This is a genomic window from Coraliomargarita parva, assembly GCF_027257905.1.
In the GTDB taxonomy this organism is placed as follows: Bacteria; Verrucomicrobiota; Verrucomicrobiia; order Opitutales; family Coraliomargaritaceae; genus Coraliomargarita_A; species Coraliomargarita_A parva.
In genome coordinates, this window is the sequence record NZ_JAPZEI010000001.1 from 288,358 (window position 1) to 403,700 (window position 115,343).

81 protein-coding genes, 1 tRNA gene and 2 pseudogenes (2 of these 84 only partly in view) are annotated in these 115,343 nt (G+C 55.5%); 31 read left to right on the forward strand and 53 right to left on the reverse strand.

The window, feature by feature from the left end; genetic code table 11:
- From cysD to O2597_RS01215, 18 genes are all read right to left on the reverse strand, one after another.
- Nucleotides 1-857: the 5' portion of a sulfate adenylyltransferase subunit CysD gene (gene cysD, locus O2597_RS01130; RefSeq protein WP_269522331.1), read on the reverse strand. Its footprint begins 58 nt before the window's first position; only the first 857 of its 915 coding nucleotides appear in the window; it begins with the start codon at nt 855-857; the stop codon falls past the left edge of the window.
- Nucleotides 858-884: 27 nt separating this feature from the next.
- Entirely contained in the window at nt 885-1,505 is a 621-nt protein-coding gene (cysC, locus tag O2597_RS01135; protein WP_269522332.1) for an adenylyl-sulfate kinase, read from the reverse strand.
- A 116-nt stretch (nt 1,506-1,621) separates the two neighbouring features.
- A complete protein-coding gene (locus O2597_RS01140; RefSeq protein WP_269522333.1) occupies nt 1,622-3,265 on the reverse strand; it encodes a TIGR03790 family protein in 1,644 nt (547 codons plus the stop codon).
- Nucleotides 3,266-3,267: 2 nt separating this feature from the next.
- Nucleotides 3,268-4,251, reverse strand: coding sequence for an N-acetylmuramoyl-L-alanine amidase family protein (locus tag O2597_RS01145; RefSeq protein ID WP_269522334.1), 984 nt, complete (start codon nt 4,249-4,251; stop codon nt 3,268-3,270).
- A 48-nt stretch (nt 4,252-4,299) separates the two neighbouring features.
- Entirely contained in the window at nt 4,300-4,959 is a 660-nt protein-coding gene (gene infC, locus O2597_RS01150) for a translation initiation factor IF-3 (protein WP_269522335.1), read from the reverse strand.
- Between the two features lie 194 nt (nt 4,960-5,153).
- Complete coding sequence (locus O2597_RS01155; protein ID WP_269522336.1) at nt 5,154-5,531, reverse strand: HesB/IscA family protein; 378 nt, start codon at nt 5,529-5,531, stop codon at nt 5,154-5,156.
- Nucleotides 5,532-5,589: 58 nt separating this feature from the next.
- A complete protein-coding gene (pdxA, locus tag O2597_RS01160; RefSeq protein ID WP_269522337.1) occupies nt 5,590-6,516 on the reverse strand; it encodes a 4-hydroxythreonine-4-phosphate dehydrogenase PdxA in 927 nt (308 codons plus the stop codon).
- Nucleotides 6,517-6,529: 13 nt separating this feature from the next.
- Nucleotides 6,530-7,324 carry an acyl-ACP--UDP-N-acetylglucosamine O-acyltransferase gene (gene lpxA / locus O2597_RS01165; RefSeq protein WP_269522338.1) on the reverse strand — a complete coding sequence of 265 codons (795 nt, stop codon included), beginning with the start codon at nt 7,322-7,324 and terminating at the stop codon, nt 6,530-6,532.
- Between the two features lie 65 nt (nt 7,325-7,389).
- Nucleotides 7,390-8,715 (reverse strand): B12-binding domain-containing radical SAM protein, encoded by a 1,326-nt coding sequence (locus tag O2597_RS01170; protein ID WP_269522339.1) that lies wholly within the window; start codon nt 8,713-8,715, stop codon nt 7,390-7,392.
- A complete protein-coding gene (locus O2597_RS01175; RefSeq protein WP_269522340.1) occupies nt 8,712-9,089 on the reverse strand; it encodes a hypothetical protein in 378 nt (125 codons plus the stop codon). The genes O2597_RS01170 and O2597_RS01175 overlap by 4 nt, the downstream gene beginning before the upstream one ends.
- Nucleotides 9,090-9,264: 175 nt before the next feature.
- The gene (locus O2597_RS01180; protein WP_269522341.1) at nt 9,265-9,882 is read right to left on the reverse strand and encodes a hypothetical protein; all 618 of its coding nucleotides are present in this window, start codon (nt 9,880-9,882) and stop codon (nt 9,265-9,267) included.
- Between the two features lie 652 nt (nt 9,883-10,534).
- A complete protein-coding gene (locus O2597_RS01185) occupies nt 10,535-10,930 on the reverse strand; it encodes a type II toxin-antitoxin system VapC family toxin (protein WP_269522342.1) in 396 nt (131 codons plus the stop codon).
- Nucleotides 10,924-11,196, reverse strand: a complete 273-nt coding sequence (locus tag O2597_RS01190; RefSeq protein ID WP_269522343.1) for a type II toxin-antitoxin system Phd/YefM family antitoxin — start codon at nt 11,194-11,196, stop codon at nt 10,924-10,926. Before O2597_RS01190 ends, O2597_RS01185 begins: the two co-directional genes overlap by 7 nt.
- Before the next feature lie 36 nt (nt 11,197-11,232).
- Nucleotides 11,233-12,432 carry a DUF2851 family protein gene (locus O2597_RS01195; protein ID WP_269522344.1) on the reverse strand — a complete coding sequence of 400 codons (1,200 nt, stop codon included), beginning with the start codon at nt 12,430-12,432 and terminating at the stop codon, nt 11,233-11,235.
- Nucleotides 12,433-12,470: 38 nt separating this feature from the next.
- Nucleotides 12,471-12,962: an NYN domain-containing protein gene (locus O2597_RS01200; RefSeq protein WP_269522345.1), complete on the reverse strand. Its 492-nt coding sequence runs from the start codon at nt 12,960-12,962 to the stop codon at nt 12,471-12,473.
- Nucleotides 12,963-13,014: 52 nt separating this feature from the next.
- Complete coding sequence (locus tag O2597_RS01205) at nt 13,015-14,973, reverse strand: amylosucrase (RefSeq protein WP_269522346.1); 1,959 nt, start codon at nt 14,971-14,973, stop codon at nt 13,015-13,017.
- Nucleotides 14,966-17,140: an HAD-IIB family hydrolase gene (locus O2597_RS01210; protein WP_269522347.1), complete on the reverse strand. Its 2,175-nt coding sequence runs from the start codon at nt 17,138-17,140 to the stop codon at nt 14,966-14,968. The genes O2597_RS01205 and O2597_RS01210 overlap by 8 nt, the downstream gene beginning before the upstream one ends.
- A 2-nt stretch (nt 17,141-17,142) precedes the next feature.
- On the reverse strand, nt 17,143-18,048 hold the full coding sequence (locus O2597_RS01215) for a PfkB family carbohydrate kinase (RefSeq protein WP_269522348.1): 906 nt from the start codon (nt 18,046-18,048) through the stop codon (nt 17,143-17,145).
- 116 nt (nt 18,049-18,164) lie between these two features.
- Between O2597_RS01215 and O2597_RS01220 the strand changes: the two genes are divergently transcribed.
- Complete coding sequence (locus O2597_RS01220) at nt 18,165-18,947, forward strand: HAD-IIB family hydrolase (RefSeq protein WP_269522349.1); 783 nt, start codon at nt 18,165-18,167, stop codon at nt 18,945-18,947.
- A 76-nt stretch (nt 18,948-19,023) separates the two neighbouring features.
- Here the strand turns inward: O2597_RS01220 and O2597_RS01225 are convergent, their stop codons facing one another.
- The 6 genes from O2597_RS01225 to O2597_RS01250 all read right to left on the reverse strand — a co-directional run bounded on the left by O2597_RS01225 (nt 19,024) and on the right by O2597_RS01250 (nt 26,483).
- Complete coding sequence (locus O2597_RS01225) at nt 19,024-20,382, reverse strand: cytochrome c3 family protein (protein ID WP_269522350.1); 1,359 nt, start codon at nt 20,380-20,382, stop codon at nt 19,024-19,026.
- Nucleotides 20,382-22,361: an FAD-dependent oxidoreductase gene (locus tag O2597_RS01230; protein WP_269522351.1), complete on the reverse strand. Its 1,980-nt coding sequence runs from the start codon at nt 22,359-22,361 to the stop codon at nt 20,382-20,384. The genes O2597_RS01225 and O2597_RS01230 overlap by 1 nt, the downstream gene beginning before the upstream one ends.
- 93 nt (nt 22,362-22,454) lie before the next feature.
- On the reverse strand, nt 22,455-22,826 hold the full coding sequence (locus O2597_RS01235) for a group I truncated hemoglobin (RefSeq protein ID WP_269522352.1): 372 nt from the start codon (nt 22,824-22,826) through the stop codon (nt 22,455-22,457).
- Nucleotides 22,827-23,061: 235 nt separating this feature from the next.
- Nucleotides 23,062-23,661, reverse strand: coding sequence for a Tll0287-like domain-containing protein (locus O2597_RS01240; RefSeq protein ID WP_269522353.1), 600 nt, complete (start codon nt 23,659-23,661; stop codon nt 23,062-23,064).
- 187 nt (nt 23,662-23,848) lie between these two features.
- Nucleotides 23,849-24,283, reverse strand: coding sequence for an Rrf2 family transcriptional regulator (locus O2597_RS01245; protein ID WP_269522354.1), 435 nt, complete (start codon nt 24,281-24,283; stop codon nt 23,849-23,851).
- 949 nt (nt 24,284-25,232) lie between these two features.
- Complete coding sequence (locus tag O2597_RS01250; RefSeq protein WP_269522355.1) at nt 25,233-26,483, reverse strand: alginate export family protein; 1,251 nt, start codon at nt 26,481-26,483, stop codon at nt 25,233-25,235.
- 313 nt (nt 26,484-26,796) lie between these two features.
- On the opposite strand from O2597_RS01250, the gene O2597_RS01255 reads away from it, so the two are divergent.
- Both O2597_RS01255 and O2597_RS01260 read left to right on the forward strand, forming a co-directional pair.
- Nucleotides 26,797-29,073: a Tex family protein gene (locus O2597_RS01255; protein ID WP_269522356.1), complete on the forward strand. Its 2,277-nt coding sequence runs from the start codon at nt 26,797-26,799 to the stop codon at nt 29,071-29,073.
- A gap of 246 nt (nt 29,074-29,319) precedes the next feature.
- A pseudogene (locus tag O2597_RS01260) lies at nt 29,320-29,544 on the forward strand (helix-turn-helix domain-containing protein); the annotation flags it as partial.
- Here O2597_RS01260 and O2597_RS01265 read toward each other — a convergent pair.
- The 9 genes from O2597_RS01265 to O2597_RS01305 form a co-directional block, all read right to left on the reverse strand.
- The gene (locus O2597_RS01265; protein ID WP_269522357.1) at nt 29,523-31,265 is read right to left on the reverse strand and encodes a diflavin oxidoreductase; all 1,743 of its coding nucleotides are present in this window, start codon (nt 31,263-31,265) and stop codon (nt 29,523-29,525) included. The pseudogene O2597_RS01260 and the gene O2597_RS01265 overlap by 22 nt on opposite strands.
- Nucleotides 31,266-31,285: 20 nt before the next feature.
- Complete coding sequence (locus tag O2597_RS01270; protein WP_269522358.1) at nt 31,286-33,517, reverse strand: molybdopterin oxidoreductase family protein; 2,232 nt, start codon at nt 33,515-33,517, stop codon at nt 31,286-31,288.
- The gene (locus tag O2597_RS01275) at nt 33,514-35,091 is read right to left on the reverse strand and encodes a DmsC/YnfH family molybdoenzyme membrane anchor subunit (RefSeq protein WP_269522359.1); all 1,578 of its coding nucleotides are present in this window, start codon (nt 35,089-35,091) and stop codon (nt 33,514-33,516) included. Before O2597_RS01275 ends, O2597_RS01270 begins: the two co-directional genes overlap by 4 nt.
- A gap of 127 nt (nt 35,092-35,218) precedes the next feature.
- A complete protein-coding gene (locus tag O2597_RS01280; protein ID WP_269522360.1) occupies nt 35,219-36,958 on the reverse strand; it encodes a NirA family protein in 1,740 nt (579 codons plus the stop codon).
- Between the two features lie 13 nt (nt 36,959-36,971).
- Nucleotides 36,972-37,832 carry an ABC transporter ATP-binding protein gene (locus O2597_RS01285; RefSeq protein WP_269522361.1) on the reverse strand — a complete coding sequence of 287 codons (861 nt, stop codon included), beginning with the start codon at nt 37,830-37,832 and terminating at the stop codon, nt 36,972-36,974.
- Complete coding sequence (locus tag O2597_RS01290; RefSeq protein WP_269522362.1) at nt 37,829-38,749, reverse strand: ABC transporter ATP-binding protein; 921 nt, start codon at nt 38,747-38,749, stop codon at nt 37,829-37,831. The genes O2597_RS01285 and O2597_RS01290 overlap by 4 nt, the downstream gene beginning before the upstream one ends.
- Before the next feature lie 24 nt (nt 38,750-38,773).
- On the reverse strand, nt 38,774-40,402 hold the full coding sequence (locus O2597_RS01295) for an ABC transporter permease (protein ID WP_269522363.1): 1,629 nt from the start codon (nt 40,400-40,402) through the stop codon (nt 38,774-38,776).
- 115 nt (nt 40,403-40,517) lie between these two features.
- Nucleotides 40,518-41,873 carry a CmpA/NrtA family ABC transporter substrate-binding protein gene (locus O2597_RS01300; protein ID WP_269522364.1) on the reverse strand — a complete coding sequence of 452 codons (1,356 nt, stop codon included), beginning with the start codon at nt 41,871-41,873 and terminating at the stop codon, nt 40,518-40,520.
- A 26-nt stretch (nt 41,874-41,899) separates the two neighbouring features.
- A complete protein-coding gene (locus O2597_RS01305; RefSeq protein ID WP_269522365.1) occupies nt 41,900-42,946 on the reverse strand; it encodes a CmpA/NrtA family ABC transporter substrate-binding protein in 1,047 nt (348 codons plus the stop codon).
- A gap of 95 nt (nt 42,947-43,041) precedes the next feature.
- Here O2597_RS01305 and O2597_RS01310 point away from each other — a divergent pair, with 95 nt between their 5' ends.
- Complete coding sequence (locus O2597_RS01310; RefSeq protein ID WP_269522366.1) at nt 43,042-43,995, forward strand: LysR family transcriptional regulator; 954 nt, start codon at nt 43,042-43,044, stop codon at nt 43,993-43,995.
- On the opposite strand, the gene moaA is transcribed toward O2597_RS01310, so the two are convergent.
- Nucleotides 43,992-44,996 (reverse strand): GTP 3',8-cyclase MoaA, encoded by a 1,005-nt coding sequence (gene moaA, locus O2597_RS01315; protein WP_269522367.1) that lies wholly within the window; start codon nt 44,994-44,996, stop codon nt 43,992-43,994. The genes O2597_RS01310 and moaA overlap by 4 nt on opposite strands.
- Before the next feature lie 176 nt (nt 44,997-45,172).
- On the opposite strand from moaA, the gene O2597_RS01320 reads away from it, so the two are divergent.
- The 6 genes from O2597_RS01320 (at nt 45,173) to O2597_RS01345 (ending at nt 48,793) form a co-directional block, all read left to right on the forward strand.
- Nucleotides 45,173-46,375, forward strand: a complete 1,203-nt coding sequence (locus O2597_RS01320; RefSeq protein WP_269522368.1) for a molybdopterin molybdotransferase MoeA — start codon at nt 45,173-45,175, stop codon at nt 46,373-46,375.
- Nucleotides 46,376-46,421: 46 nt separating this feature from the next.
- On the forward strand, nt 46,422-46,901 hold the full coding sequence (moaC, locus tag O2597_RS01325; RefSeq protein WP_269522369.1) for a cyclic pyranopterin monophosphate synthase MoaC: 480 nt from the start codon (nt 46,422-46,424) through the stop codon (nt 46,899-46,901).
- 37 nt (nt 46,902-46,938) lie between these two features.
- On the forward strand, nt 46,939-47,541 hold the full coding sequence (gene mobA, locus O2597_RS01330) for a molybdenum cofactor guanylyltransferase (RefSeq protein ID WP_269522370.1): 603 nt from the start codon (nt 46,939-46,941) through the stop codon (nt 47,539-47,541).
- Nucleotides 47,531-47,770 (forward strand): MoaD/ThiS family protein, encoded by a 240-nt coding sequence (locus O2597_RS01335; protein ID WP_269522371.1) that lies wholly within the window; start codon nt 47,531-47,533, stop codon nt 47,768-47,770. Before mobA ends, O2597_RS01335 begins: the two co-directional genes overlap by 11 nt.
- 75 nt (nt 47,771-47,845) lie before the next feature.
- Entirely contained in the window at nt 47,846-48,313 is a 468-nt protein-coding gene (locus O2597_RS01340; protein WP_269522372.1) for a molybdenum cofactor biosynthesis protein MoaE, read from the forward strand.
- Nucleotides 48,314-48,322: 9 nt separating this feature from the next.
- Nucleotides 48,323-48,793 carry an MOSC domain-containing protein gene (locus tag O2597_RS01345; RefSeq protein ID WP_269522373.1) on the forward strand — a complete coding sequence of 157 codons (471 nt, stop codon included), beginning with the start codon at nt 48,323-48,325 and terminating at the stop codon, nt 48,791-48,793.
- Nucleotides 48,794-48,889: 96 nt separating this feature from the next.
- Here the strand turns inward: O2597_RS01345 and O2597_RS01350 are convergent, their stop codons facing one another.
- Together O2597_RS01350 and O2597_RS01355 are read right to left on the reverse strand one after the other, a co-directional pair.
- The gene (locus O2597_RS01350) at nt 48,890-49,567 is read right to left on the reverse strand and encodes a DUF6901 family protein (RefSeq protein ID WP_269522374.1); all 678 of its coding nucleotides are present in this window, start codon (nt 49,565-49,567) and stop codon (nt 48,890-48,892) included.
- A gap of 217 nt (nt 49,568-49,784) precedes the next feature.
- Nucleotides 49,785-50,708, reverse strand: coding sequence for an AraC family transcriptional regulator (locus O2597_RS01355; protein WP_269522375.1), 924 nt, complete (start codon nt 50,706-50,708; stop codon nt 49,785-49,787).
- Nucleotides 50,709-50,946: 238 nt separating this feature from the next.
- Here O2597_RS01355 and fucU point away from each other — a divergent pair, with 238 nt between their 5' ends.
- Nucleotides 50,947-51,381, forward strand: a complete 435-nt coding sequence (gene fucU / locus O2597_RS01360) for an L-fucose mutarotase (protein ID WP_269522376.1) — start codon at nt 50,947-50,949, stop codon at nt 51,379-51,381.
- A gap of 179 nt (nt 51,382-51,560) precedes the next feature.
- Nucleotides 51,561-53,186: a hypothetical protein gene (locus O2597_RS01365; RefSeq protein WP_269522377.1), complete on the forward strand. Its 1,626-nt coding sequence runs from the start codon at nt 51,561-51,563 to the stop codon at nt 53,184-53,186.
- 733 nt (nt 53,187-53,919) lie between these two features.
- Here O2597_RS01365 and O2597_RS01370 read toward each other — a convergent pair.
- Nucleotides 53,920-55,134 (reverse strand): nucleoside monophosphate kinase, encoded by a 1,215-nt coding sequence (locus tag O2597_RS01370; RefSeq protein ID WP_269522378.1) that lies wholly within the window; start codon nt 55,132-55,134, stop codon nt 53,920-53,922.
- A gap of 110 nt (nt 55,135-55,244) precedes the next feature.
- Nucleotides 55,245-56,489: a tetraacyldisaccharide 4'-kinase gene (lpxK, locus tag O2597_RS01375; RefSeq protein ID WP_269522379.1), complete on the reverse strand. Its 1,245-nt coding sequence runs from the start codon at nt 56,487-56,489 to the stop codon at nt 55,245-55,247.
- A 187-nt stretch (nt 56,490-56,676) separates the two neighbouring features.
- Here lpxK and O2597_RS01380 point away from each other — a divergent pair, with 187 nt between their 5' ends.
- The 4 genes from O2597_RS01380 to O2597_RS01395 all read left to right on the forward strand — a co-directional run bounded on the left by O2597_RS01380 (nt 56,677) and on the right by O2597_RS01395 (nt 61,693).
- Nucleotides 56,677-59,226 carry a DNA topoisomerase 3 gene (locus O2597_RS01380; protein ID WP_269522380.1) on the forward strand — a complete coding sequence of 850 codons (2,550 nt, stop codon included), beginning with the start codon at nt 56,677-56,679 and terminating at the stop codon, nt 59,224-59,226.
- A gap of 66 nt (nt 59,227-59,292) precedes the next feature.
- Entirely contained in the window at nt 59,293-60,438 is a 1,146-nt protein-coding gene (locus tag O2597_RS01385; RefSeq protein ID WP_269522381.1) for a phosphoserine transaminase, read from the forward strand.
- A 620-nt stretch (nt 60,439-61,058) separates the two neighbouring features.
- A tRNA-Met gene (locus O2597_RS01390) sits at nt 61,059-61,135 on the forward strand.
- 369 nt (nt 61,136-61,504) lie between these two features.
- Nucleotides 61,505-61,693, forward strand: a complete 189-nt coding sequence (locus tag O2597_RS01395; protein ID WP_269522382.1) for a hypothetical protein — start codon at nt 61,505-61,507, stop codon at nt 61,691-61,693.
- A 232-nt stretch (nt 61,694-61,925) separates the two neighbouring features.
- Here the strand turns inward: O2597_RS01395 and O2597_RS18685 are convergent, their stop codons facing one another.
- The 9 genes from O2597_RS18685 to O2597_RS01435 form a co-directional block, all read right to left on the reverse strand.
- On the reverse strand, nt 61,926-62,159 hold the full coding sequence (locus O2597_RS18685) for a helix-turn-helix domain-containing protein (RefSeq protein ID WP_425603710.1): 234 nt from the start codon (nt 62,157-62,159) through the stop codon (nt 61,926-61,928).
- Nucleotides 62,160-62,353: 194 nt separating this feature from the next.
- Nucleotides 62,354-64,657, reverse strand: coding sequence for a sodium:solute symporter family protein (locus tag O2597_RS01400; protein ID WP_269522383.1), 2,304 nt, complete (start codon nt 64,655-64,657; stop codon nt 62,354-62,356).
- 21 nt (nt 64,658-64,678) lie between these two features.
- A complete protein-coding gene (locus O2597_RS01405; RefSeq protein ID WP_269522384.1) occupies nt 64,679-66,097 on the reverse strand; it encodes an arylsulfatase in 1,419 nt (472 codons plus the stop codon).
- A gap of 212 nt (nt 66,098-66,309) precedes the next feature.
- The gene (locus tag O2597_RS01410; RefSeq protein ID WP_269522385.1) at nt 66,310-67,086 is read right to left on the reverse strand and encodes a PEP-CTERM sorting domain-containing protein; all 777 of its coding nucleotides are present in this window, start codon (nt 67,084-67,086) and stop codon (nt 66,310-66,312) included.
- Between the two features lie 101 nt (nt 67,087-67,187).
- Entirely contained in the window at nt 67,188-68,855 is a 1,668-nt protein-coding gene (locus tag O2597_RS01415) for a sulfatase family protein (RefSeq protein ID WP_269522386.1), read from the reverse strand.
- A gap of 153 nt (nt 68,856-69,008) precedes the next feature.
- Entirely contained in the window at nt 69,009-71,795 is a 2,787-nt protein-coding gene (locus O2597_RS01420) for a CBM96 family carbohydrate-binding protein (protein ID WP_269522387.1), read from the reverse strand.
- 64 nt (nt 71,796-71,859) lie between these two features.
- Nucleotides 71,860-73,626, reverse strand: a complete 1,767-nt coding sequence (locus tag O2597_RS01425; RefSeq protein WP_269522388.1) for a GH1 family beta-glucosidase — start codon at nt 73,624-73,626, stop codon at nt 71,860-71,862.
- Between the two features lie 100 nt (nt 73,627-73,726).
- Entirely contained in the window at nt 73,727-74,455 is a 729-nt protein-coding gene (locus O2597_RS01430; protein WP_269522389.1) for a hypothetical protein, read from the reverse strand.
- On the reverse strand, nt 74,431-78,120 hold the full coding sequence (locus O2597_RS01435) for a hypothetical protein (protein WP_269522390.1): 3,690 nt from the start codon (nt 78,118-78,120) through the stop codon (nt 74,431-74,433). The genes O2597_RS01430 and O2597_RS01435 overlap by 25 nt, the downstream gene beginning before the upstream one ends.
- A gap of 483 nt (nt 78,121-78,603) precedes the next feature.
- Here O2597_RS01435 and O2597_RS01440 point away from each other — a divergent pair, with 483 nt between their 5' ends.
- Nucleotides 78,604-80,232 carry an alpha-amylase family glycosyl hydrolase gene (locus O2597_RS01440; protein ID WP_269522391.1) on the forward strand — a complete coding sequence of 543 codons (1,629 nt, stop codon included), beginning with the start codon at nt 78,604-78,606 and terminating at the stop codon, nt 80,230-80,232.
- A gap of 14 nt (nt 80,233-80,246) precedes the next feature.
- On the opposite strand, the gene O2597_RS01445 is transcribed toward O2597_RS01440, so the two are convergent.
- Together O2597_RS01445 and O2597_RS01450 are read right to left on the reverse strand one after the other, a co-directional pair.
- Nucleotides 80,247-81,605: a sulfatase family protein gene (locus O2597_RS01445; RefSeq protein WP_269522392.1), complete on the reverse strand. Its 1,359-nt coding sequence runs from the start codon at nt 81,603-81,605 to the stop codon at nt 80,247-80,249.
- A 54-nt stretch (nt 81,606-81,659) separates the two neighbouring features.
- The gene (locus O2597_RS01450) at nt 81,660-83,084 is read right to left on the reverse strand and encodes a sulfatase (protein ID WP_269522393.1); all 1,425 of its coding nucleotides are present in this window, start codon (nt 83,082-83,084) and stop codon (nt 81,660-81,662) included.
- A gap of 345 nt (nt 83,085-83,429) precedes the next feature.
- Between O2597_RS01450 and O2597_RS01455 the strand changes: the two genes are divergently transcribed.
- Nucleotides 83,430-84,854, forward strand: a complete 1,425-nt coding sequence (locus O2597_RS01455; protein WP_269522394.1) for a GH1 family beta-glucosidase — start codon at nt 83,430-83,432, stop codon at nt 84,852-84,854.
- Nucleotides 84,855-84,880: 26 nt separating this feature from the next.
- Nucleotides 84,881-87,451, forward strand: a complete 2,571-nt coding sequence (locus O2597_RS01460) for a family 16 glycosylhydrolase (RefSeq protein WP_269522395.1) — start codon at nt 84,881-84,883, stop codon at nt 87,449-87,451.
- A gap of 679 nt (nt 87,452-88,130) precedes the next feature.
- On the opposite strand, the gene O2597_RS01465 is transcribed toward O2597_RS01460, so the two are convergent.
- Complete coding sequence (locus O2597_RS01465) at nt 88,131-88,985, reverse strand: PEP-CTERM sorting domain-containing protein (RefSeq protein ID WP_269522396.1); 855 nt, start codon at nt 88,983-88,985, stop codon at nt 88,131-88,133.
- A 1,149-nt stretch (nt 88,986-90,134) separates the two neighbouring features.
- Between O2597_RS01465 and O2597_RS01470 the strand changes: the two genes are divergently transcribed.
- The 4 genes from O2597_RS01470 to O2597_RS01485 all read left to right on the forward strand — a co-directional run bounded on the left by O2597_RS01470 (nt 90,135) and on the right by O2597_RS01485 (nt 95,300).
- Nucleotides 90,135-92,288 (forward strand): AAA family ATPase, encoded by a 2,154-nt coding sequence (locus O2597_RS01470; RefSeq protein ID WP_269522397.1) that lies wholly within the window; start codon nt 90,135-90,137, stop codon nt 92,286-92,288.
- A gap of 38 nt (nt 92,289-92,326) precedes the next feature.
- On the forward strand, nt 92,327-92,944 hold the full coding sequence (locus O2597_RS01475) for a hypothetical protein (protein WP_269522398.1): 618 nt from the start codon (nt 92,327-92,329) through the stop codon (nt 92,942-92,944).
- 428 nt (nt 92,945-93,372) lie between these two features.
- A complete protein-coding gene (locus O2597_RS01480) occupies nt 93,373-94,386 on the forward strand; it encodes a helix-turn-helix transcriptional regulator (RefSeq protein WP_269522399.1) in 1,014 nt (337 codons plus the stop codon).
- Between the two features lie 92 nt (nt 94,387-94,478).
- The gene (locus O2597_RS01485; protein WP_269522400.1) at nt 94,479-95,300 is read left to right on the forward strand and encodes a DUF6946 family protein; all 822 of its coding nucleotides are present in this window, start codon (nt 94,479-94,481) and stop codon (nt 95,298-95,300) included.
- Nucleotides 95,301-95,390: 90 nt separating this feature from the next.
- Here the strand turns inward: O2597_RS01485 and O2597_RS01490 are convergent, their stop codons facing one another.
- The 3 genes from O2597_RS01490 to O2597_RS01500 form a co-directional block, all read right to left on the reverse strand.
- Nucleotides 95,391-96,020 (reverse strand): hypothetical protein, encoded by a 630-nt coding sequence (locus O2597_RS01490; RefSeq protein ID WP_269522401.1) that lies wholly within the window; start codon nt 96,018-96,020, stop codon nt 95,391-95,393.
- Nucleotides 96,007-96,729 carry a hypothetical protein gene (locus tag O2597_RS01495; protein ID WP_269522402.1) on the reverse strand — a complete coding sequence of 241 codons (723 nt, stop codon included), beginning with the start codon at nt 96,727-96,729 and terminating at the stop codon, nt 96,007-96,009. The genes O2597_RS01490 and O2597_RS01495 overlap by 14 nt, the downstream gene beginning before the upstream one ends.
- An 81-nt stretch (nt 96,730-96,810) precedes the next feature.
- Entirely contained in the window at nt 96,811-98,523 is a 1,713-nt protein-coding gene (locus O2597_RS01500) for a nuclease-related domain-containing DEAD/DEAH box helicase (protein ID WP_269522403.1), read from the reverse strand.
- Nucleotides 98,524-98,918: 395 nt separating this feature from the next.
- Between O2597_RS01500 and O2597_RS01505 the strand changes: the two genes are divergently transcribed.
- The 8 genes and pseudogenes from O2597_RS01505 to O2597_RS01540 form a co-directional block, all read left to right on the forward strand.
- On the forward strand, nt 98,919-99,686 hold the full coding sequence (locus tag O2597_RS01505) for a PD-(D/E)XK nuclease family protein (protein ID WP_269522404.1): 768 nt from the start codon (nt 98,919-98,921) through the stop codon (nt 99,684-99,686).
- Nucleotides 99,687-99,688: 2 nt separating this feature from the next.
- Nucleotides 99,689-100,282, forward strand: coding sequence for a hypothetical protein (locus O2597_RS01510; RefSeq protein WP_269522405.1), 594 nt, complete (start codon nt 99,689-99,691; stop codon nt 100,280-100,282).
- A 132-nt stretch (nt 100,283-100,414) separates the two neighbouring features.
- Nucleotides 100,415-103,450 (forward strand): annotated as a pseudogene (locus O2597_RS01515) (BPTD_3080 family restriction endonuclease); the annotation flags it as partial.
- A 101-nt stretch (nt 103,451-103,551) separates the two neighbouring features.
- A complete protein-coding gene (locus O2597_RS01520) occupies nt 103,552-104,490 on the forward strand; it encodes an FRG domain-containing protein (RefSeq protein ID WP_269522407.1) in 939 nt (312 codons plus the stop codon).
- 30 nt (nt 104,491-104,520) lie between these two features.
- Nucleotides 104,521-107,307, forward strand: a complete 2,787-nt coding sequence (locus O2597_RS01525; RefSeq protein WP_269522408.1) for a site-specific DNA-methyltransferase — start codon at nt 104,521-104,523, stop codon at nt 107,305-107,307.
- A 12-nt stretch (nt 107,308-107,319) separates the two neighbouring features.
- Nucleotides 107,320-108,570, forward strand: a complete 1,251-nt coding sequence (locus O2597_RS01530) for a J domain-containing protein (protein WP_269522409.1) — start codon at nt 107,320-107,322, stop codon at nt 108,568-108,570.
- Entirely contained in the window at nt 108,567-109,199 is a 633-nt protein-coding gene (locus O2597_RS01535; RefSeq protein WP_269522410.1) for a vWA domain-containing protein, read from the forward strand. The genes O2597_RS01530 and O2597_RS01535 overlap by 4 nt, the downstream gene beginning before the upstream one ends.
- Before the next feature lie 96 nt (nt 109,200-109,295).
- On the forward strand, nt 109,296-115,343 hold the 5' portion of the coding sequence (locus tag O2597_RS01540) for a sacsin N-terminal ATP-binding-like domain-containing protein (RefSeq protein ID WP_269522411.1). 1,242 nt of this gene lie beyond the right edge of the window; 6,048 of the gene's 7,290 nt are visible here — the first part of the coding sequence; its start codon is at nt 109,296-109,298; its stop codon lies beyond the right edge, outside the window.

Here is a 115,343-nt window from a genome sequence, read left to right on the forward strand (position 1 = left end):
GCACGTGTGCCGCGCTCGGTCTGGCGGGCGGCGGCGACTTCAGCGATGATGTCGTCCAAGCTGCTGGCCGTCGACAAGGCCGCGCCCGTGCAGGTCGCGTCACCGATGGTACGGAAGCGGACGGTCATTTTTTCAACATTCTCCTTTTCCTCAGGCAGCAGTTCGATGAATTCGGACACCGCCATGACCACACCGTTACGGACAAAGCAGTCACGCTCGTGGGAGAAATAGAGGTTTGGCAGGTCGATCTCCTCCAGCTTGATGTACTGCCAGATGTCCATTTCCGTCCAGTTACTCAAGGGGAAGACACGGAAGTGCTCCCCATGGTGCTTGCGGCCGTTGAAAATATTCCAGAGCTCGGGGCGCTGGTTCTTCGGGTCCCATTGGCCGAAGGCATCACGGTGCGAGAAGAAGCGCTCCTTGGCACGGGCCTTTTCCTCGTCACGACGGCCACCGCCCAGGGCGGCGTCGTATTGGCCTTCTTCAAGACCTTCCAGCAAGGCCACCGTCTGCAGGCCGTTACGGCTGGCATAGGGACCGGTCTCCTCGACCACCTTGCCCTCGTCGATTGCCTTCTGCACGGAAGCCACCACAAGCTCGGCCCCCAAATCTTCCACGAAGCGATCACGGTATTCCATGGTTTCGGGGAAATTGTGGCCTGTATCCACGTGCATCAGCGGAAACGGCAGTCTAGCCGGCCAGAAGGCCTTTTTCGCCAAGTGTGCCATGACGATCGAATCCTTGCCGCCGGAGAAGAGCAGCACCGGCTTCTCGAACTGGGCCGCGGTTTCGCGCAGGATATAAATCGCCTCGGACTCAAGCTGCTTGAGGTGGGTGATGGTGTAGTCTTGATGCATGATCTTTGTATCAGAAAGGGAATAAAACTAAGCTTGGGAGTCGGATTGGATAAGCGGCAGCACCTGATCAAGCAAGGCTTGAAGGGATTCAGCTTCACTTTGCCGATCCGTGTCGATCACCCAGTCCACGGAACCGGCTTCCGGTTCCTCAAAGGACGAGTCCTTGCCGGTGAAATGCTTGACCCCGCCGGCCGCCGCCTTGGCGTAAAGCCCTTTCACATCGCGTTTGGCGCAGGTCTCGAAGTCCGCCTTTACATAAACCGGGGTAAAATCAGCCGAACCAACGATGTCGGATGCCAATTCCCGAAGTTCCCGCTTCGGCGTGATAAAGGAAGTAAACACAACATGCCCGCTGTCGAGGAAGAGACGGGCCACTTCCGAAATGCGACGGATGTTCTCCCAGCGGTCTTCGTCTGAAAAACCGAGGTCGCGGTTCAAGCGGCTGCGGATATTGTCGCCATCCAGAATCTTGGTCACGAACCCGCGCTCGACCAGCTTCCGCTCCAGGGCATTGGCCAAGGTGCTCTTGCCCGAACCGGACAGTCCGTAGAACCAGAAAACATGACCGCGCTGCTTCAGTTGGGCCTCCTTGGCCTCACGCCCCAGCATGCGGTGGAATTCGGTGTGAATGTTCTCAGGTGTGCTCACAGGAAAAAGATTTAGGCGATAGCGTTTTTTGAAAAGATTGCACGGTTTTTGTTTATTTTAGGTTTTTGAGTCAAGAACCTAAAATAAACTTTCCAGCTTTCCGCAAGCGCAGGGCATCACTTTTTGGCCGGCGGTTGCTTGAGTTGGCTGGCTTCCAGGCTCCAGCGGGAAACCGAACTCAACTGTCCCGCATTTTGTGCGACTTTGGCGCCCCCTTCCAAGAGGGAAATCTTCAAAGGTTTGCCCAAGCCCTTCTGCGAGAGCAGGTTCTCATACAGCTGGAAGGCCAACTCGCTCTCCCCGTGACGATTCAGGAAGTTGGCAATTTTCTGGACCAGCACATATTCATCGGGCGAGAACGTACTGATATAGCGAACCACTTTAAGCGCCTCCACACCCTTTTCGGGGCTCCCTGCGGCATCATAGAGAGCCGCCAGCCGATAAGCCAGGGCAAGCGAAGGAAAGCGTATAAACTGGCTGCGGGCATACTGAAGCGCCGCCGCCTCCCCCTCCTTCGCCTTCAGGCGATTGATTTCGCGTAGCACCGCGTACGAGGCGTAAGGACCTTCATCTTCCTCAAGCTGCGCTTCAAGCCCCACCTTGAAGGGCCGGTAAAGCGGATCCCCGATGGCAACCCCCTCCCAACTGAGCACCGGAATACTATAGAGAACCGCCTCCCCGAAAGGCCGGCCTTCAAGCAACATTTCCAGCACCATCTGCGGGCGGTGCGTCAGTTCGAGATAGGGTTCGTACACATTGCCGAAGGTCGCACAATAGCCTTGGGCGACAAAGGGGCCCAGCCAGGCTTTGCTTTCCGAGCGCACCGTGGTCGCCGAGAAACTGTGCAGGTGAAATGCGATCGCCCCCGGAGGCACCCCCCAGCGTCGAGCACGCCACAGCCCAAAGGCATGCGCACGGTACCAGCCCATGTAGATGGCCGGGGCATCGTAGCGGTCCTGAATGCCCATCGGTCGCTTCGAAGTCTCGAAATCACAATCAAAATACGCGGCCTTGGCCAGATCGCCGGCCGCACTCAACCACTCGTCCCCTTTGGCGTGCGGTCCCCCCAGATCGAAATAGGCCCGGCCTACCAGTCCTTTTTCTTCCGCCTCGAGCGTCCGGTCAATCAGCGAGAGCACCTGAGCCACCGTCGGACCGTCAAGACGGCAGACCCGGAGAACCCGTGCGGCGTCCGGCCCCGTGGGCAAGCGCTTCTCGAATAAGGGATTGGGAATAAAGCCGGTCACCGGCAGCCCGGGAGGCCCCGCCAGCAGGCAGAGCTCACTGTCGACCGCAGCACGGTTGTGTTTAAACTGGGCCGGGAGATTGGCGGGAGCATCTCCCATCTGCTCGGGGTCGTCCTGAATGCGCAAGGGCAGGCCCCGCGTCATCACCAGATAGCTGATATGATGGACCGCGACCGACATCTGCTCACGCCCGAAACGATCCTTGCCGGACTGCTTGACGCCGGTGATCCACTCCTTCGCCAACAGGGCATTGAGGAGCGGGTTGTGAATGGTTTCAACGTACTCCGCCAGGCTGATGGTTTCCTCCGTCGAGGTCGACAGCTCGATAATATTGGCCGTTGGGATCCCGCGTTTTGCCACATAGTAGTCCGCGATCTGACGGGATCCGGGCTCATTCGTATTCACCACGACCACCACATTGGCGGCATCGGGATCGATCGCAGCGGTGGCACGGAAGCCGCCCGGCGAAAAAATTAAGAGCAGGCAAAGAAAACAAATGCGTTGTATCACCATAATCAGGGTAGCCGTTCCAGTCGTTGACCGTAGGCGACTATGCCCTTGGAAAGGCTGCGTGCAAGCGTTTCCCTGTATTCCGTCGTCCGCATCTGTTGAGCCGTGGCGGCATTGGAAAGGAACCCGAGTTCGACCAAAACCCCGGGACATTGCAGATCCTTGAGCACCGCAAACCGGGCACGCTTGAAGCCCCGGTCCGGACCTCCCAGCGAGGTAACCAGGCTGCGCTGCACATGATAGGCCAGCAAACTGTTCCACGGATCCTGGCCGTTGCCGGCCCAGCGTTTCGAATCTTCCGAGCTCGTCCCGCTCACATTCGTGGAGGTCTGGAACTGGGGAGTCATGGCGTAGGTTTCAAAACCCGCAGCATCCGGATTACCCGCCGAATTGAAATGGATACTGATGAACAGATCCGCGTCCTTGAAGTTGGCGTAGGCGGAGCGGCGCGGCAATTCGACAAACTTGTCGCTGCTCCGGGTCAGGACGACTTCATAGCCGGACAGCTCGAGCAGACGTTTCAAGCGGACTGCCACGTCCAGCGTCAGGTACTTTTCCTTCAAACCGTAGGCACTGTTGTGGGCTCCCTCGTCCCGGCCACCATGGCCCGCATCGATGACGATACGCTTCAAGCCGGGCGCGCTCCCGAAAACCTGGGGTGTCAGGACAGGCTGCAGACTGTTACGGTAGTCCGTCTCCGCCAGAAACAGAGCCTTGCCGGATTGCACCGGCACGGCACCGAGGTGCACAGGCAGCCCATTGATCTTGAGGATGCTGAGCTTGTTGTCGGCATCGATGGTCGTCCATTGACTGTGCAACCGGTAGGTCCGCGCATCTTTCAGCCAATAGCTCTGCATGCCCAGAGAATGGGCAATCGTGGCCAGGTCAATGTAGCGCTTCCCGTTGCGCTCCAAACTGCGGGCCGACAGAGAACCGAACGCAAGTACCAGCGCCAGCGGAATCAAACAAAGCGGGTGTCCGACGGACACGAGACGAGCCCTTAACAGCTTGAAAAGCCCGTCCCGCATCGAAGTGGATCAATCGTTGTGCTCTTCGTCGTCGAAATCGTCGTGATCATCATCTTCATGATCATCGTCATCATCGAAGTCGTCTTCATCGCGATTGAACTTCAACTTACGCTTCTGCACCGGCAAGGGCGAGAGAATCGCGGTCACCTGGCGGCCGACCAGCTTCGGTTCGGAATCAAGCGATGCCACTCCCAGCAATTCATCTGCGGCGGTCTGCACACGGACGAATCCCAGTTCACGGTGTTCGTTTTCACGCCCCCGGAACTGCAGCGTCAATTTCACCTTGTTCCCCTGGTAGAGGAATTTCTCGGCCCGGCGAAGCTTGGTTTCGAAATCGTGCTGATCAATCGAGACCCGGAATTTCACTTCCTTCAACTTCGCGTTGTGCTGCTTCTGGTCTTTCTGCTTCTTGCTTTCCTCATAGAGGTACTTGCCGAAGTCCAGGATACGGCAAACGGGGGGTCTGGCAGAGGGCGAGACTTCGATCAGGTCGAGACCAACTTTCTGGGCCAACTCCAGCGCCTTCTTGGGCGGCATGACGCCCAGATTGGTGCCTTCGGGGCCGATCACACGCACTTCCGATGCGCGGATCCGATCATTCCTTCTTAAACCTTTCGGTCCACGGTTGCGGTCGAAACGTCGACCACGAGAGTTCGGGTATCTTGCCATTAATACGTAGTATCGAGCGATTTCTTGTATAAGGATCCTCGATGGAAACCACTGCACAGGCGCGGACGGCTCCATGCCGTCTCTAAACGTTCACCAGTTACAGTCATAGTGTGGGTTGAATTGCCATACAAGAAAGCCCAAGGTGTAAAACTTTGCGCTCGCATTTCAAATCCTTTTTCAAGGAACCCGCAAACTCAGATAGAGAAGCTTTCGCCGCAACTGCAGCTGGACTTGGCATTCGGATTCGAAAACTTGAAGCCGCCGCCCACCATCTTGTCGGAATAATCCAGGATGGTGCCGCGCAAATAAAGCGCGCTTTTCGAATCCACCAACACGCGGGCACCGGATGAAGCCACCAGAATATCTCCGCGCTTGGGACCGCTCACAAATTTCATTTTATAGCTGAGACCATTGCAGCCGCCCCCGGTAATTTTAATCCGGAGGTACTCGCCTTTCTGCTCGCGCTCGATCAGGGCGCCCAGCTTTCGCCCGGCCGGTTCCGTGACCGCAACCAGCTTTTCATTCCCCAAACGCACGCCTTCCGGCAAATCGACTTCAAGATCTGTCACCATAAATCAGGGACTAAGGAAAGTGGATTCCGCAAAGATTCAATCCCGAAGGCGCAATCCTTCAAGAAAGGGCGGCCGCCAGCCGGATCGAGGCAATCATACTGTCCGGGTTCGCCGCCCCTTTGCCCGCAAGATCGAAGGCCGTGCCGTGGTCCGGGCTCGTGCGAACATAGCGCAGCCCCAGCGTCACGTTGACGGCCGCATCAAACTCCAGGGTTTTGACCGCGGCCAAGGCCTGGTCGTGGTAGGCACCGACGACCACATCGAATTCGCCTCTTACCTGGCGAAAGAACACCGTATCGCCGGGCAGGCAACGGGAGAGCCCCGGCATGGTTTCACGCAGCCGGTCCAGACAGGGATCAAGCACATCCCGCTCCTCCGTACCGAGGATTCCGTCCTCCCCCGCATGCGGATTCAATCCGGCCACCGCGATCCGTGGCTCCTCCACCCCGAGGGCGCGCCCCAGGTCATACGCACGGCGCACGGCAAGCTCGAGGCAATCGGCGGTCAGTGCCAGCGGCACCTCTCGCAGCGGCAGGTGCCAGGTCGCAAGGACGACTTTCAACTGCTGCCCGACAAAAGCCATGGTCGGCACACCCGCCCAGGCATCGGCAAAAAATTCGGTCTGCCCGGGAAAGCGGTAGCCCACCCGCTGCAGCCAAGACTTGCTGACCGGTCCGGTGACCACGGCACGGTAGCGGCCTTCCCGGCACCCTGCGGCCGCCGCATCCATCGCGGCCAGCGCCACCCGCGCGCCATTCTCATCCGGCTGACCGGGACTCAACTGATAAGCTTCCGGCCCGACCGCGACGAAGTCCGCCCCGGTGCGTGCGGCTACGGACGCACCCCATGCCTGCGGCCCCAACAATACACAGTTTGCCGCCAGTTCGGGCATTTTCAGGAGTGCCTGCTCCACGACCTCCGGGCCGATCCCAGCGGGATCGCCACAGGTCAGCGCCAGGGGGGCGGGTTCAATTGCATCCGTCATGGGCTGGAAAATTCTATTCGGAATCGCGCGTCGACTGGATGAACCCGCGATTGCCTCCATCAAAGAATGCGAGGAAACGCGCGCCGGCCGGCGTGGTGCCGAACTCATGCTCGCGGGCGGCTTGCTCCGCCTTCTTGCGCAGGTTGCCGCCGCCGAAAAAGACCGCCCGGTAACAGCGTTTCAAATCCGTGATTTCCCGCTGCTCGATCCCGGCACGACGCAAGCCGACCAGATTCAGGCCATGCGCTTCATTGCGCTCGGCGGCCATGACATAGGGAGGCACATCCAGCGAAATCGAGGCATTTCCCCCGACCATCACCCCCTGCCCCACCCGGCAGAACTGGTGGACGGCGGATCCGCCGCCCATAAACACACGGGTGCCGACCTGTACGTGCCCCGCCAACATGACGTTGTTGGCCAAAATCACGTCATCTCCCAGGCGGCAATCATGCGCGACATGTGCCTGCGCCATCAGAAAACACTTCGCGCCCAGCACCGTTTGCGTTCCGGCCTGGCTGGCCCGGTTGACCGTAACACCTTCACGAATCACTGTACCGTCACCAACCTTGACACCACTCTCGACCGAAGGGTCAAAGGTGATCGACTGCGGGTCCCCTCCGATCACGGCAAAGGAATCCACGCTGACCGAATCGCCCAGCACCGTCCCTTTCCGAAGGATCACATGCGCGGCAATACGACATCCGCTCCCGACCTGCACGCCTTCTTCAATCACGGCAAAAGGCCCGACTACGGTCCCCTCACCCAGCTTTGCACTCTCTGACACAATCGCTTTGGGATCAATCTCCATGCCTCCAGATAGGGACAGTAACCCCCATTAGACAAGCACGGAGCGCGACCAAATCACAAAGCGATTCAGGCAGAGCGTAGTTCACGCCGCAGCGCTTTTTGACGGAGAAAGAAGTTGCGGCGCCGGCGCTCGGTGAATTCCGCGCTATAAACGCGTTCGCTCAGTTGCACCAAACCGCGTCTCAAGTCCTCCACGCGCATCCTTGCCGGCTGGAAATTGATGTCGAACAAGGTGCAGCGGTCCCAGGCCTCAGGATGCGTCAAGCGCCCTTCGCGCTCGAGACGCTGATACAAGGGCGTCCCGGGAAAGGGCGTCATGACCGTGAGCTGTATCTCATACAGTCCGCTCCGCTCGATGAACTCCCACAAGCGGTCGAAGGATTCGACGGTCTGAGTGTCCAAGCCCAGAACGAAGCAACCGTTCACCGTCACACCCGCATCCTGGATCCGTGAAATCGCCGCAAGGTAGCTCTCCTGTCTTCGCTGTTTCCAGTTTTGCTTCAACTCCACCCCCTGCAGCTCCCGGTTGTCGGGACTTTCCAAACCAACCAGGACCTGCGCACAGCCCGCGGGCTTCAAGGCGGCCAGCAATTCGGGATCATCCGCAAGCGAAATGTCAGTTTCCGTAAACCAGCGGATCCCCAAGGGCCGAATGGCTTCGACCAGGTCGCGTCCGCGCCGCTTGTTCGCAAAGGTGTTGTCGTCGGCAAACTCGATGAAGGGCTGGTCCCAAACCGCCTGGATTGCCCGGATCTCGGCCACCACCTTGTCGATCGGCTTGGGCCGGAATCCGGGTGCAAGCCGTATCGAAGACGCACAAAACTCGCAGTTCCAGGGACAGCCCCGCTGGGTTTGGACGGTCAAGCGATTGTAACGGTCCGGATCCAGGAGATCGAAACGCGGAATCGGCGCCTCAGCCAAATCATAGAGATGCCCCCGGGCATCGTACACCGCCTTCAGACACCCCGCTTCAAGGTCTTTCATCACTTCCGGCCACAAGGGCTCCCCCTCCCCGACCACAATGGCATCCGCATGCTGAGTCGCTTCCCTCGGACAGGAAGTCACATGTAAGCCGCCGAGGATAACCTTGACTCCCGCCGCCCGGTAACGAGCCGCTAGTTCATAGGCCTCCAGAATCGTGGCCGACAAGCTCGAGATCGCCACCGCGTCAAACGGGCCTGGCAAATCCCGGCCTTTGGCCGCATCCGGTAGCTCCACATACTCGACTTCAATCGTATCCGGAGTCAACGCAGCCAAGGTCAGCAAACCCAGGCTCGGCAGCGAGGCGATCACCTTGCTCCGCTCCACGAAGCCCGGAAGGTTCACCCCGATCTCCATTAATTCGGCATCCACCACACGAATGCCACTCAGTGCCAAGAATCCCAATTTCATAAGTACCTCCATCCTGTAAACAAACTCGCAAGTGCGATCACCGATGCCAGTACCGGCACCGGAAACAAATGACGAAAACCCTTGCGCCAGGCGGTCAGCCAACAGCACAAGGGCATGCTCATCAAAGCCAGCAACCAGCCCCAGGAAGCCAGACGCCCCCAAGGCATGCCGACCGGCTGCATGGATAGACTCAAGGCGTAGAGGACGTTCAACAAGCCCATCCCGAAACAGGCGATATGCCCCAAGCGTAACATACGGCGGCGGTAGGAGCCGTAGCCTCCCAGCCACGCCTCGTCATGAAACCGCATGCCCATCCAGACACCGGACAGCACTCCGAAAACGAATCCGAGCCATCCCATCTGGAGGTTGAGCATCGGCCATATGATCCCCTCCGCATTCATCCCATCCTTACTATACGCACATTAATGAACGTTGTTCAATATTTATTTTGAACAACGTTCAGTTGTTCAGTCCTATCCGCAAAAATGCCTGGACCCCTCCACCCTTATAGCACCATGCAGGATCCGCCTTGGATTAGGACCGGATCGGCTACTGGAACAGCGACATCTGCGGCTCTTTCACCATGTCGTAGATCTTCATGATCCGCATAAGTTGGAGCAGGTCCGACTTCTGGTAGCTGTGATTGACCTCAACATTGCGCAGGAGGTTTTCGAGGATGGTACTGAAGGCGATAATGCCATCGACGCCCCGTTCCTTCAGCAGGCCGATACTTTCACTGCGCTGCGGATCGCCCGTGGGCAAGCCCGGCACAACCAGGATTTTCGTAAAGGAAGCCGTTTCCTCCACCATATCCTCCCCCACTTCCGCCGCATCGAACTGGAAATAGGCCTCGGCCTTGCTCAAGACATCCTTCTTCAGGAAGTCGAAAATGCGGGAACTACTCTTCAGCATCGCCGGAGTGAAACGGGAAGTATGCCATGCCTTGACCACCACAACCGCCCGGCGGATGGACGCCATATCGGATGAGAAAAGCTGAAAGCCCGGCTTCGGCGCATCCAAAGGCGCATTCGGATTGTAGACAACCATGTCGATCTCCTCTTCCGCCCGCTTTTTGCGCGACTGCACCTGATACTTCCTCAACTGACGGACAAAAAAGCCGTTCAGCTCGAAGTACTCCCGGACGATATTCTCATCGAAACCAGCCATAATCCCCGAGCTATAAACGATTTCCAGCTCAGGTCAATGCTGGGGAAAGGCTGGAACCACAGTTGCATCAGCCCACGAACAAACCACAGCCACCCCAATAAAACTGTACCGACAAAGCAAAACATGCCCCCACGAACCGGAAATAAGTTGAACCGTTAATGGACGTGAATGAACGTCAATTTCTAAAACTACACTCTACCTAAAAGCAATCTGATGCCTAACAACTCGACACCTCACAACGACTCTCGCATCGAACAAGCTCTCCGGCTCGGCAATGCCGCCGACTTTGCCTTGATTCCAAATCTTAGACGGGCAATCTCTGCCTATCATGCGTAGCAACCTGCCCGTTGATGGTGTTGACAGTCCTCCGCTGGAAATGCCACAACCCCACAGCCCAAAAGTTCCGGTAGTTCTTTCTCCGATGCTAACGCAGCCCAACCAATCGCCGAATGGCCAATATCAAAGGATAACGTAATAGACATAGGTCTATCGATAGTTTCGACTTGACGCTAACGCCAGAAGAAAAAGACTTTAGGAGTCTAAATTAGAATCAAGACAAAGTTAGTAACGCGAGCCTCAGACCACTGTCCGCCATGCGAACACGTCGGCGTAAGAAAGCGTTTTAAAGCCCCGCTACGGCGGGGCTTTTCTTTTACCAGACCGCCTGAACCGGCGAATGACTTTCGTGAAAAACTCGATCTTTTGTCAGCACGGGCACGTCGTAGTGCAAGGCCGTGGCGGCAAGAATACGGTCGGCGGGGTCACGGTGCGGCCAGTCCAGCTCGGCAGAACTCAACCAGATCTCATGGGTGGTTGCCTGAATCTGAAGCCAAGGCAAACGGCGAAGGAAAACGGGCCACTCACGCATTGGGCGGCTCGGTCGGAGTTGCCCGCGCAATTCCTTCAACCTGAGTTCCCAAAAGGTCACCGCATTCAGGTAATAGACTCCAGATTGTTGCTCGGCGGTATCCAGTAAGCCTTTCGCCCGTTCCGACAATTCCGGCCGCCCCTCCAACCACCAAAGCAGCGCATGCGAATCAATCACCATGGATTTCGGTCCTTCTTCTTCAAAGATTCCCAGTCACCGGCAGCTTCGGGTTTCATCAATTTCGCTTCATCCGGTATCTTAACTTCCACCCCCGAACGGTACGAGGCCAAGACAGCTGCCGTGGTGTCCGGCCGAGGGCTCACGGGACGCACCTCCAAAACCTCGCGACCGTGATCCGTCACGATCAAAGGCTCCCCACTTGCCTCGACCTCGCGAAAGTAGGCGAGCATCTTTGCCTTCAGGCGCCCTTTGGAAACGGTCTTCATACCATCTATATGACTACAGTTGTGACTATAGTCAATTTAATATGGTTTTCCCTCGCTCAGTGCCAAGCCCAAGGTCCCCTGCACCAAACCATTGGTCAGCGGCTGTTTTCGACCGATCAGTTCGGCATGCCTGAGGAAGCTACGGATCGCACCGGGCGTATCGCCCGGCCACCAGTGCCACCAATAATCGTAGAGTTCCGATTGTCCTAAGGCTTGGCCGAGCGGCAGAAAGGCGTCGACCATAAGTGTGTGAAAGCGCGTATCTCCGAACAAACCGTCAAATAGACTCCTCCGAAGTGCATCCAAGCGCCACTCCCCCATGATGCTCTGACGACAAGCGTGGGACACTGCAAGCGACTGGCGTGGGCAGTCCTCCAGAAAGTCCCGCATGCGCCGGGGCCAGTCCGGACACGCGCCAAGCAATTTGCGGTATTGCCCGATCCGCAAACGTGGATGATTGGCCGGTCGCAGACCGCTCAGCTTCCACTCATCCTTGAACACCGCGTAGAGCGCATCCACGGAACGATCGTCCGGTATCATGCCCAAGAGCCAATCCTTCAGCGGATAAGCCAGTGCCAGCTTTGACATGACCGAACGGTTCCGGCTATAACCAAGCACCTCTAGGCAATACTGATGGCAGGCCTCGGACCACCCTGCGTCCAACAGACGCTTGCGGGCAAAGGCACATTTCTGCCGCCATCGCTGCAAAGCGGCCTCACGTAAGCAGTGGCTCCTTTCGTCATGCGGCCGCTCGAGGAAGCGCGCCACCCATTCGAGTCTATCCTGCTGTTCAAGTTCCAGAAGGGCGTCGTCCATGGCATAGGACTCCAAATCACGCCTCAGCAAGGGCATCAAGTAGAGCACTTCCGGAGTCACACCGGATGCAGTCGTTGCCTGTGGTACAGGGCGGGATGACTCATTCAGGACCACATGCAAAACCACCTGATTGAACTCCGGATTCCGCTCATGCCCATGCGACCACCAGTCCTCCTCCTCAAAGTGGACCTCGACATCCCCACAGAGTGCTTCGCCTCCGAGACAGAGACGCGCCTCCTTGAAATCAGGACCCCCGAGTAGATTCCATCGGCCGGGATCCCTGACTTCCAGCAGCTTACCTGAGGCCGTCCGCATCGGCCCACTGTAGTCACCTCTCAACCAGATCTTTTGGATGACGCGCTCCGTGACCGTAAAAGGCCCATACAAGCCCTGCATCTCTTGAATCCGACAATCAAGCATAACGCTTTATTGTTCAGATATAACGGAACAAAACAAGACTAGAGATCCAGATCTATCTCCAGACTGTTTTTGAACTGACTGGCATTGTCGCGGTTGCGGCGTGCCGCATCCTGAACCAGTTTACGCTCGCAGGCATCCGTCCACTCGTACAATTCCTCCGGACGCAGAGCGATCGCGCCACTGGAGCGGACCGCCTCCCGCACGAGGTTGTCGTTCGAAACCACGGTCACATCGCCCGGATCAGGCGCGCGACGAACAATCCGTTCGATCACACCGTCCGCCGTCAACGCAGCCGGGGCGTAGAGATATTCGAAGGTCTTCTTCCCATAAGGATACTCCACTTCCAGACGGTCGTTGCGGCTATCCAGGATTAAAGCAACGCGGATCCCTTCCGCATCATGAATGGACCGCACCCGTTCCGCCAACAGATCCCTCACGGTATCCAGTTGGCCATGCATCTGCTCCCGCAATTCCGCGGTCGCGCAAATCACATTGTAGGCATCAATCAGTAAGTAGCGCTCATTCGCCATTCAGACGGAAGCAGACCCGAATGCACACGACAGGTCAAGCCGATGCGCCGGCCTAATCTTCCGCCAGCCAAAGAAGTTCGTAGGCCCCCAATTCCAAGCTGTCACGGGTCGAAACCTCACGTTCACTCAAGACATCTTTCATGAAGTGCGCCATCCCTTCTGTGCGCAATTGACGAAGATCGACCGTCTGCGTCCGTTCGGAGAAGTTGGCCAGCACCACCAGCAAATTTGCGTCGTGCCAGCGCAGGTAAGCCAGCGTGTGCGGATTATCGCAGGTCAAAAGTCGCATCTGGCTGCCGCAAAGTGCCGGCAGCTCCTTGCGGGCCATGAACAACTCCTGCAACTCGCGAAAGATGCGTCGTCTCGGGGATTTCGGCTTCTTCAATTCGTCCAGAAGCTTCCAATCCATTTTCGGACGGTGGACCCAACGGCTGTCATCCATCTTCTCGGGATCGGCTTCGTAACTGTAGTCGTTCAGCATGCCCCATTCTTCCCCGAGGAAGATCAGGGGAATCCCGCCGACAGACGCCAGCACCCCGTAAACCATGCGAATGCGGCGCATCGCCATCTCGGTGAGCACCTTGTCCTTGTGCAAGAGTGCCTGCTCCAAACCGGCCAGCGACGCCATCGTGCCCGAGACCCGCATGTCCCCGGTATCCTCGTTATGCTGGAAGGGCACGCCACATGCAAAGGAACCTTCGAAACGCCCGGTGTAAAATCGGTTCAGGAAATCCCGGTGCCCGTCCGGGTTGATTCCCACCGCCCAAGCGTCCCCGTTGTCAAAGGACCAGCCGATATCGTCATGACAGCGTAGATAATTCATCCACGCCGTCCCGGCACTCAGGTCATGCCGGTGTCCGAGCGACTGCTTGAGCAGCTTCGTCTCCCGCGTGGCCAAGGCCTCCCAGAGCAGCGCCATAAGCGTCGGATTGTAAGAGAGCTGACACTCTTCCGGGCTGATATAGCGCACCACTTCATCCGGATGCACGATCGCCTCCGACTTAAAGACCAAACCGGGCGCCGCGATCCGGCAAAGGGTGTTGTAGGCCTGGATCAACAAATGCGCCTCGTAGAGGTTTTCACAATTGGTCCCCATCTGTTTCCAAATAAAGGCGACCGCATCCAGCCGCAGGCCCTCCACACCGGTATTTGCAAGAAAGAGCATCTCGGCCGCCATCGCACGGAAGACCTCCGGGTTTGAGTATTTCAAATCCCATTGAAAGCTGTTGAAGGTCGTCCAGACCCAGCCCTGCATCCCTTCGTGCCAGGTAAAATTTCCGCGCCGTACCGTGGGAAAGATCTCCCGAAGATTCTGCTCATACCGATCGGGCACCGTACGGTCAGGGTAGATATGGTAATAGTCCTGGAACTCCCGGGCCCCCTCCTGCGCACGTAGCGCCCACTCATGATCGTCCGAGGTGTGATTGAAGACAAAGTCGATCACCAGCGAGATACCGACTTCACGAAGGTCCGTAGCCAGCGCACGAAGGTCTTCCATCGTCCCGAGCTTCGGATCGACCGAACGATAGTCGCTGATCGCATAGCCCCCGTCGCTGTTACCGGCTCGTGAGGCAAAGAGCGGCATCAAGTGCAGGTAGGTCAAACCCAGATCCTTGAAGTACGGGATACGCTCGCGCAAGCGGACCAGATCGCCGCTGAATAGGTCGACATAGAGCGAACCGCCCACCATGCGTTCGGACAGGTACCAGCCCGGATCATTCTCACGGCGCCGGTCCAGTTCCTTCAAGGCCTCGGGACGCGCCAGCCAGGCGTCCACAGCGGTCAGGACAATATTCTCCAGATAGAAGAAAAAGTCGTAGTGCCCGCCGTAGAGCTGGTAGAGCAAACGGAAGAACTGCCCCCAATGCTCATCCAAACGGGCGTCCAGGATTTCTTCCAACTCCTGCCTGCGCCGCGGGGAGGTCGTCGACGCAGCGATCCTCTCCTTCAGTTTCGGATGTATGCGCTTGATGGATCTCCCGGCTTCATAAGCCAGATCGATATTAGCCATCGGATGAAACTAGTTTCTCGTTGGGAATCGTAATCGTGTCCAGGAAGTTGTAGTAGTGGATGCCTTCGATAATGCCGGCCGCATGATGCGCTTGGGCAAAATAGACGCGCGGATATTTACGCAGCTTCTCCAGCTCCTTGCTGTAGTTGCCGACCACCACTCCCAGCGTATTGCCTGCCAACATCTCTTCATCATTCCCGGAATCCCCTGCAATGAGGATATTTTCGAGCGGGAACCCCCACTTGAACGCCATGTGGCGCACACTCAAGCCGCTACCGGCGCGCGAGGGAATGAGATCAAGAAACATATTCAGCGAGCTGATCACTTTCACCCGCAGGCCATGCTCACGAAGAATGCGCCGGATTCCCGGCAGGCTGGGCGCCACGGAATAGTCCACCTTGTAGCTGATCTTGTAGGTCGACTGCTCGTTTTCCTCCTGAAGGTAAAGCCCTTCGACACTCCCCAGCACTTCGCGTATCTTTTCAGGCTTCCAGTGAAAATCGATGTGCTTCTGCCAACTGCGATCCAGCGTATAGTTCTTGCCGTAGTAGATCTCCGTCCCCACCGAGGTAATCAGCACCTCCGGATGCGGGATATCATATTCCGACATAAGCTGAAGCACATCCTCATAGCGCCGCCCCGTCGCAATACCGAAGCCGATATTCTCTTCGGCCTCCGCGATCAGCTGGAAGAAGTCCTGCATGGCGGTGTCATCCCCGGTCAGGGTATTGTCGATATCGGCGATGATCAGACGGTCGATCTGCGGGAGGCGTCGGGTCGTGCGGCCCCGCGCGATTTTCGGCGCCTCGCTGGAATGATGCTTCAGCACCTCCTTGATGTCCCGCAGATACCGATCCGTATGTCGTTCCCACGAGTAGTGCTTATGCACATTTTTCAGGCCGAGTTGCGACCATGTATTCCACTGTTCCGGCTCAAGCAAGGTGTGCATCAAGGCCTTCTCGATGGCCTTGGGATCAAAGGGATCCACCAAGGTCCCGTTCTGGCAATTGGCGATAATGTCGCTGGGCCCGCCGTCGTTCGTCGCGACAATCGGCGCCCCGCTGGCCGCGGCCTCAAGCAGGGTCAGGCCGAAGGGCTCCGTCATCGCGGCATTAATGAAAACACCCCGCGACCGGGTCACCATCCGGTAAAGAGCCGGCACCTCGTTCGGCTTGTGCTTCTTGGGATAGGCCACCTTGCCATAGAGGTCGTAAACATCAATGAGGGCAAGAATGTTGCTCAACACGGTACGCTGCCCCGGCGGCATCAAGCGCAAGTCGTCCCGGCTCCCCAGGATCAGAACCAGATTGGCTTCACGCTGCAGTTGCGGCGATTCACCATACACACGGACGAGCATTTCCAGGTTCTTTCGCTCATCCGGTCGCGCCATCGCGAGAATGATCGGCTTGCTCGTGTCATGAAGGAACGCATCCACCAGACCTTCGATTTCGGCAGTGGGATCCTCCGCTTCGGGAGGATGGAACGAACTCAGGTCCACCCCCGGTGGAATGACTTCCATGCGTTCGGGGATGTAGTTCTCATATTGTTCGTACTGTTGCTGCACTTCCTGGTGCGTGCTGGTGCAAATGAGCGAACAGGTCTCCAAGGCAAATTCTTCCGCCTCGATCCGACGACTGATATTGTAGCGCGCCTCGATTTTCTCTTGCGGCACGCCCGACTCCTGCAGCCGTTCCCGCTTCACCCGGCCGAGCGAGTGCCCCGTAAAGACAAAGGGCACCCCGAGCAGACGCGCGAGTTGAGCGCCACCGTAACCGGCGTCCGCATAGTGCCCGTGAATGATGTCGGGAACACGCCGCGTACGTTGGAAATAGTTCAGGCACTGGTCCACAAAGACCTCCATGTAAGGCCAGAGCTTCGTCTTGCTCAAGTAGCGCTTGGGTCCGAACGGGATACGCACGATGTAGCAACCATCCGCAATCTTCTCTTCCAGTTGGGAATATTCTTCGGAAACACGCTCGTCGATCACCTGCCGTGTGATCAGCTCGACTTTGGAGACTTCGGGGTTCCGGGCCAAGGCCCGGGCCAGTTCTAGCACGTAACGGGTTTGGCCGCCGGTGTCTTCATCGCGACCGAGTTCTGGGTTCTCGCCTCGGATCAAACCGTGGAGGCTGATCAAAGCGATTCGGAGTCCTTCTTTTTTTGCCATAATTATATCTGGTAAAATTCCCTCGACTCACTGGTTGCACCATTCAGGCCACACACTTTTGCTGCAAACTTCCCCGCCCGATCCACGATCTCATCAGCCGTCCAACCGGAAAGGATACCGTACAGCGTGACTGCCGTGAACGAATCCCCCGCCCCCACGGTATCCGCAAACTGTTCGACACGCGGTGCCGGTTGCAGGAGCCCGGAGCCGTAAAGACCACGGATCGCCGCGCCATCGCTACCGGCGGTTAATAAAACATTCCGGATCGAGTATCGCTCCCGTAGTTCATCAACGGCATCATCATGATCCCCGAACACCAGCTTCGGCTCGCGCAAGACTTCCCGCAGCTCATCGAGGTTCAGTTTCACCCACTCCGCACCGGTCATCCAAGTCTTGACCAGTTCGAAGGGCGTATGCGGGGGACGCAGGTTCACGTCATAGAAACGGCCGGCCGGACTGCGTTCGAGTATCGTCCGCAGTGTGACTTGATTCATCCGGCTCCGCAATGCCAGGGAGCCATGATAGATCAGTCCGCTGACACAGATGGACGGGTCCGGAATCGCATCCCAGGCACGAGGCGAACAGATGTCATACCGGGGTTCATTGTCGACCAGTTCAACCTGTACTTCCCCGGTCGTGTGCGCCGCATCGACATGCAGCCCGCCGCGCGCCATCCCCCAATCCAGCATTCTTTCCATGATCGCGTGTCCAGGATCATCCTTGCCCACGGCACTGATGAAAAGCGGCTCCAAACCGAAGGCCTGCAGCGCCCAGGCGACATTGAAAGGCGCCCCGCCCAACACACGTTTGCCTCCGGGGAAGCAATCAAAGAGCACCTCTCCGAAGACAGCGAGGGGCTGACTTTGGGGCGCGTTTTCCGAACTCTCGTTTTCTGAAGTTGAAGCCATGAAGATTCACAAAACACGGAAAGGAGTGGTTCCTATGTTTGCATTCTGTCTAGGTTTCGAGAACCTTATCCGGCTTCATGAAGGATTTCAACCCCATAAACAACATAACGCCTTTAGTGTTAGCGACAGACCTGGACGGCACACTCATCCCGCTCCCGGAAGCACCGGAAAACAAGGAGGCATTACAGACCCTGACACAGGCCTTGCACTCGCAACAGCGCAAGCTGGTCTTTGTCACCGGGCGTCACTTCGAATCCGTGCTCGATGCCATCGCTCGCTTCGACTTGCCCATGCCGGACTGGATCGTCTGCGATGTCGGCAGCAGTATTTTCAAAAGAATGGGAGATGCCTACGAACCCTACACAGCGTATGTCTCTCATCTGGAAAGCGTCACTCAATCGTTGGACCGGAACATCATCCTCGACAGCCTGAAAGACATCGAAGGCATGCGCTTGCAGGTACCGGAGCATCAACAACAATTTAAAATCAGTTACGAGTGCGAGGGGAACGCACTGGATGCAACCACGCACTCCGTTGAGGCGGCATTGCGCGACAAGGAACTCCCCTATTGCAGCTTGGGCAGCCTCGATCCATTTTCAGGATTAGGCCTGATTGATGTGCTCCCACTACATGTAAACAAGGCCTACGCGGTCATCTGGTTGGCCACCCACGCGGACTTCCACCCCGGCGAAGTCGTCTTCTCAGGCGATTCGGGCAATGACCTCGCCGCGCTCACTTGCGGCTTCCGTGCGATTGTCGTTTCCAATGCAAGCAGCGGCTTGGCCGACAAGGTCGAAGCCCACCACAAAGCCAAGGGCTGGAAGGAGCGGTTCATCTTCACGCAAGGCAAGGCCAGCAGTGGCGTGCTTGAAGGCTGCCGTTACTTCGGACTCATCTAGGCAGACAGCTCTCTCAAGTCGAATGGCCAACCACCGGGTCATGGCCGCCAGCCGGGGAAGCCCGGGAAAGAACGAATTAATCCTCATCCCCGCTACGGCGCGCTTCGTCCTTCAGTTTTTCCTCCCTTGCCATTTCAAGGCTATCCACAAAGACGGAAGGTCGTCCGTTGAAATTGGACCGGATCAAGCCCTCATCGGCCAGCGAGTTGAGCGTAAACTGCAGACTGTGACACTGGATACAGGCGCTCCGGATCATCTTCTCATTCGGTCGCAAGCTGTTGTTCTGGTTATGGTCGACGATCGTGAAACTCTGGCCGAACTTGCTTCGCTCCACCCGGGGCATATGGCAGGTGGCGCAACTGACAGCCTGGCCCATCGACGCCGCGCCCTGGCTCGCAGGCAGATAGGTCTTCGTGTAGTGAGGCGATTGCTTGTACGCACGGGAGTGCTCGTCGTTGTGACAGTTCAGGCAGGCATCGACCGCCGCGCTGACCGTGTTGAAGCGGTGACTGCCGTGACAGGACATGCAGTTCATTTCGAGATGCGCGGCATCCTTGCGCATGGGAATCCTTGCCATACCCGGCGTCATCGGGCTCATCCCCTGAGCCAGACGCATTCCGTGACGCCCCTCGAGGAACGTCTTCGTCTCATGCTCATGACAATTCCGGCAGGAGTTGTGGTCCGGCCGGTCCACCCACTCGAACACGCCTCTCGCCTCGTCCTTCACCTCATGGCAATACGTGCACTGCACCCCCGCCGCGGCATGCGCCGTAGTCGACCAGTCATGAAGAATGCGGTGCGTATATTCCACACGCTCACCCATATTCGCGTCTTCCAGCTTCAGCGGAGCCTTCCGGCGAGCCGGGTCGTCATAGTAATCACGCACACGAAGAACCGCGTCCTCCTTGAAATCGGCCTCGTCCAAATGATCGACAAGGAACCGTTCATAGAGGGCGGTGTTGTCGTGAAAGTTATGGCAGCCTGAAGTCGCACAGGAATCGAATCCGAGCCCTGCATGCGAAGGCCGCTCCTCGGCAATTCCCTGATGACAGAAGTAACAATAGTCCCCCGGAAGCGTCAGGCCCATTTCACCGGTCAGTTCGGGTTGGTGCTCACGGTGACAGGTCACACATTTCGTGGCATCCAGATGCTCCAACCGGCTCGCATTGCGGGGGTCCTTGAATTTGATCACAGGGTGCGAGTCATCGACCCTCTTGAGTTCCTCAGCATGACAGCGGTTACAGGCGTCCTGCTTCACCCCCATGCCCTTGGTATGACACTCGGAACAAGCCATCTCGATCTGGAAATGCCCGTGCGTTGTCTCACCCGGCATCAAAGCCTCCTCCGCCTGCCCCGAAAGCGCATAGCTCAGGTAACTGGTCAAGGCAATGACCAGAAGGATCCAGAGGCCGTAAGCTTTAAGCACTTTGAACATCAGTAAAGATAGACCTTTGCGATGTGAAACCCGAGCAGGACCGGATACGGAAGAAAGAAGATAATATGCGCTTTGGTTGCCAAGGCGCGCAGGCGAGCCCCTTGCTCGCCCGCCAAATGCTTTTCCGCAGCCACGGCCAGAGCAGCCAGACCGCCCGCCAGATTCAGCCCCAGAAAACAAGCCAACAGCCAAAGGTTCAGGTTTTCCCCGAAGTTCAAACCGGTATGGAGGAAAATGCCGACGATCGTACAGATCCCCAACCACGAATGGGCCGCACGCCAGAAACCGTAATTCCCGACATTCAACCAACGGAAACGCTTGCGTGCAGAGAGCACGAGCGCCAGTAGCGAGAACCCTGCAATGGTGAAACCGCTAATTTGCTTGCTCAGGGAATCCCGCCAGATCCCGGTAAACGCATAATACCAGCCCTGAACCGTTTCCGCGGCCGGCAAGGGCGGAATAAAAATGAGGCACAGGCAGGCAAGCAGGCCGACGACGGAAGCGCCCCAGAGCAGTCGCATCCCCTTTGGCTTGGCGAAATCCGACACCTTGACCTCGTCTCCAAAAAAGCCGGCAAGCTGCGGCAGACAGGATCCGCAGACGCCTCCCGCACCAGTCACCTTGGTCAGTTCCGCCACGTTACGACAGCCTCCGGCGACCGCAGTCTTCAGCATGCCGCAACTGGTCCGGGTACAGTTGCAAACCAGCGCATGATCCGGCCATGACAATACCGAGGTCGCGCCCTCGCCTTCAAAAAGCGCGCCCGTGCGCTCAAATTTCTCGCCGGCCTTTATCTTTAGCGTCCGGCCTTCACGCACCGCGCGCTCCAACTCGGCCGTCTGATCCCAGTCCCCGACGACGGTGGCACCGATCAGCTTCCTGCCTCTCGTGACGATTGAGCGATAACTTCGTTCCCCGCGGTAAACATGATAGCGACCTTCCTGTAGGTAATCACCGAAGGTTCCGACCTCCACCCCGAACAATTTCAATCGGCAGGAATTGTCACTTCCCTGATACCGCAATTTGGAATGACCGGCAAAACGGGCAGCCAGAAGATCCGCCATTTCATAGGCGGGAGCAACCAAGCCATAGACCTGCCCACGATGGGAGGCACACTCGCCAATCGCGAAGACGTGCGGCGCGGCGGCCTCCAACTTGTCGTTCACGATAATCCCGCCACGGGCGGCGGTGGGCAGACCGGCTCCCACCGCCAGATCATCCCTCGGGACGATTCCGGTGGCGACAATGACAAGGTCCACCCGCATGGGATCATGTTTTTCAAAGTGCACCTCCACGCCGCCATCGTCCGATTCAATCCGTGTTGTCTGCGTCCGCAGCAGAACACTCATCCCCAACTCGGCGACTTCACGCAGCAGGTACCCCGCGGCGTCCTCGTCCAACTGGCGGCTCATCAGTCCACTGGAGGCCTGGACGATCGTCGTCTTCACATCCAGGTCCTTGAGGACATTGGCGGCCTCCAGACCAAGCAGGCCGCCGCCGATGACAAGGCCTCTTCGGGCGGTTCCGGCGGCCGCCTTGATGGACTCAATGTCGTCCGTAGTCCTGTAAACAAAGACCCCCGGGCCGGACCCGCCGGGGATCGGCGGCACAAAAGGCCGGCTGCCGGTGGCCAGAACGCAGTCCCCATAGGAAATCTCGCGCCCGTCCGAGTCGACCACCACCTTCAGGTTCGTATCCAGCTTTATGATACGGGTTCCTGTCCGAAGATCGATTTCATGGCATCCATACCACTCTGCAGGGGAAAGCAACAGCTCCTCCGGCGACTCAAGTCCGAAATACCTGGTCAGATTGACTCGGTCATAAGCGGGCAACCGTTCTTCACCGTAGACAATGATTCGCCGGTTTTCATGCACGCCATGCTCGACCAGTTTCCGGCACAAGCGCCAACTGGCCATGCCGTTACCGACAATGACCAATGGCTTTGTATCCGGATCGTTACGGTGTTCTGCTTTCGGCATGATGGCAGCTCCACGCTCTCCACGACCGGTCAATTCCGGTCGCGGGAAGCGCGGAAAGGCGCAGCACAAAAGGATGCGCCCGATACATACAGCTTAAGCCCTGCCAAGTACCTGCTCGCGGGTACTCTCCGCAACCGCGGCGGCTTCGCCGATCAAGTCCGCCGGCACGCCCAAGTCGACCAGAGTCGCCCCCAGGTTTTCCATCACGGCGTCGAAGTGGCCGTCATTGAGCCCCATTTCGTTGACGAGTCTGGAGTGGGCGGCCTTCATTCCGCGACCGGAATAGTTGTTCGGCCCCCCAAGTGCGACCGTCAGGAACTTCTTCTGATGGTCGTGCTGGCGTTCCATCGGGATCCCGACAAAGAAGTGTTTGATACGGTCGTCAGCCAGGACCTTCTTGTAGAATAGATCCACGGCGGCATCGATGGCGGCTTCCCCGCCGATTCGTTCATAGATAGAGCTCATAGTTTGTTGTGTGCTTAGGTTCCCAGGGATTCGTAAATCACCTGATGAGTGTAGGTCGCTTTCTTCTTGGATAGTTCAGTAGTCAGATCTCCGCCGCCGGACATCCCTTCAGGTTCTTCCTTCCCGCCGAACGTAATGGCAGCCTCCGGCAGGAAGGAAGAGTGAAGCGAAAAGGCGCAAACTTGCTATGCTCACGTCCTTTTCATGGTTGTCATCAGGCGAGAGAAATCCCCGTTCAGCCATCCATCGGGATACGGATGACCACGCCGCCCATCACATCGCCCAGCTCGAAGTCGGTCTTCGGACTGTCCTTGTGATTGTTATGGCAGCTGACGCAAACCGGTGCCACGGCAACGTCGGCATACACGGCAGTGAAGTACTCCTTGCCGCCCAGCGTCTCTTGGCCGTAATACGGGGCGCTGCCGCCGTTTTCGGCGATAAACTCGAGCCCCTCCTTCTCAACATCCGTCTGCCCCGCGGCATTCGATTTGTTGATCGGCCATAGCGATTGCAGCGAATAGCTGAACCAGGCCTCCTTTTCGGCGGTCAACTCGGCACCCATACGAAACATCTGGGCGGGAAGCGGCAAGGCCTTGTCCTCCGTCCAGTGCTCGCTGGCTTTGATTACTTTCTCATCCTTCACCAGCCGGTTCACGACATTCTTGGTGTAGACGGTACGGTCATTCTCCAGAACCATGTGCAGGGCATCCGTGAGCTTTTGGTAGGAAACTCCGGGCTCTACACTGGCTTCAGCCTCTCCACAGCCGACCAGCGAGAGCAGGCTCGTGCTGGCGATGGCGGTGGTGGCGATCAGTGCGATAGTCGATTTCTTCATGTTTTGTCTCAGTTAGTCGTCAGGTGTGTTCGCTCCCGAGGAAGCTGCGACATAAATAGCATTCAGAATACCACTTATAGAACACCGTGCCAATCTATGCACCATAGTGCCGTGCTTAAAATAACTGGTCGGCATGAATTTCATTCATACAGCCGAAGTCGATGATTAAGAGAATCTTACAAGTCAACTACCCACCGGCACAGGAGACCGCCTTCGAAGTCGTCGCCACATCCGCGAGCGTGTACTGCTCCAGGTGTGCAAAAAAGTGCCCACGCGCGACGGCGAGCGCCCCTTTCAACTTACAATCACCATGTATCATGCACTTCGATACATGCCCTTTCGGCCCCATGCACTCCACGAGATTGAAATGGGGCTCGGTTTGGCGAATGACTGCGGCAATATTGATTTGTGCCGGTTCCTGAGCCAAGCGCACGCCGCCGTTCTTGCCACGGATCGCGTCTATGTATCCCAATTCGGCCAAGCGATTCACAATCTTCGCGAGATGGTGGCGGGACAAATCGTAATAGTCGGCAAGTTCCCCGATCGAGGACAACTCCTCCCGGTTACGGGCCAGATAAATCAGGACGCGCAGGGAGTAATCTGTAAATGAGGTCAATTCCATGTCTTTGAAGGAGTCTCGGGGTCTTCGACAAAGTAGATAGCATAAATCCCGGCACCGGCAACCGGAAGCATAAAAAATGAGACCGGATCCAGGCACTCCCCACACAGCGGTAGCCGTCCGGGACCAGACCCGGGCCGAAACCGGGCCGAAACCGGGCAGCCAGAAATACCGCATCCCCCTATCCATTATAAAGATACAAAATCAATCAAAACAAACTCAGGCAAGACCCCCAAGATTTATCAGGGCTATGAAAGACATTACTAAACGCACAGTGCCCTCCCCCAAGGCCCCATGCACACAGCTGCTTGAAAGTTCCTCGTCGATTTCCGGGAAAGTACGGCATTGGACATGAGTCCTCGTATCCCCAGACCCCTCCGTCTGCGACAAGCGCAGCCATCCGTCTTCTCTTTGATACGCCGTGACAAGCCTCCCCTGACCAGAGGAGGAGCTTTTATTTTGCAGCCTCCACTTGGAATGAATCGTGAGGTACCCGTACTAAATGCGTTGCCATCAGGAGCAAACAACACACTCAAACTCCTCCTCTGTGTGCAGCAAGGGGAGGTGGCCCGGCTCGACCGGGGCGGAGGGGTCCACAATCAAGCCTACCCACGGAATTACTCGGCGGGAACGAGCCCACGGATAACCTTTACGCTAGTCTGACCTGAGGGAATCCGTCCACTTCAACAAGCTCTTGCCCGAAAATCGACGATGAACCAGAATAGCACGGACTTAATGAGGGGAATTGAATATTTGGGCCGATCGAGGCTTGGGGCGGTAGTGGCTGCTTTAGCTGCCATATTACGTCCTGCAGGTGCGTCGACTTGCTGGCGACTGAAGTCGCCACTACGGGTCATTGCCTTAAGTCCGTGCCATTCACGATGAACAAAAAAAGCGGGGCTGTAGAACAGCCCCGCGCGCAAACCAACAACACTAGTGGATTGGAATAAGCTTAATATTTGAAGTTCAGCTCAAAGGTGAACATGGTCTTGTCAGCAGCACCGGCATTGCCCACACCGCCATCTTCTTCGTAATCGCCGTACTTCGCCACAAGCGACGTGTACTTGTTGATCGCATAGCTGGCAACGAGGTCGATTTCATTACCACCGTCCTGGCCGGAAGCACCCTTCGATTCGGAATCGAACCAGTGGTAGATGACTTTGGTTTTGATCCCGTTTCCAACCGGAATCTTATAGCCCACATAGACATAAAAGTCTTCCAGCCCGTTGGTAAAGCCAGTCAGCGGCAAGTATGCATCCGCAAAACCATTGAACTTGTGTACCGTTGCCAATGGAGTACGGAAGCCTGCCTCAAGGATTTCGAAACCACCGCCAAGTGTCACACCGGAAACATTAGCGGAGAGGTCACCCGCCATATAGCCCGCATCGTAATCCACGGGCGAAGGACCCGTGTCCTCCTGCTCCGCAATGCTGGCTGCGTAGCTGAACTTGACCTCATCGATCTTGAAGCCGCCGGTCGCACGAACACCCACCGTCTCGTTCGACTGCGCGGCATTGCCGACATCGTCGCCCTCGATGTTGTAGTAAAAACCGGTCAGCTTCAACCCCGGGAAGAAGGCATACGAGACATTCACGCCATAGGTGCCGTCCAGCTCGTTGTGCGTACCGTTCACCGCGTGCTGTTCTTCCAGCGCAAAAGCTTTCACCGAAAGCTTGTCGATCCCGGTAAATTCAGCAGTCGCCGCGTCGAAGGTCTGGATGTTTTGGCGCCAGCCCACATGACCGATAAAGCGATGGTCATCGAGAAAGTAGATTTGGCGTCCGACCTTGGCCTTGCCATAGTCCTTGTTCGCATACTGGACCCATAGTTGGTTCAAATCCGTGCCATCACCCAAGTTATCCAGGAAATGGATGTCGTCCGAATCCCCGCCCACGCGGCTCAGGGTTTCCCCCTCGACCATGGCGGTGAAGCCGGCAAAGTCGGGAGTGGTATAACCGTAGCGGACACGCACAGAGGTGCCGTCACGATCCTTCGGGCCGCCGTCAGCTAGCGTACCGGCACCGTCAAGATCGAAGACTTCGTAGCGCAAGCGCAGATCAACACTGAACTTACCCGGCACGGTTTCTTCAAGTGTGCCGAATTGCTCGTCCAGGAAAGACTCGACCGGATCAGCCGAGGAAGTGAAAGCGGCACCAAAGAGTGCAAGGGCCGCAAGGGAGGTGGTTGTCGTCAGGTTTTTCATTTCGAGTTGCTTGTTAGAGTACGTGCATACGCACGGCCTCTTTTCATCACCTTCCATGCCAGAATCATTAATGCCACTTTTAAGAACATGAATGGATTTCATACCTGCAGTGAATTCATTTTCTTCGCTACCCCTCTAAACAGAAGCCTTTACGTAAAGTCGCATAATACATGCGACTTATGAAAACCTAAGCCCAAGGGTAGACGCCAAAAAAACCCAGGGAACAGACCTGCTTTTGCTTTTCAGCGCCGCCGATCTCCGTATCTTCCGATGCTTTTTTATACACAAACCCGACTCCCCATACGAATTAATCATGCAGAAGACCGAGTTCATCGATAAAATTTCCCAGGAACTGAACTTGAAAGTACACCAGGTCGCAGCAACCGCCACCCTGCTGGCGGACGGCGGCACCGTCCCTTTCATCGCACGCTACCGCAAGGAGCAAACCGGGGAGCTCGATGAAGTGGCGATCACCTCGATCCGCGACCGCCTCCAACAACTGGCCGACGTCCAGTCCCGCCGCGAATCGATCCTCAAGTCGCTGGATGAGCGCAATCTCCTGACCGACGAACTCAAGGGCAAGCTGGCCGGGGCTGAAACACTCGCGAAGCTGGAGGACATCTACCTGCCCTTCCGCCCGAAACGGCGCACCAAGGCGACCATTGCCAAGGAAAAGGGACTCGAACCCCTCGCCCAGTATCTCTTCGAAAACCAGGATGCCAACGATACGGCGGAGCAGGCCACGGCTTATATCGATGCCGAAAAGGAAGTGGCCAATGCCGACGAGGCGTTGGAAGGGGCACGCCATATCATGGCGGAGTGGATCAGCGACAACGCGGATGCCCGCGAAGCGCTCCGCAACTTGTTCTGGAAACAGGGCGTACTGAGCTCCGAAGTCATGTTCGGCAAGGAAACCGAAGGCGCCAAATACCGCGACTACTTCGAATGGAAGGAGCCGATCGCCAAGGCCCCTTCGCACCGGGTGCTCGCCATTCGCCGCGGCGAGAAGGAAGGCTTCCTCTTCCATCGCATCCTGCCGGAAGCGGAGACCGCCATCGGCATCCTGGAAAAACAATTCGTCAATGGCCGGGGCTCTGCGGCCGGCGAGGTCAAGAAAGCGGTCGAGGACAGCTACAAGCGCCTGCTCTCACACTCGATGGAAGCGGAGACACGCCTGCGGGCAAAGAAGGAAGCGGACACCGCAGCGATCCAGGTCTTCAGCGACAATGTGCGTGAACTCCTGCTCGCCTCGCCTCTCGGCCAAAAGCGCATGATGGCGGTCGACCCCGGATTCCGTACCGGCTGCAAGACGGTCCTGCTCGACGCCCAGGGCAAGCTGCTCTTCAACCATGTGCTCTTCTGTACCGGCAGTGCGGCACAGATCGACCGTGCCAAAATAGAAGCCAAGGCCCTGGTCGAAAAGTACAAGGTCGAGGCCATCGCCATCGGAAACGGCACCGCCAGCCGTGAAACCGAGAATTTCTTCCGCAGCCTGGGTCTGCCGGCCAGCATCGCCATCGTGGTCGTCAACGAATCCGGCGCCTCGATCTACTCCGCTTCGGAAGTCGCCCGCGATGAGTTCCCCAACGAAGACATCACCGTGCGTGGCGCCGTTTCGATCGGCCGCCGCCTGATGGACCCGCTGGCCGAGCTGGTCAAAATCGACCCGAAATCCATCGGGGTCGGGCAGTACCAGCACGATGTCGATCAGTATGCACTCAAGAAGCAGCTCGACGACACCGTCATCTCCTGCGTGAACAACGTCGGAGTGGAGGTCAACACCGCCAGCAAGCAACTGCTCGCCTATGTCGCCGGCTTGAATGAAAGCATCGCTGGCAATATCGTCGCCCACCGCAGCGAAAACGGGCCCTTCAAGACGCGCGAGGAATTCAACCAAGTCAACCGCCTGGGCCCGAAGGCCTACGAGCAATGCGCCGGCTTCCTCCGCATCCGGTCGGCGGAGAACCCGCTCGACCAAAGCGGCGTACACCCCGAGCGCTACCCGCTGGTCGAACGGATGGCTGCGGACGCCGGTTGCAGTGTCGCCGAACTGATTCAGAGCAACGTCGCCCGCAACAAGATCAAGCTGGAGAACTATGTCTCCGAAGAAGTCGGACTCCCCACCCTGCGGGACATCATGGACGAACTGGCCAAACCGGGACGGGACCCGCGTGCCCAGTTTGAAGCCTTCCAGTTTGCCGAGGGCATCGAAAAGCCCTCCGACCTCACACTCGGGATGAAGCTCCCCGGCATCGTCACCAATGTCGCGGCCTTTGGCGCTTTCGTGGATGTCGGCGTCCACCAGGACGGTCTCGTTCACGTCAGCCAGCTGGCCGACAAGTTCGTCGACGATCCCAACAAGATCGTCAAGGTCGGCGACAAGGTCGAGGTGACCGTCACGGAGATCGACCTGGAGCGCAACCGTATCAGCCTGTCGATGAAGTCCCGTCCGGAAATCGGCGGCAAGCGTGAGCGCAGCGGCCGCCCCGGCGGTCCCGGCAAGCGCGACAACAACCGCAACGGCGGTGGCCGCCCCCGCCGCGAGGACTTCGGCAGCAACTGGTTCGACGCCGCACTGAACAAGAAGTAAGTCGCGGCAAACCACCCCGCCCTTTTCCTCCTCCGCTAAAGCGACGGCGGACGTGTCGGGCATCCGGCTTCTCGTTGAGACGCCGAGACAAGCCCCTCTCTCCTAATGAAGGGAGAGGCACACACACTTAAAGCTCCTCCCCTGGTTCAGGGGAGGTGGCTGCGCTTGCCGCAGACGGAGGGGTCGCACCACTTAAAACTGGCAGGCTACGAAGCCGGTTACTAGGAGTTCCTCGTCGGTGCACTCCTTAAAGAAGCCCGCGTCGAAGCAGGCGTCACCCAAGAGGAACTCGCCAACGCGATCCACACAAAGAAGTCGGTGATTTCACGTCTGGAAAACCAAGCCAGCGATGCACGAGTCTCCACCTTACGCAAAGTCGCCCAAGCCTTGGGAAAAGAACTCGTGATCGAACTTCGTGAACCGGAAACTGCAGTGGCGGAAGATCCGTCTCAATACACGTCGCGCAGGTAGCGCTTTTCCTTCTTGAGCGCCTCGACATAGGCCTTGGCGTCTTCAGGGCTCTTGCCGCCGGCGATTTCGACCACAGTATGGATGGCCTTGTCGACATCCTTCGCCATGCGGGAAGCATCCCCGCAGATATAGATGCAACCACCCTCTTCGAGCCATGTGTAAAATTCGGCCGCATTCTCCACGATCCGGTCCTGCACATAGATCTTTTCCTGCTGGTCACGGGAGAAGGCGGTATCGAGCTTCGTCAGCAAGCCGCTCTTCATCCACTTGCCGATCTGGTCTTCGTAAAGGAAGTCGCAGGACGCATGCTGGTCCCCGAAAAAGAGCCAATTCTTCCCCTTGGCCGCACGGGCTTCGCGTTCTTCGAGGAAGGCACGGAAGGGAGCAATGCCGGTACCCGGCCCGATCATGATGGCGGGTGCGTCGTCGTTCCCGGTCAAACGGAAGGCTTTGTTGGAATGCAGGTACACCTTGACCGGGGTGTCCAGCTTATGGTCGGCCAGGTAGGTCGAGCAGACCCCCATGCGCTTGCGGCCATGCAAGTCATAGGTCACCTTGCCCACTGTCAGGTGCACCTCGCCCGGATGCGCCTTCGGGCTGGAAGAGATCGAATACAGGCGCGGCTTCAGCTGCTTCAGTGGTGCGATCAGATACTCGGTGGTCGGAAACTTGACCCCGAAATCCACAATCGGGTCGACCAAGCCGCGACCGGCGAGGTATTCGGCGATCTTCACATCATCCGAAACGATTTCCTGGAGCGTTTCATCCTTCGTCAGGCGGGCACAGGCACGCAGGAAGGCTTCGGTCAGCACGCTGACGTCGTAGTGGAAGTGCAGGGCGTCAAAGAGTTGCCCCTCGGACTTATCGGGAAACTGAGTGAGCTCATCCGGCGTGAAGCCCGCTGCTTCAATAATTTCATCCACAAGATGCGCATTGTTTTCCGGCCACACCCCGAGGGCATCCCCCACCTCATATTCGATGCCGGACCCTTCGAGTGAAATCTCCACGTGGTGTGTCGCCTTCGAGGAACCTTGCTTGTTCAGGTTCTCGGATTTAAGCAACTTGGCGGCATAGGGATTCTTCTGGTCAAACTTCGGACCCTCGTCTTCGCTTTCTTCGTCCGCGTCCGGAGCTGCGGCACTGGCGGCAGCGGCGTCCCCCAGAGCAGCCTGCACCTCCGCGATCCATTCCGCATAGGGCTCGTCGGGATCGCCGTCGCATTCGACGGTCGCAGCAACCCGCTTGGCACCAAGCGCTTCCAGGCGTGCATCTAAGTCCTTGCTGCATTTGCAGAAGTCCGGATAGCTGGAATCCCCCAAGCCAAGAACCGCGAAGTTCAAGCCTTCCAGTGTCGGCGCGCCCTCCGCCATCAAGGCCCCAAACAAGGACATGGCGTTGTCCGGCGGCTCGCCCTCGCCGTAGGTGCTGGTGATGAGCAGCAGGTTCTCGATCGACTTTAGATCATCGATGGAGCAGTCGCCCATATCCACAACCTTCGGGTCGCAGTTCGCGGCCTTGAGTGCTTTTGCCGCTTTCTTGCTCACCCCCTCGGCCGTACCGGTCTGGGAACCGAAAAGGATGGTCACCGGAGTGGTCGCCGCCGCCGCGGACGAACCGGAGCTTGAGTCGCTGGAGAACAATCCCGCAAGGTAGCCGTTCAGCCAAGAGCGTTGCTCTTCGGTAAAAGGTGCGGTTTCTGGAATGAAGGGTGCGCTGGTCATAACAATCGCTGGTTGGTTAGTTAGAGTTTTGAAATTTTAACGGCACAGGCCTTGTAGGACGGCTCTTTCGAATAGCTGTCGTAAGCCGGAAAAGTGAGTTCGTTGGTTTGCTTGTAATGCATCGGCATGAAGATCTGGCCGGGCTGCACACTGGGCAGGATCACGGCAGTCACTTCGACCCGCCCACGCCGTGATTCCACCACCAGCTTGCCGTTCGGTTCGAGCCCGAGGGCTTTGGCATCCTCCAAGCTGATTTCCGCATAGGGGTTCTTCGGGTAGAGCTTGCGCAACACATCCGACTTCGCCGTCCGCGTCTGGGTGTGCCACTGCGAGGAAGTGCCCCGCCCGGTGAGCAGGATGACCGGATAGTCCTCGTCCGGCGGTTCCGGCATGGCACGCGGCGCCTCGTACATAAACCGGGCCTTGCCGTCGGAGTGGAAAAATTGCCCGTCCGCGAAGAGACGGCGTTGGCGGTCCTCGCGGGCGACGGGTGCCCCTGCGGACACAGCGTACTTCGATTTCGGATACGGCCACTGTATGCCACCGGAAGCATTCAGCTGCTCATAGCCTTCGATTGCCGAAAAATCACAGGGCATACCCTCGCTCAAGCGGGCGAGGATGCGGAATGCGGCTTCCGGCGAATCCCAGTCCTTGAATAGGTCGGCGCAGCCCCAGTAGTGCGCAATCAAGCGGAAGATATTAAAATCGGACAAGGCTTGCCCCGGGGCCTTGCGTACCTTCCGCACCGGCCCGATGCGTCGCTCCGAGTTGATGAAGACACCGTCCTTCTCCCCCCAACCTGCCGCCGGCAGCACCAGATCCGCGATCTGGGCGGAATCCGTACTGTGATACATATCCTGCACCACGAGGAAATCGAGCTTCTCCCGAATCTTACGGAAGCGGCTCTGGTTGATCCACGAGTGGGCGGAGTTGGTCGCGATCAACCACAAGCCCTTGATCTCCCCGCGGTCCACCGCATCAAGGATCTCGAAGTAGGAAAGGCTTTGCTGATTCGGGATGCACTCGACCGGAATTCCGAGAATCTCGGCCACATGTGCGCGATCGTCGTCGTTCTCGAAATTACGTCCGCCGAGCAAACCGGTCGTATTACTAAAGAGACGCGAGCCCATCGCGTTGCACTGTCCCGTAATAGAGTTGGCCCCCGTTCCCGGCTTTCCGATATTGCCGGTCATCAGCGCAAGATTGATCATCGATTGAGCCAGACGGGTGCCTTCGTAGCTCTGGTTCACCCCCATGGTCCACCAGAAGGAGACACGCTTCCCGGAACCGATCAGTTGGGCGATACGGTCGAGCTCGGCGGCATCGATACCGCTCAACTCCGAAGCACGGTCGAGGCTGTAGTCCTTGAGGAATTCCACGAAGCCTTCGTAGTCGTTCGTATGCGCATCAATGAACGACTGATCCACCAAGCCAAGCTCGACGATCCGGGCGGCCAGTCCGTAGAAGAGCATGAGATCGGACTTCGGATAGATTTGCAGGTGCGTCGTCGCGGCCATCGCGGTCTCGGTCTTGCGGGGATCGACCACGATAATCTCGGGGTTGCGCTGGTTGCGCATCACACGTTGCCACATGATCGGGTGCGCAATGCAAGGGTTGGCCCCCACGAAAACGAGCACGTCGGACTCCTCGAAGTCCTGATAGGTAAAGGGCGGCGAGTCGTAGCCGAAGGATTGCTTGTAGGCGGTCACTGCCGTGGCCATGCACTGACGGGTATTGCCGTCACCATGGATCACGCCCATGCCGAACTTGGCCAGTGAACCGAGAAAAGCCATTTCCTCCATCACGATTTGGCCGGTGCTGAGGAAAGACACCGCAGCCGGTCCATGCTCGGACTGGATGCCCTTGAACTTCGAAACGAAGGCCTGCATGGCTTCATCCCAGGACACTTCACGCAGCTCGCCGTCCTCGCCTCGAAGCAAAGGCGTGGTTGCGCGGTCCGTCGCGCTCAGCGGTGCAAGCGCTTCCCAGCCCTTCGGGCAAGCCATGCCCAAATTGACCGGATAGCTGGTGTTCGCACTCAGGTTCACGGCAGAGCCTTCCTGCAAGTGCACCTTTAAAGAGCAACCCGTGCCGCAATAACCGCAGACACTGTTCACGGTGGCATCCGGCTTGGCGGAGCTGGGCACACGGCCCAAGCCATAAGCGGCCGGCTCTTGCACCAGACGCTCGGTCAATACGCCATCGATGCAACGAAGGCGCATCTGGTCCTTGATGAAATCGACAGTGCTCATGAGGTAATCGATCCGGGCATTTTCGGAGCCGCCACGGCCATGAAGAACAAGGCTCGTTCCAGCAGCTCGCCAGTCAGTAGTAGGAGAAAGCCCAGCCCACCGAGAACCGGTGAACCGGGTACCGCGAAACAAAGCACTCCGGCGATGCCGAAGGCGAAACGCGCAAAGGTGTAAGCCTTCAACGGACGGCGCAGGAGCAATGCGCTCTTTCGTGCCGGGGTCATGCCCCCTTCCGCAGGCAGACGCAATTGCAGGGCTTCGAGTCCGAACTTGAGCGCGGCAAACAGGAACAAAACCACAAACAAGCCGGACGGACGAAGCCCGGTAAATGAAAGAACGCTCAGGAAGCCGGCCAACCCGAGCAGGATCGCGGTCCCAAAGAACTTCCCTCCGGAAACCGGCAAGCGCCAGAAGGGACGCTGGGTGTCCTGGTAAATCATGACCGAACAAAAGGTGCCGACCAAGCCGATGAGCAGCGTGCCGTAGCCGGACAGCTTCTCGATCATCTCGGGAATGAAAGGTAGAAAGGCCGCAGCGGTATAGAGTCCTGCAACCGCAGAAAACCCGCCAAAGACCACGATTTCACGGCTTAGCCAAGACCTGCGAAGGCCTAGGAACGCACGCCATGCACCAAGGGGACGTCCGAGGTGCGAGGTCGAAGCAATCAAACCAAGAGACATCGCAACAAAGGCGAAGACACGAGTGACCGTCGAGGCAGCCCCCTCCCCGGCCAGCAATGCTGCGGCATACAAACCGACCGACAACTGCATGAGCGTGAGCATGAAGACCAGCGGATAGTGCGCGTGCTCCGGATGCAGGGCGTAATTGTCCGAAGCCTCCACGTTCGCGGGGATAAACTTATTGGTTACGTAGCGTGTTGTCGGCTTGGTGTAGGACGGCTCGGGTGCGGCGGGTAGGAAATCGCGCTCGGACTTCGAGCTTTCGAGGATGCCACTTGTATCCACAATAGTGATACTAATTGCTTCCGTCGGGCAGGCCTGCACGCAGGCGGGTGCTTCCCCCTCAGCCAGGCGATTGTGGCACATGTCACACTTGCGCACGATGCCGAGCTTCTTTGAATACTTCGGCACATCGTAAGGGCATTTGAGCACGCAGTATTGGCATCCAATGCACTGGTCATCAAGGTGGCGCACGATGCCGGTTTCCGGATCCTTCTCGTAGGCCAGCACCGGACAGCCGTTCAGGCAGCCCGGGTCCACACAGTGGTGGCAAGCCGTGGTAATCGTCTGGGCATAGGCATCGCTGCCACAGCCACCTTGGATCGTGCCCACATCACGCCAGGTCTCGTTCTCATCCAGGCCGTTCAGGCTATGGCAGGCCGAGACACAGGCCTTGCAGCCCGTGCAGCGGTCCATGTCGACCTTGAAGGCATACTGCTCGCCCGTCTTCGGTTTGGAGAGCGGCAGCAGACGCTTGTAAAATTGGGCCTGCTCCGGTTCCACCGCGGCGCGCTCATGATGCGCAGAGAAGACGGCAACCGGCGTCTGCAAAGTAGCCTGCTCTTGGAGGAGCATCTCAAGCGGTGAATCTTCGACTGTGAGTCCGGGAGGCACTTTACTGGATTGGTGATGTAGCGAAGACGCGAAAGCGACTTCGATTAAGGCCAAGGCATGCAAGATTCGTAGAAGCGACTCTCGTCGCTTCTCTACAAAGCCTTACAAACTGAAGAAAGCATTTCATTTATGCGGCGACCGAGAAGAGGGCTTTGAGCTCGTCCGCGGAATGGCGGCGGGTGAATTCCCAGAAGGTTTCCTGGCCTTCGCGCTTTTCCTGATAGGTTTGCAGGACGCGCAGGAGCAGCGGCTTGAGTTCTTCGAAGGCGGTACCGGGAAAGACTTCGTGGGCGATGGCTTGCTTGTCGTCGACTCCGCCACCAAGCACGACGGCATAGCCTTCGACACTTTCCTCACCCACTTTGACCTTGGCCCCAATCAGACCGATATCGCCGATGTAATGCTGCGCGCAGGAGTGCGGGCAGCCGGTCAGGTGAATATTGATCGGCTGGTCAAGATGGATTTCCTGTTCCAGGAATTCGGCGAGCTGAAGCGCATGGCTCTTGGTGTTACTGGCCGCATATTTGCATCCGGCATTGCCCGTGCAGGCCACAAGACCGCCGGAAATCGTGGTCGAGCTGTAATGGAAGCCGGCCTCGATGATCGCGGCCTTTACGGCTTCGACATCTTCGTCCTTGATCCCGGGGATGATCAGGTTCTGCCAGGCAGTCAGACGCACTTCGCCGCGACCGTATTGATCGGCCAGCTTGGCGATGGATTTCATCTGCTCGGGCAACATGCGACCGACCGGAATGACCACGCCGATATAGTTGTAGCCAGCGGTCTTTTCGTCATACACACCGATGTGGCCGTGTTTGAGCACAGGCAGGCGGGGTTCGCATTGCTCCAGCGGTAGCTTGACCAAATCGAAGGCCACCTTCTGTTGGGTTTCCTCAAGGAACTTTTCCACGCCCCAGTCATCGATCAGATACTTCAACCGCGCCTTCTTGCGGTTGGTGCGGTCACCGTGCTCAATAAAGACACGAACCATAGCGGCGGCCAAAGGAACCGCTTTGGACGGCTCGACCAGGAGCCCGGTGTCGGAAGCGAACTGCTTGTGCCCGGTGATGCCGCAGAGCTGAACGCGAAAGTAGATGCCCGGTTCGACGCCCTGCCCTTCGCCCACACTGACCGCATAGAACGCGATGTCGTTGGTATCGGCACAGACAGAAACCCGGCCGCCGTTATCAAAGGAGATGTTGAACTTGCGCGGCAGGCCGTAGAGGTCGCGGTTGTTCAGGATGTAATGATGCATGGCCTTGGCGTAAGGCAGCACATCAAGCACTTCATCCGGATCGAAGCCGCTGGTCGGGCTGGCCGTGATATTGCGCAGGTTGTCCGCACCGGAGCCCTTGGAGGTCAGCCCGATCTCGTCGAGCTTGGTGAGGACCGATACCGTGTTCGGCGGCATGATTTCACGGATCTGGAAATTCCCGCGGGTGGTCACGTCGGCATAACCGCCCCCCCAGTCTTCCGCGATCTCGGCGAGGCCGGCCAACTGGAAGGACTTCAAGGCGCAGCCGGCAATCCGGCAGCGGAGCATGAAGGAGTCCTGGGCCGGCGCCACATGGAAGAGTCCGTGAAACTTGTAGCGGAACACGTCGCCGCCTTGCGGGAACTGCTTCGCCTCGGAATCACTGACGATCGTATCCCAGATATCGAGACCGTTACGTTCCAGCTTGATCTGTTCTTCCTTGCACAGGTCCTCGACCGGGGTGCCATAGACCGACTCTTCCGCCTCGGCCGGGTTGTCGGTAAACTGGCCGGCCGCATTCTGCCCGAGGAAAGGCATGCTGCTCCGCTGGCTCACGCCGGCAAAGAAACCTTCCAGGTATTGCTTCTGATTGACTGTAAATGTCTCGCCCATGTCAGTCCTCCTTTCAGCTGGCTTTGGCCAATTCAGCGGCCTTTTTCTCTTCTTTCGCCTTCTTCAACAAACGACGCTCTTCCTTCTCGGCTTCGCAGTCGTCGAGGAAGGCAAGCAGACGCCGGCGGTAGTCGTAGAACAGATCGGTTTCGACAATCTCCTCGCGGCTGCGCGGACGTTCGAAATCGATCTCCATGACTTCGCCGACCTTGGCGTGCGGTCCGTTGGTCATCATGCAGATCCGGTCGGACATAAAGATCGCCTCGTCGGGGTCGTGGGTGATGATCATAGTCGTGATCTTTTCCTGGTCCAGGATGCGGAGAATCACGTCCTGCAGCTCCATCCGGGTCAGTGAATCCAGACGGCCGAGCGGTTCGTCGAGAAGCAGCATCTTCGGCTTGAGCGCGATCGCGCGGGCGATCCCTACGCGCTGCTGCATCCCGCCGGACATCTCCCGCGGATACTTGTGCATCGAGTCGGCCAGACCGACCATCGAAAGGGAGGCTTCGACGATTTCCTTGCGTTCCTTCTTGCTCACATGCGGGTAGCTCACCTTCACCCCCAGCATGACATTCTGGAAGGAGGTCATCCACGGCAACAGGCATGGCGCCTGGAACACAACACAGCGGTCCGGACCGGGACCGTCGATTTCCTTGCCGGACACCACGATCCCGCCGTCCGAAATAGGAATGAGGCCGGCGATCATGTTGAGCACGGTGGACTTGCCGCAACCGGAGTGTCCGATAATGGACACCACATCACCGCGCGGCACGATCAGGTTGAAGCCATCGACCACTTTGATCTCGTCGCCAAAGGGGTTTGGGTAGGCTTTCACCAAATTGAAGATTTCTACGTAACGGTCGTCGTTGATCATTTGAAAAAGGTGGTTCGCGGGTTCATCATTTCTCCGATGACACGACGGCGGCGGCCGCGGGCGGGTCGGAGCGGATATGAAGTGAAATCGATCGGCATCACTCTGGGCAGATCGATGATCCGGTCGGCCTTCATGGCCTTCGACTCTTCGTTCAAGCTCACCATGTAGCGGGCGATCTCGTTGCGAAGATGACGAAACTCGGGATTGGTATTCAGCGTGGTCCGGTTGCGCGGACGTGCGAGATTCACCGGAAAGGCCTCATCCAGTGTCGCCTCCGGCCCCATGGTCAGCGGCACGATACGGTCGGCCATGAGCACGGCTTCGTCGACGTCGTTCGTGATCATCACGATCGTGCGGCGATCCTTTTCCCAGATGCGGATGATCTCGTCCTGGATATTCGCACGGGTCAACGCATCCAAAGCGGAGAGCGGCTCGTCGAGGAGCAGGATTTCCGGCTGCATCGAAAGCGTGCGGGCCAGCGAAGCGCGTTGACGCATCCCACCGGACAGTTCGCCCGGCTTCTTATCAACCGCCGGAAGCAGGCTCACCATTCCGATATAACGGCGGATGTGCGCGTCCATCTCGTCCTTCTTCATTTCAGGAAAGACCTGCTTCACCGCCAGTTCGATGTTCTCATACACACTCAGCCATGGCAGCAGTGAATAGTTCTGGAACATGATTCCAAGGCGCGGCGAGGGCTCCTTGACCACTTGGCCGTGGATACGGATTTGCCCGTTATCCGGGGTGAGCAATCCGGCAAGCAGGGAGATCAAGGTCGACTTGCCCGCGCCGGAGAATCCGACCACGGCGACAAACTCGTTTTCCTCCACGGAGAGCTTCACATCCTTGAGGACTTCCGTCCGGTTGTTCGGCGGACCGAAGCCGATGCTGACATTATCTATTTCGAGATAGGACATGTTCGTTGGCAGTAGAGATGTAGCTTAGAGCGAAGTACCGGCACCGTCGAAGGAGACCAGGCGCTGCAGGACGATCATCATGCGGTCCAGCAGGAAGCCGATGATCCCGACCACGAAACAGGCGTAGAGGATGTTCGCAAAAGAGAAGGAGGAACCGTTCTGGTATTCGTCCCAGACGAACTTGCCCAAGCCGTCGGAGGAAGAAAGCGCTTCCGCCGCAATCAACACCATCCAGCCCACACCAAGCGAGATGCGCAGCCCGGCGAAGACCAGCGGCAGCGCGGAAGGAATGATGATCTTGGTCAGGCGGTCCCAGAAGCCGAGACGAAGCACCCGGGCCACATTGATGTGATCCTTGTCGATCGAGGCGACCCCCAGCGCGGTGTTCACAAGTGCCGGCCAGACCGCACACATCGCCACGGTACAGGCGGAGAAAACCAGCGCGGGATTGATGCCGAGTTTGCCGATCACCGGCAGGCTGGCAAAGAAGAGGAAGAACGGGTGCGAATCCGGATCCGGGAAGAAGGCACCGACTACGATCTGGAAGATCAGGAGCCAGACCACCGGAGAGACCGGCTTGAAGATCGAGATGATCGGCGTCAAGCAGGCCATCGCGATACGGTTCAGGCCGCAAAGCACACCGACAGGTATCGCGATAATCGCCGCCATGATGAATCCGACGAAAACGGTAAAGAGGCTGCGCTTGATCTGGGTGTAAACCGTCATGGCCGAGGCATATTGCTGCTCTTCCAAGCGCTCGATCGAACTCTCTTCGCGCAAGACGCGCTTGGCTTCCGAGGAGGCCTTTTTCGCGGTGCTGGCGGTGGACAATTTTTCCTTGCTCGACTCAAGCTTTGCTTCCGCTTCGGCCACCTTCACACTGCGGTTCGAATCCGAAAGGAAATCGACCCGCTTCTTCAGGAACTGGATCTCATCGGCCACGGCATTGACCGACAGACGTGCTTTCTCCAGCGGCTTGTACTTATCGGAGCGGATGGCGTCAATCTGGTCCTTGACCAGGGACTCGGCGGCGCGGCCGGCATCCTTCGCCTTGTCGGCTTCACGCATGGCTGCAAGCAAGGCATCGGCAGATCCTTCGCCGGATTCGATCTTGGCGGCTTCGGCGTCGACCTTCGCCTTGTTGGCATCGTCGATCGCATCGTTCTTTGCCTTCAAGGCATCAAGCTTGGCCTCCAAGGGCGAAATCCGCGCTTCGAGCTGGGCCTTGTAATCCGCTTCGTGCTTGGCGAGCTCGGCTTCCAGAGTCGCGAACTCGGAGCTCTTCGACACGATTTGCTGCTCCACGTCCGCAAGGGCGGCCTCGCGCTCGGCCCCCGTCAAGAGGAAGTCGGATTCCTTCGTCTTTTCGCGCTCACTGAAGGTGTCGTTGATGACGGCCGAGCGGTACACGACATCGGGCGTCGGCACTTCGCCGGACTTGGTCTTGTGCTTGGGTGCAACCGTCCACCAAACGCCAACACAAAAACAAACGAAGATAATCGGAACGATCAGATACTTGAAGATCGCTTCCATTTGCTTCTTCGGCTCCTCGCGGAAGGCCAAGCGAACGATCGGGTCGAAAACCGTGAAACCGGTCACGTCCAGAAAACGCAGGATGCGGTATTTGATTTTATCTGAGGTTTTCTCAGCCATGATGATAACTTTCTCTCTCTGGTTAGTTGCTCGTCTCGAGCAGGGATGCTTCACCCCTGAAGCCCCCTACCCGACGGGTAGGAGGCTGTGGTTCGGGAGTCAGTGAGTCGTTGTCCTAAAGCTCGTCCTTGTAGCCGATCTCGAAGGAGTTGATGTAGCCGATCGGGTCGCGACCGTCGTAGGTCTTGCCGTCAATGAAGTCACTGGTGGCCGGCTTGAAGCCGTCGGACTCCCAGGGGATGTCCGCTTCTTCGATGTAGCCCTCGTCCAGCAGGTGCTTGGCGGCGGCCAGATAGATCTCCGGCTTGTAGACGTCCTTCGCGGTTTCGAAATACCACTCGGCCGGCTTGGTTTCGGTGATCTGGCCCCAGCGGCGCATTTGGGTCAGGAACCAGATGCCGTCGGAATACCAGGGATAGGTCGCTTGATACTTGAAGAAGACGTTGAAGTCCGGCATGGCGCGCTTGTCACTCTTCTGGAAGTAGAAGAAACCGGTCATCGAGTTCTTCAGCACGTCGTAGTCGGCGCCCACGTAGTTCTTCTGCGAAAGGATGCGGCAGGCTTCCTCGCGGTTGACCAAATTGCCGTCTTCGTCCGTTTCATCGAGCCACTTGCCGGCGCGGATCAAGGCTTTCACTACGGCAATGTGTGTGTTCGGGTTTTCCTCGGCCCACTTGGCGGTCACACCGAAGACCTTTTCCGGATTGTTTTTCCAGATATCGTAGTTCGTCACAACCGGCACGCCGATGCCCTTCGCCACCGCTTGCTGGTTCCAGGGTTCGCCCACGCAGTAAGCCACGTTCTTGCCTGACTCGAGGGTCGCCGGCATCTGAGGAGGCGGCGTGGTGGACAGCTCGATATCGCCACCGGTAAAGCCCTTGATGTCAGTGGAGGTGTACATGCCGGGGTTGATGCCGGCTGCGGCGAGCCAGTAGCGGATCTCGTAGTTGTGGGTCGAGACCGGAAACACCATGCCCATGGGCAGGAGCTTTCCTTCGTCCTTGGCCGCTTGCACGATCGGCTTGAGGGAATCGGCGCTGATCGGGTGCTCCGGCGTGTCGGTGTCGAGTTCCGGGTCGTTCTCCTGCATCTGCTTCCAGATGTCGTTGGAGACGGTGATGCCATTCCCGTTCAGGTCGAGGGTGTAAGCGGTGATGATGTGCGCCTTGGTTCCGAAGCCGATGGTCGCGGCGATCGGCTGCCCGGAAAGCATGTGGGCGCCGTCGAGCTCGCCGTTGATCACATTGTCAAGCAACTGCTTCCAGTTCGGCTGGGCAATCACTTCAACTTGCAGGCCTTCGTCTTCGAAGTAGCCCTTTTCCTTGGCGATCACGATCGGGGCGCAGTCCGTCAGCTTGATAAAGCCGAACTTCAGTTCGTCCTTTTCAAGGTCGAGCAGCTCGCCCTGGAGCGTGGATGCGACACCGAGAAGCGCGGCGCCGGCGATGAATTTTTGGATACGTGGTAGCATAGTCAGTTGTTTTCAGGTGGTGGTTGTCAGGAGATGACCAGGTTTGTGGCCTGATCAAAAATCGGCTCGCGGTAGACCCGCTTCAGCATGGTGCGCGGCAGGTTCTTCAGCTTGTCGTGCTTCACATAGCGCACGAGGTCTTCGAGCACCCACTTCGCCCGGATGGAATCGGGCCGGTTAACCTCGTCGCCACAAAAGCGGATGAAGGCGCCCGTGCGCTCACTGCCATAGCCCATCGGAAATGTGCCGGACAGCGCGTGCGCCAAGGTGCGGGGGGTGCAGTTCAAATATTCCGGACGGGAAAGGATGTTCAGCATCTCCTTCCGGTTATCGGGGGACTCACAGAACGCACAGGCGGCCTGCAGCACTTCGACCATACGGATGTAATCGCCCGGGCGGTAGCTGTAGAAGCGCTCGGTCGTGGCCAGCACCTTTTCCGGATAGCCGCGGGAAATTTCCTCGCTCGTGGCCGGGCACCAACCCAAGCCCTCTTCGACGGCCAGGGAGTTCCAGGGCTCACCCACACAAAAGCCGTCGATATTTTGCGAGGAAAGATTCCGCACCATCTGCTCCGGAGGCAGCACCGAAATGATGACGTCCTCGTTCGGCTTGATGCCATGGCTCTCCAGCCAGCGGCAAAGAATGAAGTGATGTGACGAATAGAGGGAGACCACACCGAACACGAGTTTGCGCGGGCGGAAGCCGCTCTTGATGTAACGTCGGAGGTCGCTTCCGTTTTCGACCCCTTCCTCGTGCAACTGGCGTGAAAGCGTGATCGCATTGCCGTTCGAGTTCAGTACCAGACCGGTGATCACCTCGGTCGGCACGACACCGATGCCGAGTTGCATGACAAAAGGCATCGGGCTCAGGGCTTGCGCCACGTCCAGTTCGCCGAAAGCCAGCTTGTCGCGAATCGTCGCCCAACCGACCTCCCGGCTCAACTCCACATTCAGTCCGGCTTCCATGAACATGCCCAGACGATCGGCAATAATCAAAGGAGCCGCATCCAGCAGTCGGATGTAACCCAAACGGATTGAAGTGCTTCGTCGAGTGGAGGTCGTGGATTGTGGCATAGAAGATGTCATTTGAATGCCACTTTTAGCATTGACCATACCCATGCCATTAATAAGCCGCGTAAATGTAATCATCCTAAACATGAATTTTGCTCATGATTGAAACCATCGACAGCCGCCAGCTCCTGGCCTTCTGCACACTCGTGCAAACCGGCAGTTTCACCGAAACCGCGCGTCTGCTAAATTTGACACAGTCCGCCATCAGCCACTCCGTAAAAAATCTGGAGGAGGATTTGCGCTGCCAATTGGTCACGCGAACCGGCCGCCGCATCCACATTACCGAGGACGGCGAAGAGCTCTATAAGGATGCGCAAGCCATTCTACATCAAATGGAAGACGCACGCAGCCGGATCCAGGACCGGGCCAACTGGGGACGCGGCAAACTGCGCCTGGGAGCCAGCACCACGGCATGCCAATTCATGCTCCCGAACGTGCTCCGTGAGTTCAACGAATGCTTCCCCGATTGCCTCCTCAGTATCATCCCCGCAGACACCCCCCAGTTGCTCGATATGGTACGGCGGCACGAGATCGACATCGCGATCGTGGTCGAGCCAAACAACACGAATGATGTCCGACTGCGCCCACTTTTTTCGGATGAGCTGATTTTGGTCAGTTCCCCCATTCACCCTTTTGCTCAAAAAGGGACCATAAAAATGGTCGATATTGCCCAGGAGCGTCTGGTTTTGTACAATAAGGGCAGCCTGACCTTTAATCTGGTCGAGCAGTTTTTCCGTCAAAACAAGCTCACTCTGCAGAATTATATCGAGCTCGGCAGCATGGAGGCGATCAAGGAACTGATTAAGATCAACTACGGCGCGAGCTTCCTCGCCTCCTGGATCGTCGAGAAAGAAATCAACAACGGCAGTATCGCCCATATCCCCCTGGGAAAACGTAAAATCGAACGCCGCTGGAGCACCTGCTACGCAAACGAGAAAAAGCTCTCCATCACGGAAGAGACCTTTCTGGGCATCTGCGAATCCGTGGTCTCCACCATGCGTAGCGATCAGGGCAAGGTCACATCCTTCCCCGCATCGACCTCCAAGAGCTAACCGCCGATATAGGACATCTCCACCTTGCCCAGTCGCGGTGTCGCCGCGCTGCGGACTTCCGAATACCGGTCGGAGCGCCCCCGCCAGATCGCAGCCAGGCGTCCAAGCAACTCGTCCTGTGGAAGCGCATCCCCACGCAGCCAGGGCTTGAGGTCGACCCCTTCAGAAGCGAAGAGACAGGTAAAGAGACGACCATCGGCCGAAATGCGCGCCCGCGTGCAGCCCCCGCAGAACGGCTGGGTCACCGAAGTGATCAAGCCGAACTCGGCGGAACCATCCTTGTAGGCGTAGCGCTTGGCCACCTCCCGGGCGGAACTCACATCCACCGGTTCAAACTCGAGCTCCTCCGCCAAGCGGTCGAGTATCTCCCGCCCGCTCACCACACGCTCAAGCGACCAGTGGTTATAGTTGCCGGCATCCATGAACTCAATGAAACGCAAGGTCACCCCCCGCTCCTTGAAATAGCGGGCCATCGGCAGGATCTGCGAGTCATTCGCGCCACGCTCCACCACCATGTTGACCTTCACACCGAACCCTGCAGCCCGTGCCGCCTCAATCCCGGCCAGCACCACATTGGGGCCGATGCCGCGACCATTCATGCGACCACAGAGATCCGCATCCAGAGCGTCCAGGCTGACCGTGACTCGTTTCAGGCCCGCATCCCTTAAATCGCCCACCTTCTCTGCCAGCCTCAGGCCGTTGGTGGTCAGCGCAATGTCTTCAATCTGCCGGAATCGGCGCATGCCTTCGATGTATTTCACCAGTCCGGGACGCAGCAGGGGTTCGCCCCCCGTCAGGCGGATCTTGCGCACCCCAAGCTCGACAAAGGCCTCCACCACCCGGTCCAGCTCATGAAAGTGCAACCACTGGTCCTTGCGCAGAAAGACATAATCCGGACCGAACACTTCCTTGGGCATGCAGTAGGTGCAACGGAGATTACAGCGGTCCGTCAGCGAAATGCGGAGATCGGTCACCCCTCGCCCATGTTGATCCTGAAGCATATGCCTACCTAATGGCGTCAATTCACGCATTTCTGCAACCTGCAATTCATTTTTCGGCTGTCCGGGCCCTCACTCCGGCAGGAAACAACGCGCCATTGCGGCAGCCATTCACACATCCGTAAAAGTCCGAAAAAAACTTTCTACCCCCGAATTTTCGGCTTATATTTTCACCATCTATGAACCCTCTCATTTCCAACGGGGAAGCGCTGGACCGCATCCTCGCACACCTACCCGCCATCCCCAAAATCCACTGCCCCCTGACCAAATGCGCCGGACGCATTCTGGCCGAGGACATCTGCGCCGACCGCCCCTTTCCCCCTTTCGACCGGGCCATGATGGACGGCTATGCCATCCGCTATGATGACATTGCCGAAATCGACCAATTTGAAATCGGCGGCGAGGCGCTTGCCGGGCACCCGCAAACCGGCCTCCATGCCGAAATCGGCTCGGCGATCGAAGTCATGACAGGCGCCGTGGTGCCCAACGGGGCGGACTGCATCGTCCCTTATGAAGCCACGGAGCGCATCGGCGACACACACTTCCGGCTCACCGATCTCGAGGATACCGCCAAGGGAGACTGCATCCACCCCTGCGGGAGCGACCATAAAGCCGGCCAAACCCTGCTCCGGGCCGGCTGCGTGCTGGGCAGCCGCGAAATCGCCGTGGCCGCCACCTGCGGCTACACCGACCTGAGCGTGAGCAAACTGCCCTGCATCGCGATCGCCAGCACCGGCGACGAACTGGTCCCGGTGACGGCCACCCCGGCCGCCCACCAGATCCGCAGATCCAACGACCTGGCCATCGACACCGCCCTGGCCCGCCGGCAATTGCACGCCCAGGAGCGCACGCACCTGCCGGACGATGCCGACGCCTGCCTGGCCCACCTCCGGGAGCTCGTCGCCAACAACACCTTCATCCTCATTAGCGGCGGAATCTCCATGGGCAAAAAGGACTTCATCCCCGAGACCCTCAACCAGCTCGGACTCCATTGCTACTTCCACGGCGTGGCCCAGCGCCCGGGCAAACCCATGGGTTTCTGGGCCAATGACAGCTGTGCGGTCTTCGCACTCCCCGGCAATCCGCTCTCCACCCTCACCTGCCTGCATCACTACGCAATCCCCGCGATCGAGCATGCCATGGGACGCAAGCAGGGCCCGCGGCAGCAAACAGTCGAACTGACCGCTCCCGCCATCGGCCGCGAGAAAATCTGCGTCTTTCTCCCTGTCCAGCTCTTGCCCGACAACCAGGCAAAACCGAGCCCGGCCCGGAATTCCGGCGACCTGTCCGGCATCCTTGAAAGTGACGGCTACATTCTGATTCCAGCCGGCACGAGCACGGCCGAAACCGGCGCGCGCTTCGCCTTCCACCCCTGGCTTTGATTGCAGTTTGACAGATTTGTCATATGCTACCTGTTCTAGCTCAACGATGGAATTCACGCACGTAGATACCGAACAACGGCCGACCATGGTCGATGTCTCCGCCAAGACCGTCACCGCACGCACCGCGATCGCGGAGTGCTTCGTCCGCCTCGGTCCCGGCGTCCTGCAGCAGTTCGCCGCCGCCGGGTGGTCCTCGAAGAAAGGCCCCATCATCGACACCGCCATCATCGCCGGCACCATGGCCGCGAAAAAGACCTCCGAGTTGATCCCCTTCTGCCACCCGCTCAACTTGAAGTCGGTCAAGATCGAGATCACGCCGGCCGATGAAGCCCGCCTGCGCATCGAGGCCCGCGTCAAGGTCAACGACCAGACCGGCGTCGAGATGGAAGCCCTCACCGCCGCCAATGTCGCCGCCCTCACCCTCTACGACATGTGCAAGGCCGTCTCCAAAGATATCGTCATCGAATCCACCCGCCTGATCGAGAAAACCGGCGGCAAATCGGATTTCAAAAGCGAACCGGCATAGCCTTCGCTATCCCCCTCCGATCCAACCTCCTACCACCATGCACAAAGAACTCTACGGACTCGTCCTCGTCGGCGGGGAAAGCCGGCGCATGGGGCGCGACAAGGCCCTGCTCAGCTACGACGGCAAATCCACTCAGCTGGAGCGCACCGCGGATCTGCTCCAAAAGGTCTGCCTCAAGGTGTTTATCTCCCAGCGCAAGGAACAGGCCTTCGAGTCACCGGCAGGCACGGAGGCGATCTACGATTCGATGGAGGACGTCCATGGCCCGCTCTGCGGGATTCTTTCCGCCATGCAGAAGTATCCGGAAGCAGATTGGCTGGTCCTGGCCTGCGACCTCCCGCATCTGGAAATCGCCACCCTTGAAAAGCTGCTGGCCGCCTACCGTAGCCGCACACCGCGACTGACGGCCTACCGTAGCAGTCACGATGACCTGCCGGAACCGCTCTGCGCGGTCTATCCGGCCGGCATGCACGGTCAGCTGTATGACCTGGCCCACAATATCGGCAGGTTTTGCCCGCGCAAGCTGCTCATCGTCAAGGAAGCGGTCCTGGTCGACCAGGAACATCCGCACAGCCTGGACAATATCAATACCACCAAAGAATACGAATCCCTGACACACTCGCCCTTTCATGGAAGTTAAGATCCTCTATTTCGCACAACTGGCCGATCTCGCCGATAAATCCGAAGAAACCCGCCAACTCGGCAGCAGCTCACCGGCGGCGCTCTATGCGGACCTGCAAAACGAATACGGCTTCCCGCATCGCTTCAAGGAGCTCCAGGTCGCCATCAACCACCAGCTTTCCGCACATGCCACCGAGCTCAAGGCGGGAGACAGTATCGCCTTCCTCCCTCCCATGACCGGAGGCTGAAGAAGCGATTCTCATCGCTTCTCTACAGCTCAACCAAAATGTAGCGAAGGCGTGGCAGCGACTTCGAACGACCAGATGAAATTTTCCCTCACCGAATCCACCATCGACCCGCAGGCCTTGCGCAAGGAAATGCTTTCGCTTTCCGCCGGCGCCTATTGCAGCTACGAAGGCTGGGTGCGCGACCACAACGAAGGCAAGTCCGTCGCCGAGCTTCACTACAGCGGCTATCCGCAACTGGCCCCTGCCGTCGCCGAAACCATATTGGAGGAGGCGCGACGGAAATACGACCTTCTGGACGCCGCCATCGTTCACCGGATCGGGCCCCTCCGCACGGGAGAGATTGCCGTCTGGGTCGGCGTCACCGCACACCACCGCGGCGACACCTTTTCGGCATGCCGGTACATCATCGACAACGTCAAATACCGCCTGCCGGTCTGGAAAAAGGAGATCTACACCGACGGGAGCAGCGCCTGGATCGAGAACCACCAGTGCGGCTGCGCCGACCCGCACAATCTCGAACATGTCCACCACCATCACGCCTGAGCGAGCGCCATGCATATCCGGATTAAAGCTATCTACATCTCCCCCGGCCACGACTTCAAGGGCCGCCACGGCAAGGGTCGCCTGAACCACGGTATCCAGCTCTTGGATACTGCCGAATGCGTCGCGGGCAAGGGCATCGAAGGCGATCGCTACTTCGACCTGAAGGAGGACTTCAAGGGCCAGATCACCTTTTTCGACTGGGCGGTCTATGAGCGCATCCGCGAGCAGTTCGCCCTGCCGGAACTCCCGCCTTATGCCTTCCGCCGGAACGTGCTCACTTCGGGGGTGGACCTGAACAGCCTGATCGGCAAACGCTTCAGCATCCAGGGCGTCGAGTTTGAGGGCAGCGAGGAAAGCAAGCCCTGCTACTGGATGAATCAGGCCGTCGCCCCCGGCGCCGAAGACGCCCTCAAAGGCTTCGGCGGATTGCGCGCACGCATTTTAAGCAGCGGCACGCTGAAAGTGGATGTCCCGAGGTAAGGGCGTTCATCGTCGAAATCGCTATCGCGCTTTCGCTACAGGTCGGACCATCAACCCGCATCACGTATCCCGTATCCCGAATCCCGAATCCCGGAACTACATCGCGTTCGTCAGGTACTTCTCGTGCTTCTGCAACTGCTGGTCGAGTGAAGAAGCCACCACGACGGAGGTGGCGAAAAACATGATCACGGCATTCGACACCGCGTCGCTTTGAATCGACCCCTCGATCCGCTTGGAGAAATCGCGGTTCAGCCCTTCCAGTTCGGTGTAGAGTTCTTTCAGTTCCTTGAGTTCCCAGTCCGGTTCCTCGCCACGCAACTGCTTGAAATACTGCTGCATGAGATAGCTCCCGACCGTCCGGTGCAAGGTTTCCCGGGTGGAACAAAAGGGGATATGAAAATTCGCCATCGCGCCCAGACGCTCCAGTACGGGACAGGCACTGGTCGCCATGAGAATCCCGAGAAGCGAGTTCAAGCCGACCTGCAGGTCACACTCCTGATAGTAGTTGCGTTGTGCCGTTTCGACCGTGACTTTGACACGTTCCGTCGACTGGTTGCTCGCAAAGGCTTCCAGCACGGCACTGATACGGGTGGCCACCGGGCAACGATCTTCCTTGCAGGCCTTGACCGGACAGCAGCTGCATTGGCGATACGACATGCGCGTCCATTCCGGATAGTCCGGCCCCACCCGGTTCTGGTGAGGCTTGGTATCCGTGTCGAAGACCACCTTCCGGTCCTCAAATTGGAATGTGTAGCGCACCACTTCGTCGTTCATGCTTCTATTGAAGTCCGGCAGCGGCAAACTCGTCCAGAAATGATTAAATCAAGGCTCGCGATTCTCTTTTTTTTTACGAAAAGAAACCAATTTCTATACATTTAAATCCCCCCCATGTTCTACGTAAATCTAAACCCATTAATATTGGGTTATTCGCTTAAACCATAAATAGGCTTTAAACCCTATACACGTCGTCCTACGGCATCTGATATGCGAATTAGCCGCGCTTGTAGGCCTGCACCCGCGCACGTTCTTCTTCGATGCTGCGCCACGGGATCGAGCTCGCATCGGCTTTCAGGTCATAGAGCTCGGGGAAGCAGCGCCGGTACTCCGTAGGCGACAGGCCGACCATACGCCGGAAGACATTGGCAAAATACTGGCTCGAGCTGAAGCCACACTGGAAAGCGATCTCCGTCACCGAGATCCCGTCCTCCCGCAGCATGTCACGCGCAAGATCGATCCGTAGCCGCTGCAGGTACACCATCGGGGCACAGGCCGTGAGCTTTTGCACGACGTTCGAGAAGCGCGTGCGCCGCACCCCGCAGGCGGCGGCCATTTTCTCAAGCGTCCACTCCTCGCCGCATTCGGTCTTCAGGCTTTCGAGGAAACGGCTGATGCGCCGCTCGCCGGTCGACGCATGACCGGACTCTTCGGGTTCGCTCTCGATGATGCGGGCGAGCTCGACGAGGATCGCCGCCAACAAGTTGCGCCCGTTGTGCCGACGCAGCAGGTCGTCGCTCTCAAATTCCTGCACCATCCACGGAAATAGTTTCTGGATCCGCGGGCTGGCAGGCCAGGCATGCCGCGGGGCGCCACTGAAGCAACGGCTCAAGCGTGCCTGCACGGCCTTGGAAAAACCAAGTGACTGTGGAAAGTTCAAGGGCTGTTTCGGCTGCCGGTAGTCCCCCCCCAACTTGAACAACAAATGCCAAGCGTCATTCTCCGGTTGCTGCAACACGGGACTGCCATGCAACTGCCAGGGAAGTGTGAAGAAGATCTCCCCCTGTTGCACCACCTCGATCCGTCCGTCGACGACCCACTCCATGCGTCCCCGTGAGATGTAGGTCAACTCCATCCCCCGGTTCTTATGCAGTCCGAGATCGTCGATCCTCAGGTGACCACTGGTAATGACTTCACGCATACGTATTCAAACTGACTCCCCGTAGCGAAGACGCGACAGCGGCTTCGTTCGATCCCCCCCAAGCTAGCATCCCGTAGAGAAGACGCGACAGCGGCTTCTTACGAACGACAACTTATGGTCTGAAAGTATCGAAACACGCGAAGAACATAGCGAGCTAAATGTGTAATATTTACCACTGTACCTGATTACACGACATTTCAAAAACCTTCTGCTATGATGCGACTTTTACCTCATACATATGCTTAACGGTATCTCCCCCATCCTCAGCCCAGAGCTTTTAAACGCCCTCTACCGCATGGGCCACGGCGATGAAATCCTGCTCGCCGACGCCCACTTTCCCGGCGACACCTTCGGCCAACGCGTCATACGGGCCGACGGCCTGCGCATCCCGGAACTCTTGGAAGCGATCCTCCCGCTCTTCCCGCTCGACACTTTTGTCGAGGCACCGCTCACCATGATGGCGGCCGTCCACGGCGACTGCCTCGACCCCAAAGTCGAAAAGGACTACCGCCTCGCCATCGCCAAAGCCGGCGCCGATGCGGAAACCAAGATCGAGCGTATCGAACGCTTCGCCTACTACGAGCGCGTGAAAAGCAGCTACGCCGTCGTCATGACCGGCGAGATGGCCAAATACGGCAACCTAATCCTCAAGAAGGGTCTCGCCCACATCTAAGCCCAACACTCCTACTCTGACTCTTAATCTTAATCTTACTCTTACTCTTAATCTTACTCTTAATCCCAATCCATATACCCGGTCGTACGACTGAAGCAGTGCAACGACGACCACACATCAATCTCACAGTTCATCCCGGCGTATCAACGGGAAGGCGGATCACTCCAAACAAAAACCTTATGCCAAAAACGAAAACCGTACTCCTCGTCGCCAACGGCGACCTTCGTCTATCTGCCAACCAGAGTTGCTGGGCTGAGCAGGATAAGATGGAAAAAGAACTCGCTGCCGTTGTGAAAACCCTGGGTGCCACGGTCAAGCGCGCCCACAAATACAAGCCGGACCTGAAGCACGGCTTTATTGCCAGCCAGCGCGAAGGCATGGATGTCTTTGCCAAAATCGACCGCAAGGCCCCGATCATCGTGGCCGAAGCCGTCTGGCAATACTCCCACCATTTGCTCCACGGCCTCATCTCCCACGAAGGTCCCATCCTCACCGTTGCAAACTGGAGCGGCACCTGGCCGGGCCTCGTCGGCATGCTTAACTTGAACGGCTCCCTGACTAAGGCCGGCGTCAAGTACTCCACCCTCTGGAGTGAAAACTTCAGCGAGGACAAGGCTTTCCAAAAGAACCTGCAAACCTGGCTCGAAACCGGCGAAGTCAAACACGCCACCAGCCACGTCAAAAAGTACACCGGCAAGCAAACCACCGCCCGCCTGAAGAAGATCGCCGACAAGCTCGCCGCCGATCTGGACAAGAAGAAGGCCATCATGGGCGTGTTCGACGAATTCTGCATGGGCATGTATAACGCAGCCATCCCGGACGAACTCCTGTTTCAAACCGGCGTCTTCAAGGAGCAACTCAGCCAGAGCGCCCTCTTCGCCGAAATGCAGACCGTGACCAAGAAGGAAGCGGAGGAAGTCTTCCAGTTCATCGAAAAGAAGGGCTTCAACTTCCACTTCGGCCGCAACGGCAAGACCGACCTGACCAAGGCGCAAGTGATCGAGCAGTGCAAGATGTACATCGCCGCCTGCCGTATCGGTGACACCTTCGGCTGCGATGCCCTCGGCATTCAATATCAACAGGGCCTCAAGGACCTCTGCCCGGCTTCCGACCTGGTCGAAGGCATGCTCAACAGCTCCGACCGTCCTCCGGTCAAGAATGCCGCCGGCAAGATCATTAAGAAGGGCGAGGCCTACCCGCACTTCAACGAGGTCGACGAATGCTGCGGCCTGGATGCGCTCATGACCAACCGCGTGCACAAGGCGCTCAAGCAGCCGGTCGAAACCACCCTTCACGACCTGCGCTGGGGCGATTGGGACCAGTCCGGCACGACCGACGAATACGTCTGGGTCTTCCTCATCTCGGGTTCCGCTCCGGTCGAGCACCACATCGGCGGCTGGAAGGGAAGCCACGGTTACCGTCAGCCCGCCATGTACTTCCCCAAGGGCGGCAGCACCCTTCAAGGTGTGGCCAAGCCCGGTGAAATCGTCTGGAGCCGCATCTTCATCGAAGACGGCAAGCTCAAGATGGACCTCGGCCGCGCCAAGGTCATCACCCTGCCGGAAGAAGAAACCCAGCGCCGCCTCGACGAGACCACCCCGCAGTGGCCCATCATGCACGCCGTCACCTACGGCGTCAGCCGCGACCAGATGATGGCCCGTCACAAGGCCAACCACATCAACGTGGCCTACGCCGATAGCGCCGCCCAAGCCGACAACTGCATGTACGCGAAAGCGGAACTCGCCAAGAAACTCGGCATGGAGGTTTACCTCTGCGGCACCGACGCCACGGGCAAGAAGCTCTAGAGACTTTCCATTCGTCTACGCTGTTAACGCCGGATACTGCCAGTCAGTATCCGGCGTTTTTGGGTGCGGGATACGCGTCAATACCCGGGAATGGCACTACTTTAAGGACAAATTGAAGGGTTCCTATTGCAACAAAGCGTCGCTCGTAGTGGCTGCTTTAGCTGCCATATTCAGCATCCTAAGCCACCTCGGCTCGATGGCGACTGAAGTCGCCACTACGATAAGAAGCTTAAAGTAGTGCCATTCTCAATACCCGGCGCGCAGATGGACCGCCCCTCATCCGGCTCACGCCGTATGCGACAGGTCTATTCCGTACCATCGTACGGTCACGTCGATGACCTGACGTCTGACTCAGGAGTCACCACGGCACGACGGCGTGTGGGACACACGCCGCTACCCATAACAACGACGCCTCGCTGGCCCGGCGCAGCGACTCGCGGAGAAGGCTGACATGAGCGGGTGGGAGAGCTGGAACGCCCTGGCTCCGTTCATTTAAGGTTCATCGTGAATAGCACGGACTAAAGGCAATGATCCGTAGTGGCGACTTCAGTCGCCAGCAAGTCGACGCACCTGCAGGACGTAATATGGCAGCTAAAGCAGCCACTACCGCCCCAAGCCTCGATCGGCCCAAATATTCAATTCCCCTCATAAGTCCGTGCTATTCGCGATGATCCTCATTTAAACCACTTTTAGAACGCAGTTTACCTCTCTAGTAAACTTTGGCGACACGACCCTAACGCCCGCGACGAATTTCCGAGCCCTTGAAATGGACCCGGATGCGGTAGATCTTCTTGATCCGCGTCTTGATCTTGAAGGTCTTGGGATCGATCGATTCGGGCACCTCCTCGCGGTTAACGTCGACAATCGCGTGGTAGCCGCGCTCCGAGAAGACATCGATCAACATGGCCAGCGCTTCCGCATCCTCCAGTACGGGACTCTCCGAATTGATGACCGCGGTCCCGGAAATGGAGTGGCGCTCCACAATGGGCATGAGGTCCTTGCGGATCAACTCGACCACCTGGGAGAAGCGTTGCCGATCACGGCGGACATACGAATCCAGACGGTCCACCAGGTCCTGACGGGCATGCTGCGACAGCGAGCTGGCCACCGGGATGACCGAAATCTGGTCGTAGGTCGCCTCATCCAGCTCCAGCGACCCCTGGTAACGCAGTTCCTCGTCGATACGCTGACGGACGACCTCAACCGGGCCATGGGCGTTGATAAAATGGTAGAAGAAAATTTCGCGCAGGTCCTTCAGGGCACCGTAGGTCTTCTCCTTGAAGGTGCGGTAGCGGTTCAGCGCGGCTTCCGGATCCAGGTCGGTCGGACGCACATCGATGAGCTCCCCCACACCGGACTCCTTGACTTCCTCGTTGTGGTCCAGCGCCTGTTGGCCCCGATGGACCTGACGCTTCACGCTCTCCTTTTCGTCGACAAAAAGCACCACGATGTGGAAATGAGGCTTCTTGAAAGATTCGGAAAAGAGCGTGTTCACGTAGTTATTCCGCAACTCGACAAGCTTGGAGTAGAGCAGCTTCACACACTCCACCTGCACCTTCGTTCGGGGAAAGCCGTCGACCACGGCACCGGTCTTGTAGATCGGGTCCAGCAGGGTGCGGAGCATGATCTCGATCACCTCGCGGTCCCCCACCAACATGCCGGCGTCCTTCAGCTTTTGTGCCTCCGGGCTGCTGAGCAGCGAGCTCACGACGATCGGTGGCGCCGTCAGGTCCCGGTATTTCATAATGAAGCCGGTATTGGTTCCCTTACCGGCGCCGGGCGCACCATTCAGCCAGAAGATCTCTTTCGGGAAACGCAGGTTCTCCTGTCCGAGTTCCTCCTCCAGCTTACTCCAGACGGAGTTGAAGATAATTTGAGCGTCTTTGACTTCGAGATCCTGCAATTTGGTCGGATCTTCGTGCGCGGTAGCATCCTTTTGAGCGGTCATGGTATTCTAGTGGCGTAGTGTCTTCCGAAGGGAAAGCTTCAAGTCGAAGGCAGCAAGGCAAATAATTGCGTAATACATCGCGGCACGGGCGATCCTAGCCGGATCGTCGTTCAAGTTCCGGAGTGAAAAGGCGGCTGGGCAATCTTACTTACATCATTGCGTGGCAAGCAGATACGTTCGGCGGCCCCCTCAAAGTCCTCCTCCCCTGAAAGGATATCAATTTCCAGGCGGAGGAAATAGACCGGAATCTCCGACTCGATATCATCGTACAAGCGGACCGCATCTTTTTCGGTGGTCACGATCATCTCGAGGCCGGCGTGGGCGGCTTCCTTGTACACCCGTTGCACCTCCCAGCGCGTGAAGCGGTGGTGGTCGAGGAAGCGCTGGTTGAACCGGATCTCCGCCCCGAAATCCCGCAGCATGTTTTCAAAGCTTTCCGGCGAGGCGATCCCGCTGAACGCGGCGACGTGAGCGCCCTTCAGGGCCTCCAGGGGCAGGCGCTCCCCGGTTCCCACGCGCTGCAGGAACTGCGGCTTGTGTGCGCACTCGATGATTTCAGCCTCCGCATTGTGCTCGCGGATCAGTTCCAGCAGGGCCTCGTCACGCGTCCCGTCCGACTTGGTCAGAAAGATATAACTCGCCCGGTTCAAGTGCTTGATCGGTTCGCGCAGGATCCCGCGGGGCAGAAGGTGCTGGTTCCCGAACGGATTCGTCTTGTCGACCAGGAGCAGGTTGAGCCTCCCCTTCAGCGGCAGGTACTGGAAGCCGTCGTCCAAAATGAGCGTGTCGCAGCCGAAGCGGCGGATCGCATAGGAGCCGGCCTTCACCCGGTTCTTGTCGCACAGGACCACCACGCCCGGCAGGTTGCACGCCAGCATGTACGGCTCGTCCCCGGCCACCTCGGAGTCGAGCAGCACCTCATTGCCGTCGCTCACGATCTTCGGCGGGGCCTCTTCTCCGTGGGTCAGCTTGCGCCAGAGCTTTTTCGGCAGCGGCTCCTTCTTACTTTTGTAGCCACGGCTCAAAATCGCCACCTTGCGCCCGCGCTCGTGCAGCGTACGGGCGAATTTTTCCACCACCGGCGTCTTCCCGGTCCCCCCTACGGTCAGATTTCCGACCACCACAACCAGACAGCCGAGCGGCTTGTTGCGCATGATCCGGTGCTCGTAGAGGTACCAGCGCAGCTGCACGATTCCGCTGAACAGGATGGACATCCCGTAGAGGAAAGTCGCCATGACTTCAGCCCCGCGCCCGTGACGGCGATCATAGATCACGTCAGCGGTAAACTGGGCGAAAGCATTCGCTTTTCGGACCAGCCTTTCTTTATAAATACGCAGTAAAGCTCGGATTCGCACAACTAGGGATCAAAGGTAAAGGGAATCTCAAAAGCAAGAAAGAGGGTTGACGCCAGATTTATTCCTCTCTTTTTCCGAAATCACGCCGTCCGGCGCAAATTCGCCGGCCGCCCTTTCTATTCACATTTTCGCAAGCTCCGGATTCCCCGGGCCAGCCGACGCGGCAGCAGCGTCCCTATCAGTCTATATGAAATATTTGATCATCGCCGAAAAACCCTCCGTGGCCACTGACCTCTCCCGCGCGCTCGCCAAGACGCTGGGCAAATTCAGCAAGGTCGGCAAATCCCGCGATGCCCAATATTTCGAGAATGAGAATGCGGCCATCACCTCGGCGGTCGGCCACCTGGTCGAGCTGAAGATGCCGACCGGCCCGAACGGCAAGAACCTGCCCTGGAACTTCAAGGTCCTCCCCGCCATCCCCAATCATTTCGAGCTGCAACCCATCGAAAAGACCCACGGCCGGCTCAAGCACGTGCTCAGCCTGGCCAAAAAGAAGGAGTTCGATGTCATCGTGAATGCCTGTGACGCCGGTCGCGAGGGTGAGCTGATCTTCCAATATATAATGGAGATCGGCCAGGTCGACAAGCCGGTGAAGCGCCTCTGGATGCAGTCCATGACTACCGGAGCGATTCAGGAAGCCTGGGAGCAACTCCGCACCGGCGAAGACATGCAGAACCTCGCCGCCGCGGCCAAGTGCCGCTCGGAGTCCGACTGGCTGGTCGGCCTGAACTCCACCCGCGCCCTCACCTGCTTCCGTTCGCGTCACGGCGGATTCAACATCACTTCGGCCGGCCGCGTCCAAACCCCCACCCTCGCCATCCTGGCCAAGCGCGAGCGCGAGATCAAAGCCTTCACCCCGGAAGACTACTGGGAGGTGCATGCCGACTTTGCGGTCGAAAAGGGCAACTATCCCGGCCGCTGGATCGATCCCCATTTCAAGAAGGACGAAACCCAGCCGCACGGACGCGCGGAGCGCATCTGGGAAAAGGAGCTGGCCGACGCGATCCGGACCCGCTGCGAAGGCAAGCCGGGCATCGTCAGCGAGGAAAAGAAGCCCAGCAAGCAAATCGCCCCGCAGCTCTACGACCTCACCACCCTGCAGCGTGAGGCCCCCTTTACCGCCCAGAACACACTCGCCATCGCACAGGCCCTCTACGAGCGCCATAAGATGGTCACCTACCCGCGGACCGATGCCCGCTACCTGCCCGAGGACTACCTCGCCAAGGTCAAGGAAACCACCCGCGAGCTGGCCAACTCCGGCCACCCGGTCGCCAAATGGGCGGCGGAATCCCTCGAAAAAGGCCACATCCAGTTCAGCAAACGCGTCTTCAACAACGCCAAGGTCTCCGATCACTTTGCCATCATCCCGACCGGTCGTGTGGTCAAGCTGACCGATGCCGAGGCCAAGCTCTACGACATGATCGTCAAGCGCTTCATCGCGGTCTTCTTCCCGCAGGCCGAGTTCGAAGTCACCAAGCGCCTGACCACCATCCACTCCGAGGGCTCCAGCGACGTCTTCCTCACCAACGGCAAGACCCTCGTCAACCCGGGCTGGCTCGCCGTCTATGGCCGTGTCGCCGGGGTCGCCTCCAACAGCGACGAACTGGTCGCGGTCAACGATGGCGAGGAAGCTGATACCGTCGAGGTGAAGGTCGAGGACAAGACCACCAATCCGCCGGCCCGCTTTACCGAGTCCACCCTGCTCTCCGCCATGGAAGGCGCCGGCAAGCTGGTCGACGACGACGAGCTGCGCGAGGCCATGTCCGAGCGCGGACTGGGCACACCGGCCACCCGCGCCGCCATCATCGAAGGCCTGCTGCGCCAGAAGTACATCGCCCGCGAAGGCCGCGAACTCAATGTCACCGGCAAGGGCCTGCGCCTGATCGAGCTCTGCGAGGAGATGCAGATCGAGCCGCTCACCTCTCCCTCCATGACCGGCGACTGGGAAGCCAAGCTCAACAAGATGGAGCACGGCCAGTTCCAGCGCGGCGACTTCATGAAGGAGATCATTTCCTTCACCGAGGAGGTCGTCGACAAGGCCAAGAAGCACATGGAGGTCGCGGTCAACCGCGTCTTCCCCGACCTGGAGTGCCCCTGCCCGGCCTGCGGCGCCCCGCGCCTCAAGCAGACCGACGCCACCTACGAGTGCCGCGAAATGGAATGCGACTTCCGCATCTCCAAGCACGTGGCCGGCCGCAAGCTCACCGAGGAGGAAGCCAAGGAACTCTTTACCACCAAGAAGCTGCCCGAAATGGACGGCTTCCGCAGCCGCTTCAACAAGCCCTTCAGTGCCGCGCTCGAGCTGGCACAGACCGAAACCAAGACCGGCAAGAAGGGCAAGTGGAAGACCAATTTCGTCTTCGACGAGGACGAACCGGACTCCACCGAGGACCTGAGCGAGGACCAGCTGCTCAAGCCGATCACGCTGAAAACCGGCAAGGAAGCCAAGCTCTACGCGACCGACAAGGCCTACCACGTGCCGCAACTCAAGACCGACGACGCCCCCGAAGGCTTCCGCCTGGGCAAAACCATCCTGCAAAAGGAGCTCAAGCCCGCCGAGGTCGAGAAGCTTTTCACCGAGGGCAAGACCCCTCTCATCGACGGCTTCATCTCCAAGCGCACCAAGCGCCCCTTCAAGGCCTTCCTCACTCTCGACTTCGAGAGCGGCAAGGTCGGCTTCGAGTTTGCCCCCCGCCCCGCCAAGAAGGCGGCGAAAAAGGACTCCGCTGAAAGTTGATTGTTGTTTGTTGGACGAATTTCACCACAACGGACAACTTTCAACGATCAACAGTTAACGATCAAAATGAAACCGACAACCAAGCCCAACCGCCCATATTTCTCTTCAGGCCCGTGCTCGAAGCGTCCTGGCTGGACCTTCGACGCGATCTCAGACGCAATGGTGGGCCGATCCCACCGTGCCAAGGAAGCCAAGGCCCGCATCCAGGACGTCATCGACCGCTCCGCCGGCATCCTCGGGCTCCCCGAAGGCTATGTCTGCGGCATCGTGCCGGCCTCCGATACCGGCGCCGTCGAAATGGCACTCTGGTCCCTCCTCGGCGCCCGCGGCGTCGAAATGTGCGCATGGGAGTCTTTCGGTTCCGGCTGGGTCACCGATGTGATCAAGCAACTTAAGCTGGAGAATGTCACCCGCCACGAGGCCGACTACGGCAAGCTGCCCGATTTCTCCAAAGTCAATTTCGACAACGACGTCGTCTTCACCTACAACGGCACCACTTCCGGGGTCAAGGTTCCCAACACCGACTGGATCCCCGCCGACCGTGCCGGCCTGACCATCTGCGATGCGACTTCCGCCGTCTTCGCCATGGATATGGACTTCAGCAAGCTCGACGTCGTCACCTGGTCCTGGCAGAAGGTCATGGGGGGCGAAGCCGCCCACGGCATGATCGTGCTCAGCCCGCGCGCCATCGAGCGCCTCGAGAGCTACACCCCCGCCTGGCCTATGCCGAAGATCTTCCGCATGACCAAGGGCGGCAAGCTCATCAAGGGCATCTTTGAAGGCGCCACCATCAACACCGTGTCCATGCTCTGCGTGGAAGACGCCCTCGACGGCCTCAAGTGGGCCGAGGAAATCGGCGGCCTGCCCGCACTCGTCGCCCGCTCCGACGCCAACCTCAAGGTCGTGGCCGACTGGGTCGAGCAGACCGACTGGATCGATTTCCTCGCCGAAGAGCCCGCCACACGCTCCAATACCTCCATCTGCCTCAAGATCACCGCAGACTGGTACCAGGCCCTGCCTGAGGACGAGCAAGCCGCCAAGGCCAAGCAAATCGTCAAGCTCCTCGAAGCCGAGGACGTGGCCTACGACTTCGGCAGCTACCGCGACGCCCCCGCCGGCATCCGCATCTGGGGCGGCGCCACCGTCGACGCCGAAGACACCGCCGCACTCCTGCCCTGGCTCGAGTGGGCCTTCGAGCAAATCAAAGGCTAAAGCGTCAAACAGCTCCTCTTTCCAGGCCAGCCGCAGCAACGCGGCTGGCCTTTTTTGTGCCCCGATAACCGGTTGAACGATTCACCCAGCAGAATTACAGGTAGCGGATCTTAGAGAGATGAGCTGGAAAGAACGCATTGCCCCTGCGTTGAGTGGAACAGCACCCCAGCACGCCCCATCATCCAGCTCACGCTGGATGCTACATTATCGTTCCCCTAGCATCGACGGTCACGTCGATGACCCAACACCTGCTTACCAAGCCCCACCCCAAAAAAATCCCCACATATAAAACTCCTCCCCCCTGGCTCGGCGTAGTCTTAGACGAAGACGGGTGCAGGCAGGGGAGGTGGATCCGCGGAGCGGAGACGGAGGGGTCCACTATCAAGCCTTCCCATAGAAGCACTCGAGCTCACGGATAAGCGATACGCGAGTCTGACCCGATGGAATCCGTCCACATCAACAAGCCCTTACCCGGTAAGTGACGATGATCCTAAAAAAAGCCCCCACCAAAACTTTTTTTCATTTTCCCCTTTACAGGCACCCAAACGAAGGCCTTATTGACCGGCTTTTACTTGTTCGGCGCAGTTCTCACCAACAGCGCCCCCAACAGTCCAATTTATTGCAGGGTGGAGCAGCCCGGTAGCTCGTCAGGCTCATAACCTGAAGGTCCTAGGTTCAAATCCTAGCCCTGCACCCATTTAAGCCTCTTCTGAGATTTCAGGAGAGGCTTTTTTGTGCCCGCGAAGTCGCATAAACAGTAGCTTCAGCACGATTCTGCCACTTCAGGGGAAAAATTGTCCTCGGTTGGGAAAAGCTGTATTCGAGTTTCAAATGCTCAACGATTGCTCAACACCTACACCCCCGGGACACCCTCACAGCACCCCCGAAGGAACAAGGAGATCGGTCTCAGATGGATAGACACTTTTTCGGCTCCCTAAAGCACCCGGGGTTGGCGCAGGAGTCCCAAATCGCTAAAGTATGCGAAGATTTTTTTGAGCCCTCCTCCCCGGGATTGAAGGACGCTTGCCGATTGACGAGGTGCGGGGGCTTATGGCATCTTTATTCAATGGCAGCTATAAGCAGTTCTTCAAAAAAGCCGAGCGGGCAATCACCGACAATCCAGAAGAATCTCGGCGACTTGTCACACTTGCCCGCGAGCGAGCGGGGCAAGCTAAGGGCTCAGGCCAACGAAGAGAACACCGGGGCCTATTTGGAGCGCGTAGCCAAGGAGCGGGGAATCAAGGTTATCTCCTAGCGCCCGAGAAAAGACAGCTGGCCCCCTTCAGTAAGGAGTCCCATTGACCAAAAATTTGTAGGATATTTTTTCGATTTCGCTGTTTGAGCTTAGTCGGAGCTTCTGAGGCTTCTATCTTAGACCAAGATGCCCGCAATTAGCCTATTTGCCTGCGAGCAATGCGGGGCGGAGTTACCTTCCGGGCGTATTTCCTAGGCGGCAAACAATAAGCCTCACCACACGGCATCTCAATTCAAGGTAGCTCTGGTTCGTTTTCCAGAGTTTTCGACAATAGCTCTTCGGGTGACACGCCGAGCCCTTTAGCCAGCACTAACATAAAATGGAGCGACGGCTGAGTTAGCCCCCGTTCAAGTTTTGAGATGGAAGTGACATCACAACGACAGGCAGCCGCAAGTTTGGCCTGAGACAGGCCCTCCCTGTTCCTCACCAACTTAAGCGCTGTTCCGAATGCCTCTTCCGTTCTCAGGCCGCTACTCTACTCGATTGTTGACCAACCGCATTATAGGAACATATTCCTACTTCGTTGTTTTGCCAAAGTTGTCCGAACACTTTGCTCAGTAGAAGAGCCAAGGAGCACGCCCGCCCAAGTCTATCCAGCAGCTGCCTAATAAGCCAATCTTACAGGACTCTGGTAAAGCAATATGCACAGTGCTATTGCCACTATTCTTCGTCTTTTGAGACAGGCACTCCTTTGGCTTCAAAGGCGGCTTTGTCTGCCAGTGAAACGTGCCCTTCAACCATACCATTATCCAATGGGTCATCGATCCGTGCCGTAAGATCCCGAAAGAGTTTACGGATATCAATAATTCCACCGATGAAGAACCATACCGTTGAAATGATTCCTAGAACAGCAGTCACACATAAACTCGTGACCAGAAAATAATGACTCCACCACTGTTTCGGCCATGGCGAGATCAAGTTCCAAAGCAACACTCCGCAAAAGCACAGCCCGAATTTATAGATGAGCGCGTAACCAAAGACCGACCAAGCTATAATGCGGTCGCCAAGTGTATATTCCGGCGTGATGCCGATCAGCTTTTTGAATGCGTTTCCAATCGTCCACTTCAAGGGCTCTTTATACTCGTGAGCGACGTCATAAACGCCTCGGTGCAGCAGCCTATCCAGATTGAAGGGCCTGCGCTGTGTCAGTGCCGAACCGATAACATAAGCTGCAATTCCACTCACCATCGCCATAAAGTAGAGCTCGTAAGAATTAATCGGAAATTTCACAGCATTCATCTGCCACACAATGTATGGATTGAACGGGCTGGAAACATTCTCCAGTAAATGCCCGATCGCTTCGACCCACCCTCGCGCATCCAGCCAGGGATAAACCGTTTCAGCCCAATTCCGCTGCAGAAGCAGGCCGACAAGCGAAAGGCCAGAGCCAAAGATCAGCGAACCAAACGCGCCAACGGAATTCCCAAACCGGCTGTAGAGTCCGAAGATCATGATTGGCCCCGCACCACCTAGCCATAAACCGGTCATGATGACCGTAAACATCATGATATAATCCAGCTGAACGAAGAAGATGGAAACGAAAAAGAAAAAGAGGCAAACCCCAACGGAAGACAGACGTAATACCCGCAAGTGTTGCTTCGGAGTGAACGTTTTTTTTCGAAACGGCAGGATAATATCCTGAATAATAGTCGACGAAGCGTTGAATACCCGTGAGTCGTCAGTCGAGATCAACAACATGATCATCAAAAGACAAAACAATCCCATCAATCCCACCGGTAAAATATTTTTCAAGGCGACCGGAAGCATCATCTGATGGTAGAGCGTGCGGAACTTTTGAAACTCCAAATTGCCTTGTGGGGTGCCTGCCAAAGTAGAACGCGCAGTCTCAATATAAGGTGTATCGATGTTCTCCTCACGCGAAAGTGGAGTATCCTCTCCAATCCGATGCTTCTGGACGGGGATCTGAGACAGGTTCGCGTTCAGTTGCTCTCTTAATCGCGGATCCACCACCGCCTCCTCCGCGACTTTTGCTGTCAGTTCCAGTCTAATGTCGTGGGTCTGATCCGCAAATTTTTGATGCGTCATCAGCGCGATCATCATCACCGCAATCAGCAGAAGCATTAATTGCGCATAAAGCGCACGCCAAGTGCCCAGAATACCTGCCATCTTTTGTTCATGAGGCGTGCGGCCACAGTTGGTCGTGTCGTTGCCAATCCAACTCGCACGGTTGAGAACGTTCCCCAGAATCGTCACTACGAGTGCAAAAATATTAAAATCTCGGAGCTTCTCGATATCGAAGGGATTAATAAAACTTTCCCCTTGCACGCGGTCCATCATCACAGGACCAATGGTGTCGTTCCACCCGAAATGCAGGAAGATATATCCGGCAACAATGACGAAGATCGGGTAACTCATTAGCCCCTGAAACGCATCTGAAATGAGCAGGGAAATACGCCCACCCGGCCAAATCACAAGCATGCACAAGCATAAAGACAGTGCCACGATCAGCCCGAATGTTGGCATGTTGATTCCGAAAAGCGACAACTGATGGGGCAATCCGATATAGTAGATAAAAAAGTTTGCCGCCACCGCCGGTCCGATTGCATTCGTCACCATTTCGGAAAATGTGCGCAACCCCGCAGCGACAATACGCAAGGGCCGGTTATAACGCATCTCAAGAAATTGACCGATGGACAGCGAACGTGTCTCCCGAAAACGATACACACAGTATCCAGTCAATCCCATGGCGACCCATACCGGAACCATCATATATTCCCAAAATGTCAGTGCGTAACCGACCTGGTATTTTGCCTCAACCAAGGCCACCAGAGTAATAACGCTGAGCCCTGATGTCAGGTCCCCGGCCGATAGCACATAACGTCCTGCAACCCGTCCGGCCGCCAAAAAGTCAACCACCCCACGAACATACCGGCGACTGTAAACGGCCAAGCCCAAGACCACCGATACGGGAACGAACACAATAATCCAATCGATCCAGTGCATAATTAGAGCCTTGATCGACGATTAATGTGACTCTTCAGACTCGGTTGCGGGCGGCTTTACCGCATTCACCTCACAAGCGGCCTGCACATTGTATAGTGGAACATTGTCTTTTGCCCAATAGGGATTTGGCACATGTGCTTGCTTTAAGGCTTTATCGATCTGATCGACCACATCGGGATGAGTCGATGCCACATCGGCTTGCTCGCTTACGTCTGCAGTTAGATCATACAGTTCAATATTCGTGCCCTCACGCCGATCCGCCACGATGCCTTTCCACTTTCCTATGCGTATTGCCTGATTTGGAGAACCTTCATACAACTCCCAATACAGATATGCATGCTCTTTTTGATCCTGTTCGTCTCCCAGGAGAGTCGGCAAGATCGAGATGCCGTCTGTCTCGCCCTGGATGGGTTCGCCGGTTAATTCAGACAAGGTCGGCAATAGGTCCCAAAAAGCAGAGAGGTGATCGCTCACACTGCCAGCACGCACGTGCCCCGGCCAATACGCGATAGTCGGCGAGCGAACGCCACCCTCATACATATCACGCTTTTTGCCACGCAACTCACCGGAGTTATGAAAAAAATCCAGTGAGCCATGCTGGCCGTGTGCCCCATTATCACTGCTGAAAATGATCAGAGTCTTCTCCGCAAGACCCAGCGTTTCCAAACGTCGTTTGATCACACCGATATCACGGTCCATGCGCGAAGTCATTGCCGCATGGATTTTCATCTTTGATGGCCAATCCATCTCTTCATACTGGGCAAGATCAGGAACTTGATAGGCCAAGTGCGGGATGGTGTAGGCGAGGTAAAGGAAGAACGGATGCGCTCCATTTTCATCAATAAACTGCAACGCTTCCAACGTAAAGAGGTCGTGGCTATAGTCGTTCTCTTTGCCGTTACCATTGTCCAAGATAACTTTCTCGGAATTCCGCCAAAGGTATTCTGGATAGTAGTTATGCGCGAGACGCTGATCCGTGTAGCCGAAGAAATAGTCGAATCCCTGTTTATTTGGGTTCCCGCTATCCCAAACCGAGCCCAGCCCCCACTTTCCGATAACCGCAGTCTTGTAGCCCGCACGCTGCATCAGTCGACCAACAGTTTCCGTGCCTTCCAGCAGTGGCGTCTGCCCATCCGGATAAGTTGGGCTATTGGAACGGATATACGCATGCCCGGGATGCTTCCCCGTCATCAGACTACAACGCGACGGCGCACAGACGGAATTGCCACAATAGTGATTGGTAAAACGCATCCCTTGCGAAGCCATCGTGTCCAGTTCCGGGGTCTGGATCTTCTCCTGCCCATTGTAGCCGACTTCAGCGTAACCGAGATCATCCGCCAGAATATAAATCACATTCGGCGGCGTCTCAGCACGACAGGTTAACGCAGCGAAAAGCGAGACAACAATAAACCCCGCCCTAATACTAAATCGATTTTCCATACTATTATTTGAGATCAGACGACACTGCTTCAATCCAAGATTGGCCCGATCCAACAACTCGCCCCACGAAAGCAGTCTAAAATTCACAAAAAGCCAAAGTGCCAGAGCACACAATCCCATGTGGTCGGCCACCGACAGCCTACCTAACACACGCTCCCACGCCCCCTAATCAACAAAATCAAGGAGCCGGTCGGAAAAGATCGCCACGGCAATTAGCGCCGTTTGCGGCGATACACAACCAATCCCAAAGCTCCCAATCCGAGCAGAGAACCAGCCAGAGCTGGCTCCGGGACGGCGACAGTATAGTTGAAGCTGATACTATCGATACCGAAGCCGGTGCTTGTGCTATCACCTCCTTCAAGCTTGTCGCGGGCATACACGGTCAACTCCCAAGTGTCGCTCCCCTGCCCGCCAACATTTGCGATCGTAAGCCCCGTCAGTCCCGTCATTACCACGATGCCAGTGTCGCCAGCATAATTGAAAAGGCCTGAATCCGAACCATCAGAAGTAAAATCAAATGCAGTTGTGCCATCAGAGAAAGTTAGACTCTCATTCAATCCCCACGACAAAAGCTGGAAGCCCTCCAGCGACAATGAAGTTAAAGTCGCGCCAGATACCGTCAGCGAAAATTTCAAGGCCTCATCATCCGACGTATCCACACCATTTGTAGTCGTCTCTAAAACCGTTGCCCCACTATCAAGCCCTCCGTTATCCAGACCATTACGGACTCCTAAACGATCCCCGACACCTCCATTTAGAGCTGTAATGTTTGACGGCGAGGGCTGTGTGCCAACGCTTTCAATTGCCAGAGTAAAAGTCACGCCATCCTGTGTAAGGACTGCAGTTTCAGATGTGGAAGTATTTTGATTCACGCCACTATCCTGCCACGCGGAAAAGGTAACGGTCGAAGCCTCAGTCGGAGTCAGAATGAAAGTCAGGTTCGACGCAAGAAGCAGGCCGGAGTATTTTAACAGTTTGCAAGTATTCATTGGAAGTTGTGCTCGGAGATTATATTTAGGGTGAATTGAAATAGCATCTTAACATACGTAGATGAATATTGTTAGCCATCTTCCGACTGGATTGTTGCCTTTTACTGACTCCCGGCAACGCTCGGTTGAGCGTCCATTTCAGCAACCGTCAAGCTAGTGATTTGCAGCTCAAACCGAGCTTCCTGGCTCTCAAAATAGCCAACTCGAACCGCCCGAACCCTCAGCGTATAAGTTCCTTCTTCGAGCTTGAGCGGCTTTGTATAGAGTTGCCAGCGAGCAGACTCGCCGGACCCTAAAGTGTAAGCAAGCGAAGCCCCCTGCGAGGCGCAATACAGCATCAGTCGATTGGGAGCGGAACAGGACACCACCTCCCGATCCGGAACAACGACTCCACCAATATTATTTCTGCCAATGATGAAGGCTTTAGGCTGAGCTGTCGTCGGTCGCACTCCATCCGGATACCATTGACGCACCATTTCGGCTTCATCGATTTCGCCCAGATCGCCGACACGCTCCAACCAGTGGTCCATCTGGTTTCCAAGGCGCTTCAAATCTTCTGCGTATTTTTCATCAGCTGCAAGGTTGTTGATTTCATGCGGGTCCAGTCGAGTGTCATAGAGTTCCTCGACCGGGCGTTGCGGTTGAAACATCAGCGACTGCGCAGTGTCCAACTTGTCATCGAGATACAGATCGATCATCTCGCGAACGATCGGATGCTTATTCAAATACGGCACCCATTGGAAATAGGGAATATCCGGATAATAATTCCGGATATACTTGAAGCGTTCGTCACGAACCGCGCGGACCCGGTCATACGACTCGTCGATACGGTCCCGGCTGGCATACACATAGTCCCGGGGCTTTTCCGCATCAGGCCCGGCAAAGACCTGCCCCTGCAAATGCTTCGGACACTCGATCCCCGCCAATGAAAGCATGGTGGGAGCCAAGTCGATCGTGCTCACGAGCTGCGGACTGACCACTCCCCGAGGGAGATCCGGACCACGTGCGATCAATGGCACTCGAATGCCGGCATCATACAACCAGCGCTTACCGCGCGGCAAGGGGCCATGATCACTCCAATGGAAAATGTAGGTATTTTCCGTTAAACCATCATCCTCCAGCTGTTGCAACAGCTCTCCAAACTCTTGATCACTGCGCTCGATATTCGAATACATCCGTGACAGCGATTTTCGCACTTCCATCGTATCCGCCAGGTATGGAGGCACCACAATCGAATCAAGATCGAACTCTTCATCGGAAGTCTTCCCCTCCCACATGCCACTCTCATGTGTGCGACCGGGATTGAATACCGCAAAAAACGGCTGATCCAAATCCGGTCGATTGCGCCAATGCGCAGACTCGCCCCAGTCGTCCCAAGCCGTCAGCGGCGTCTCGAACTGGTAGTCCGTCTTTTCATTATTCGAGCAAAAATAACCGGCCGCCCGGAAATATTCGCTAAAGCATTTCACATGCGGAGGAACCACCGGTGAATACGGGGTGGGCAATTCCGGAACAGTGGGACTTTGATGCGTCGTCCGCATATGCTGGGTCCCGATGGAAATCGGATACATGCCCGTGATAATCGCAGAGCGTGCCGGCGCACAAACGCCAGCCGTCGCAAAGCAGTTCGTCCAGAGGCAGCCCCCGGACGCAAAGCGATCCAGATTCGGCGTGCGCGCCACGCTATCCCCATAGCAGCCGTAATAGGGATAAGTATCTTCAAAAGAGATCCAGAGGATATTGGGACGACGCCCGTTGTTCGTTTTCATAAAATCGCGGTTCGGCTGAGGGATACAGGGCAAGTCGAGAATCAATCCCGACCTGCCGACTCAAGCCAGTGGAGTATAGCACGCAAATAGGCCTGCCAGTAGTCTTGCGCCGACCGAATGAGTGTCGTTTACCGACAAGTCTCACCGACTACATCACTCTTTCGTGCCACTCCAGGCCCGCACCCAATCGACTTCGATCGTCTGCCCGTCGACCTGGGGACCTGCCGTATTTCCATCCCATCCCCCCACTTGCAAGGAAAGTATCATGTAGGCTTCAACCGACATCACACGTTCGTCGGCAAATTCTGCGGTTTTCACACCATCCACAAAGAACTCGATGAGCCCCTCCTCCCAATAGACACCATAGGTGTGGAAGTCATCACGTGTGGCAGGATAGTAAATGTGCTCCCCCGGCCCCCAATTTTGATGGTCCACACCATAACCGTCCCAGTGCAATGCATGGGATGTTACGTTCTCCCCCCAGATACCAAGTGATTCGAAAATATCAACTTCCATACCCCCATCATATGTAGTGCTTGTATTCGCCCAGCCTTCCTCCACGATAAGTTCTGGTTCGGAGCTAAAATTCATCGAGGCATACGCTCCCGCGCGCACATAGGTATCTTCCGATGGGAAGTAAGTCACCCCGTCGATGACTAGCCGGGGACGATCATCCGCATTAGCCGCCTCACTGCTGTGGAAGCCAATCTGACGCGTGCGCATGAAAGTATCGGCAAGAACAAAGCTGAGCACTTGATCTCCGGCCATTTCCTGCACCACAAAATCCGTCACATCGGCAACCATGTCCTGACCGACAACAGCACCATTCACGTATCGCGCCAACCAAAGCGGATCGGGAGTCAGGCGATCCTCCCACGTCAGTGTCGATGCATCCCAGGAATCATCTTCCAACTTCATAAACACGAGGTTATTGCTGCCATTGGAAGTGTCTTCGACATAGAGCGGCTTCACCCGCAGTTCAGCACTCTGAACCGAAGATAAATTGATACCGCTCAGGTCAAATTTTAGATAGCTCTCATGATAAAGGTTCTGCTGACCATAAAGTCCGCGATCCGGCATTAGCCAAAAGGCGGGCCAAAGCCCGGTCACTGCCGGATACTTGATACGGGCTTCGAAATACCCGTATTTCTGGCGGAATGTCTTAAAGGTGCTAATCTGGGCAGCCGTATAATCCGACGTCACGCCATCAATGACAATCGGTTCTTCACGCGAGGTGATGTGGAGCAAGCCATCAGCAACGGTCACCGCATGCGGGTGAATCTCCGCCTTCCCAACAAGGCCACCGGTTGCAGTGCCCAACCGCCATTGATTTCCATTCAAAGAATTTCCGTCGAAATTATCCTCAAACTCCAACTGCCATGCCCCTGCCAACGGCGGCTCATAGCCTGCAAGCACTTCGGTTCGGCCACCACCGATGTCCGTCACAGTCAGCCCACGTCCAAGCACATCAACGATATCGCCACCTAGAATTTGCGACTCGGCATCCGCAACGGTAGTTGCCAATTCCAAGGCAGCATTCTCATCTTCCAAAAAGACCTTTCCCGTGCTCCATCCGGCCATTAAACTGGTAGAATCCACTACAACACGGGCGTTCTGAATGTGAGCGCCCCAATCCGTGCCGCTTGAATTGGTGCCACCGATTTTCTTCGACAGTTCGAACGTGCCCCCTCCGCCAAACACAAGATCATAGCCACGCGAATCGATGGTTTCAGCAATCGCAAGCATGCCATACGGCTGGAGCAGGAATTCGGCTCCAGAGTTCAGCGCCAACTTGCTCGCAATCGTATTTAACCCATCGCTCACCCCAGCCACTAGAGTGGTGTAAAGCGTGTTGCCATTGCCATTCAACGTCCACCCCGAAGTTTGGAAATCAATACCTTGAACCGTCGTTCGCTCTGTAAAATTGACGACACTCCCATTGCTGTTGTCATCAAACGTGATGACATCGGAAGATGTAGGCACATAAAGACCACTCCAGTTCGCGGCAGTGCCGAAAAGGGTATCTCCGCCTTCCCCCGTCCAGACGGTGCCGACCGGTTGATAAGGGCGGACTTCAACATATCCATTCATCAGATCGGTGATCACGAGGCCCCCGCCATAGCTGTCTACGATCTCGCCATTCGCGATCAATAGCTCAACTGCATCCATATTGCTTTTAAGCTCAAGGACCGCATCAAAGTCCTCAATAAAGACCTTGCCGTTGGACCAACCAGCAAACGCCTCAGCGCTGTCGACAAGCACACTGGCGTCTTGGATATGCGCCCCCCAATCGCCCCCCGCTGCATTGGAGCCGCCCAGTGCCAACGCCAATTCAACACGTCCACCACCACTAAAAACCAGATCGTAACCGCGTGTGTCGATTCTTTCAGAAACGGTTAGCACACTACCAGCCACGGCAGAAATCACCGACCCATCCGAGATCGCCATTTTGGCATCAATTGTATTTGTTCCGAGAGCGTTGTTGGCCACCGAGTCCACATAGAGTGTGTATCCACCCCCATTGATAGACCACCCATCCGTCTCGAAAGTAAGTGCATCCAATGTAACTCTCCCATCCATCGTGATGGACGAAGCATCAGAGAGATTAAACCTGGCCCCATCCGTATTCAGAGGCATCGCGCCTCCGGTCCAGTTATTTGGATTTGAAAAAATCCCATCTCCCGCAGCACCGGACCAGTCCACCACTGCGGCCCTCAAAGCAGTCACCGCAACACAGTTGGCAATCAGCAAACATCCGACCAAATGCTTTAATAAAAACCGCAAAGACCCGGACAAATTCTTTAAGACGAAGGCGGCATCAATGCCACGAATGGAACAGGACACTTTTGAGTGAATCATAATTTTGGAGTAATTAACTTTAGGGGTGAAAACCCATATTAACACACCTGCTCCACTCAGCGTGAAACCATCTCTGATCAATAAATTGCGAGTTGCTGATCCTCTTAAAAATACACCACAGTCAAGAAGCGCAGCCCTGGCACGATCAAACGGAACGCGGGTTCTGAGCGATTTCGATCGCGGGATGCATTTCCTCCCCAGGATCATCCTGGAAACGCTTTTGATACTGCCCCGGGGTGATTCCCATTTCCTTCTTAAATACCTTGCTAAAGTGGATACGGTCCGAAAAGCCACATAAGTCGGCTACATCTCCGATCAGCACATTCGGATTATGGAGCAAATGACGCGCATGGCCGACACGCACACTCCGTATATGTGCGCTCAAGCTCACACCGGTGTGTTGCTTGAACCGTCGACTGAGAAAATCGGGATGGCAATTCAGATGAGCTGCAATTGTTTTTACGTTAAACACCTCGGATATGCTGCTCTCGATATAACGCATCGCTTCCTTCACCACGAATGGAACGGGTTGGTTTTCGGAATGCACGTGGCGCTGGAGGCTTTGTCCATTCGAGCCGATGATCTCCTTATAGCAATAAGCCGAGTCCTTCAGCGTGCGAACCTGTGTCGTGTAATCGACATGGATCAAGCCATAGCGTTGGCGATACCCCTCCTGCCATTCAAAATTATCAGTTAAAGACCAATGAAAATAGCCTCGAACATCGACCCCTTCGCTCATTGCCCTCTGGAGACATAAAAGATTGCCGACCATAAAATCCACCCGATTGCTATCATGCACGCCCCCGTCGAGACTGACACGATCCAAGGTCGAGCACCCGTTTTCCGTAATCACAAGTGGCAACTTATACATATCATAGATAAATCGCGGCCCCCAATAGAGACAGTTCGGGTTCTGCGTCCAACCATATGTGGAGATCGCCTCACCAGGCTCCAACTCCGAAGCAACCGGCTGTAAATCCTTCCCCATCTGCACCGGAGGGGCCTGAAAGATGTTACACCCATAAAAATCAATCGGCTGCTTCATGACACCAAAGTCGGCCTCAGGAACTTTGGGAACCGCATTGCCATACACCCTCAACCCCTCTTCCGGGTAGCCGCCCAGTATCACAGGATCGGACCACCAGCGAGTATTCCACAATGCCTTCGGATAAACAGCGGAAGTCGCCTCGCGAGCCGCATTCACGTCATCCATTGAATCAGTGGCTGGGCGATAGACGGAACAAGAGGGAGACCATCCCACCATCGGAGGCAGTTTTGCATACTCACGAATGGCCTGCACAGAACGCCCATGAGCCAGCAATGCATGGTGCCCAGCTAACAATGCATCCCGCATACCTAATTTATGACCTGGCGCGTGCCGACCGGAATGATACCCCAAGCCAATAAAACATTGCGGGTCCTTCATCGTGATCCAGTGACTCACCCGATCCGATAAACGATCCACGATCACTTTAGTATAATCGGCAAACCACCCTGGGATCGAACGGTTCAACCAACCACCACGCAAAAACAGCTCATACGGCAAATCCCAATGGAATAACGTCACCCAGGGTTCAATCCCATGCGCAAGCAACTCATCGACCAAGGCTTCGTAAAAGGAGAGTCCGGCCTCATTCAACCGGCCGGTGCCATCAGGCATGACTCTAGGCCATGAAATAGAGAATCCGTATGCGGCAATCCCCATTTGCGCCATCAGCGCCACATCTTCCTTGAACTGGTGATAGTGGTCGCAGGCAACACGGCCATGCTGCCCTCGCCAAATCGTATTTTCCCGCTCAACAAAAATATCCCAGATCGAGAGCCCCTTGCCATCGGCGTCCCATGCCCCCTCGACTTGATAGGAAGAGGATGAGGCACCCCAGGTAAAGTCATCAGGAAATTCGAGTTTCATAGGGCGTCGTCGGAGGGTATATCTAGAAGGATTACATGCTGTGAATGAGCCGGGTCAAGCGGTGAATAAGGGCTTCCCGAACAGGTAAGACAGTGCCCGCTCACCGAACATGTAATCCGGACTCGTTCTCGTAAATACGCTCACGGAACTCACGCACTGCGACACCCAATGGATTCGGATCCTGCTCGGAGGGGGGAATATCCACGAGGAATATCGTGATCCGAGTATTCTCGCTAATGGCACGCGGGGAGCTGCTCACCCGCATCCAGCCGTCATCCTTCTGATTCGACACCGCCACCTTGAGCCAAGCCTTACTCTCCTCAGGGTATTGAACGAGTTCCGATTGGGCGGATGCGAGCACCATATTCTTTCTGGCCAATTGAACGGCCATCTTACGCTTGGAGAAATTAAATATGCGGAAGTAACCATTACGATGCACATCCAACGAGGCATCAAAAACCGCATGCTGGTAGTATGGCGCAGCTTCATTCTGAACCGGTTTCAGAACGATCAAGAATGGCCCGGAACCACCGGGCAAGGTAACATTCGCAAGAGGCACTTTGACAAGCCCTCCGATTTCAGGCGGCGCTGTCTCCTCTCGATAAAACAGTAATTTACGACGTTCAGGTGCATCGTAATACCTCGAGAATCCACCGGGACTCGCATAGATCTTTTCCGCATGTCCATCCACCTCATAGAGCATCTCCACCACATTGCCCAAAGCAATTAGGCGGAATTGAACCGGTGCCGAACTCTCTTCACCGTGGATACGTAACACCAGCAGTAAGCCGATGACGATAAATCTTATACCTCGTCGTTTGATAACCATCGAAATCTTAAAATTTTAAATTTACGTCCAAATTCTCTATTAATCGAGGTTGTGGGCGCTTCCTCGGAAGCATCGCCCGAATCCACATAGTCGGGCAGACGTTGCACCACAGCCTCACACCAAGACTGGGCAACTACATCTGAAGTCACCGGACTGACCACCTCGCCATAGGCTCGGATCGTGAATGTGTCGGAGCGCGCGGACAAACTGGCTCCAATCGTTGAAAGCACGTCCGCCTGCGTCACATACTTGGGCGCAAAAGCCGAGCGATTAGTATATGGCTTCTTCATTTCATCGCCCCCCCACAAACGATTCTTATCATAGAACGGTTGATTCTGTGTCTTATCCGTCAGTGCATCGTCATCCCAGAAGGTAAGGGTTTTATCATTGGCCGGAAAATTAACATCGGTCCGGTCGATCGCAGCCTGCAAGGTGCCACGGTAATTTTCATGCTCGCAGGATTCCCCCGAATTCGCACTACCGTCATCCGTAGCCGGATTGTCCACCAGTCGGCGGTTTATAAAATCACTCAAGGAAATGAAGGGTCCCCGGTTCCGGACCTCCTCAACCACATTATGCGCAAGCTGAGCGATCTGCGCATCAGTCAATGTCCGGTAGCCCTCCCAGGCAAGATTGGGGTCATCGTTGGCAGTCGGGTGCAAGAACCTGGAAAACGTAGCCGACAACTCTCCCGTTGCGGCTTCTGTCTCCGGATCATACGCAAGTTGGTTGACACCTGCGAGAACCGCCCTCCAAGCCTGCTCAGAAGTCGAATTGATATTAAAGCCTCCCAGTAGCATCAACCCTGCGGCAGACTCATCCGGATTCTGGAGATCCGGCGCGCTGCCGTATTTGAGATACCTCGAATTCGGAAGCTCATTGGGAACGACGCCATCCGCAGGAACCGTGGAGAAATAGTAACGATCCCATAAATTACGATTCAGTAAGTATGAAATATCATAGTAACCCTCTTGGCTGAACCTTAAATCCGCGTCCGCATTGCCGTCAAAATCAACGCGTGCAAGTTCATAGCCGCCGGGTGGAGATGCCGATGCGGGAACCGTCTTATCATTCAAACGAAAATCCGCGATACTGTTTCCAATCGGATAAGAGGGGTAATCGGCAATTAAAGAGAGATTCGCATGTTGGAGCTGACCAATCGACTGAAAGACATCGTCCTCATGTGCAAACTCGAACAGTGTGGCCTCGACCGGTGCACCATTTTTCCAATCGTGACCACTACCAGCCGAGGTCCGGTTACTCGCGCTCCCTTCATCACTTTGAAATTTCTGCCAGGGCGTGCTCACTCCGTTCGTTCCTGTCGTGGCGGTAAACAAGACGTTATAGTTCTTATCACGACGCCCCCGTCCGGAACGAACCGCGCGCATATTTCCCTGCGCGACCCAACGTGTGGTATACATATATTGATTGTTATTGAGCTGCGCATTCCACCCCTCTCCCGAAAACAGGGCCTGCATCACCATCGCATAGGCAGCAGGCAAGGCACTGCTCGGCGGATCATAGAACAAAACTTCCGGCGACTGCATGACAGACACTTGCGCAGGCTCCGCATAGACGCGGTCTCCCTTGTCACTTTCGATGAGAACACTCGAACCCGGCATCTCCGTAACGACATTGTTATCCCAACCGATACTGATATGCGATTGATACCACCGGCGATTGGCTGCCGACGGATTCGTCGTCTCCGGATCGTCATTGTTATAGTTCACACGATCCTGAACGGGCTCGCCCAAATAAGTGAATGCCAATCCGCTTTTGCCGTTCGTCAGGCTGCGCCCTTTGTCTTGCCAGTTCCCATTGGCATTCCACCAAGGGAAGTAGTAGCTGTTCGCCAATCGAAATTCCTTATCGCTCTCTCCCGGCTCGAATTGACTGAAAGGCAGGGAAACATAGCTAGAGGGCTCTGGTTCTATATTCTCCAAAACAGGAAGATTACTTTCGGTATAGAGGCTCCCACTGGCTGATGGCGGCAGGCAAAAAATCAAACTTTGGCCGGGCGGAATGTCGGGGCAATTCAGACGGAAGCGTATATATTCCTGATCCGCGTCAGCACCCTGCAACATATAGTTGAATGTAAAGGTATCCTTGGAGCGCCATTCATACGCCACGCCGTCATCCGGACTCGTCGGGTCATTCACCACACCCGGATCATACACATCCAAGCTGATGGTCGTTTCTGATGCAGGCAGGAAACCGACCTCGAAATTTCCAGAACCTGGATATAAACCGGCATCGGGCACCTTCAGGGTGAAATCATACGGATTCCACAAGACAACCATCGGGTAAAAATTCATATTGATGCCCACTCCATCCGCCGGGACTGAATCCGGTGCCGCACGAAAGCCCAAGGAGACATAAGTCAAGACTGGTGCAACCCCCACATCATCAACTTCTCCACTTTTATCAAATGCTGGCAACCGGACATCTACCGAATTCGTAGCCGGATCCACCCGGGTCTGCACGAAACTACGGAGGTGCCGCCATGAGGGAATCCCATATTCACTCTGGTCTCCTGGATGCGCAACCCACAGACGTTTCGAATCCGATGTTGGATCACTCACAGCGGGCGAATAACTCTCGTCCAGCAGTATGGATAAATCCCGCTTCAACCCACCGACAAAGGAGTCCGAAAGGACAGACATCGAATGCATGCTGATATCATGGTAGCGATGATTGAGCACCTCAGGGAAATCACTCGCAGATGAAAGCAACCCGAGCCCTTTCAAGTCGGCAGCACGCTCAAAGGCGGCAAGCGGATCATAGTCGTCCCCGACCTGCACGGCCACCAAGTCCGCCTGCGTCAATCCACTGCCCGAAAGATCCAGGGCTTCTGCCCGATCCATCAGCTCGATGGCAGCGCGCGGCGCATTATTGAACGCACGCTTTACCTCCTCCAGTTGCTGTGGCATCGATAAATCGCCCCGGGCTTTGATACCTTCGTCGCCGACCCACCAAGCATATCGCCCACCCGCAGCAGATGCCACTTCAGCCTCTATCTCGACCGCCGGTGCGACGACAAAATCTTCGACCCTCTCCACTTGGCCGGGGCCGACCAAAATGCGTGCGGCCCGTGCAACACCATCCACATCATTGATCGTGAGCTGCGTCGTTCCCGCGACAGTATCAGCCATCAAATTTGCAACGCTTCCGTCAGGAGAAAAATCAATACCTGTCGCTGCGGCCGGTGCTATAATCTCACCAGCCGTTCCAAATGTAGGTAATTGCACCTGATTTCCACTGACCAACCAACTAACTAATTTAGCCGGTGAGCCCTGAGTATCCACCTTGGTAGTGTCCATCATTTCAGTTGCAATGGAAACCGGATCCAGATCGTAGTCAGGCGTCAGCGCATGGCCATATACCCCCGTCCATTTGGAATGTGTTGCCGACGGATACTGAAGATCCGCCCGGGCGGTCACGCGCTGATCGGGACCGGCGACATGCTGCAGCTCACCCAGTGCGACCGACAGCGCAAGCAGCGCGTTCTGGTCGGCTTCTATCCGCATTTTGCTTTGATCCGAAACCTTCGTTTCAACCGACACCATGGCTCCGATGGAAAGCAACAAGAGCAGGATAAAGCTCATCAGCACCAGGCTGACGACAAGTGCAAAACCAGCTCTTTGGTCTCTAGTGGAAATCATCATAGGGGGCGGGAGGTGTCACGAAATCATAGCAGTATCACGCTCAGTCATCAGATCAATGTAAAGCGAGGCACGTTTCAGAATGCATGGATGCATGGGAATGGAATAAAGGGAACTCTGACCATAATAGCACAATTCGCTTCGCCTCAATAGTCGATTCCCGACTTCTGCTGTGCGATTTGCCGACATCCCTATCCGAACTTAAAAATACCCTCGCCCCAGCATCGAGCTAACTAAAAATTCGCAAAATGAGCGCCACTGAAAGTGTGGTATGCCTTTAATTACTATACATTCCAGAAGAACACCTTCGATTAAACTTGATACCCGAACCAAATTTTTCCCACAGGAAGACACCTAAATCGAAAAGCTTCATCCGGTCATCGATAAACCATATTATAAGCCTTAGCCGACTGAAAGCGATCACTACAAAATCAACAAAAGACAGTCAGAACAGCACCTCAACTCAAAACCCAGCATAGCAAATCGATGAAAAACAATATCCCCGACTGGACGCGCAATGCGGTATTCTACGAAGTTTACCCACAATCCTTCTACGACACCAATGGCGACGGCATTGGCGACCTGGAAGGCGTCATCCAGAAACTCGACTATATCAAAGACCTTGGAGCCACCGCCATATGGCTCAACCCATTCTATCTATCTCCCATGCGGGACGCCGGCTACGACGTGCAAGACTATTGCAAAGTCGATCCACGCTACGGAAGTAATGCAGACGCGAAACGTCTTTTCACCGAAGCACATTCGCGCGGCCTTCGAGTCATCATCGATTTTGTGCCGGGGCACACCAGCATCGACCATGAGTGGTTCAAGGAATCCTCAAAATCGACACCGGCCTCTCCATACAAGAATTGGTATATCTGGACAGATTCCGCATGGAACGATGGGGGCGCACCATGGAATCAAAAAATGATCCACGGCTATTCCAATCGAAATGGGAATTTCCTAGTTAACTTCTTCTGCAATCAGCCCGCACTCAATTTCGGTTTCGCCAAGATCGAAGACGACAAGCCATGGCAATTGCCCACCACACATCCCGACGTGCAGGCGCTTTGGGCAGAGATGCGCCGAATCCTTCGATTCTGGCTCACGATGGGAGCCGACGGCTTTCGCGTAGATATGGCGGACTCTCTAATTCGAAACGACCCCGAACACGCCGAGATACGACGCTTTTGGCGCGAAGTCCGCAAAGACCTGGATCCCGACTTCCCCGAATGTTTCTTCATCGCAGAGGGGCACCCGTCCAACCTACTCGATGGCACGGGTTTCCATTCCGCATACCTGCATTGGGCAACAGGCTATACGCAAATATTCCGCAATGGAGGCACGCGCAACCAGGAAGGCGAACTCATCGAGGCCAACGCCTACTTCGGCCGCTCCGGCACCGGCGACTTCGAGACTTACCTCAAGACATGGCAGGAGCAATACGAACTTACACGCGGAAAGGGAGTTATCACGGTGCCCACCGGAAACCACGACCTCACTCGTATCGCAACCGGTCAAAAGGAAAGCGACCTCGAAACGGTCTTTGCCTTTCAAGCCGCTTGGCCAGGCATCCCCTTCATTTATTACGGAGATGAAATCGGACTCCGTCAGCAATCCTCCGACAATCCCATCCACGAAGGCCACTACCCCGCCCGCAATGGTGCGCGCACACCCATGCACTGGGACAATTCGGAAAATTGCGGTTTTTCCACCTGCGCACCGCACAAGCTCTACTTACCCGTCGACCCTACCCCCGGAAACACCACCGTCCGTGCCCAGAAATCGGATACAAACAGCCTGCTCCAACGAGTTCGCCAGCTCAACGAACTGCACAAGACGACATCTGCTTTTGCCGCCGACGCACCCATTGAGATTCTCAGCTCCGGCAGCCCGGGGCAGCCGCTAATCTTCATTCGAGGTGAAGCGGAAGAACGGGTGCTCTGTTGCTTTCAGCCTGCCGACAAAACAACAAGCTGGCAACTGCCCGATAGCCTGAAGACCTGCCAACTACAGCGACTCGCTTCCAGTCAGGCAGCACCCGCGCTTCATGCAGATCAAATCAGTGCCAAGAAACCATTCTGGGCCTATTGGACGCTACAGTCGCAAGTCTGAGAAGTCCCGGCAACTCATTGAGCAAGGCTGCGCTTTGGCCTAATTTCAGGTGCGGCCTCACCGGCCGCAACCATCCGGCGGATCAATCGTTTCGCAAGTTCAGCACGCAGTTCAACATGCGCGGGACTCTCGACCAGATTGTTTCGCTCGTATGGGTCATTTTTCAAATCATACAAACAGGCCTCATGATACACATCGGACGCGGAATCGTTATACGGATCCAAGTCCAGAGCATGGACATAATATTTCCATTGCAAGCTGCGAATCCCACGCCCGACTTCAGACTCACTGATCTGATAGAAAACTTCATCTGGCCAGTCGTCACAACCACCGACAATCTCCCCTAAATCACGCCCGTCCATATCAGGTATCAGTTTCGCGCCTCCCAGACTCAGAACGGTTCTGGGGACATCGATCAAGCTCACGCAAGGGTCGATTCGTTGCCCTCCCGTAAACCCGGGCCCGGAAATAACGAGTGGAACATGCAAACTCGAATCATGACAAGAGCGCTTGTATTCACCATTTCGCGTCTTAAAATGAGATCCGTGATCTGCCAGGTAGATGATAACCGTATTCTCAAGCTCTCCAAGTTCCTGGAGCTTCGAACGGACACGCCCTAGGCCCTGATCCAAGGCTTCACAACAGCCCAGATAGTCCGGATACTCCTCACGCCAATCCCCTTCAGTATCGACTAAATCACCTGGCACCGCAAAATCCTTCCACCTCTCCTTCGACCCATGTGGCCCTTCATAATGTCCGCTACTGTTCTGGTGATGCGGCTCGATATAAGACGTCACCAGGAAGAATGGCTTCTGCGTCGACCGGTTCTCAAGATATTCCAGAACCCAATCGGTCTGGACATCCGCACGATAGCCTCCGACAGGAAACTCACGCTTGGAACCATCTCCCGCAAACATGTGCCCACTGTATCCGGTTGAGGTAAACTCCAAGACATCCGAAGCGAGCCAGAAATCGTCAAAACCTCCACGACCCCCCGGGGGAACCGGCGAGCTTCGGGAATCGACATCCGGACGCTCGGGGTCGCCACTATCCCGATGCGACGACAGGTGCCACTTACCGATGTAAGCGGTCTCATAGCCGGCCCCCGACATGGCATGCGCCATCGTTTTCATATGAGGCGCGAGTCCGATCGCATTGCGAAAGCATCCGGTGCGTGTCGGATACTGCCCCGTCATCAAGCTGGCACGCGCAGGACCACACACCGGCTGCATCGACATGGCATGATTAAAAACCACGCCTTCTTGAGCCATACGATCCAACTGTGGAGTGACGTCGAGGGCTTGACCATAACAGCCACAGGTATCCGCACGCTGTTGGTCGGTGAAGAAAATGAGAACATTGGGTTGTGACATAACTAGGGGTGAAGTTTGGTGAACTTTTACAGGAACGAAGTCAAAATTTAAGGCTCAGCATCCGGACGCTTGTGCCTGCAATTTTTCGAGCAGGCGTTGCATGACTTCTGAATAAGCCGGATCGTTCGCCACATTCACATTCTCCGCAGGATCGCACTCATGGTCGAACAGCTCATACTGGCCGCGCCCGGAGATGATGTTTTGATCCTCGAACGGATAATAGGTCAGACGGTAGCGATCATCCAGCACGGTCTTCCCATTCCAGGAAATTGAATAGGCGCATGGTTTCCCCGGAGTCTCCGCATCGAATGGCAAGACATCACCGTCCAGATGCTCCGGAAGCTCCAAGCCAAGCAGGTCGCAGCAAGTTGGATAGATATCCAACAACTCGACCAAGCCCGTATGTTGCGTTTCCAGCGTCCGTCCGGGCACACTCAGCAAAAGCGGCACGCGCGTGGACTCTTCAAAATTAGTGACCTTCGACCACAGCTTGTGCTCCCCGAGATGCCAGCCATTATCACCACAGAGGATCACAGCAGTTTCATCTGCCATACCCGCAGCATCCAACACATCCAAGAGCCGACCAACCTGAGCGTCCAGAAAACTGACACAGGCCCAATAGGCATGGATGCATTCACGCTGCTTCGCCTCACTGAGCACGGGAAAATCGTCGTCATCATAACGGCCGACATCAGAGAAAAGCCGTTGCACCTCTTCGTCCCCGTAATGCATCAAATCGCACAGGTCGGACTTGCCCACTCCGTCTTTCGGGAAAAACGGATTGTCCGCCAAATCGACCTCATCCCGGTCATACAAATCCCAATATTTTTTGGGTGCGACCCAAGGCAGATGTGGACGATAAAAGCCGACCGCTAAGAACAATCCGCGCGGATCCCCTCGATGTGCCTCGATACAGTCCATCGCACGCTTCGCGACCTGGGCGTCCACATAGCCGTCATCCGGAGCCTCCGCACACTCCGAAAGCGGCGGCAACATCTCACCGGCGCTGCACCACTGTGAATAGTCCAACTTAAACTTAACTTTCGTCCTGTCTTGGTTCTCCGGAAGCTGATAATCGTGAAACGAATGCTCCATGCCCCCCTTCGGCCCCGACATAAAGCTATCCATATATAACTCATCCCACGCAAAGGCATCATCCAGAGGTTCATGATACACCTTACCCACGGAGACTGTCTTCATACCAGACGCTTTCAGGTGGAGCGGCAGCGTGGGCTCGCCATGCCGACAGACCTGATTCGACCAATTGCAAAATTCCTGCGGACGAATGCCGCTCATGAAACTGACACGCGAAGGCATACACTGCGGAAATTGACAATACGCCCGCTCGTATAAAACAGACCGGGCAGCCAGACGGTCGATGTTGGGCGTAAGCAATTTCTGCCGACCAAAGCAATTCAGCTCGGGCCGCAGGTCATCCACCACGATCATCAATAGATGCTTCACCGCTGATTTATTCATCGACGGGCCCCCACTGCGCATTCTCCGTGCGAATCGAAGAAAAACTGAAATTTATAAAATCCCGGATTGTGGAACGGTTCATAGCCATATTGCAGACACATTCTACTACACAAATCAGACAAGTGATAGTCATGCGCTGCTCCTTTGCGTGTTGTTTGCCGACCAACCGGTAGGCAGAGCTCTTCACATTCATCCCCCGGAACAATCAGCAATTCGCAACAATTGAGTCGGGATGCGACTAACTAGGTTCCGATTCGTGTGCTATCATTTCCCCACAGCCATGCGGATTCAGCCAGCATCCATGCCGGCAGATTCGCAACTAAACCCATCAAATATATAGTAAACATGAATACAGAAGATACCACGGGAAGCTTTCCAAAAAATTTCGTTTGGGGTGCCGCAGCCGCAGCCTACCAAATTGAAGGCGCTTGGAACGCCGACGGCAAGGGCCCATCCGTCTGGGACAAATTTACCGAACAAGCAGACAAGGTCTGGGAAGGCAACCACGGTCGAACCGCTTGTGACCACTACAACCGCTACACGGAAGACGTCGCCCACATGAAAACGATCGGGCTGCACGCATACCGGCTCTCCGTCTCCTGGCCTCGCGTGCTCCCCAAGGGGCGCGGCGCAGTCAATCAAAAGGGCTTGGATTTCTATGACCGTCTGGTCGATAAGTTACTGGAGGCATCGATTGCCCCATGGGTTACTTTATTCCACTGGGACTTCCCGTATGCTTTGGAACTTAAGGGCGGTTGGCTCGCAGAAGATAGCCCGAAGTGGTTTTCGGACTACGCAAAAGTCGTCGTGGACAAACTCTCCGACCGCGTCTCCAACTGGATGACGCTGAATGAGCCGCAGTGCTTTATCGGTCTGGGCCACGGCAATGGCACGCACGCTCCGGGCTTACCACTAGAGCTGGAAAAACAACTGCAGGCGGGTCACAATGCACTGCTCGCTCACGGGATGGCTTCTCAGACCATACGAGCCAATGCCGTGCTCAAACCAAAGATCGGCTGGGCTCCGGTCGGCGTAAGCCATTATCCGGTGACGGACTCGGAGGAGGATCGTCAGGCGGCCATCAACGGAATGAATGCAATTTATCCCGACTCCACATGGAATAACCGTTGGTGGGGCGATCCCGTCGTTTTCGGCGAATATCCGGAAGCTGGTCTTGAGGCATACGGAGACAAAGCCCCCAAAGTCAAAGCTGGCGATTTCGAGATCATTAAGCAACCATTGGACTTCTACGGTTGCAATATCTACTCCGGCATCCCAACACGCATGGCTGCCGACGGCACCCATGAAAAAGCAGAGCCTGTCCCGGGTGAGGCACATACCCACTTCCTTTGGAAGGTGACTCCCGACGCACTTTACTGGGGGAGTAAATTCCTCGCTGAGCGCTATAAACTACCCATCGTCATTACCGAAAACGGACTCTCTTGCCACGACTGGGTCGCACTAGACGGCAAAGTGCACGACCCGCAGCGTATCGACTTCCTCAATCGCTACTTGCTCGGGCTCGAACGTGCCATTCAGGAAGGTGTCGATGTTCGAGGATACTTCCAATGGTCCATCCTCGACAACTTCGAATGGGCCGAAGGCTACAAGCACCGCTTTGGCCTGATCCATGTCGACTACACCAGCCAAAAGCGGACGCTAAAGGATTCCGCCTACTGGTATCGCAAAGTCATCGAAACAAATGGCGCATCGCTGCACGATCCATCACACATAACACCCGAATCAAACTCGACAATCGCTTCTGTATAAAACCGACTCATTCCAGTAAAACCACAATGAAACACCCCGATTTGAATCATAGAAGAATCCCACATCTCGGCAACCGGCTGGCCCAAGCGTTGGCCATTGGCGTCATCACCGCGTCAGCGATGGTCGTACACGCAGCCAGCTTGCCCGCATCCGCCGAGATCTACAACATCTCACAAGGTATTGCTGCCGTAAAAACAGAACAAGATGCCCAAGTGTCACTCGCAACGGCCGGCACCCCCGGTCTCATCGTTCAATTCCCTTCCGACAAAAAATACCCTGCGGTCAACTTCCAAAGCGACGATGGCCTTTGGGACATGTCCGCCTATAACGCGATCGAAGTGGTCGTTGTGAATACCGGCAGTGCTCCGCTCAACCTCGGGCTGCGCATCGACAACCCCGGGAACTGGAAGGAGAAGCCCTGGAGTTCCACGAGCCAAAAAGTCGCCCCGGGGAAGACCGAAACGATCGTCGCTCATTTCGGTTATACGAACGGCAAGCCAAGCTACCCGCTCGACCCAGCGAAGATCACAAACGTCAAACTATTGGCAGCAAAGCCCAAGCCCGGATCGGAATTGCTGATCACTTCGATCAAAGCAATCAAAGCAAATCAACCGATCGCAACGGAAACTACCGGCAATTCGACCAATCGCCTCCAGTTGAAAGGCTCGACCATTTTCGATCCAGCAGCAACCGACATCAAGACACTCAAGACCTCCCATACGGAAGTCGCCATAAAAGACACTGATGACGCCCCATCGCTGCAAATTGATTTCGGCTCAGACAACGCCTACCCTGCGGTTTACTTTTCAGCCCCCGCAAGCGGGTGGGATTTATCCGACTATGCCGGCGTAGAGATTGAAATCACAAACCCCGGGCAGGAACCGGTCGGCGTAGGCATGCGTGTGGATAATCAAGGCCCATGGAAAGACAAGCCCTGGAGCAGCAAATACACCCGCCTCAAACCCGGCGAAACTAAGATGCTGCAAGTAGTCTTCGGCATGAATAACAACAACCCGGGCTACCCGCTCGACGCCTCCAGAATCACGAAGGTCCAACTGTTTACGATGAAACCCAAAGCCCCCGTGACGATCTTGGTGAAAGAACTGAAAGCATTTGGCACTCCACAAGACATACCGACTGCGGCGAAGACAACCACAGCCCCCTCCTCTACCTCGGGACAAGCAAGCACCAACCGGCCACGCATCCAAGGCGACTTGATTCATCTGAATAACACAACGGACCTGAGTGCACTGGAAACATTTCATTCAGAAGCCGTATTAGAAGAGTTCAACGAGGAGGAGTATCTGCTTCGAATTAATTTTAAAACGGATGTCGTTTTTCCGGCCCTCCATTTCCCGATTCCAACGGGAGGCTGGAACCTCTCGGACTATGCAGGCGTCGAAGCAGAAATCACCAATCCGGGGCAGGAACCCGTCGGAGTTGGCATGCGCGTGGACAATGAAGGCCCGGCAAAAGACCAACCTTGGAACAGCAAATACACACGCCTCAAACCCGGCGAGACAAAGACGCTTCAGGTGGTCTTCGGCATGAATGGCAACAACCCGGGCTACCCCCTCGACCCGACCCGCATCAGTAAAATCCAGCTGTTTACAATGAAGCCCAAAGCACCGGTTACAATACAGGTGAAAAACCTGAAAGCATTCGGATCCGCCAAAGCGATCACCGGTCGCACCTCGGGCAACGCATACAGCACGATAAAGGACCTTTCGACTCCAGTCACTCCTGAGGAATGGGTAGGACAGCGTCCTCCGGTCAACGGCGATTGGGTCATGACCTTCGAAGACAACTTTGACGGCGATTCCTTGGATGAAACTAAATGGATCAAGTGCGATGACCACTTCAGCAAATTTTTCATCTATCAGGAGGAGAACAGCTACGTAGAAGATGGCGTGCTCAAACTGCGCGCTGAAAAAAAATCGGTCGATGGCCGCCAATACACCTCGGGACAAGTCGAGTCCTTTGGAAATTGGGCACAGCAATACGGCTACTTCGAGGCACGCGTCAAACTACCGACCACCCGTGGATTCTGGCCGGCCTTCTGGCTGATGCCCGACCGCTTTGTCGATGGCCCGTCCGATCAAAAATCCATTTGGATACGCCAAAGCACTCAATGGGGAGGGATGGAATTTGATATCATGGAACACCTTTGCGAATGGGGTTCCGGACGTAACAACGTCGCCGTGCACTGGGACGGTTATCGGGACGACCACAAAAGCTGGGGCACGAACCAAGTCTTCTTCGGCCCCACTCCGGATGGCTGGCATTACTTCGGTATGCTCTGGGAACCCGGCAAACTCACCTGGTTTATTGACGGCGTCAAAAAAGCCGAATGGGTCAATGAGCGCGTCGGCTCCGTGCCGGCATATATGAAATTGAGCCTGCAACTAGGCGGCTGGGCAACCCAAGACATCGACATGGATAACATCCAACAAACCTACGACATCGACTCCGTCCGCGTCTGGCAAAAACAGGAATACATCGATACGCCCCCCGAGCAGACGCCCTTGCCGACTGACAGACAAGCACACATCGACCAAGCATCTAAAGAGATCGAAAGAAATTCAAATTCCGAGTGATCGGAAGCAGGAGCAACACTCCATCATAAATCGAGGCCTGCCACTCCCAAGGCTCTGGTGTAGACCCTTTTCGCCCAGACTCAGACCGCTACACAAGCGAGGCCCAGTCGTGGTGACTGAGCCTCTAAAATGGTCGGCCTATCTGGAATTAAACCTGCGCCCCCTTCGTCCCGAACGAAGAGCACCGTCCGGAACTCAGCTCAAGCTAAAGCTCCGAACTGATCGCTTCCAGTTCTTGAACAAAACTTGACGGCAAGACCTCGAATACCCCGGAAAGAACAAAGAGCCTACAATTGCTAAAGCGATAAAGGCAGACACAAAAATCGAAGTATCGGCTACATCAAAAGACGATGCAGTCGTAGAATCACGATCAGATGTGCAAGCAAGCTTGGATCAACAGCCTGAAGCTCCAGAACAGAAGACCACTACAGACGTAGACGATCCGTAAAGATAGTAGTCAGCATCTGGATTGGTATCTTTCGAGCATGACGGAAGATCAGGCTCGAACCTATTATCTCGCCGCAAGACTGGCTCTTGCCACGGGCTACCTCTTCGATTTATTTATGGCGTCCCAAACTCTGTCATCGACGTGACCACCGATGCGACGCAATCGCTCGAATGTCGCATACGGCGTAAGCCGGATGAGGGTCGGTGCCGCCAGAATTATCTCGAAATGGTATTATTTGCGGCGGCGAAGCACGGCGGATGTCGTCATCGCGAACAATCCGATCAAGACGCCAAAGGTAGAGGGTTCGGGAACCAGACTTAAGGTGGCCCCATCACCCGACACGGAAAAGTTTGCGTCAAAAACCGCCCCATCAATCGCAGCGGAGTCGAAGGTCCAGCCGCCGCCAATCAGTTCATCCCGCCATGCGGTACCAGAGAAAGAGCCAACATTCCAAGAGCCGGTCCAATCCGAAGTAATATCAGTCGCACCAAGCATGCTAAGCACAGCCGTACCGTCTTCACTCAACAATACAGCCGAACCACCGATCGAATTAGAGTCCCCATCCAATTGGTAGTTCCCCGCAGTGATTTGACCGCCCGTCATATTGAAGGAGTTCGTCCCCGACTGGGAGCCAACCAGATCACCCGCCGTGTGTGTCCCACCATGAATCGTAATGGTGCCCCCTCCGCCTTGCGCTTGAAAATCATCCCCCGCCGAGGAAGCACTACCGGAATTAAAGATAATGGTTCCGTTGGTACCAGAGAATACGTCGTCGGTCGCATTAACCGTCGCATCATTTACGGTGGCTGTGCCTCCCGTAGCCCCGAAATCAGTTCCAAGCGTCAAGACGGCGCCACCACCAATGGTAACCGACGAGCCGGATATCCATGTGTTTGACTGGGTCGCACTGCCTGTCCCGGTTCCGCCATTGATAGTTCCTGCGCCGCCAGAGTTCGGGAGTCCATTATCCCAATTCGCCCCATCAAAAATACTGGTACCGTCACTGTTAAACGTCGTCTGTGAAAATGCGGCACTCGCAAGAAGAATGAAAGCACCCGTCGGAAGGAGTAGTTTTTTATGAATCATGGGGTAGTTTTGTTTTGAGTTGGGGAGAGTTATGCCTGTTTGATTGCACATCAAAGGCAGGGCCTGCATCGCAGACAAACACGGGAGACCGTCACTTCATAAACGCCGCCAAGCTTCGCGACATCAGCTAGGGTAGAGGTTTTCATCGTAACAGACCGGTACGATAAGCTTAAACAGCATCGCACCTAAGGGTATGGATATTTACTAAATAGAATATCCAGTAAAAGTCCAGCAATCAATCCGCCTCCATCAATCTGCAGGCAACGCATCGATTGATCCCGCCCCGGCGACCATGAACCGATTTCTTGATACGGGCGGATCAGTTCCACAGGGAGACACCGGGGAACGGAATGAGGGGTTTTGCCCTGCCTGGTGAGAGGCTCTGGTTTGCTGAGACCGCGGACGCAATCAACGAGCAAAAAACGCGCGAAAAAAGAAGCCGTCGTTTTGACTTTTGAGCGTTTCCGGATGATAATAAATCCTGAGCCCGCAACCAGATCAACACAACCAATAAGGTAGGGTTGATTTGCGTAGCATCGGATGAGCATTGAGCTCTCCGATTGCATCGGGCTCCCTTCTTTTTACGAGCGGGTGGTGCTTCGGGAGTGTACGTTGAGTATGCGCGCTACGCGGGACGAGAGGAAGTGTTGGCCGTTCGGTCACCAAGGCCCCGTACAATCAGGCCCCCCCAAAAAAAAGCAACTGTGTCTCATGCAAGTGCTTCATCGTCGATTTTCGGGACAGAGCCCCATTCCGTTTGGACTTAAGTTGGATAAAAACCCCTCCACCGCTTCGCGGTCCCCCTCCCCTTGAAAAGAGGAGGAGCTTTTATTTTTCAGCCTCCTCCTGGAGTGAATTGTGAGCCCCCCGTACTCAACGCGCTGCCATCAGGAGCAAACCGCACACTCGAACTCCTCCTCGGCTTGCAGGGGAGGCCTGTCACGGCGTATCGGAGAGAAGCCGGATGGCCCGGCTCGCCCGGGACGGAGGGGTCCACAATCAAGCCTACGCCCGAATTCCCTTACGCCAGTCTGGATTTCCTTCAAGCCATTTCGGGCAAACTTGAAGTGCAATCCGGCGCTTTTGAGATACATCCCCAAAAATGGCACCGCGACCTATTCTGTCGCACGGCAGCTTATGATGGTGTCGATGAAAGAAGAAGACTTCTCCCAACTTCACCGGGTCTGGCTGCTGCGCATGCTGACCGTCAACCGGGCCCTCTATCGCTTCATCGAGAACGACCGGCTTGCGGATGAGGATATCGCCCGGGCCATCGGTCTGGAGCATTGGTTGGCGGAGCCCTGGAACCTGATTCCGAAGCGGCAGTGCTTCAGTCTGCCGGGAGGCGTCAAATCCATCCAGTACTCCTACGAATTGGAACAGATCATGCGCCCCCAAACGGATCCGGCAAAATTCCACCGCATTGAGGTCATGAAAGAAGTGCTGGCCACGATTACCGCCGAAGCCGGCAGACCGGTCCGGGGCCCGGAACAGTACATCCGGAACTGCGAGCTGGTCGCCCGCTTGTATGGGCTCAGTCCGGTCGAGCGCGACCTGCTGGCCTTCCTCGCACATACGGCCGACTCGGGCCTGGTCAACGACATGTTCCACGTTGCCAAAGCCAGGGACCGCCCGGAGTATCTCCGCCTTGTGGCTGTGGCCATCCAGGCGGAACAGACCGATGTGGAACGAGCCACTGCCCCCAAAAGCCGTCTCATCCAGACCGGCCTGCTCAAGTGGTCCACCGGCCGATCCTGTGTCGAACTGGAAGTCTTCAATTCAGAGTTTGCCCGAAAGCTGCTCTACCAGTCCTGCGAGGCCGACACCATCATCCGGGATGTTGTCACACCCGCGCCCCCCGGTTCACTCCGCTACCGGGACTATCCCCATCTGAAGGAAGTGCTGGGACAGATGCGTCCGCACCTGCGCCGGGCGCTCCGGGAAAAACGCAGCGGCGTCAATTGCTACCTCTATGGCAAACCCGGCACCGGCAAATCGGAACTCGTCCGCATCCTGGCGAGGGAGATGCGCGCGGCGCTGTTTGAAGTCGCCACGGAGGATGAGAGCGGCCAGCCCGCCCGCTACGGCAGTCGCATGGATGCGCTGGTCAAAGCCAACGCACTTCTGGCCAAGCGTCGGGCCCTGCTCGTCTTCGATGAGGCGGAGGATGTGTTCCGCTCGACCTTCCTGAACCAAAGCCTGGCCAGCCAGCACAAAGGCTGGATGAACCGCCGCCTCGAAACCAATCCGGTCCCCACGATTTGGGTCTCGAATTCGATCAAAGGCCTCGAACCGGCATTTGCCCGGCGCTTCGATTTTGTCGTGGAAATCGCCCCGCCGCCCCGGGACCACCGGATCCGGATGTATCAACGCCTCGCAGGCGGCAAAGCCTCCCCCCAGACCCTGCAGACGCTCGCACGATGCGACGACCTGACGCCTGCCGTGGTCGCACGGGCCGCCCGGGTCGCGACAGGCCTCGCCGGGTCATCGCCGGAGGCCCGCTTCGATCCGGTCTTCCGCGCCCTTGTTGAACGGACACTCAAGGCCCAGCAACACGACACCCGCATGTTCCGCAACCCGTCTCCCGAGCTGCCGCAGACCTACAAGCTGGACTACCTCAACTGCGACTCATCCCTCGACCATCTGGCGGAGGGCCTCCGCAGCACCCCGTCCTGCCGGCTCTGCCTCTACGGCCCGCCGGGCACGGGCAAGACCTCCCTGGGACACTGGCTCTCCCGTGAACTGGGCCAGCCCCTGCTGCTCAAAAAGGCGTCCGACCTGCTCAGCCCCTACCTCGGCGAAACCGAACAAAAAATGGCCCGGGCCTTCGAGGAAGCCGGGAAGGACACCGCCATCCTCATGATCGACGAGGTGGACAGCTTTCTTCAGGACCGTGGCCAGGCGCAACGCAGCTGGGAGGTGCAACAGGTGAACGAACTGCTCACCCAGATGGAGCGCTTCGACGGCATCTTCATCGCTTCCACCAACCTGATGGACGCACTCGATCCGGCGGCCCTGCGTCGCTTCGACCTGAAACTGCGCTTCGGCTATCTCAACGGCGATCAGCTGCAGGGGCTCCTGTCCGGCTCCTGCCGCGAGTTGAAACTCCCGCCTCCGAGGCAGGCCGACCTCGCAGCCATCGCAGCCCTGAGCAACGCCACCCCGGGCGACTTCGCGAATTGCCGCCGGCAGGCACGCTTCCGGAATTTCCGCTCGGCTGCCGAGCTGGTCGAGGCGGTCGCCCAAGAGTGCCGGATCAAAGCGGATCGCGGGGCTCGGAAATTGGGGTTCTCCGACCAATAAGACAGCCTTTGTCCTACCGGAGTGTTAAACTGGTTCCCATGACATCCGCTCACAGCATCTCCTTCGCCTCCTTTGTCGCCCTGGCCGAAGCCACCCCGGACGGTGTGGTTTTGCTCGAGGGGCGGCGGAACATCCCCAGTGAAGACGCCGCCAAGGCACAAACCCTGGCTCGCAGCCTCACCGTGAGGTTTCCCCGTCTTCGCTTCCGCTCGGGCAACGCCACCGGCGCGGACGAGGCCTTTTCCGCCGGCGTCGCTTCCGTCGATCCCGGCCGGCTTCAGGTCATCGCACCCTATGCCTCGCACCGGAAAAAGTATCGGATTGCCGAGGCGCGCTACGACTCCCCCGAGACACTCAGCGCAGTGGACGAGGAAGCCGCCGCCTACAAGACAAGCGCGGCCAGCCCGAAAATCAAAGGCTTGGTGGCCAAGCGGAAGAACAAGGGCCCGCTCGCTGCGAAAGCCGCCTACCTGATTCGCGACACCATGAAAGCCACCGGACATTCCGAAAGCTTCCCGAAGCCGATCTGCGCTTTGTTTTATGTCGACAAGACGGATCCGATGGCGGGCGGCACTGGACACACCATCCGCGTCTGCCAGCAGGAAGGCGTTCCGGTCGCTTTCCAGGATGCATGGGCGACATGGTTCGTAGAATAAGGATCATCGTCGATTTCCGGGAAAGTGTGGCATTGGATATGAGTCCTCGTATGCTCCGCCCCCTCCGTCTTCTCTCCAATACGCCGTGACAAGCCTCCCCTAGGAAAGAGGAGGTGTTTTATCTGTACAACGACCTCAACTCACACGCAGAGCCCCAATAAACTCCTCCTCCATGGCCCGGCGTAGTCTTAGACGAAGACGGGTGCAGGCAGGGGAGGTGGATCCGCGGAGCGGAGACGGAGGGGTCCACTATCAAGCCTTCACATAGAATCACTCGAGCTCACGGATAAGCGATACGCGAGTCTGACCCGATCGAATCCGTCCACTTCAACAAGCACTTACCCGGTAAGTGACGATGATCCTAGAATAAGCCCTCAGCATGCGACGTATTTTGTCGCAGCAGGTGTTAGTATGGTTTGAATCAATTTATGCCGAAGTCATCCAACCATCTGGCCCTCGAGCGCCAATGGGAGCTGCTGAAGCTCCTACCGAGTCGCAGCCCGGGAATCACCTGCGGCGAACTGGTAAACCGCTTGGCCGAATCCGGCTATAAGGTCGCCAAACGCACGGTGGAGCGCGATCTGGTGCAACTGGAAAAGCAGTTCGGCATCCGCTGCAACGAGGACTCGAAACCCTATCAATGGCACTGGCTCCCCGGACAGAAAGAGACCTTCGCGGGCGTCGATCTGGCCGATGCCGTCTCCCTGACACTCGCGGAAGGCGTGCTCAAACAAATGCTGCCCCCGTCCATGGTGAAAGTGCTGGCCCCGAAGTTTGAGCAAGCGAAGGAAAAGCTGAAGTCCGTCTCGGGCCACCCCATGGCGAAGCTGCAGGAAAAGGTCCGTTACGTCCCCACCACCCTGCACTTCGAGAGCCCATTTGTCCGAGCCAACATCCTGGAGCAAATCCAGTCGGCACTCGTCTCCGAGCGTCAGATCCAAGCCAGCTACGCCCCTTTTGAGCGAAAGCCCATAAACCTGCGTCTGCACCCCCTCTCCCTCATCCAGCGGGGCAACGTCTCCTATCTCGCCGCTACAACCTTCGACTACACCGACGTCCGGCTCTACGCCGTCCACCGCTTCGAATCAGTGGAAGAACTCGAAGATAAAATCGACATTCCCTCAGGCTACTCGGTCGACAACTACCTCGCCTCCGGCGCGATGGAGTTCGGTGCCGGCCAGGAAATCATCCTGAAAGCCAAGATAAGTAACCAGCTCGCCACCTACCTTGCCGAAACCCCGCTCCACCCCGATCAGAAAATCCAGCACAAGGATGGCGGCTATCAACTCACCGCCAAGGTCCATGACAGCTGGCAACTAAGCTTCTGGATACTCTCTCAAGGCGCCGAGATCACCATTCTTTCCCCGAAGTCTCTGAAAGAAGCAATTCACCAGCAGCTCTCGCAAGCCGCGAAAAACTACAGGCAATTACCAAAATCATGAGCTTCGATTATTACGTATTCATGAACGCGAGCTCAGACAGCCTGGGCTGTCCACGCAAAGACGGGATGCAATCCGATAACAACAAATAAGAAATGGACAATAAACATAAAGAACACCTCGAGCTCATGTCCCACCTGATCAAAGATGGCCAAGCCATTGTCACGATCGAAGACTGGGAGAAATATGCACCACCTGCCGGCAAAGCGTCCCAATGGAAAGATGGCCGCAGCGCAAAGGAGTGCGCTCAAGCTTGGACATCGGCAAATATGAAAGGAAGGCTGTTGCCTCCAGAAATCCATAAGACCTTATCAACGATTGAGGGCTTTGACCAAGTCCTAACCTGGACAGCTGCACCGGAAGTCAGGCAAGCTTTCGATACCTTAGGAGGCAATACACGCAACTGTGATTTGGAAGTACGTGGCTTTGGACGACGGGGAAAGTTCCTGCTCTGCATCGAAGCAAAAGCAGATGAAAGCTTCGGTAAGACGTTAACGAAACAGCGGCAGTCAGCAGAACATGCACGGTCAGAAAATCCAAAATCACAACAACTGAAGCGCCTTAATGACTTAGAAACACGTTTTTTGAAAGGCACCAAATTCGATCCGGACAAGCTCTATTACCAACTCCTCACTGCCTCTGCAGGTGCGCTGGAGGAAGCCAAACGCGAAGAGGCAAGATACTGCATTCTAATGATTCAGGAGTTCATCAGTCAGCAAACAGATGCGAACAAGCGGCAACTCAACCACGAGGCACTCAACGAATTCCTGAGCGTGCTGACGAAAGCCCAAATCACTGTGAGTGAAAACACGCTCATCGGCCCGATTGCACTGCCAAGTCATTTCGACGATAGCTATCCGCAGTTCTACGTAGGTTTGGCAACACGCCGCCTACCGGGCAGCGGTCCTTTAAACTGATCTACACACCAACCCAATGGCCAATACCCTGCTTCACTTAACTGACCAGCGGCATCTTACTTCATAATAAATCAGTCTTCTGAAGTACCCCTAGTTAATTAGATTTGTCTCCTTCACAGGCAGTTCAACCCCATACTCCTTACAGCGCTTGATAAATCCAAACAGCTTTTGATCAGCTAGTTCGGAATTCCTTAGTTCGGAAAGCTCAAACAGCTGAAACAGCTTCGTAATGTTCCCTTCAGGATGAACCTGCAGGTCTGGATTGCAAAATTCTATATCCGACGGATCAACACGTGCATCGTCTCCGCCCGTAGCAGTGCCGAGTAGCAACATGGTATCAGACGAATCCACACTTTTGAATTTTTCCGGCTGTAGCCTCTGTGCTTCATCAGTTTTGAAATCAGAATCCCAATAGCCGGTATCACTAAAAAGGAAAAAATAAAGATCCGTAGTATTCTCACTCTCGCCACTTCGAAAATAATAGACGTAGTTATACATACCGAGCCAATCCCAAGCCCACCGATCAAGTGGCCAAGTTGAATTACGAGAGGGGGGTGATGCAGAGAACCATGGATATGAGTTAATAAAATGCATTTCCATACGGCTACTCATGTGTTTGACCAAATCCAGCACCATCTTCTGATAGGAATACAGAGTGCGATACGAGCGTCGAACTTCGACCAACGCTTCTCTAACTTCTTTTTGGTTATTTTTGACCATAATTTTTACCAGTTGCTATTTCAAATGACAAAGCCTCTCCTCTAACTGACTTTCGTTTCATCCAATAGCGAAAATCAGCATCCTCCAACCATTGATACATTCCGTAACCATGCATCTCAAACAACTCGACTAGGTCATCCATGATACGAATTTTAGCTAAAAGCTCGGACGAATGCATGTATTGCTCTCGCCAACTTTTACGCAGACGATCAACAACAGCCAACAACCTCGCCCAACGTGATTTGATGACTATGACAGAACACCCGTTTTCCTCGATGTTTAAAGATTCGCTTTCCTCAGAATGCAAGCCGCCCACTGCGATTAAATAAAGCGGTTTCGCCCTTTGATCCTCATCGATAATATTCCTGTAAGCTTGAGCTTCGTTTCTCCACTGATCCTTACGCTGCTGCCCATCATCGTTGCGCTTTGATTCCACGATTAGGTTAAGCCCATCAAACTCAATAAACACGTCTGGTTCAACAAAGTTAACATTTGAAGTGTTCTCAGCATTCCAATGCGGCCAAAACTCAACATTTAAAAGTTTACCAGATGTTTCTGGGAGATCATTCCCATAAGTCCCAGCTTTCAATATCCCCCATAGCAATTCGACTGGCAGATAGAGCAGTTGGCCGAATACCGATGAAGTCAACGTGTCTTCGTTAAAGACAGGAACTGAACCAGACTTGTTTCGTTGTATAGCGTGATACATTATTCAAAATTTAGCTTTTTTATGCCTAGACCATGACTCTTCACACAGGAATTAATAGATATGTAAGAAGCATAACAATCATCAACCGTTACTCAACTGGATACTCACCACCCCCAGCAACTGCCGTGCACGGCTGGCACCGATGAAGAAGGCCTCGGCGAAGTCGGGCTTGGAGCTGGAAGCCAGTGACTCGAAGGGTGCGAAATCGATCAGGATGACGGCGAGGAAATCCATGCCTTTGGAACGGTGGGCGCCGATATAGTTCAGCTTGCCCCGAACCTCTTCGTCGTAATCCGCCACTTCGTAGCCGCAGATCGTCGCCTCAGCACCGAGTGAGCTGTCTTTCAGCCACTTCCGGGGGCCGATCAGGACGACATCACTGGGCTTACAGAGCCCGGTGTCCTTCCAGCCTTTGACGATGGATTCGACCGCTTGGACTAGCCCCGCGGGATCCGTCTGGCGCTGGACAACCTCCGGCCCCGTTGGCAGGCCGTCGTGCGCCTCGATCGCATCAACCAGAGGTGCGGTGGCTTCGGCACGCAGGGTCTTCAAATAGCGATAGATCGGCATCGTGTAGCGCAGGGCCTTCCGGAGCTGTAGATGCACCGCGCCACCAAGATGTGTCCGCAGGCGTTCGGGTTCGAAGCTATCGGCCCCTCGGAAAGCCGGTCGTTGCGCCCGGTCGTAGTAGATCGCAATGGGTGCCTCCACCCCGCCCTTCAGGAGTTTCAGATACCAGGACCACCACCCCAGCTCGGCCCCCTCAATGCCGGCGGTGTCATGATCCTGTGCCTCATCCACCACCAACGCGTCGTATTGCAGGGCAAGCTTGCCACTGTCCAAGGCCATGGCGACATATTCGGGCAGCTCTTCCTGAAAATACCGCGGCAGATCCGCCGAAGCAGTCGGCACCTCCAGCGGCAAGCCCTCTGTCGCGATGATCTGTCCCATCAGCTCTTCCCAACTCAGAACGGTCACCGAGCCACGTTTCAGCTTCAGACGCGCGGCCATCCGCTTCAAGCGCTCCGCCAGCAGGAGATTGTAAACCACGAATAGCACGGAACGGCCGCCCTCCCCTTCAGCCAGCCATTCCGCCTGCTTCAGCGCCAGAAAGGTCTTTCCCGTGCCCACGCCGCCTTCAACCATCCAATGCCGGTTGTTTTGGAGCATTTCCAGCAGTCCGAACTCGGTCGACTTGAACTGCTCAAAGAGACGGTCGCTCTGGCGCAGGAACATCTGCAGCGACTCCGGCTTCAATCCCTTGGCCAGCGCAGCATGAAAGGCCCCGACACTATCCGGACAATGGGTCGGATGCGTGGCCATGTGCTGCTGCCACCAGCCCTGAAAATCATCCAGATCCTGCCCGAAAATCAAATTCTCCCGGCCGAGCTCCCCGGTCAGGCGGTCCTGCCCGGTCAGGTTCACATTCGGCACACAGAGCGCCTTTCCCACATAGGGCACCGTCCCGTCAAAATTCGCTTTCAGGTCATCGATGACCGCTTTCCACTCCCCAAAGAGCTGAGTCGCGGGGTTATCCGTGCCGTGCTCCCATTCTCCGGTCAGCGGAAAATGACGATTTTTCCCGGACTTCACCTCCACCACCAGGATCCGTCCATCCGGCCCGAGGAGGATAAAGTCTCCTTCCCTATCCCGCATGCCCGCATGACGCTTCCGCTCGTAGAAATACCCCCAGCGAATCCGCCAGCCCTCCGGCAATTGGTTCAACACCTCGGCCACCCGAAGTTCAGTGGGGTCAGCCTTGTCCAGGGGGCGATTATAAAACCAGATCGGCATGCGCCCAAATCAATCTCATCCTCACGTTTTTGAAAAGCGTTTTGTCACACACCTAGCCAACGCCATAAAGATTAAGACACAGTCACAACAATTAGCCTAGGTCAACAGATGTCCTACTGCCTCGGCTAAGTTATGAATAAAAACATCCTGGCGGACCATCTTTCCTATAGACTCCTAACCCTAATAACCTTATTCGTCGAAACACCTATTGTCTCTTATCATATATTCGTATGCCATTCCTGTTAAAGTGGATGACCTTCCCCTTCCCCCTTTTCCTTAAATCAACCTTCCAGAAAACTTATCCTCCCAACATTTCCTCACAAACTCTCTTCAAGACGTGCTACCCCTAGATGAAACAGATCAAACAAATAGCTGCATAAGTTGAATATGCTCTGATGATGACTTTGGAACAAGTAGCTCAAAATCGAATAAGTTTGGCGCGCCAAATCATCGATAAATACATTCAACTTAAAAATAAGCGCATTCGGGAAATGTGCGCCTATGCCGGAGAGGTCTTAGCCCGTTACAACGAACGAAAGGAACGGGATACAGAAGAGAACCGACAGACCAGCTTTCAGTATAATCCTCTCAGAACGATTCCGATTGGTGAAACCACACACAGCCGAGTCATAGGTGATCTGCTAGATCCGAATGGGACCCACGGACAAGGCGCACTGTTCCTGAACACGTTCCTAGATCTGATCGGACACGAAAATGCAACGTCTGGTCAATGGCATGTTACAGTGGAAACAGGGCGGGTAGACATCTGCCTCTGGCGTGTAGATCCGGCAAGTGTTGTCATTATCGAAAACAAATCGAACTGGGCAGTCGATCAAAGTTCACAACTCTACCGCTACTGGTTGCAAAACATACATAGCTATTATCCAGATCTGAATTATGAGGAGGCATCGACCTGTCGAAATTTTAAAGTGGTTTACATGGCACCCTCTATCCACAAACGCCCGACAGCCCAAAGTTTACAGCGCCCCCCAGAACTAGCCAGCCTAAGCGGACTTCCAGTTAGTTTACCGCTAATACCAGTGCTCTTCACACTCGACACTCACCTCCAAGAATGGTGCTCGCGCTGCATGAAACATTTGGACTCCAAAAATGAGCGCCTTCGCAACTTTCTCAAATTCTATAAAGAAATCTGGTCGAAATAATTATGAATCCACAACAAGCAGAAGAACTCTTCCCGACCCTCGAACATTGGCTTAGCTTTAATGAGCTATTTGATCAGCGCGTAACCATCTTTGAGTCATTCTTTGCGCCAGCCACACAATTGATTCGTCAGCACTTTGCTGAGAAGCTCGACGCATCTTGGACCCAGATCGAATGGGGATCGCCCCATCGGGATACTCAATGGTATTTAAGTGAGTTCGGTCCCAATTCACTTTGTCTTGTCTTTGGGTGGTGCTATGAGTTGCAGCTTCGACTGATCGACGACGTGAGCTTCGACAGCCATGCCATTACAGCGGCGCTTGAAACGAATGAATATGCCGCGTTGAAAAATGCATTCGAACGGATCGATCGACACATGCAGATAGATTCAAAGCTCATGGAACGAGGCAATTACACATTCGGCATCCCGAACGACCGGAATCTGTCCTGGAATGAACTCGCATGGTGTGCGAGGTTCAAAGCTCAGGAGTTCGCGGAACAAGCGATTCGAAAGATAGAACGATTCACGAAGAATACAGAAGTCACCGAGCAGATTCGTAAACTCAACGAAATTGGTCGGGACGCAAAGCAAGCCTGATGGGGTCGAAGCATAAGCAAGCCAGAAAACCGATGCTGCATACATTCACAGCGAATGAAGCTCAAAAAGAGCGCAATCCTTATTCTTATACATTTGCTCACTCTATTTCACTCAGTTTAGAAGCATAGACACATGTCAGATCCATTTTTTGAGCACCCCATCCTGAACTCCCCCTATGAGTATCCCAATCGCCACTGGGAGCTAGACAAGGATGGGCAGCCCACTCAGCAGATAGTCCCAAGCAGACGCATTGCGGACTTCATCACCCCGATTCCTAAGGCTAAAAAACGCAAGGGAAAGGCCGACCAACAAGAGTTGGTCATGGACGAAGGCGAAGGTCTATCCTCGGAGGAGCAGCAATACACAGCTTCCAGTATCAATCGACTGCGCGAGCATATCGACCGCTGGCGCAGTCTCAAGAATCCCAGTGATTGGAAAGTCACCCCGGAAACTGCCCGCCTGCTACAACACTGGCGTCACCATGAATTCCAGGGAATACGCCCCTTTTTCTGCCAAGTTGAAGCTGTTGAGACGCTGATCTGGCTCACGGAGGTGGCCCCCAAGTCAGGCAATGTCGGCAAAAACTTCCTCGATCATCTTGAAAATGCCAGCCTTGCCGCGAATCCAGAGCTAATCCGGGTTGCCTTGAAGCTGGCGACAGGTGCGGGTAAGACGACTGTCATGGCCATGATCATCGCCTGGCAGACGATCAATGCAGTGCGCCGCCCAACCAGCAAACACTTTACTCGTGGCTTTCTCGTTGTCGCTCCAGGCATCACTATCCGTGACCGCCTGCGCGTCCTCTTACCCAACGACACCGAAAGTTACTACGGTTCTCGCGAATTGGTGCCAAGTGACATGGTCGACGAGCTTGGCAAGGCAAAGATCGTCATCACAAACTACCACGCTTTCAAACTCAGGGAACGGATGGAGTTGGCGAAGGGAAACCGGGCTTTACTTCAAGGCCATGGGGCTCCCCTCAACACACTAGAGAGCGAAGGACAGATGCTACAGCGGGTCATGCCTGACCTGATGGGCATGAAGAATGTCATGGTTCTCAATGACGAGGCGCACCATTGCTACCGCGAAAAGCCTGGCGAAAACGACACGGCCAACCTGAAAGGCGACGATAAGAAGGAGGCCGAGAAAAATAACGAAGCTGCCCGACTGTGGATCAGTGGCTTGGAGATTGTGAAGCGGAAGCTCGGTATTAACCGAGTGGTCGACCTCTCCGCCACCCCGTTCTTTCTGGCAGGTTCGGGGTATGCCGAAGGCACCTTGTTCCCCTGGACTGCTTCTGACTTCTCACTCATGGATGCCATCGAGTGCGGCATCGTCAAATTGCCCCGTGTCCCCATTGCGGACAACGTGCCCGGAGGTGACACGCCCATGTTCCGGAACCTTTGGGACCATATTGGCAAAAAACTCCCGAAGAAAGGCAGAGCCAAAGGAGCTCAATTAGATCCACAGAGCCTCCCACCTCAGTTACTGACTGCACTCGACGCACTCTACGGTCATTATGAGGAGACCTTCAAGCTCTGGGAGAAGGATAAAATCAAAGTCCCGCCCTGCTTCATCGTCGTCTGTAATAATACTGCGACCTCGAAACTCGTCTACGACTACATTTCCGGCTACTATCCGGACGGACCGGAGGGCGAGAAGCCACCAGAGCTAGGGCGCCTACCGCTGTTCAGCAATTTTGATGAGCATGGGAACCCTCTGGCCAAGCCCAATACACTGCTAATCGACAGCGAGCAGCTGGAGTCTGGCGATGCACTGGATGCGAACTTCCGCGAAATGGCGTCTGCCGAAATCGAGCAATTTCGCTATGAGATTGTCGAACGCACCGGCAATCGGGAAGCCGCAGAAAAAGTCACCGATGCGGACCTGCTACGCGAGGTCATGAACACCGTCGGCAAGGAAGGTAAACTCGGCGAGCAGATACGCTGTGTCGTTTCCGTCTCCATGCTGACCGAAGGCTGGGATGCGAACACTGTGACCCACGTCCTAGGTGTGCGTGCCTTCGGCACCCAGCTCCTTTGCGAGCAGGTCATTGGCCGCGCCCTACGTCGCCAGTCTTACGACCTCAATGAAGAAGGCCTATTCAATACGGAATACGCCGATGTCCTTGGCATCCCCTTCGATTTTACCGCCAAACCTGTCATTTCGAAGCCAGTTCCGCCGCGCCAGACGACCCACATCAAGGCCATGCGGCCCGAGCGAGATGCCCTTGAAATACAATTTCCACGGGTCGCCGGGTATCGGGCTGAGCTTCCCAACGAACGTCTCTCGGCTAATTTTGGCGACGATTCCTCGCTCGTGCTGACTCCGGACCTGATTGGAGCCACCGAGACCCAGAACTCGGGCATCATTGGCGAACAACACAACCTCACACTGGAGTATACGAAAGACACCCGGATCTCGACGGTTCTATTCCGCCTCACGCATCGCCTCTTGGAGACAAAGTTCCGCGATCCAGGCGGGGAACCGAAACATCATCTATTCGGGCAACTAAAGCGAATTACGAAGCAGTGGCTTGATAGCTATCTTGATTGCAAGGGGGGCACCTATCCTGCCCAGCTGGGCTATAAGGTGATCGCAGACCAAGCCTGCGAGAAGATCCATGCGGCCATCACCCGCGCCAGCATGCAGTCGGAGGGCAAACACATTGTTAAAGCCCTATTGGATTCCTACAACCCATCCGGTTCAACTGCCTACGTCAACTTCCGCACGTCCAAAGACACACTTTATCAGACCGCCCCCAACAAGTGCCATGTAAACTGGATCGTGCTCGACTCCGACTGGGAAGCCGAGTTTTGCCGCGTCGCGGAAAACCACCCTAAGGTTCTGGCCTACGTTAAAAATCACAACCTTGGCCTGGAAGTCCCTTACCGCTTCATGGCCGAAAGCCGCATCTATATCCCGGACTTTATCGTGTTGGTCGACGATGGCCATGGCCCGGAAGATCCGCTCCACCTCATCGTCGAAATCAAGGGCTACCGGGGGGAGGATGCCAAGCAGAAGAAAGAGACGATGGATACCTTCTGGGTCCCCGGAGTCAACAATCTCGAAAGCTACGGGCGCTGGGCCTTTGCCGAGTTTACCGATGTCTATGAGATTCAGAGCGACTTTTCTTCACAAGTTGCATCGCGGTTTGAGCAAATGCTCTCTGGTGAACCAGTCCATAGACGCGACCTAAACCTGCCACCCGGATACATTCCGCGCCCACCAGTCAAGAAAGCCACAAGAAGGAATAAGGAGGATGAACAATGAAGATAAAAAAAGCTCGCTCGGTCATGGATGGGTTTCAACGAGCACTTGAGATCGCGTCGGAATGGTCAAATGGCGAAGAGCCCTTCTTCTGGTTTAGAGGTGTTGTCGACAATACTTACGATCTACTCCCAGGAGCTCATTGGCGTTCCATTAAAGAAGCTTACGACGAGTATGAACCCCTCGTCACCTTTTCCCAGGAAGCAGTCGCTTACGCAGATGTCGGGTATTTCAATGATTGGAAGACTTATTTTCTGGCTCAACATCATGGCATCCCCACCCGCCTGCTGGATTGGACCGAGAGCTTCTCGGCAGCCATGTTCTTCGCGCTCGATGGTGCCGAAGCTTCAAAAACGCCATGCGTATGGCTCTTAAGACCACACAAGCTCAACGGCTATTCGATCAAATGGGATGGGATTCTCTGCCCCGAGAATATCCGCGAGTGTAGCCTCTGGTTACCAAAGGAGCAGAAAGATGTAGCTCTGCAATCGATGAAAGACCCCGATGGTTATCTGTATGATAAGGCGCACCCACTGGCGATCTATCCATCAAAGTCCAACAAGAGACTAATTGCTCAACAAGGCGCATTTACCGTCCATGGCACAGATCAGAGGCCTTTGGAAAAAATCATTTCTGAAGAATTTTCTAAGCCGGAAGAAGTATTGGCCCGAATCGATTTTGAAGGCTTGGATTTAAAGCAAGCGCGACATGATTTGCAGAGGCTGGGAGTTCGGAGGAGTTCCATCTATCCGGATATCGATAACTTCGTCAAAGAGCTCAAAGAGCAATATTGGCCGGACGTCCCAAAGCACATGCCAACGAAAACGGCTTCCACAAAGAGCTCACCCAAAAAGAAGGCTATCAAAAAGAAGGCGGTTAAGAAAGTCGCGAAGAAGGTAGTCAAAAAGATGATCAAAAAAGCAGCCAAAAAACGCTGAACTGACAGATTCAATTTAGAGGAACATTTCATGCCCAAAAAGAAAACCGCCACCAAGAAGCAAGTCGATGCACTCGTCCATGAGGACGCCAAGCGTAAGAACATCCCCACGGCCGAGTATGAGTCGGTCATGGAGCAGGACGCGCAGTCGCCGATCCAACTGGCCTATGAGCGACGCAACCGCGACCTCGATCCGCAGCTCGTTTGGCGGGGTAAGGATGAACAGGACTGGTCCGACCTCGTGGTGCAGGCCCCACCGCTCTATATTCAGGAGAAGGTGCACCCCAAGGTCTTGATTGACGACCTATTGCGTCGCACCGAGAAGGCCGATGCCAACGAAGAGCCGCAGATGGATCTCTTTGGCGATTTCAATGGCCTGCCGAGTGAGGAGGCCAAGACGGAGTTCTACCAGCACGACGCCCATTGGACCAACCGCATGATCCTCGGCGACTCCCTCGGCGTCATGGCCTCACTGGCTGAGCGTGAAGGCCTCCGCGGCAAAGTGCAATGCATCTATCTCGATCCGCCTTACGGGATTAAGTTTAACTCAAATTTTCAGTGGTCCACCACCGACCAGAAAGGGACCAAACAGGATTCAACTTCGAAGATCACTCGTGAACCTGAGATGGTCAAAGCCTTCCGCGATACCTGGCGCGAAGGCATCCACACCTACCTAACATATTTACGAGACCGATTAACAGTCGCCCGTGATTTACTGTCAGATTCCGGTTCTTTATTCATTCAAATCGGCGAAGAGAATGTCCATCGAGTAAGAGCCCTCGCAGAAGAGGTCTTCGGGGAAGATAGCCTTATCGCACAAATTTGGTTTCGAAAGAAAACGATGCCTTTAGGAGCAACCTATCTCGAGCGTATGGGAGACTATGTTTTGTGGTTTGGTAAAAATGCTAAACAGACGAAATTTCGTAGACTTTACAGAAGCATCGATATTGTAGGCGATTTCCATTGGAATTGGAGGCAACTAGACGAGATTGATCGTAGAAAGTATTCCAAACGAGAGCTTGAGTCTAATCCTAGTGGAGATCCTTTTCGGTTAGTTTCGATGTGGCCACCTTCGTTTAGCGAAAAAGACGTCTACGACTTTCCTTTTAGAGGGAAGACTTGGGCACCACCAAGAGGTCAGTGCTATGCATCTAGCCGTGAAAAAATGGATCGAGTTGCCAAGGCCGATCGATTACAAATCGAAGGACAATATGTCCGGTATGTGATGAAGCTGTCAGATGATAACACCACTAAGCTTAATTCGACTTGGACAGATACGACAGGTGCACGTGATAAGAGATATGTGGTAGAAACAAGTGAGTTTGTTGTTCAGCGTTGCTTACTAATGGCCACTGACCCTGGTGACCTTGTCCTCGATCCAACCTGCGGTTCCGGCACCACCGCCTACGTTGCCGAGCACTGGGGCCGCCGCTGGATTACCATTGATACATCACGGGTCGCACTTGCCTTGGCCCGCGCCCGTATAATGGGCGCAAAGTATCCCTACTACCTGCTGGCCGATAGCAAAGAAGGTCAGCAGAAGGAAGCCGAGCTCACCCGCACTGCTCCTTCCGAGGCACCGACCTATGGCAATATACGCCAAGGCTTCGTTTACGAGCGCGTGCCGCACATCACCCTCAAGTCGATTGCCAACAACGCAGAAATCGACGTCATCTGGGACGACTTTCAAACCCGCCTCGAACCGCTCCGCGAACAACTCAACAAAGTCCTTGGCACGTCTTGGGAAGAATGGGAAATCCCCCGCGAGGCAGAAGACAAGTGGAATGGCCAAGCCAAACAAATCCACGCCGATTGGTGGAAAGAACGCATTGCCCGCCAAAAGGAAATCGATGCCTCCATCGCCGCCAAGGCCGATTCGGAATACCTCTACGACAAACCCTACGAAGACAAGAAGAAGGTCCGCGTGGCCGGCCCTTTCACAGTCGAGAGCCTATCGCCGCACCGCACCCTCGGTGTGGATGAAGACGACGAGTTGATCGATCCGCTCAAAGCTAGCGAGGGCAAGCAGGGCGACTTCGCTAGCCAGAAATCCTTTGCCGAGATCATTCTCGAAAACCTCAAGACAGCGGGCGTCCAACAGGCCCATAAGGAGGATAAGATCAAGTTCACCACCCTCACACCATGGCCTGGCGAACTGGTCTGCGCAGAAGGCATCTACACGGAGGGCGAGAGCGGCAGCGAAAAGCGCGCGGGCATTTTTATCGGTCCCGAGTTTGGCACCGTGGCCCGCGTCGACCTGGTGCAAGCCGCCCGCGAAGCCGGCGACGCCAACTTCGACGTGCTCATCGCCTGCGCCTTCAACTACGAAGCCCGCACCACCGAGTTCGACAAACTCGGCCGCCTCCCCGTGCTCAAGGCCCGGATGAACGCCGATCTCCACATGGCCGACGAGCTCAAGAATACCGGCTCCGGCAACCTCTTCGTCATCTTCGGCGAGCCCGATATCGACATCCTCCCCGACGACCACGGAAAGCTCCGCGTCAAAGTCAATGGTGTCGATGTCTTCAAACCCCAGTCCGGCAAAGTCGAATCAAGCAACACCGACGAAATCGCCTGCTGGTTCATCGACACCGACTACAACGAAGAAAGCTTTTTCGTGCGCCACGCTTACTTCCTAGGCTCGGCCGATCCTTACAAGAACCTTAAAACAACACTCAAAGCCGAAATCAACACAGAGACCTGGGACACCCTCTACAGCGACATCAGCCGCCCCTTCAACAAACCCACCTCCGGCCGCATCGCAGTCAAAGTCATCAACCACTTGGGAGATGAAGTGATGAAGGTGTTTCGAGTGTAATGAGAATATGATATGGGATCAATTCTCGCCATCTTTTTATGTGTATTTGTCGGCATTCTCGTTGCTTCGGAATGGGATAACGAGGACACACTGGGAAAACTGGGTTCACTTGGATGCCTAGTATATTTTGTCATCGGTGCAATTGCGCTGAGCTTACTTATTGCCGCATTGTATATCGGTGCGCTCTTGATCGTCGTGGTGCTAATCGCCCTTGTTTATGGCTTTGTATGCATGGGGGTCTACCTGCTTCTCAATCTTCTAATTAAACGAAACATTCGTGCGCTGAAACCGATCTCGCATAACATAAGATTTAGATTACACCCTGACTATAATAGTTTAATTTTTGAAGATACAGCGAAACGGAGTCTTCGTCACCTTCAGGTAGCCCTAGTGACTCTGACTGGCCTACTTATTTTGGCGCTGCATTTTGGACTCAGTAGAATCCTAATTACAACTGGAACTTACGAAGGTAACGGAGAAGATATTCAGCTATATCTTTTACTTCCACTGTTCATAGGCGTTGCACTTTTCGTTTATTTCTGTGCTTCACACTTAATTTCGATCTGCCCTAAAATCGTTAGGACTATAGACTTCTGGCCAGCAATAAGCAATTACGTCTGTGAGCGCTCGGAGTTGCTTCAGAGATTCAGGAGTGTGGACCATCAGATAGTCAATATTTGCACAGAATTAGAGGTATCCCTTTCACCTGAATCTGCCACCACCACGTTAAGCCTGTCAGACTTCATTCATTCAACAGCAGTAAGCGAAGCAACACATACCGTAAGATCAGACCTCGATCGACGAGAGTCATTGTTACTTGCTCTCAGTGATGCCCGTAATGTCTACTTAAACAACGTGAGCCTCTTAGAGAAGGCAGCACTGTTTGCGGGAAAGTCAGGCATTCACAAGCTATCAGAAAAGGTGAATGAGCTGCATAGCAACATACTTCAAACTAAGGACATATGTTTAATCGAGCTAGATTTTGATACGTTCAGGGAAGCCATGGAGGTATTTGCAATTGAGTTAAATGAAATACTAGATCAGCCGAAGACCTACAATACCAACACAAATGGGAGCCAAGCAAAAGACCTTGATCCATACGAAGTCCTTGGAGCTTCAGAAGACCAAAGTCTCGAAGAGATTAACGCCATCTACAAAGGCTTGAGCAAAGTATATCACCCGGACATGGGCAAGGTTCGAGACGCCAAGAAGTTCAGAGAGATTACCGAAGCCTACAACAATATCAAACAGAGCAAGACATGAATGAGATCCAAAAAAAGGATATGCTAGCGAGAAAAGCCTCCATTTTGGCCAAACTTGAAAAGAAAGGCTTAGAGCGAAATTTGTCACCAAACCGTCTCGTAAATTCGAGTGTCGGAGTTGCATGTTTGCTAATTGATTGTTCGACCAGCATGGAGGGGGAGGGACTTAGACAAGCCAAGCGGGGAGCTGCAAACTTTGCAAAGGATGCGTTGGGCAAGAGATACAAAGCCGGCATAGTTTCATTTTCTTGTTACGCGAAGGTGATAACAGAGCCAAGCAATGACTCGGAACAGATTCGTCGTGCAATTGAGCAAATGTCTGTTGAAGGCTCAACCGACATGGCTGAAGGGCTGCGCCAGGCAGGTGCGATGGTCCGCGCCTGCCCGAAGCAGAAGACAGTCGTTCTCGTAACTGATGGATATCCGAATGATGAAGACGAAGCTCTTAGTGAAGCGATGCGATTGAGAAAGTCGGGAATTGAGATCATCACCATAGGAACGGAGGATGCAAACCATGCTTTCCTTCGTAAAATTGCTTCTCGTTCAGACTTAGTCATTCCCGTAGAAAGGAAGAACCTTGCCATAGCAATGCAAAGTGCAGCGAGAGCTTTACCTGCACCCAAGGACTAACAAATGAACTTCCGCACAGCCAGCACCTATCAGCCAGCCGGGACACGACCCGCTATTTTTGAAATGTAGACAGTCGTGCTAAGACCTTTTCACGCCATGCAAACTCAACCACCGATCCAAGACTCGATTGACCAAACGGATGGCGAATCCGTAGCCGGGGGTTTAGATCATTCCGTTGAAGCTGACATTGCGGAGATCCGGAACTTACTCGCTGGCTATGCAGGCGAAGCCAGCCTACTAAAGGAACTGATTCAAAACGCCGAGGACGCTGGCTCGGAGGAGCTGGTTCTACGCTTGCTACCAGGCGATCCTGCCGCGCCACATCCATTGCTACAAGCACCGTCACTGGTTGTAATCAATGATGGCGACTTTACCCCCGCCAACTTCAGTGCGATGAAGCGGGCAAGCCTGGGCAGCAAGGCGGCCGACACAAAGTCGATCGGTCGATTCGGCAAGGGACTGAAGAGTGTGTTCTCCATTTCCGAGGCGTTTTTCATCTTCGCAAAAACCGCCCGCAGCCTAGGCTGGCCAAAGGACGATCGCTTTTACCTGTTGAATCCCTGGGCCCACCAGCGTCAGGCCTGGATCGATGAGGCGACATCTGCTCGGACTGCCATTGCTCCTTACCTGCTACGACAATTCGCCTCGCTCGATGAACCGGAGCGGCCACGGCTCGGACTTTGGCTACCGCTGCGACAACGCAGTCAAAGCCCAAGCGAGCATTGCATCCGCAACCTCTTTCCTGGTGATGAGGGAGATATCTCCAATTCGTTGGCAAGAAGCCTAGAGACGCTTTCGCATCAGTTGGTCCTGCTCCGAAAACTCAAAGATATCTCACTTTGGAAAGGTAGTGAGCCGATTGCCAGCATTCGATTCGCTCAGGCAGGACAACGCATGCCCGATCCGGAATCGGATGGTGGCCAGGTTCGCGGAACTGTAGTTTACTCCAGAGACGGAGCACATACCGAACTGGCCTATACCATTCATTCAAACCACGCAGGCGAGGCCTTGCGTGACCTGACAGAATCGGATGATTGGCCGAAGGTGATCAGCTATGATGCGAATGGAGAGGCACACTACGACGAAAACGATAAGGGACTCCCTCATGCCGCTCTGTCACTCGTCCGCAATCCTACGCCTAGGGGAAAGCCCACCTTCGAAACAAGCTGGGGTGTCTTTCTACCAGTCAGAGATCAACCCGAAGATGATCCAATCATACTGAACAGTGGCACGGATGCAACTTACTGCCTGTTTCTCCATGCCTACGCATTTCTCGATGCACAGCGCACCAGGATCGATGGCCTGGATTCAAGCTTCGATGGCAAAGCACCCGATTCACAAACGGCAATTAAACGCAGATGGAACGAGCGTCTGATACGGAAGGCACTTTTGCCCAAAATCCCCGGACTGCTTCATACTAGCCTGAGCACACATGGCGGCACGATGCCCCCGAAAGATCTGGAGGAAATCGTGCGTGCTTTCAGAGAAACTCATACATGGAGAGTATTTCGTAGTGATATCTGTGAACAATGTAGCTTACTACAAGAGATTACGCCCAGAGGCATTCAATGGGTGGCGACCGAAAAACCGATAGTCCGCCTGCCTGCATTCGAGGAACCCGAACACCTATTTAAAACCTTTCCTGGCCTACTGAAACTCAATGAGCAAGTGACGCTCACCAATCAGGATCAGCATAATTTCAGTGCCTTAATCTGCGCGGAACCTGCTCTTCCTGATGAATCACAGATCAAAAGTATCTTAGAGTCGGTGAATGGTCCACTTGACGCAAACTTACGGAGATGGATTTACCAGCTACTGCCATCCAGTGATACCTACACATTGCTGGGCAGAGAGCCGGATTGGGCGGACATGGCCCGACGACTACCGCTCTTCCAAGTGACCGATAACTTGGCGAGTAATCCGCAAGCGAAGTCAGAATACTGGTCGGTTGACCGTATACTACAGGAAGAATCGGTTTTCCTACGTGAACCGGAGCATCGCTCACGACTTAATGCCGCACAATGTGCACTTTCGGACTGGAAACCTAAATTCTGCGAACGCCTCCCCCACTGGACGAGAGCACAGATTAAAACGCTTAGTCTCGAAACTCTGGCTGACTGTGTTGTCACACAAAGTTTGAGCAACAATGCAGAGGACCGGAAGCAGCTCCTCCAGCTACTGAAGTCTTCCAACTCGCAAGTTGCCATCCAAGCAGTCCGTTATCTAGTGCATGGTGATCCGACTCATATCGAAGATCAGGATATGCTCCTGATACAGGGCCTGAATGATGACTCGTTGATATTTGAAGCCCTCCAATCCACACTCCCCACAGATCGGAAGTGGTGTCTAGTCTCGGAAATATGGAACCAAGACTTCGCATTGCCAGACCATCAACACAAGTTCCGTATCCTGCGCATTGATGCCTCCAGCCTGACTCAGCATTTACAGGAACGTCTGCAACAGTCGGCAACAATCACATTTCCAGAAACTTGGTCGGGGGCTCAGTTCGAGCGACTGCTTCAACTCATCCTAGAAACAAGTGCTCTGGATGCGTCATCGCGTAAACAACTCGTCAGATGCCTCCCCATCCACTTACCTATCGGTGTCGATGGCGCTCCAGTCCCTCTGGAGGATGCCGAAGGAAATGATCTGGGCTTTGTGCTGGATTCTCCTGAATTCCGCAAAAACGAGCGTCGAAACATATCGCAGTCTCTATGGGAGACTGCGCTCGAACGGTGCAAAATCATCCGACTGGCGGAGCAAGCAGGCCCCCGAGGGCACCAAAACACTCTCTTTGAAGTCGGAGAGGACAAGCGTGAGCTTGGTTGGGAGATGCTGTCTGAAGCCTGCCTCTCTGCCTCCTCCCCTGAACGCTTTGCACCCATCATCGCCACAGCACTCGGCCGAGGTGCCCTCACCTCAAGAGTGAGCCAATTGTTGAAAACCACTGCCTGGTTACCCTTAGTCGATGGCAGTGTGATACGCCCCGAACAAATGGTGGATCTCGGCAGTGCGAACGACACGATCGTTTCGCTCTACTGTAACGGGTCTGGGGACGCACAACTAAACACTGTGATCTATGTTCCGGAACAGATACTTCCCGAAATACTGGAAATACCGGGCTTCCGAGGCATCTACTGCAACAATTTCTGCCACAAAGGCCGGGCAGCGTTGAGACATGTTTTCGAGCACACAGCAATGCGTGAGGATCTGCGTATGGGGCTGCTCCAGGAACATCTGCCCGAAGACAGTGAAAACTTCCTGCACCAGCTGAAGAATCTAGACGGACTCCCGGCAGCAAAACTCCTAAGCAGCTTATTCACAGCTAAAGACACCCCGGAATGGCAGCAAAGCATTCTCGCTGCGGAAACCGAATCGGGGCGTCCGATCTTTAGATCGTTTCTCGATGTTCAACGATTGCTGTCGCTACTTGCATGCTTATCCGAGGATTCCACTGAGAATGCACTCAATGCTTACCTCAAGGCCTTTGTCGCGGAGGGTTATACACAGGAACAACTCGCAGGAATTAAATTGAAGTCACAAGCGGGGCGATGGAAGCGTGCTGAGACTCTGGTGTGGCCGAGCCATGGGATCATCCCCGACGCACAGCTCTGTGATCAACAGGCTGAAATCCTAAAGAAGCTACAAAATGATCCCGCAAGTGACGCGCCACTTAGCGACTCCAAAAATGAGGACGAATGCTTTCTGTCCAATGAAGAACTCAAAAGTTGTCTGCTGCCAGTAAGTGCCGAATTGGGACCTGCCGTGACCGCGGCATTCATTGCTATTTTAGGCAACAAGGATAACCGCGATGCACTTGTTCTCGATTTACTGCCTCCTAACTTAAAATACGAGAGTGTCGACGAGTTCCGCAGATTTTTATTGGACGACATGCACAACGGCCACGATCTCATCGCACAGATGAGCCTGCACCGCTACCATTTCAACAAAGTGCAGGGCACTAACATCAGTCAAAAGTCACTCGCCGGAACTTCATTGACCGTCTCCATGTCGGAGCAACCAGACAGTCTGCTGGTTGGAGACCCAGCCCGAATCTTCTTTCAAAGTGCCCCAATTGGGCTATCGACCCGGTTGGAAGTGCTGGATCGCGAGCAGTTACTCTCAGCGGTCATATCTGCTGCCGATACAATCATACTTCGACGGGTATTGAATAACGTCTACTTAGACCGACCTCCCAGTATCCGCAAGGCCTGTGAGGTGCTCGCCGAAATGAGGCCCGACCTGCGCCAAGCACAGATTGAAATTAAACTTTCACTGGCCGAGAGGATGCGAATGCTTCGAATCAGCGAAACAAGTCAGCTATTCAAAGAGGCCGCACGTTTTGATGAATGCTTGCAATTGGCAACTGCAGCAGAGATGGACCGCGAGGCCAATCGCAACGACCTTGCGGAGAAAAAAGAAGCAAAAGCGCGAACGATTCGAAAAGCTACTGCAGATACACTTGTCCAGCTTCTGAGAAACAACTGTAGCGAGGCTGCGACTGCTGTGGCTGCTGTTAGAAAAAAGATGCAGTTGCTCAAATACGGACCGCAATCCGTGTTACCCGAGATATTCCAGAATGCAGATGATGCCTACGTAGAGCATCGCCTGCTGGGTCGAGAACCCCAGACGTCACCCGTAGTCATCGAGTTAACCAAAGAGTATCTGCGCTTCGCACACATGGGGCGCCCCATCAACGATGCAGGCAATTTAGCCGACGTTGACCGCAGACGAAACGATTTCCGGCGTGATGTCGTCAAAATGTTGACCCTGAATTTTTCGGACAAGGAAAAATCAGACGAGAATCCGACCGAGCCATTGACGGGTAAGTTTGGCCTCGGCTTTAAAAGTGTCTATTTCCTAACTGATCATCCGGAGGTGTGGAGCGCCCCACTCCGATTCTCAGTCATAGGCGGCATCTATCCAGACAATGTTCGTTCAGACACGCTCCATCTCGACTCCGTGGCACAGGAATTATTCCCAGAAGGTAAAAACTCGGGAACGGTTTTTCATTTACCCTTGGCTCAAAACTACGAAGAGGCCAACAGGCTAGTTACTGAATTCTACAATCTCTCAGTCTGGTTTCTACTTTTTTCAAAGCGCGTGACTCATATGCAGTTCCGAGGGAACATTGAGGGATCTTTTTCAATGGAGAACGTTCTGACCTTCGGAGATAATAATAGAGACATTTTGCTCTACCCGAAGGTTAAAGAGAACTTGCTCGTATTGGACTGCTCCGATCAGAACAACAAAGCCCAAGCCGTGTTGGTTTTGCAGGATCTCAAGGCTAAGGCACCAGAAGACACAGTCGCCCGCCTTTGGGTAACCACTCCACTAGCTGATGCAATGGAGGCTTCATGGGTGATCAATGCCTCCTTCGAGCCCGATGCAGGACGATCCCACGTTTCGTGGAGGGACGAGAAGAATCGCGAAAAAGCAGCAGCCTTTACTGCGAAACTGCATACCCGCCTGCTCGCTCTAGTGGAGCATGTCGGCCAGCATCCTACACTCTTCGGAACAACATACGACTTCTGGTTATCGGTCTGGAAACTCTTTCGCACCAAAAACCCCTGTTTCGACTGGAGCGATCTACTCAAGGGCGAAACAATCCATACTTGGGTTTGCTGGGCACGTGAGGTTGGTGCGTATCGACGGTTATGTGAGGCAAAGCCTGTAATACCATCCGGCCTACCAGGCAATCTAGGAACCCTGCTCAATCTGAATCAGATTCTATATCGCTTACACGGGGACTTTGCGAACTATCCGAAAATATTGGAAGCACTCTCGAAGTGGAGCAGCTTCAACCATGTGTGCCCCAGAGGACGAACAGTTTCATCTGAAATAGCAAATGACCTTTTGGTTCACTTTCCAGAATTGAGCTTCCAGGAGATACGACTTTTCGATTGTTTACGCTCAGAAATCCCCTCACTGGGTCCCATTCCGGAGCAGGCCATCGGACGCTTCCGAGCATTGGAGCATGCCATCGAACAGATTACGGATCATGCATGGAAGAAGCGTCAGTTAGAGGCCTTCAAAGAAGTCTTCTCACAATGTCGGTTTGAGGCAAGGGATGGCGGAGCCTATCGAATCGCTTATCTACTGGTGACCAAAGGAGAATCGAACGAAGCATCACTCCTCGCAGCA

What these genes read in the sequence shown, in the direction of transcription:
- O2597_RS01140 (WP_269522333.1), bottom strand. Translation starts at nt 3,265, where the DNA reads ATGGTGATACAACGCATTTGTTTTCTTTGCCTGCTCTTAATTTTTTCG.
- infC (WP_269522335.1), bottom strand. Translation starts at nt 4,959, where the DNA reads ATGGCAAGATACCCGAACTCTCGTGGTCGACGTTTCGACCGCAACCGT.
- O2597_RS01155 (WP_269522336.1), bottom strand. Translation starts at nt 5,531, where the DNA reads ATGGTGACAGATCTTGAAGTCGATTTGCCGGAAGGCGTGCGTTTGGGG.
- pdxA (WP_269522337.1), bottom strand. Translation starts at nt 6,516, where the DNA reads ATGACGGATGCAATTGAACCCGCCCCCCTGGCGCTGACCTGTGGCGAT.
- lpxA (WP_269522338.1), bottom strand. Translation starts at nt 7,324, where the DNA reads ATGGAGATTGATCCCAAAGCGATTGTGTCAGAGAGTGCAAAGCTGGGT.
- O2597_RS01170 (WP_269522339.1), bottom strand. Translation starts at nt 8,715, where the DNA reads ATGAAATTGGGATTCTTGGCACTGAGTGGCATTCGTGTGGTGGATGCC.
- O2597_RS01175 (WP_269522340.1), bottom strand. Translation starts at nt 9,089, where the DNA reads ATGCTCAACCTCCAGATGGGATGGCTCGGATTCGTTTTCGGAGTGCTG.
- O2597_RS01180 (WP_269522341.1), bottom strand. Translation starts at nt 9,882, where the DNA reads ATGGCTGGTTTCGATGAGAATATCGTCCGGGAGTACTTCGAGCTGAAC.
- O2597_RS01185 (WP_269522342.1), bottom strand. Translation starts at nt 10,930, where the DNA reads ATGGTGATTGATTCGCATGCGCTGCTTTGGTGGTTGGAGGGGCGGCCG.
- O2597_RS01190 (WP_269522343.1), bottom strand. Translation starts at nt 11,196, where the DNA reads ATGAAGACCGTTTCCAAAGGGCGCCTGAAGGCAAAGATGCTCGCCTAC.
- O2597_RS01195 (WP_269522344.1), bottom strand. Translation starts at nt 12,432, where the DNA reads ATGCTTGATTGTCGGATTCAAGAGATGCAGGGCTTGTATGGGCCTTTT.
- O2597_RS01200 (WP_269522345.1), bottom strand. Translation starts at nt 12,962, where the DNA reads ATGGCGAATGAGCGCTACTTACTGATTGATGCCTACAATGTGATTTGC.
- O2597_RS01205 (WP_269522346.1), bottom strand. Translation starts at nt 14,973, where the DNA reads ATGGCTAATATCGATCTGGCTTATGAAGCCGGGAGATCCATCAAGCGC.
- O2597_RS01210 (WP_269522347.1), bottom strand. Translation starts at nt 17,140, where the DNA reads ATGGCAAAAAAAGAAGGACTCCGAATCGCTTTGATCAGCCTCCACGGT.
- O2597_RS01215 (WP_269522348.1), bottom strand. Translation starts at nt 18,048, where the DNA reads ATGGCTTCAACTTCAGAAAACGAGAGTTCGGAAAACGCGCCCCAAAGT.
- O2597_RS01225 (WP_269522350.1), bottom strand. Translation starts at nt 20,382, where the DNA reads ATGTTCAAAGTGCTTAAAGCTTACGGCCTCTGGATCCTTCTGGTCATT.
- O2597_RS01230 (WP_269522351.1), bottom strand. Translation starts at nt 22,361, where the DNA reads ATGCCGAAAGCAGAACACCGTAACGATCCGGATACAAAGCCATTGGTC.
- O2597_RS01235 (WP_269522352.1), bottom strand. Translation starts at nt 22,826, where the DNA reads ATGAGCTCTATCTATGAACGAATCGGCGGGGAAGCCGCCATCGATGCC.
- O2597_RS01240 (WP_269522353.1), bottom strand. Translation starts at nt 23,661, where the DNA reads ATGAAGAAATCGACTATCGCACTGATCGCCACCACCGCCATCGCCAGC.
- O2597_RS01245 (WP_269522354.1), bottom strand. Translation starts at nt 24,283, where the DNA reads ATGGAATTGACCTCATTTACAGATTACTCCCTGCGCGTCCTGATTTAT.
- O2597_RS01250 (WP_269522355.1), bottom strand. Translation starts at nt 26,483, where the DNA reads ATGAAAAACCTGACGACAACCACCTCCCTTGCGGCCCTTGCACTCTTT.
- O2597_RS01255 (WP_269522356.1), top strand. Translation starts at nt 26,797, where the DNA reads ATGCAGAAGACCGAGTTCATCGATAAAATTTCCCAGGAACTGAACTTG.
- O2597_RS01265 (WP_269522357.1), bottom strand. Translation starts at nt 31,265, where the DNA reads ATGACCAGCGCACCCTTCATTCCAGAAACCGCACCTTTTACCGAAGAG.
- O2597_RS01270 (WP_269522358.1), bottom strand. Translation starts at nt 33,517, where the DNA reads ATGAGCACTGTCGATTTCATCAAGGACCAGATGCGCCTTCGTTGCATC.
- O2597_RS01280 (WP_269522360.1), bottom strand. Translation starts at nt 36,958, where the DNA reads ATGGGCGAGACATTTACAGTCAATCAGAAGCAATACCTGGAAGGTTTC.
- O2597_RS01285 (WP_269522361.1), bottom strand. Translation starts at nt 37,832, where the DNA reads ATGATCAACGACGACCGTTACGTAGAAATCTTCAATTTGGTGAAAGCC.
- O2597_RS01290 (WP_269522362.1), bottom strand. Translation starts at nt 38,749, where the DNA reads ATGTCCTATCTCGAAATAGATAATGTCAGCATCGGCTTCGGTCCGCCG.
- O2597_RS01295 (WP_269522363.1), bottom strand. Translation starts at nt 40,402, where the DNA reads ATGGCTGAGAAAACCTCAGATAAAATCAAATACCGCATCCTGCGTTTT.
- O2597_RS01300 (WP_269522364.1), bottom strand. Translation starts at nt 41,873, where the DNA reads ATGCTACCACGTATCCAAAAATTCATCGCCGGCGCCGCGCTTCTCGGT.
- O2597_RS01305 (WP_269522365.1), bottom strand. Translation starts at nt 42,946, where the DNA reads ATGCCACAATCCACGACCTCCACTCGACGAAGCACTTCAATCCGTTTG.
- O2597_RS01310 (WP_269522366.1), top strand. Translation starts at nt 43,042, where the DNA reads ATGATTGAAACCATCGACAGCCGCCAGCTCCTGGCCTTCTGCACACTC.
- moaA (WP_269522367.1), bottom strand. Translation starts at nt 44,996, where the DNA reads ATGCTTCAGGATCAACATGGGCGAGGGGTGACCGATCTCCGCATTTCG.
- O2597_RS01320 (WP_269522368.1), top strand. Translation starts at nt 45,173, where the DNA reads ATGAACCCTCTCATTTCCAACGGGGAAGCGCTGGACCGCATCCTCGCA.
- moaC (WP_269522369.1), top strand. Translation starts at nt 46,422, where the DNA reads ATGGAATTCACGCACGTAGATACCGAACAACGGCCGACCATGGTCGAT.
- mobA (WP_269522370.1), top strand. Translation starts at nt 46,939, where the DNA reads ATGCACAAAGAACTCTACGGACTCGTCCTCGTCGGCGGGGAAAGCCGG.
- O2597_RS01335 (WP_269522371.1), top strand. Translation starts at nt 47,531, where the DNA reads ATGGAAGTTAAGATCCTCTATTTCGCACAACTGGCCGATCTCGCCGAT.
- O2597_RS01340 (WP_269522372.1), top strand. Translation starts at nt 47,846, where the DNA reads ATGAAATTTTCCCTCACCGAATCCACCATCGACCCGCAGGCCTTGCGC.
- O2597_RS01345 (WP_269522373.1), top strand. Translation starts at nt 48,323, where the DNA reads ATGCATATCCGGATTAAAGCTATCTACATCTCCCCCGGCCACGACTTC.
- O2597_RS01350 (WP_269522374.1), bottom strand. Translation starts at nt 49,567, where the DNA reads ATGAACGACGAAGTGGTGCGCTACACATTCCAATTTGAGGACCGGAAG.
- O2597_RS01355 (WP_269522375.1), bottom strand. Translation starts at nt 50,708, where the DNA reads ATGCGTGAAGTCATTACCAGTGGTCACCTGAGGATCGACGATCTCGGA.
- fucU (WP_269522376.1), top strand. Translation starts at nt 50,947, where the DNA reads ATGCTTAACGGTATCTCCCCCATCCTCAGCCCAGAGCTTTTAAACGCC.
- O2597_RS01365 (WP_269522377.1), top strand. Translation starts at nt 51,561, where the DNA reads ATGCCAAAAACGAAAACCGTACTCCTCGTCGCCAACGGCGACCTTCGT.
- O2597_RS01370 (WP_269522378.1), bottom strand. Translation starts at nt 55,134, where the DNA reads ATGACCGCTCAAAAGGATGCTACCGCGCACGAAGATCCGACCAAATTG.
- O2597_RS01380 (WP_269522380.1), top strand. Translation starts at nt 56,677, where the DNA reads ATGAAATATTTGATCATCGCCGAAAAACCCTCCGTGGCCACTGACCTC.
- O2597_RS01385 (WP_269522381.1), top strand. Translation starts at nt 59,293, where the DNA reads ATGAAACCGACAACCAAGCCCAACCGCCCATATTTCTCTTCAGGCCCG.
- O2597_RS01395 (WP_269522382.1), top strand. Translation starts at nt 61,505, where the DNA reads ATGGCAGCTATAAGCAGTTCTTCAAAAAAGCCGAGCGGGCAATCACCG.
- O2597_RS01400 (WP_269522383.1), bottom strand. Translation starts at nt 64,657, where the DNA reads ATGCACTGGATCGATTGGATTATTGTGTTCGTTCCCGTATCGGTGGTC.
- O2597_RS01405 (WP_269522384.1), bottom strand. Translation starts at nt 66,097, where the DNA reads ATGGAAAATCGATTTAGTATTAGGGCGGGGTTTATTGTTGTCTCGCTT.
- O2597_RS01410 (WP_269522385.1), bottom strand. Translation starts at nt 67,086, where the DNA reads ATGAATACTTGCAAACTGTTAAAATACTCCGGCCTGCTTCTTGCGTCG.
- O2597_RS01415 (WP_269522386.1), bottom strand. Translation starts at nt 68,855, where the DNA reads ATGAAAACGAACAACGGGCGTCGTCCCAATATCCTCTGGATCTCTTTT.
- O2597_RS01425 (WP_269522388.1), bottom strand. Translation starts at nt 73,626, where the DNA reads ATGAAACTCGAATTTCCTGATGACTTTACCTGGGGTGCCTCATCCTCT.
- O2597_RS01430 (WP_269522389.1), bottom strand. Translation starts at nt 74,455, where the DNA reads ATGGTTATCAAACGACGAGGTATAAGATTTATCGTCATCGGCTTACTG.
- O2597_RS01435 (WP_269522390.1), bottom strand. Translation starts at nt 78,120, where the DNA reads ATGATGATTTCCACTAGAGACCAAAGAGCTGGTTTTGCACTTGTCGTC.
- O2597_RS01440 (WP_269522391.1), top strand. Translation starts at nt 78,604, where the DNA reads ATGAAAAACAATATCCCCGACTGGACGCGCAATGCGGTATTCTACGAA.
- O2597_RS01445 (WP_269522392.1), bottom strand. Translation starts at nt 81,605, where the DNA reads ATGTCACAACCCAATGTTCTCATTTTCTTCACCGACCAACAGCGTGCG.
- O2597_RS01450 (WP_269522393.1), bottom strand. Translation starts at nt 83,084, where the DNA reads ATGAATAAATCAGCGGTGAAGCATCTATTGATGATCGTGGTGGATGAC.
- O2597_RS01455 (WP_269522394.1), top strand. Translation starts at nt 83,430, where the DNA reads ATGAATACAGAAGATACCACGGGAAGCTTTCCAAAAAATTTCGTTTGG.
- O2597_RS01460 (WP_269522395.1), top strand. Translation starts at nt 84,881, where the DNA reads ATGAAACACCCCGATTTGAATCATAGAAGAATCCCACATCTCGGCAAC.
- O2597_RS01465 (WP_269522396.1), bottom strand. Translation starts at nt 88,985, where the DNA reads ATGATTCATAAAAAACTACTCCTTCCGACGGGTGCTTTCATTCTTCTT.
- O2597_RS01470 (WP_269522397.1), top strand. Translation starts at nt 90,135, where the DNA reads ATGAAAGAAGAAGACTTCTCCCAACTTCACCGGGTCTGGCTGCTGCGC.
- O2597_RS01475 (WP_269522398.1), top strand. Translation starts at nt 92,327, where the DNA reads ATGACATCCGCTCACAGCATCTCCTTCGCCTCCTTTGTCGCCCTGGCC.
- O2597_RS01480 (WP_269522399.1), top strand. Translation starts at nt 93,373, where the DNA reads ATGCCGAAGTCATCCAACCATCTGGCCCTCGAGCGCCAATGGGAGCTG.
- O2597_RS01485 (WP_269522400.1), top strand. Translation starts at nt 94,479, where the DNA reads ATGGACAATAAACATAAAGAACACCTCGAGCTCATGTCCCACCTGATC.
- O2597_RS01490 (WP_269522401.1), bottom strand. Translation starts at nt 96,020, where the DNA reads ATGGTCAAAAATAACCAAAAAGAAGTTAGAGAAGCGTTGGTCGAAGTT.
- O2597_RS01495 (WP_269522402.1), bottom strand. Translation starts at nt 96,729, where the DNA reads ATGTATCACGCTATACAACGAAACAAGTCTGGTTCAGTTCCTGTCTTT.
- O2597_RS01500 (WP_269522403.1), bottom strand. Translation starts at nt 98,523, where the DNA reads ATGCCGATCTGGTTTTATAATCGCCCCCTGGACAAGGCTGACCCCACT.
- O2597_RS01505 (WP_269522404.1), top strand. Translation starts at nt 98,919, where the DNA reads ATGATGACTTTGGAACAAGTAGCTCAAAATCGAATAAGTTTGGCGCGC.
- O2597_RS01510 (WP_269522405.1), top strand. Translation starts at nt 99,689, where the DNA reads ATGAATCCACAACAAGCAGAAGAACTCTTCCCGACCCTCGAACATTGG.
- O2597_RS01520 (WP_269522407.1), top strand. Translation starts at nt 103,552, where the DNA reads ATGAAGATAAAAAAAGCTCGCTCGGTCATGGATGGGTTTCAACGAGCA.
- O2597_RS01525 (WP_269522408.1), top strand. Translation starts at nt 104,521, where the DNA reads ATGCCCAAAAAGAAAACCGCCACCAAGAAGCAAGTCGATGCACTCGTC.
- O2597_RS01530 (WP_269522409.1), top strand. Translation starts at nt 107,320, where the DNA reads ATGGGATCAATTCTCGCCATCTTTTTATGTGTATTTGTCGGCATTCTC.
- O2597_RS01535 (WP_269522410.1), top strand. Translation starts at nt 108,567, where the DNA reads ATGAATGAGATCCAAAAAAAGGATATGCTAGCGAGAAAAGCCTCCATT.